We start from the raw sequence: 97,864 nt of genomic DNA, 5'->3' as shown, positions 1-97,864 counted from the left end.
ATTCCTCTTGCTACCCTCAATTAACTAAATCTCAACTCATTAAATATAATGAATACAGAGATAATGATAAAGACTGGAGTAATAAAGTTGCATCTCATATTTCAAATTCACCATCAATACAAGGGCTTGGAGAGGGTGTAAGCTCTAATGTATTCTGGAATAAATCAGTCTCAATTTATATTGATTCAAAAGGCGAAAATTATATTAAGAATGATGGTGTAATTTCCTTTATCTCCTTAGCGCATGAACTCAACCATGCATATTATCTTTTGAAAGGTGATTACCTTTCACATCCTGTTGATGAAGAAGATACGCCTATTTTCGAGGAGTATCGGGCAATGGGGGTGCATCAATATGAGAACATCCCTTACTCTGAAAATGCTATTAGGCGGGAACATAACATTGAACTAAGAAAGAATTATTATATGAATGATTAAAAGGAGTTCAGATGCTGATAACAAATAGTTCTTATATGCCTAATGTTGAAATTCATCATCATAATCAGGATGAATTAAAAAAGACAGAGGCAGCATTAAAGAAAATTGGTTCTAAGCTTAAAGGTTTTTTGATGTTGAGTGAAATCAACAATATGGCTCAGGGACAAACTAAGATAAGAATCATTCCGACATTATATGGAGAAAGCACTACATCATCAGCTTTAACAGAGTCACAACGAAAAATATTCCCTAATCCTGATCCTGATAACATTTCTTCCCAAAAATGGGAGGATAGCATAGGGAATCGGATTAACTCAATACATGCAATTGGAGGTAATGAGACCGGAACAAGCGCTATAGTAAACTGGAATATTCGCGAATATGTTCATATAAATAACAGTGGAGATAGCATTGTTTCAAAAAATAGTAAATATTCTTTTGTCACACTTGCTCATGAACTTGTTCATGCTTACTGGATCATGAGAGGTGAAGGCTTAGTGGTCGGGGTAGACAGTAATGGTATAGCTAATATGGAAGAATGGAGGGCGATGGGGATCAATAATTACTATAATGAAATATTTAGTGAAAACAGTATTCGTCAGGAGCATGGTTTACCAATGCGAATCAGATATATTCCTTCAAATATTTCTTAACTGATTTAGAGGTAATCAAAATGATTACGCAAAGTGCCTTATTCAAAAATTTCACTATTGAATATTCTGAAGAAAGACAGTTTAAACTTGCAGAATATGCATTATCAAAAATTGGCTCAAAGCCAATAGGATTTTCGATGTTAATCGAAATGAATAACATGGCTAAAGGTGAAACAAAAATAAATATTTTCCCTAATAAGGAAGGAGGGTCTGCTACAGGGATGATGTTAACAGAAAGTCAGTTTCAAAAATATCCAAACATATCAAATCTTCCAGATGTGAAATGGAAGATCGAACGTGCAAAAACAATTGTTGCTGATAAATCGATAGGAGGTGAGGGCCAGCCAACGAGTGCTTTTATTGTCTGGAATACCAAAGAAGCTAATTATGTAAGTGATACCGGAAAAAACGCAAGAGTTGAAGATGAAAAAATGTCTTTTGTCACACTTGCTCATGAACTAGTTCATGCTTACTGGATCATGAAAGGGAAAACTTTAGGAATTAAACCTGATATAAATGGCGTTCACAACATGGAAGAATGGAGAGCGATTGGGATAAACAATTTTCTTAATGATAGGTTCACTGAAAATAATATTCGTCGTGAACATGGGTTGCCTCTCAGATTGCAATATGCGGGAGAAAACTTTATTCGATAAATTCTTTGTGTATCGTCATGACCTTAAAAAAATTAATATCACAACTCTGGAGCAATTGTGACTGAATCAGATAATCTATTCTGGAAACGTAATCTTTTTATTTGCATGATTGGTGCGTTTGCGACAACTGTCGGATTAACCATCATGCTTCCTTTTCTCCCATTATATGTTAATCAGCTTGGCATTGTTGAACAGGATAAAATCATTCGCTGGTCTGGAATTGCTTTTAGTGTGACCTTCCTTTCAGCGGGTCTTGTCGCGCCGATATGGGGAAGGTTAGGTGATCGTTTTGGCCGAAAAACGATGCTTATACGCGCAAGTCTCGGACTCTCTATCATTCTCTCTTTGATTGGGTTTGCTACTAACGTGTATAACCTCGTTTTAATGCTGTTCCTGGTTGGTCTGGCTGGTGGTTATGGATCTGGTTCAACGATTCTTATTGCTGTTCAGGCTCCTCAGGAGCGGTCTGGTTGGGCGCTGGGTATGGTCGCATCAGGCGTAATGGCGGGAAATCTAGCTGGACCTTTGTTAGGGGGTATTCTTGCACCGTTGATCGGCATTCGTGAAACGTTCTGGTCTGCCGGAGGTTTTATCTTTATTGCATTCCTCTTAACCCTCTTTGGAATCAAAGAAGAACATAAACCTAAAACCAAAACCGAGCGAAAATCGAAAGGGATTATTGGTAAGCAGGATAAACCTGTAATCCTTGTAATGCTGATTTCAAGTATGTTTCTGATGATAGCGAACCTTTCTATCGAACCTATCATTACGATCTTTATCAGCTCAATTGAGTCGAATGTTGATAACATTACTTTTATGTCAGGTCTCGTTCTGGCTGCTTCAGCTCTCGGATCTGTTTTATCGGCGTCGGTATTAGGCAAAATAGCCGATAAAATGGGACACGTTGAGGTCATCATAGGAGGAATGTTTATCGCTGGACTCCTCATCATTCCTCAGGCGTTCGTTACATCTGGATGGGAGTTGGTCCTGTTGCGGTTCCTGATGGGAATTGCGCTCGGAGGATTGTTGCCTTGTACCTCAGTCATTATTCGACAGAAAGTTGCTGTTGAGAATGTTGGAAGTGTGCTGGGTTACTCGGTTTCAGCAAAGTTCATCGGTCAGTTCATTGGTCCATTCCTCGGGGGAATGATAGGTAGTCATCTCGGGATCCGATATGTGTTCATTCTGACAACAGTCGTTATGTTCGCTGGCGCAATTCTGAATTTAATTTTCGTCAAAAAAACATTCAAAGATGTTTATGAGAGTCATGAATAGTCATGTTAAGCCCTATCTCGTCCTTGAAACAAAACTAAATATGACATTATGTTAGCCAAAAGTGCATTGTAGAAGATTTGTTCAAGTCAAAATAGAAGAGGCATGTCTGACAGAAAATTATGTATATACAAAGTCGTGTTGTACCAAACCTGACGATTGAAACCTCCAATCCTTATCTTTATAAAAAAACAGAATCAGCACTTTTCAAAATCTCAGCAAAGCCGATTGGTCAGGCTCTTTTAAGAGAAATCAATTCACTTGCTAGAAATGAAAGATGTGCATTTGTGATTCCAGATGAAAGCTTCGATTGCTCGGCAAAACCAATGCTGACATATTCTCAATTAAAAACATATGGTCCCCCACCAATTGATGAAGACGAAGATAAATGGAATATGTACAAAGCTATTGAACTCGTCACTTCAACCCAAAAAGGAGGTAAGGGGGTCGGAACGACAGCTGTCAGTTACTGGAACCCAAATGAATTCATTCATATCGATCTCTTTGGTCACTCTCATAAGGTGATCAATCAATATAGTTCATTCCTTTCTCTTGCACATGAACTTATTCATGTCAGAAATATTTTAAAGGGTGACGTCTTGATAAATTCTGAAGGTGGATTATCTCGAATTTTAGAGGAAGAGTACCGAGTATTGGGTTTACCTCCCTATCATGATGAACCTATAACAGAAAACAAAATCCGCTTAGAACATGGTTATCCTTATCGGTTCGATTATCAGCATTTAGATAATTAGAGGCTCAAGATGAAAATCTTAACATCGACAAATGAGAATGTATTTCAGAACGATAGTCTTCTAACTGGGCCACCAGCTGAAGAAGCTTTTCCTCAGAAGGCACAAACCAATGTTATCGACTTTACCTCTGTTTCTTCTCAGCAAAGTTTAAACCAAATCCTCCAGCCGAACGTTCAAGGGTTTATTACCGCTAATGACGCTGGATCAACTCTTACTGATTCGTCCTCTGAAAGTGGGATGTCTTTTGCGGATGTTGTGACGACACTCGGTCGGCATGACGGTTTATTGAAAAAGGCAATGACGAAGGAAGATTTACAAAAGCTTGAATCCGATCCTGATACACCATCAGATATGAAAGCCGCTCTTCAGATACTATTGAATAATCCTGCTATGTTTCAGGCGATAGACAATGCAACGCCTGATAAAGTCGATGGCAAGATCGCCGCAGGGGACATCGATGCACTACGCAAAACGCCTGCTTTTATGCAATATGCCTCTCAGCTTTCAGAATCCTATACTCACGATTACATTCCTTCTGACGCTCCTACAGGTTCACCGCCTCAGGAAATGACGGCAAACGATGCTGCTCGTGAACTCTATCTTTACTCGCAGAGTCTGCCAAAACAGCTCAGCCTTCAGACTCTGAATGAGATTGCAAACGGATCACAACCGCTTGATAAGTGTCCTCCGCAGGTCGCCGCAGCTGCCAAATATTTCACTGATCATCCTAACCAATGGGCAAACCTGACAGGGATGAGTGACCCGACAAAACCTGAATCCCGTGAAGCTTTATGTGATCAGGTTTCTTATTCGGTAAAACTCACGAAACCCGAAAGTGACGCGCTTCAGACTGTTAAAGACAACGAGGATATTTTTTTTAAGAACGGGAGCCTCACACCTAAGAAACTCAAGGACATTGCTAAAGATCCCAATAATTCTCAGTCTGTAAGAGACGCGGCAACATTGTTAAGCAAACCGAATTCAATGTTGTTTTCGATGCTGGACAATGGCAAACATCACGCGGGAGGCAATTTCTTTAATAAATCCAATGATGAGAAAATCAGTAAAGGTGATCTCGATGCTTTCATTGCGCATGGTTCTAACCAGGTAGCAGCCGCGCCAACGCAGGCGAAAACCGATACACCGACACAACTGAAAGCAAAAGCGGATATGGACGCCGGTCAGGAAACCCAGCCTGATAAGAAAAAAGAAATGGGAGGCGGCTTTTTCAAAATGTTCGACATTCTTGGATGGATTGGAACGGGTTTATCGATATTGATCCCAGGACTTGGAGAGGCTGCGTTAGGGGCGGGTGTTGGAAAAGCAGCTGTTCAGGCTGGTGTTGAAGCGGGAATGAAAGCAGGGATGGAAGGCGGTGTGAAAGCCGGATTCTCAGCAGCGAAAGAGGCTGGAATCGCAGCGGGTAAAGAAGCGAGCAAGGCAGCGGAACAGGCAGGAACAAAGGGGATTGGCTACGCTGCTGGAACAACAGCTGAACGAGGCGGTAAAACAGGAGCGGAAGTAACGGTTGAACATGAGTCTCAACGGAGTTAAAAAGTAAATGTCAGACCAACTGACAGTTCAACAAAAATCACGCGCACGCTAATGCTTCAGTTAATAAAGGGAGAACACTGTTCTCCCTTTTCTGTTTACGGTTCCCAATGAACATATTTCCTGAGAAAAATTCGCAGTCGGGATAAACGTGATCGAACAGTCCCGATAGGGATGGCGAGCTTGTTCGCAAGTTCCTGATAGCCGATGTCGTTTTCAATCAAGACTTTGAGCATTTGCTGATATTTTTTCGGCATGACTGAGAATTTTTTAACGGCTTTCATCAGGCATTCTCGGGCTGAAAGAATATTTTCAGGTTCGTCTTTTTCCTGGAATTCGCGATCAAGCGCGTCTTCAGGTGCAGCGGTCAGCGACCGAATCTGAGAGTTCTTATAGTAGATTTTGATCAGGTTCATGGCTATCCCAAAAATCCATGTTTCCGGTTTCGATTCGCCTTTGAACTTGTCTTTATGGATAAGCACTTCAAGCCAGGTTGTTTGAACGAGATCATCAACGTCAGCAAAATTGGTGACGCGTTTTCGAATAAAACTCTGAAGGTTCTTTTCGTTCTCGATCATGATCAAGCCCCAGTCAATAAGGGGTTTCGCGATAGCCTCTTCAATCAACGTTTCCATCTTACCTCCTGATTTATGTCAATCAGATTTAGCAATCGCTATGCCAGCTATTTTTTTCTTTTAAATGATTGAATTTAAAATGAAAGGGAAGAAGAGAAGGGTTCAGAATTTGCCATTTATGGCAAATTTTCAGCAGGACAGCCGCCAAATTTGGCAATATCAGAAGATGAAAATATTTCGGAACTGAGTTCGCTGTTTCTTTACCTATAACCAAAGGGAAAAAGAAGGAAAGTTCCGATGAACATGAAAATTCACCACACCCCAGTTCGACATTTTGAGGTGGCAGAAAAAGAAGAGGCGATAGAAGAACTCGGGAATATTGGGAAGGGTGATTCAACCGTTAAACCTGGTCATGAAACGACACACGCAGAACGCCTTAAAAAAGAACAGGCGTCTCATGTTGCTGAACATTCACTTGCACAGGAAATCGATCAACATCGTGCGAAAATTGAAAAACAACAACAGATAGCCAGGTCGAGGCGTGGAGGGTATTCACTCAGGTTCACTCATATTGAACAGATCAGTGAATTACTTGAGGGTGGTCATGATGAAGAACAGGCAAAGCGAGAGGACCGGATTAAAGCGATCCTGGAGGAATCGCCTGAACATAACCACTTCACAGCCATTCTTGAAACGATTGATGATGATCCGGCTTCAGCGTATGCAACATTGAGCCTCATGGCGCTAAAGCTTCAGGATAACCACCAGCCCCAACTTCTCGCGAGTATTCAAACTGTTTTAGACAAACTCAGTCATGAACATGGTGCTGAGGTCACAGCCGGAATGAACACGGCGAGAGCTTTCGCCACTCACTCAACTGATAAAACCCAAAAACGCACGCTTCGAAAACTTTATTATGATGGTGTTGTGGGTCAGCAAACCTCAGATTCTGTCATGGATCTCTTACTCTCAAAGTTCGGCGTTGAGGGATATTTACCGGCGCTCAGAACGCTTCAGAGAGCGTTAGCAGATGACATCGCCGCGTTATCACCCTCTATCCCCCCGATGGCCTTACGCCGTTTACTGAACGGCCTGAACGATACACGCGTATTGAGTAACACAATCACTGAGGTGAGTGAGTTCTTAACGCGAATGTCTTCGACTTTCAGAGATGTGAAAATGTCTGTCGATAAGATGACACGAACTCTTCTCGGGATGTGCCGAAATGGTTTTTTTTCAAACCAGCTCATTTCGCTGGGTCTTGAAACTATCGGAGAGGATTCTCAGCGTCATCCGTTTTATTTCAATCATCTGTTAAGACTGATTCAGCGACTACCAGAGAACGTCTGGGGCGATAACGGCAAACATCGTGATTCGGCGATCAGGATGATTCGCGCGTTAAACGGCGAACTGGCGCAAATGGAAAAAAATCGGTTAGGTCAAATGCAATGAACCAGCTCTTTAACTTTCTCAATAAAGTCGCTTTTCATGCCATGCAGCGATCAGAAATCGTGGGTGGGTTCATTGCGCTTTCCGTTGTGTTCATGCTGATTATCCCGTTGCCATTGCCGCTTATCGATATTCTGATTGCCACCAATATCAGCATGTCATGCCTGTTGATCATGAACGCCATGTTTCTTCCCAAACCGCTCGCGTTTTCAACATTCCCGTCTGTTCTCCTTCTCACGACAATGTTCAGACTGGGTCTCTCAATCTCCACCACGCGTCAGATTCTGCTTCAACAGAATGCAGGCCATATCGTTACAGCCTTTGGAAACTTTGTGGTGGGTGGAAATCTGGCGGTGGGGCTGGTGGTGTTTTTGATTCTGACGGTGGTGAATTTTCTGGTCATCACAAAAGGATCGGAACGAGTCGCGGAGGTCTCAGCGCGGTTTACGCTCGATGCCATGCCAGGAAAACAGATGTCCATCGATTCTGATTTGCGAGCGGGTTTAATCAGTGCGGATCTGGCTCGGAAAAAACGCGCAGACTTACAGAAAGAGAGCCAGCTTTTCGGGGCGATGGATGGAGCGATGCAGTTCGTGAAAGGCGATTCAATGGCAGGCATTGTAATTCTTTCCATCAACCTGATCGGCGGGTTTTGTATTGGCGTCCTCCAGCTGGGGATGACAGCGGGCGAATCGATGCATGTCTTTTCCATTCTGACCATTGGCGATGGCCTGATTGATCAGATCCCGGCGCTGCTGATTTCCCTCACCTCGGGAATGATGATAACGCGGGTATCAGGTAATGAGGAAAACTTTGATCTCAACATTGGCAAAGAGATAACCCAGCAACTGACCAATCAGCCTAAAGCCTGGATTATGGCGGGGGTAGGCATGTTTGCATTTGCGATACTACCAGGGATGCCCACATTCGTTTTTCTTTTCCTGGGAACCGTGACTATCGGAAGTGGCGGGTTCCAGTTCTGGCGGGATAAAAGAAACGCCTCAACAAACCAGCATGAAAAAATGTTGGTTCCTGAGGAAAACGGAGAAAACGACCTGAGAACATTCAATCCAGCACGACTGTTTACACTGAGCTTTCCGGCAGGTCGCGAGCGTGATCCGCACGTAATCCAAATAATTGAAGAAATCCGGCGTATCAGGAACCGAATCGTCAATCAGTTTGGTTTCACCTTACCTGTTTTTAATATTCAGTTCACAACCGCTCAGCGAGAGGACGAGTTTCGTTTTCTGGTGTATGAGGTTCCGAAAGTCATCGCGACTATCACCCAATCAAAACGCGCTGTTGAGCGAATTGGCTATGTCAGACAGCTTGAGGATAAATCCACTTTGCCCGCTGAAACAGATGGGCTTGAAGAGGATTTTATCTGGCTTGAGAACGAGGATGACTATCTTAGAGCGGGAGAGGTCAGCTGGAGTGGCAACGATCTGTTACTGGCAAAAATGGAAGAGGCGTTGTTTCAATCAGCGCCTCGCTTTATTGGAATGCAGGAAACTCGCGCTATCGTTTCATGGCTTCAATCCGATTTGCCTGAGGTTGCCCAGGAATTTGAACGCGTCTTTCCAGTTGCGCGGTTATCTAACGTTCTGCAACGGCTGGTGGCCGAACGGATCTCGTTGCGGGTCATTCGAACTATCGTTGAGAGCTTACTAAGAAACGGCAGTGAGCGAGACACAGGAATGTTAATCGATCAGGTCCGAATCGACATAAAAGAGCATATCTGTTACCAGCACAGCAACGACAGAGAAGGGATCATTGCCTGGTTACTCGCACCAGAGACCGAGGAAATCCTTCGCGAGGCACTACGTCATACGAACACCGATACCTTTTTTACGCTCGACAGAGACCGGATGAAAATCTTTATCGATCAGATTAGAGGGGTGTTCCCGCCTTATCGGTCCATTAATCAGGGTGTGATGTTGGTTGCCCAGGACCTCCGCGCCCCGCTCAGAACTCTCATTCAAAACGAATTTAATCATGTGCCGGTCCTCTCTTTTTCGGAGCTGGAATTTAACTTGCCGGTCAACGTAGAGGGACGGATAGACATTAATCAGGATCTGATTGAGGGCAAGGGTCAGGAACCGGAGAACGAAAGTGAGGAAGACGATGTTTGAATTACGGGTGTTAAACGGTCTTCATGAGGGAGCCGCGATTCCGCTGACGGGTGAGAGCTGGTCACTGGGTAATGATGAACAAAACGATCTCCAGCTCTGTGACGAGGCGATTAAATCCTTACATGCCAGGCTCAGGAAAACCGAACAGCTTTGGGAACTCTTGCCAGGAGAGGGAGACGTTTATCTGAGCCAGGGCAAGGCGATTAGAGAAACGCTTTCCCTCGATCTTAATCAGCCTTTCCAGCTTTCCGGTGTCTGGCTGGTGGTGAGTGATGCCGATTCTCCCTGGCAAAAAAACGGGCTTATTCCGCTTGATAAAAACGGGAACATTCTTACGAAATCCCTGACAGGTAAATTCGATTTCCTGTCACGCTTCGCAATCCTTATCCGGCCTCTCATTATTTTGTTCTGCCTGCTGCTGATCGGTCTTGCAGTGGCCGGTTTCTGGTCAGCGTCGAAAGTCGAGCCTAAACCTCAGAATCTGAAACCAGTTCTCTATGATGCGGAGGGATTACGGGCAGTAGTTGACCGAAAGCTTCAGGAACGCGACCTGTCATCGGTGGTGAAGGTCGAGGGGGATCATCAGGGCGTTTGGCTGGTGGGGAGCGTTACTCAGATTCAGTCAGACATCATCAATCGCCTCATGATTCTGATGAATAAAACCTATTCAATCAAAATTCCTTTTGTGAATCGCACAACTTTGAAAGTTTTATCGCTTCCTTTTCGTATTGTGCAAATCACAGCGGGGAAAGGGGCAAATGTGGTTATCGATAACGGGAAACGGTTATTTATCGGTGACAGAGAAGGCGATTTCACATTGTCCAGAATCACAAAAACGGCGGTGGAATTCACCGGACCTCAGAACATTACAGTGAAATGGTGATGACACGATTAGATGAATGGTTTGATGAAAACGAATCGCGATTTCAGCAACTGAACCCGGTTGAGGTACATGGTCGCATTACGGGTATTACTGGGATCCTTCTTGAGGCGAGTTTACCTGATGCAAGGATAGGCGATTTATGTCGAATCACTGGCAAAGATAACGTTCAGGTTTTGGCTGAGGTCGTGGGGTTCAATCCTGAAAATACACTCCTCTCCGCGCTGGGGTCACTTAACGGTATCGCGCAAGGTGCGAGAGTCACACCCCTTTATCAGCCTCATAAAATCTCTGTCAGCAAAAAATTACTCGGTTCTGTGCTGGATGGATTCGGGAGACCTCTTGATGACCAGTCAGTTTCAGCGTTTGCGCTCGATGGGGAACACGTTGAGGCTTATCCGGTTTTGCGCAGTGCGCCACCAGCCACAGACAGACCCCGCATTAATGAGGCGCTTTCGACAGGGGTAAGGGCGATTGACGGGCTGATAACGTTAGGAACAGGTCAGCGGATGGGATTATTTGCTGGCGCAGGTTGTGGAAAAACAACCTTGCTTGCTGAGGTGGCAAGAAATACGCCTTGCGATGTCATTGTGTTTGGTCTGATCGGCGAGCGCGGTCGTGAACTCGGGGAATTCCTGGAGCACGAGTTAGACGAAACGTTGCGTGAGAAAACGATTATGGTTTGTGCCACGTCGGATCGGTCAAGTATGGAGCGCGCTCGGGCTGCGTTTACCTCAACAGCGATTGCTGAGGCATTCAGGGAAGAGGGGAAAAGCGTTTTACTTATTATCGATTCCCTAACGCGCTTTGCTCGTGCTCAACGTGAAATCGGGCTTGCGCTCGGTGAACCGCCTGGTCGGGGCGGTCTTCCTCCCTCGGTATATACGCTGCTTCCAGGTTTGCTCGAACGCGCAGGGAAAACACATCAGGGGTCAGTCACCGCGTTATATTCCGTTCTCATGGAAGCGGATTCAACGAATGATCCGGTTGCTGATGAGGTTCGGTCTCTTATCGATGGACATATCATCCTGAATCGGAAGCTTGCTGAGAAAGGGCATTTCCCGGCGATTGATGTTCTCTCCAGCCTGTCACGCACGATGACCAATGTCGTTGACCCTGTCCAGACGCAGATGGCCAGAAAATTTCGTCAGCTCATGGCCGCGTTTTCCCAGGTCGAAATCCTTATTCGACTGGGGGAATATGAACCTGGAAGCGATTTATTAACTGATGTCGCAGTTAGATTACAGCCATCTATTAACAATTTTCTTCAACAGGGAAACCATCAGCCTGAACCGTTTATTCACATGCTTAATAAGTTGGAGGATTTAATCAATGAATCAGGATTATGAATTTGAAATTAAGCTCAAAGAGAATGAAATAGCAAAAACAGCACTGGTTATTTTGCCTTTACGGGAGCGCAAGCTTGTTAAACTGAAAAATCGATTAAAAGAAGAAAATGCGCGACTCGCAAAACTTCACAAGCTGATGAAGAAAGGGGAGAGACGCTTAACGATTTATCGTCATCAATATAAAAACGCGATTGAAGATTTCGCTAAACATCATACTGGCGTAATACTGATGCATGAAAAGCTTTTTCAGACGCTTGAGGCTGAAAAGCTTTGTCGAGCTAATCTGATGAATCAGGAAGCGGAAAATCAGGAGGTCGCTGAACATATTTTGAAACAGGGAATTGTGATTGAAAGTATAAATAAGGAAATAAAAGATTGTCAGAAGGAAATAGAAAAAATTGAAGTAATTCTGTCCGAAAAAGGATTGTTATGAAAACTTCTGTACATTGCTTTTCGCAACAACACGCTTCATCTCAACATAATCAGCTGTCTCAGCCAGCCCGACGACCTCAAAATCATCGGTTTAAACCCTCTGAAACGGAACCGCACAAAAAAGAGTCTGATGAATTTCGCTATTTGCTTAAGGGCGAACATCATAATCATATTGATGATTTCGATACATTCTGCTTCAAACTTATCGATGAACATCCATCTGAACCAACTGAGGAAACGCCTCAGCACCCCGTTTTTCATCCGATCATGTCTGATGTTCTGACCGAAATCGAAAAACAAGAACATCTCCCTGCTGAGTTTTCCCTGATCCTTCCTGGCTCAGGTGAAATCGTCGCAAAGATGCAACAAGGCGAATCAGGTGAAACGGTCATAGCGCTGGGATTTACTGACGAGACACTTTCGAAGCTGTTGGGTTTTGAAAAGCAGGGCGAAAATCTCATGTCTCGTCGCCTCGGAAAACCTGTGAGGCTCCAGTTCAAAAGGATTGAGGCGCTATGAAATTCAAGACTATCTCAATGAAAGAAGTTGAGATAAGAAACTGGATCGGCACAGGTCGAATAATATCACTCAACTCTCCTGATGATTTCCTGGTGATCAGAATGTGTGAGCTAAAAAGAGTCGATAACTTTTTGTCTTTTTCATCGGCCTGGGGAAATTTTTCACTTGCTGAACCGGGTAGATTTCTTTCGACAATCAGCCGTGCCTCTGTTTTTGAAGATGCTTTTATTGAGCCTGACGAATGGATTTTTGACCTCATCAACAACAGACTAAAGCCGCCATTCAGACAGCTTTTCTCACTTATCTCAAAAAATAACGTTACAGAATCGGTATTGATTGAAACAGAAATTAATTTGACAGAGAAGGGTGAAACCTCGGTTCATTATGCTCAACTAAGCATTGATCTCCTTGAAACGTGGCAATCGCTGGCCATCTTTAACCAGGTTCCGTCTCCATTTTCTCTGTCAATGCCCATCAACTTTCCCGTTATTGCAGGCCATCTTAAGTTGTCTCTGAAAGAGTGCCTTAACCTGAACCCTAAGGATGTTCTGATCCCTGCTATTCCTTTGATCTCGGTCAAAGGAGAGGGAGTTATTCGTATCGGAAAGACGGAATTGTATTTTGAGCTGGAACCAGAATCCGAGAATTCTCACCAATACATATTATCTATTACTGGAAAACAGGGACACAATCTGATGACCGATTATGATAGCGAGACTCAGCAATCCGGCAACGATACGCTAAACGAGAGAAAAGATTACCTTCAGGTTCCCTCACAGACTGGCTTTAATGATTTGCCGCTTGAGCTGACGATCCGTTGTGGAAACTTATCAATGACACTCGGCGAGCTGCAAAATCTTGACGCCGGTTCAACATTGCTTGTTGAGCATGTCACTCCTGGTGAGGCATTGCTTTGTCATGGAAACTATCTTCTTGCTAAAGGCGAACTCGTTAACGTAAACGGAGCCTTAGGCTTGCAGATTAAATCGATGTTCCGAGCCGTACCAGGTTAACTCATGCCAGAGAATATCAGTTCATTTAACCCGCTGGCTCTGGCTATTCTTCTCGGGGCGATTTCACTTATTCCTTTGTTGCTGATGATCACAACCTGCTTTCTGAAAATCTCAATGGTGATGATGCTTACCCGAAATGCTATCGGTGTTCAGCAAGTCCCGCCCAACATGGCGCTCTATGGCATTGCTTTAGCCGCAACGCTTTTTGTCATGGCCCCTGTGCTTGATGGAATGCAGACACGATTTAAAGAAAAACCCCTCGATACAACCTCACCACAAAAGATCGAAGATTCTCTGAATTATGGCATTCAGCCTTTAATCCGTTTCATGGTCAGAAATACCGATCCCGATGTCATGACTCATCTCGCTGATAATGCCGAAAAGATGTGGCCGAAAAATCTCGCTGATGAGGTGAGTGTTCATCACGATAACCTGTTATTGCTTATCCCGTCCTTTGTCCTCTCAGAACTGCAAAGTGGATTTAAAATCGCCTTTCTGATTTTCATTCCCTTTCTGGTTGTTGATCTGGTCGTTTCAAACGTTCTCCTGGCACTAGGAATGCAAATGGTTTCGCCAATGACCATTTCACTTCCGCTGAAAATTTTATTGTTTGTCATGGTTTCAGGCTGGAGCAAGTTACTAGACGGTCTGTTTTACAGTTATCAGTGAGGGCCAATCATGGATGTCATGTATTTGTTCAAACAGTCGATGATTCTTGTCGTGATGCTTTCAGCTCCGGCATTGCTGGTGGCCGTAGTTGTCGGGATGATTGTTTCACTCCTTCAATCTGTGATGCAGCTACAGGATCAAACCTTGCCGTTTGCTATAAAGCTGATCGCAGTAGGTGGAACGCTGGCGTTATCTGGACGCTGGATCGGATTAGAGCTTTATGGCTTGGCGGAAACCGCATTTTCTATGATGGCCACGGCGGGTAGAGTCTGATGTTTTCAGACCTGATTGATACTGTCTTTCAGGGGATGATCGCGCTTTCTCTTGGGCTTGCCCGAATCATGCCTTGTCTCTTGCTTTGTCCGATTTTCTCCTTCTCATCTCTCAGAGGAATGATAAGAAACGGCATTGCTATTTCACTGAGTCTCTTTGTTGCGCCGGTAATCAAACCTGAGATAAGTGGGCTTTTGCTCAATCCGTGGGCAACTGTCGCGATTGGACTTAAAGAAGCAGTGTTGGGAATGATGTTGGGTTATCTGCTCGCTATTCCTTTCTGGCTATTCGAATCAGTCGGGGCATTATTCGATTCTCAACGCGGCGCACTGAATGCAGGGTTGCTGAATCCAGCCCTCGGACCTGATGCGACTCCCCTCGGTGATATACTGTTGCGCTGGTCAATGGTTTTCCTCGTTATGATTTTTGGTCTGTCACAGGTGACGCAGGTTATTTGGGATTCCTATCGCCTCTGGCCAGTGACTCAGCTTTTCCCATCATTGCAACATAGCGGATTGACGCTATTACTTGACCAACTCGACAGCTTTTTCAGCGATATGATCCTTTATGCCGGACCATTAGTCCTGTTGCTATTACTGATTGAATTCGCCGTTGGAATCGTCAGCATTTATTCGCCTCAGATACAGGCCAACATCCTCGCTATTCCCCTAAAATGTCTGGTCGGAATGGGTTTCTTTGTCATTTATCTTCCTTTCCTGGAACATCTGGCGAATGCCAGATTCAGCACCTTCAGTGACCTCATTCCTTACCTTTCAGACATCCTCGGGAGGAAATAACATGGCAGGGGAAAAAACAGAAAAGGCGTCTGACCATAAACTGAAAGAGAACCGGAAAAGAGGACAGATAAGCCAGAGTCAGGACGTTTCAAAATTGCTCGTAATGCTAGCTGTTCTGGAGGTCATCTTTGCCATGCTTGATGAAACGATAGACAAGCTAAAATCGCTTTTGCTTTTACCTACTCAGCGATTATCGGTCCCATTTGCTCAGGCAATTAACGATGTGGGAGGTGAGGCGATTTTGATCGCCGGCACAATCATTTTGATGACGGTCGGGACCGTCATCATCGTAAGACCTGTTGCCGGATGGATTCAGTTTGGTCCGCTGTTTGCGCCAGAGGCAGCGAAACCAAAATTTGATGCCCTCAATCCACTTCCCAAATTCAAACAGATGTTCTCAGGTAAACAGTTCGTTCAGCTGGCGGTAAGTATTCTGAAAGCGATAGTCCTGTGTCTGGTTTTCTATCTGGTAATCCGAACCCACCTTCAGGAACTTGCCGGGTTGTCAGGTGGGGATCTGGAAGGATTTATGCAATCTGGTGTCATGTTACTCAAGGTGCTGGCTCATACCTCAATTGGCGTCTTACTGGTTTTTGCGGTGTCAGACTTTGCCATTCAAAAGTATTTCTATCTCAAGCAGAACAGAATGAGCCATGACGATATAAAGAAAGAACATAAGCAACTTGAAGGCGATCCCCATACTAAAGGTGAACAAAAGAAATTGAGTCGTGAAATTCTGAATGCACCTGTCATTAAAATCAGCGCGAAACGTGTTGGAGATGCAGATGTGGTGATGGTCAATCCAACTCATTTTGCGGTCGGTCTGTTTTATTCGCCAGATGAAACCGCGTTGCCGAAAGTCATGTTCAAGGCTGAAGGAGAGGATGCTCAGGACGTAATCAAACTGGCTCATGAGGCGAACAAACCTGTCGTTCGTTACATCTGGCTTACCAGAAATCTCTATCGGACCACGAAAGAGGGTGATTTCATTCCGCGTGAAACTATCAAGTCAGTGGCCGCGATTTATCGCCTGATTCGGTCTATCGAGGAACTAAAACCCGGACAGACCATTGAGTTCGAAGAGTGAGGCTGACCAGATTAATCAGACCAGTCGAGGGGTATCAAATCGATAAAACTGAAAAAGGGAAGGCGAAAGCCTTCCCTTTGTCGTTTCTGATGACGACCTTATACAGTCATAAACAGTTGGCGTTGCTGTTGCGCGATCATGATGTTTGTCTGACCGGCATCAGCATTCATCATCGCATGAGAAACATCTTTGCCCGGATGATTCGCACCAACGTTACCGCCTTCAAGAGCGGAAACCAGATCCTGACGGGCAATGTTCACCAGAGCCAAAGAGTTTTGTGAAAGCTGGTCCTGATTTGAGAGCGCAGTTTTCCAGCTGGTGTCTTTGCCGTCGCTGGTTTCTGGCTTGCTGTAAACGTTCTGATGCTGATCCATGTACTGACCGATCATTTCGCGAGTGTCTTTATCTCCGCCAATAGTGTTATTTGTGCCGTTAGTGACGCAGCTATTGATCGCAGTATTCGCAAGATTGACGTTCAGGTTCTGTCCAAAATTGCTCCCCAGCTGGTTATAGCTTTGTGGTGTATTGCTCATAGCTGGGAACGGCTGACTTTCAACAGAACGATTTGTTAAAGCGCCGGACATTCCGTCTGAAAACGCGCCCATCAGTGCCGGGTTTTGGTTGGGGTTAAACACAGAGTGTTGGGCATTGATTCCCATCCGTTTCAGAACCTGTTCAATGACACTTATCATATGACTTTCAGGAACAGTCGCGCCCATACTTGCCCCGCCAGGTTCAGCCCCTTGCAAAACAGGATTTGTGCTTGAGTTATTCCACATGGACAAACCGAGATTTCCGAGATCTTGTCCCTGACTGAAACTATCGGATTGAGCACCCTCAAAAAGATTATTTCTTAATTTACCATTGAATAAAGATTCAGTGATGCTGCTGGGCGAGGACAATCCCGCGCCGTTTGAAACATCATCACGATTATTCAGGTTGAGAAGATGACCGTTGTTCATGCTGTTAGATGAATCAACATCGCGATCAGTGAGATTCGTTTTAAAATGCATAGAACCTAAACTTCCGAACGAGTGCATTATATATACCTCTTTGTGAAAAAAGAAAATGGCACTAATTAAGTTAAAAGTTGCTGTATTCAGTTCCTTTAATTTTTATCGAACAGGCATTTTCGAATAACTCTGAATGCCCTCGCGCATTGATTGTGGCCACCAGATTACAAGATGATGTGGATCAGATAAGGGACGGCAACTTGTATTGTCACAACCATTATCATGACTGGCGCAGCTTGAGAGGATCATGGCCATAAAACCTAAAAGGCTAAACCTGAACATCAGTTCTCCCGAGTGATCAGAAAAGGGGGCGAGACAAGTAAAGAGGGACGCGAACGACGAGACTCACCACGAGATCGGAAAGCAAGATAGACCTCCGCTTTCTGTCCTGGCTGAAGCTGTGATGTAGGCCAGGCCGCAACCGATAACACATCGTCATCTGAACAAGCGGATTCATCAAAACGAACTGGGTGAGTAGTCACATTTTTGATTAAACCTACTGTTAACTGAATTGTCTTATTGTTGAACCATTCGGTTCGGGAATGATCAAACACAATGCCAGGTGGTAACGTACAAAGTTGATTCAAATTCACTCCCTCGCCACCCGACTCAAAACCGTCAGGCACTTTGTTTTCAGCTAAATCCCGGAGGGCATTTTCAATCGTGCCGCGCATTGCTGAATATTGCTGGCGATCATGAATGCCCCTCATTTCTGAGGCAAGTTGAGAGCGGTCCTGTGATGAAATATAACGAGTAGGGTCAACCTGATCGCCGATAAGGTGAGGCGTGATTATGAACAGCCTTTCTCGTTGACTTGTTTCATGGCGTTGATACGAAAATAGATGGCCAACATAGGGAATGTCACCCAAAATCGGGATCCGATGGTTAATATCGCCTGTCTCGCGGCTGTGAATGCCTCCCATGACGAGCGAACCATTTTCCTGAACCAGGGCTTGGGTAGAAATCGTGACTTTCTGATCGCCGGTCGCAACATTATCATCATCGCGATCAACTTTACCGTCTTCGATGTCAACCATCAGTTGAACGGTTTGATGCTGACCCTGACCAATGGCGCGAGGTACAACCTGTAAACTCGTCCCGGCTGTGACAGGCTTAATATCAACGACACGTTCCCCAGTCGCCGTTATAAAGGCTGTATCGCTTAAATCAATCACAGCTGGCTGATTTTCCAGTGTGAGAATGCTCGGGTTAGCCACAACAGAAGCGTTTCCTGATCCCTCCAGTGCCTGGATCTGACTAAAGAATCTGTTATAATCCGTCACGAATAAAGAACTCGCACCGCGAAAGAGAGTTGACCCCGCTGTGATATTCCCGAAAGTTCCCCGAAGGTTTGCTCCGAGTTCATTCATCGATTTGCGGTCTACATCCACGATCATCGCGTCAATTTCGACGAGCTTTTGAGGAACGTCAATCTGTGAAATTAATGACTGATATTCATCGCGTTTGCTGGGGTCATCGCGTATCAGAAGCGCGTTATTTCTGACATCGGCAGACACAAACGGATGAAGAGCGTCTTCGTCTTCGTCATCATCTTTTTTTCCGGTCTGAGAATTCACGAGGCTGTTCAGGATAGAATCGGATTGGTCCCGGATCTGCTGCTCCATTCTGCCTTTTAAACCATCATCGCCATTATTCTGACTCTGCTGAATGCCGCTCGCAGATTTTCCGGTTCGCTGTCCTAACAGTTCGCCCAGTATGGTGGCCACACCTGGAACAAGAATAGTTTTATCGCGATACTGAATATTCCTGTCGGCAACAGCGGCATATTTCAGAGGGAAAACCATCATTTCTTTGTTCTGTTTTTTGTCCTTATCCTTTGCACTGAAATCCTGGACTAGCTCCACATAAGAGGGCGGGCCGGTCACGATCACAACGCCATCGTCTGGAAGCTCACCGAATCCAAATTTTGGCTCCAGTAACCCAACATCAGTTAACGCCTGCTTCAGATCCGGCGCTGCATCAGCAGACACTTTTATTCTTTTTGAAATCTGGTCAGACTGAGGACTGACATAAAGCGTATCGTTATAAACGAACCACTGAAACCGGAACTGAAGACCGAGGCGATTCAGAAAATCTGTCGGTGAATCTGCCCGGAGACGTCCATCAACATTCCCATCAAATCCGGCCGGTATATTCAGGCTTACGCTATGGCTTGCCGCGAAATCCTGTAGAACAGTTTTGAGCGATGTGTTTTGCGCTGCATAAGCATACGCCCCTTCAGACCAGCTCTGAGGCGTTTGAGCAACAACCGGCATACTAAACCCTGATGCGCTCATTGCCAGGATTGCCAGTCTGATAAATCGTGATGAACGTTTTAACACTGAGGTTCCCTTTATAAGGCAGCGTCACCACTGCCTGAAAATTCAGCTAATAGATTCGATGATTGAACGGGTCAGGTTGTGCTTCAGCGATGAAAGCTGGTTATCGGCGAGATTCGACACAGCCTCTTTTCGAAGGGCATTTTTGAACGTAAAGAGATCGTCCATCGTTGGAGATTGCCCCTGCATCGATTGCGCCAGAGACAGCACTTCATGACTGGCGTCTGAGAGCTGGTGATCAAGTCGATGTTGAATGTCGAGCATGTTAGCCATAATCATTCCTTAGTTAAGTCTGGAAAGGATGTAATGCTGATAACCGCGCCAGCTCAAAGAAAATTCTCCCTTTGCCGTCCTCAGCATGAGTTCGTCTTGCGGCTGGTTTTCAGTGGGGGAAATGTCCCAATGAGAAACAGCTAAAGTCAGTTCAGGAATTCGATTCAGTGTGTCGGGATGGATAAAAAGTGTCGCGGCCTCATGCTTGTCAGCGGAACGTGAGAGCTGTCTGAATACAGCATTGATTTTTTCATCATCAGGAACTGCATCAAACATCGCGTTAAAAAGCGAATGCATAAACGACTTTGCACGGCGGGTAATTGTCTCTTCCTCATCGAGACGGGATGATTCAAGCAATGAAAAAAACTCTTCTGTCTTACTCAGGAAATCTGATTCCAGCTTAGATAATGAGTTCTTCATTTGCAGTTTAAGATCACATTCAAATTCACGCGTTTTCTCAGCAATTATAATTTCATTTTCCTTTATTTGCTGTTGGCAATATTCCTCAGTTTGTTCGAATAAACTTTTTGCTGAATCCTGTTCAGTCAAGGTTTCTGATTTAATTAAAACATCCTCAATCAGATTAACCTCAAATTCAATCCTGATCTCACGTAAATCAATCATGATTTATCAAGTCGCCATAACGCTGAATCAAACAACGCAAGTAGTCGTTTTTTATAAGGCGAGTCAAAAAGCAAAGGATCCTTTTCTGCAAGAAGAATATCAGCCTGATAAAATCGAAGTCTTAAACGCGACCAGACTGGGGGCAGAAAGAACGATTTCAAAAGGGAAAGATGATATTGAGGTTCACAATAGTCTATTCCTGCTGGTAAAAATGACTGAGGGCGAATCCCTTTGGTAATCCGATCACACCATTTCTGATCATGAGCAGAAAGATAACCAAAATCACAGTTACATAATGCTGCGAACAATCGTGTTAACGCCTGCTGACGCATCGGCGAAAAATCAATGAACCGCAAAACTCTGTCATCAGGTTCTGTCAGTTTAGTTTTGGGAATATTGCATAAACCGCGAACAACGGCGGGAGCGTCCTGATAGAAAATCGTCTTTTCTTGTTCATTTAAACTGAACCACGGTAGTTCATTCCAGCTTTTATGAATATCAGCGACAAAGCCAGCTCGCCACCATTTTAACCAGTCATCGGGATCAATCATGTGTCACCGTTAAATCTGTGCTTTGGCTTTTCTTTTTTCTGATAAGTTTTAATCCGAACAGCACGCCAATAGCTAAAATCAAGACAAGGAAGCTCACCAGCACAACCACTTTTAGTGAAGAAAATGTGGTTTGTTTCATCACTATCGGACCGAATGCGACAGTCTGAATCGAATCCTGATAGCTAACAGCAGGAAAGAAAACAATTGAAATCGCATCGTCTGATTTCCCGGCTAATCCCGGTATGCTGGCTGAAATGAGTTGTCGAATCCTGGGACGAATTGCATCAGGATCAAGTTCTGATGTGTATTTGATAAAAACTGAAGCGCTTGCTGGCTGGACGGGTTCGCCAGGTGCAACGCGCTCCGGCAAAACGACACTGACTCTTGCCAATACCACACCGTCAATCTGTGACAAGGTAGATTCCAGTTCCTGGGAGAGTGCATAAATATAACGCGCACGCTCTTCAAGAGGACTGGAAATGATCCCATTCTTTTGAAACATTTCTCCGAGGTTAGTTCGGGATTTATGGGGTAATCCGGCAGCATTAAGAATACGAACTGAGCGGTCGATGTCGGGCTGACTGACAAGCAATGTCACGCCAGTTTTATCAATCTGTTTATCAGCAATGATATTGTAATGACCCAGCTCAGAAATGATGTCGTTCGCGTCAGATTCACTAAGGCCGCTGTTAAGTATCACCTGCGAATCGCACCCTAAAAGCAGCATTAACAACAGGGCAAGCATGAGACGTTTCATAATATCAATTGAGACTGGTGATCTTATCCAGGCTCTGAACCGCCTTTGAGACAATTTTCGTGTTCATCATATTTTCAAGGTAATAGTTCGAAAGCTGACTTTCTGCCTTGTTCATGGCAATCGGATCGGTTGTCTTTTCGGCACGACGAAGAGAAGTATCGATATGATTTTTTTCTTTGTTGATCTGATTGAACATTCCTGAAGCCTGATGAAGCAGACCATCGTTCTGAACGTTCTGAGTATCCTGATCAAGAGACTGACTAAAAAAATTTGCATCACTGGCAGTAGGGGAATCAGGTTTGGTAACTGACAAATCAACGTGACTGGCGAATAATGGGCTGGTGGAATTTGAAATATTCATCTGTCCTCACTTTCAGGAAGGTCCGAAGACCTTCCTCATGAATTAGAAATTAATCTTATCGGTATTCTGCGAACTGATCATTGTGGTGATCGAGTTCTGATAGCCTGAAACGTAGGCGTCTTTAACATCGCGCTCAGCTTTATCTAGCGTGTTCTGCATTGACTTAGCCTCGATTGCGTCCATCTGAGATTGAAACATATCGGCATTAGCATTCGCCGCGCCGGTTGAAACGCCTGTTGAGGTGACTGACATACTGAGTTCTCCTTTAAAATGTTGAATTGAATATCGAAATATTCCTTTAGTGAGTGGTTTGAATCAGATTTCGGTTCCACATCTTTATTTGAATTTTTTTATTTCCCAATCAAATTCAGTGATTTAAGTTTGTTGTAGAGCGTGCGCGATGGGATCCCTAATTCGTCAGCTGCCTGGCTAACCTGATCATGATGACGAGTCAGACAATCCTTAATAAGACACGCCTCGATTCGGGCCATTCGTTCCTTAAGTGTCCAGGACCTGGGCTTTCGGATTGTCTCAAGTGGCGTAATCCCTAAGACAAAGCGCATCGCAGCGGCTTTAAGTTCACGCATATTACCAGGCCATGAATGCATCAGAAGCGATTCAGTCAGGGCAGGATTCATCGCTGGAAGCGGACGCTTAAACGTCAACGCCGCTTCAGCGGCAAACCTGACAAATTGAGGAATGATGACATCCACTCTGTCCCGTATGGCTGGAAGCGAAATTTTGATTGTGCTCAGTCTGAAATAGAGGTCACGGCGAAACAGTCCTGATTCGACAAGCTCATTAAGTGGCGTTTGTGCCGCTCCGATAACCCTGAGATTCACAGGGGTCGTTTCAGTGCTCCCGAGTGGCATAACGGATCGTGTTTCGATGACCCGAAGAAGCTTTGCCTGAAGCGAAAGAGGCATTGAATCGATTTCATCGAGAAATAATATTCCGTTGTGACTAGATTCGATGTGGCCTATACGGGTTTTATTTGCGCCTGTGAACGCACCCGGCACCGCCCCAAAGAACTCAGCCTCAGCCAGCTGTTCAGGGATTGCGGCGCAGTTGATCCCGATAAACGGTCCACTCAGCTCGCTTTGTTCATAAAGGTGACGGGCGAACGTGTCCTTTCCGGTTCCAGTCTCTCCTTCAATCACAAAATCAATATCGAGTGGAGCGAGTTTGTTAATCCAGCGCGTTAAATCTTCCGTGAAATAAGCCGATGATCGTCCCTGAGCAGGCTGAATAATTATCTGATTGTTCCTGTTCAAGCGCATTACTCTCCGCTGATTATTTTCTGGTCCTGACGCTATCACGACCCATAATCATAAGCCGATAGGAATTACTCCTTATTTGTTTATTCGCAAAGACAGACAAAGTCCTTGAAACATTTCAGAATCATTACAAAGATAAGGATTTAAGAAGAACAGGAGAGGGATCAAAGGCTTGTTGTTGCCAAAAGCAATTTATTAGGGGGAAGTAATTGTTGTTCTTTTGTGGTCTTTGGAGGTTTTAGAAATATTTTTTACTTTTTGTATCGTATTAATTGGCGCGGAAAATAAAGACACAACAAAAATAATGAATAATTTGAGCTATTTTTATTCCTCAATCTATGAGATTTTTATTTCTAATAAATAATCGATCTTTTGTTTTCGCACAGATTGAGAGTTAATTTTTAGAACGCAAAAAAAAGCGATCCGAAGATCGCTTAAGATTTAATTGAATTTACTGGCGTAACCATTAACCTCATTAACATAATTCGGATCCCCCAGGGTAACATTCGAGAGATTTTTAACATCAACCTGATCATCGCCTGAGTTATAAGCACGAAGCGCGGCATCATAAGAACCGAATTTTTGCTTCCCTTCCTGCAACATCAGCGCGGCACACATAATCTGATTTTTTGGATCGCTGATGTTGGCCCCGAGCTTATCAGGATGTTCAGCACGCATCGCGGCGTAAGTATCAGGGTTGATCTGGTTCATTCCGGTATCGGTTTTCCCGTTTCCTGGGTTTGTTGATGTCGCATTCACATCTCCGCCTGATTCCTGCATCGTTTGTGCGATAAGTAACTTCGCCGGAACGCCCGTAGCCTGACTTGCGGCCTGATAATCAGTGCCGAATTTGTCTATCAGCTTTTGGAGGTCAGGATCTGAGGTATTCATAGAGGTATCAGTATTCGTCGTACCTGTTGATACCAGACGAACTGCGGGCGTCTGATTCAGCCCCTGTAAGCTGGTTGGAAGAGTAGGCAGCATTGAGCCAGCATCAGATGAAAGTGAAGGTAAAGGACTGGAAGAAGGCTGGGTTTGTCCTGACGACATTCCGAGCAAGGCTTGAAGCTGTTGTAAGAACTGGATGAAATATTGTTCAATCGTTACCATCATACCTTGAGACTGTGAGGAACCTTGCGACATCGAAGATTGAAGCGATGATGAATTTTGTCCGCTCAAGACCGGATTAAAAGGACTCTGGATTGTCGCATCTCCATAACTCAAAGTTCCCCCTTGTGCGTTTGTTGTCTGAGAAGGGGGTTGATTCATCATTGGCGGTTCAGCTAAACGAAGCTGATTATCGTCGATACCTGAATGCGAATAATCGCTATTTGTTTGTGAAATGTTCATTATGCCTGTCCTTAAAGGTGAGGTAATGCCGCTCGACGCGGCATTTAATAGGTTATGAAAATCGGGTTCCGGTTCCAGAAATCCTCAGGACAGAAAAGAAAAGTCGCAGCCAGGGATCGATTTCAGGAAAGCATCAATGAATTCGGCGGCGACTTGCGGGACAATCGCATTCCCATAACCCCGCAATCGTCCCATTCTTTCGGGAACCCCATAAGCCAACGGGAATGTGCTGGGTTCAACTGCCCTAAACTTTCCATCCCGGCAGCTGATCCAGTCAGCATCACTCCAGAAGCTTTTATCCTGATTGCACAACCTTTTAATCCATGTTCGGTCGAGTAATCCAGTCTGTCGAACGTCCGATCTTTGCCATCCTTGCGGATCACGGTTGCGCCACTCCCTTTCCAGTCGTTCGCGGTAGGCGTTGACCAGCTCGACAGAATCACGATGTCCTGCAAATTGGTCTGATGACGATTGTGTTTCCTCGCCAGCACTTTTCGCCAGTCCGTGTGGCCGTTCACCGAACCATTCTGAGCGCATGGGCTGGGCCATGTCGTAAGCGCCAAAGAACATTCTGTTTCTTTGATGCGGTGCGCCGACGCTACAAGCTGGTAAAACGGCGAACCCGCTGGCGTAACCTTCTTCCTCCAGTTCAATGAGTAAAGAATCTGCCCAGTGATCTTTGGTAATCGCTGCTGCAACTTGCTCCCCAAAGATGAATTGAGGTTTGCACTCTGAGATGAGGTCGAGAAAGGCCGGAGCCAGGTGACGTGAATCGTCTTTCCCTCGTGCTCGTCCAGCCACGCTGAAAGGCTGGCACGGAGGACTTCCCGTCCACAACGGGAAAGTCTCGGGGATGTTGGCGAGATGCAGGGCATATGGCCAGCCGCCGATCCCGCAAAAGAAATGACATTGTGTAAAGCCGATAAGGTCTGAGGGGCGGATTTCGGTGATTGATCGTTCATCAATATATCCTGGTGGGATTTGTTCCATTGCTATTAACTGGCGCAGCCATGAGGCCGCGCCTGAATCAATGTCGTTGTAGTAGTTCATACAGCCTGGTGAAAGAGGGTGGTTTACAGGGATTTACAGGAACTGAATCGTCATTTTCTTCACTTATTAAACAAACTAAAGAGGAGCCAAAAGTGCGATTTAAAGTGTTGAATCTGACATTGTCTTTTTTTTTATTATTATCACCGAATGCCAAAGCGGATTGTTTCAAAACAGTCGGCGAGAAATTTCATATTGAACCTTTGTTGTTAAGGGCGATTGCAGACAAAGAATCAAATCTTTATAACCATGCGATTAATAATGGCAACAAAAATCATACCGAAGATGTTTGCATGATGGGAATAAACTCAAGTCACTTTCAAGAACTCAAACGATTTGGGATCACGCGACAACGATTATTAAAGGAACCCTGTGTTTGCGTTGCGGCAGGAGCCTGGGTATTGAATGGATTTTTCAGGAAATACGGAAGATCCTGGAATATAGTTGGTATGTATAACACAGGGAATAATCCACGTATTGCCGAAATTCGTATTCGATATGCTAATTCCGTTCATTTTATTTATGAGCGCCTTGAAAAAGAAGAAGGGGTCTGGAAAGACCCCTTCAGTTATTAATTAATTTTTCTCACCACATATCCGGCCCGTTGCGCAGAATCCATAGCCGTTGAAATCCCATTCTGCTGTGAAACAATCCTTCCTTTAAGTGAATAGGACACAGGAACCTCATCATTATCATCAGGATAGTGAAAGAGCACGCTTCCAAGCTGTTCAGTTAAGGATACTGAAGCTGAGTTTGAACCACCTAAAATAAAGTTTGGAGAGGTAAACCCATCTGATTTTTTGGCAGTCTGACTGAAACTTATCGCTTTGATCCTGACATTCTCGCGATCTTTGAGTAATTCATGAATGTCCTCCTGAGTCAGTTTTCTGGCTAACCATTCCTTTTCAATCCTGTCACGAGTCTGCGTGTTGAATTCCAGAGAGACAGAAGCCACAGCGTGAGGATTTAGCCTGAGCTGGTCAATCAGCTCACGCAGCTGGTGATCATTCTCCATCATCGCTTTAATGCGATCAGTGTGAATTGACCTACTGAAACCCACCAGCCCTGAGAGGTATTCACACAAACTGGCATGGTCAAGACGAGATAGATTTTTAAAGGATGATTCATATTCAGCAGCTGCGATCACCTGGTCCTTATTGTCGTATGCCTCTTGTTGTCGGACGAGTGATTGTAGAGAGAGTAACGCGGCTTTGGGTCCAATCCCCTTCAGTTCATCAAATCGGGAATGTGGTTCTGTATCCTGATACCATTGGGAAAAATGAGTATTGAGGATTTTCAGTTTCTGAACGCCTGAAAGATTCGGAGTTTCAGGTGATTTGCGTTGCAGATTGATCAGTAACTGAGCTGAAGCGTTATCGGTGAAGTACCGTTCAAGTTTTGCAGCGATAAGATCAATTGCAGGAGTGGTAATTTTTTTCGGATTGGCAAACTCAACCTTAAGTTTATGATGAGTTCGATTGTTAACGGTCGCGTGAAAGTCAGCTGAAGGGTTAATATATCCAGTAAAGTTATTGCTTTCATCACTGCTTAAAATCCTCGGGCCAAACGGTAAGGCGAATTGGGCCGCGACATCAAATCTGTCCATCACTGAAAAGCCTTTATCCGATATGGCTTTGCCTTTGCCAGCGCTCGTGGACATTTTATCCTTACTCATTGAGAGATTCGCGACACTTGCCCCGGCCATAGCGGAGACTCTTGCTCGACCAATGGCCGAATGATGTTGTTCGTGATTGAGATCGAAAGGCAAGGTGATATAAACATGTGCGGCAGCAGCGAGAGAAAGATTAAAGTTCCTGGCTGACGAACGTGTTTGTTTGTGGCCTGTTCCACGCCCCATCAGCTCAATCGGGTCGAGTTCGCCCGACATCAGTTGATGAATAAAGGACTGAATTTCATGTTCCCCTACGTGAAAACCCATTCGATTAGCCGTACCTTTTCGCGCTGTCATCGATACCATCCCCCCCACCAGCGCAGTTTTTGACATCGGTAAAGTGTCATTGTCATCGAGAAAAATCGGATGCGAATGATCAAAATCGCCCAGGACGTTATCAACTAAACCCAGCTGAACGGCACCGGTTGCTGAGGATGATTTTGAAAAGCTGAGATTAAATCCTGTTTCAGAACGAGAAATATTCATCACATAACCACGCCCAACACGCCCAGTAGCACCAGCACTGACAAATAAAGCGCGGCTGAAATAACTCGATACCGCCGTTGTGATCCCATAGCTTCGGGTAAAGCCCATGCTTTCATTGGTTTCCATCGACCTGAGCGAATCAATCATTTTGTTTTCAAGCCCTTCAGAATCCTCAACATCCATCACTGTTCTCGCTGTGACGTTAACGCCATGATTCTCTTTACTGAATGCTTTAACCATTTGCCTGATTGCATCGTAGGTGGACTCCAGGCCAGAGTGATTGCTGAATCCCATATCGGTTATCCCCTTAACAGGGTTCGATTCCCATACCCCGAACCTGAGGTTGGCCGTTTTCTCAATCATTTCATTGATGAACTCAGGACGACGAACGTCCTCTTTCATCGCCGTTTCGATTTCACCCATCAGACGATGAAACTCACGCAACGTCAGCACATCATGAATCAAGCGGGATTTGATAAGCCCAATATCGTCATGAACATCACGTTGCATTGAAGCCGGCACGGATTCCTTCTGATGGTTCAAGATGATTTTATGCTCAACCATTGAACTGAACAGGTTTCCAGCCTCGTTATTCAGCTCAGCCGGAAACATGTTCAGGGAAGAGGAAAGCTGTTGCGTGAGGTTTGTCGAGCGCGAACTTGCTACGTTCAGTAAACCTGATTTTGTCCTTTTTAATGATGGCCGGACGCGTTGTCTGAAATCCTTATCCAGAATCCCATAATGTTGAGCGATGATTTTAGCGTGATGGGTGACGCTGACCGCGAGAAGGTCAGTCAGATCAGAGATGTCTTCCATCAGCTTTAGTTCAGCTCCATTAGTGGCCATCGGTCTCAGTTCCTTCAGGCGCAAAGAGAGCGGCTTAAGGAATTCCTGTTGATCGTCCTGACTGACCTCATTTAGACGTGAAAGTAACTCGGATTGCATTTGATAAACGGGTTTTAGCCCCTCACGGCCACTAAAGCTATGCTGAACACCATAGGCGACATTTTTGAGCGGTCGCGGCCATTCCATCGTCGGACGGAAAACAAAAGAATCGAGACGATCACTGAACTTCGTTTTAAGCTTATGGTGCTTATCCATGTTTAAAAGCTGTGAGTGTGCTTTGACTTTGATTCCTGTCCCAGGAATGGCTTTCGTGTGGTCGTCTCTGGCGAGGTCATTAAAAACAGCATCCATCACAGAAGATACCGGTTTATGTTGCTCAAGTGAGACCCAGCGGTGACTCTCTAATCGCCAGCTGTTACCTGATGCATCCTGAGCAGCAATCTTACCAGGTCCGATTGTATGAAGACTTACCAACTCAACAAGCTTATTATCGGTTCCCGAGGGTGGAAGAAGAGGTATCAAAGGCGAAACCTTTCCGTTCATCCAGCTTTCTTCTGAAAGAGAAAATAGTTCGCCTTTGCCACCTAACAGAAGAAGACTTTTATCACTGGTCATAGCGACAGCTTTAGGTTTGAAATCGGGGATTGCAATTTGTTCACTCAGCTGGTGGTTTGTCATGACACGATTTGAAAGCTGGGTGTGAAAATTGATACCGCCATTCGCATTGATCGAGACCACGTTATTTACATCGGCAGCGGCGAAATCTGTAAGGTGATGGTCGGCGTCCATGTCAGGGATCGTGCGATCAACACTCACCGTTTTTTTCAGCTGATGAAGGGCAAAAATATGATCTGAATGGGACTGTTTCTGAGAATGTTCCCGTATTTTTAGCTTTTTGATTTTCCCGTCTTTTAACATCCAGGGCTGACCATCAAGACCGGCATGAAGAACAGACAGCTTGACTCGGTCGGATCGTTCCTCATTCGTCAGTTCCCAGTGCTGAGATCTTGGATTGTAGAAATAGGGTCGCTTATCAAAGACGGTAATTTTACCCAGCCTTTCGAGATCAATAATGTTATGTAAATCAGGTGTAAAAGGCTCAAGCCCTTTTTGGTTATCAATGATCAGCGAGTCTGAGACATTCCAGGCGCTCAGAACCGAAGCATCAAGATTATCAATTTTCATTGTGAGGTAATGTTTTTGATCTTGCGCATCATTCACGATGAAGCGAATCGTGTTTTCTTTCACCTGACCAATATCATCTATCCGAAACCCCGGACCAATGACGCTTGAAATCTGTTGGTTGATGCGCTGGGTCAGGACATTCATCGCTCCTGAATCGAGATGAAGAACTGGGTCGAAAGCGCTGGGTAAAGGTCCACACTGTAAACCTCCACGATAATCTATGGCCATGACAGTCTTATTCACTATCGCTGTTTTACGGCAGCTGTAGCGAGGTGGCAATGAGAGTTCAGTTTTCTTAGCAGGGCGACTGACATCCTCTATCCAGAAGATTTTTTGAATTTTATCGTCATCATTGTTTGTCTGAACAAGAGCATGTCCTTCACGGCTGATCGAAAAGTGTTCAATCTTATTTTCGAACGCTGGGATTGGAGGGGTAGCGGCTGAATCAGGTGAGAGACAGGCAAGAATTTTTTCATCTTTTACACACCACACCTTATTGTCAGGCTCGGAATAAAGATGAGTGTGACGCTCAGGCGCTGCATTTACTTTGACCCATTTCTGAGATGGAGTATCAAAGCTATATAAAGCTTTCATGTGCAATCGATAGCGACAAGAATTATCCGAGGCTGAATCAGTCAGGAAATCAGTGAGCAGTTTATCAGGGAGTGTAATTTTTTCATGGCCTATTTTGACGAACTCGTTAATGAGAGAAACATCAACAGACTGAGGTTTTTTTTTGTGAAAAAAACCTGAACTCTTTGGTTGTTCCCATTCCTTTTTTTTCTGACTATGAGTGATTCCTATCATGCCTTCATCACCAGATGAAATGGAAATCAATCTTCCTTTTTTGTCTAATAAAATTTGTCGTGTCTGATCATCAGAGCTTAAAGCCAACTGATATGATAAAGAGGGGTTCCCAACGGTCTTATTAAGAAGAGAAGTGATAGGTTGATTTTCATTATTTTCAATGAATTCAATTTTTTGGTTTTTATTGAGCGTAGCTTTGCTGAGTAGAGAAGAGGGTTCTGAAGGAAGAGAGGGGAGCGGTTTATTTTTATTAAAAACGTTTGATGTCGGAGGATTAACTTCAGTAAGAATGGGTTGGCGTTTAACAAACGGATTTCGAAAGCTCGGAAGGTTCATATCAGTTTCCCTTTTATCGTTAGCTTAACCTAAGGTATGTAAACAATAAGGGCTATTTGTTCCATATAAGTTAAAATATGGGGGCTATCTTCTTTAATCTATTAATAATTAAGGTTTTTTAAAATCAGACAGACGCTGATACATAGCGCCTGTCACTGGCTGAAGCATTATAAAGCTTTAAGTTTTTCTGCAAGGGAAGGATCGCCCTCAAGCAGAAGGAGCAGCTTACGAGCTGGTCCTATTGGCTTTCGTGTACCGTTCAGCCATCCATTAGCAAGTGATGGGCTAACACCTAAGCAAACCGCCAGCTGTTCGGCAGTGACGTTTAGGCTTGATTTTATCTTCCAAAGGTCAGGCCGCGTAAAAAGTCTTGTGATCTTTGCCTTTTCTTTTCCCTTTTCAGGAAAGAGAATGGACCCTGAACAGTTTGTTGGATTGATCATATTCATAACAAAATTTTCCACGTTTAAATGATTACTGAGCCGTCTTTCTCAATGGCAACAATGACCAGTTCTAATCCTCCTGGCTGAACAATGGTGAATCCATCACTATGAACAGTCGTGAAACCTTCAAAAGAATAATCGTCATAATCTGAGATTAAAAAGCTTTTTTTTTCTTGCGCCGTACTTGACCGCTTAAAATGGATATTAGAGTTATAATATCCGATAGTGCCTGACAAATAATAATTTTCATTCCAGGCGGTAATTTCTGAATCAGTGATGCCACAACGGAAACGTTCTAATTGACCAGTTCTGTTTGTCACGACAATATTATAAATTCCATCAACCATTATCATTCCTTCAGTTCTGAATAATCGGTAAAGGAGATATTTACAGGTAACTCACAATCTTCATCAAGATTAATGGCATAACCGAAGGGAGCAGTTTCAATTTTTCCTGTGAAGCGGAATGATTGAAAATCTCCTAAGAATGGAGAGCGTTTATTTGAACCCAGTCGTGACACGCCGAGTAACACAGAATCATGATGAATTGAGCCATAAACGTTGTAAGACAGAGCTTGTCCTAAAAGTTGACCGTCACGGACCAATACTCTTATTGAAATGGTGGTTCCATTTAATGCAACCATTGTTAACTTGTAATATCCTTCTTCCATAACAGTTTTCTCTTTTACAAAAGAATGAATCATCCCATCTGTCAAGAAAATAATTTATCAGACTGAGCGATTTTGAATGAGAAAAAACCGATTAGAGCTATTGTTTAAACTGTGTTATCTGCGATCCTTCCTGATGCGATCTCTTAGTATCAGCTTGTTATTTTCTGAAGCAAATTGTTTCGGTTTGCTCGGATTTATTTTAACCGCCGTTTCCTGAATCAAATACTCTCTTCCATCAAGATAAGGGGGAGGGTACAGTTTGCCGGAACGAACCCAGCGCCTGACCTGTTCAATTGAACGCGGTTTTGGTTGACGTTCATTCCACTCGCGCAAAGTAATATAAGCCTTCATCAATCTAACTCCATGACAAAAAGCGCCAGAACGTCAGAGACGGGCGCATGAAAGAAAGAGTGTTATCCGGGTTTCAGAACGAGAAAAACCCCGCCGAAGCGGGGGAAAACAAAATAATAGAGGATGAGACTACCTTTTGTTTTATTTCCTTCCCTGGTGGGGAAAACAAAACGTTGCTAAGGTATCGGGCTTATTCGATGCCGCGATTACCGTGAACCATATCGTAAGCGTACTGAATACCAATACCGAACGCGCCTGAATGAGCCTGTGATATTTCCATAGTTGCCGGATAGGTCTCTTTACGTTCCCAGTCACGCTGAAGTTCCAGCAGGTAGGCAGTTGAAGTGATCGGCACAGCGCCAGACTGGATCATACGATGCATCGCCATAACGTGAGCCTCATGAGACATATCGCCTGAGGCGTCAGCAACTACATAGACTTCAAAACCTTGCTCAAGCAGCCCTTGAACCGGACCGTTCAGGCAAACAGAGGTCCACAGACCAGCGATAACGATACGCTGTTTGCCGGTTGCGTTAATCGCATCGACAAAATTCTGATCTTCAATCGCGTCAGAAGTGGTGCGGTTGATATAGCTCTTCGTGTTCGGGAACACTTTAGAGACCTCAGGGAAAACCGGACCCGCGAAATCACTACGGCTGATTGTAGAAATAATGGTTGGAACATTAAACGCCTTGCCGGTTTCTGCAAGAATTGCAGTGTTAGAACGTAAAGAACCGATGTCGATTGACTTTACGTTAAAAGCCATCTGAGACTGATGATCCAGCAGAACTAAAGCGTGGTTATGCGGGTTCAGAAGGTTCTTAGGCTCAACGGCAACAGCTTTAATATCAGTCATGTGACTTCCTTACTATTAGTGGTTATAAAATTAGGTCTACAAGAATCTTATTTGGAGGTCATCTTGTTGACGGGAAGAACTATAACTAATTTTATTCATAAATGTACTTTCACTTTTGCAAAAACAACTTTGAAAAATAAAGATAGTTTTCGCTCAGATGAACACATTGTTATTTAACAGGTAAGGAGGCGAGTCTTGTACAAAATAAAACCAAATTCACATGAAATGATAATAATTGACATATCCGTATGGTTTAGGGAAATTAGAAGCAAAAAAAAGCCTGAACGGATGCGTTCAGGCGTAAATTCACGACACTTCCAGTTTTATTATTATGGAGAACATCAACAAACGGATTCTAAAGAGGGGGGGGTAAAAGAGATACTTTCAAAAATCGCCTGTAAGATGCGGCATAATTGCAGAATTGAAAGATTTCTTTAGAACCCGCCTGAAGTTTCAAGATACGACAGGCGGCTTAGAAAACGTGTCAATCTATGCGGAACCATCCTGAAATATTTCGTCTTCATGCTTAGCGATATATTCCGCACAGTGATTAATGAATTCCCTGATCTTTGCGGATTTCCTTACCTCCGGGTGAGCGAGAAACCAAAGTTCTTCCTCAATATCTGGAAAGACCGGACTCAGGCGAACGAGGTCATCATAATGGCGAGAATGCATTACAGGCATCAGACCGATCCCCATACGATTATGAATCGCACTTGCAATACTCAGAACTGAATCGCCCCGATAAACAATCCTCTCTTTGTCTACATTAGCTTCAATCCACTTGTGCGCCCGGAGACGAGAAAGAGAGGGTGTGAAACCCAGCCAGCGATTTACCTTGAGTTGGTCAACGCTGAGGGTTGAGCCTTCCCATTCTGATTTATTGCCATAAATCGCCCATTTTGCGATCCCAACTTTTCGACCGGAAAGATGATCAGGAACCTGGTTTGTAGCTCGAAACGCAATGTCAGCGCCGCCTGTTTCCAGGTTCACCTCCTCGTTTCCCACGCTCACAAAGAAACTGATTTGCGGGTTTTCGAGAGAGAATGTTGCAATGAGCGGAGTAAGATAATCCTGAAGAAGTGCGTCGTTTGTCGCTATGCGGATTTCACCAACATAACCACGCACCTCCTCAGTGACATTCGTTAGTACGCATTTCAACTGATCTTTCATGCTTTGCGCTAACTGAATCAACTCATTTCCGGCATGAGTTGGTACATACTGAGTTCGGGTCCGCAAGAACAATGGCAAGCCTAACAACTCCTCAAGCGCCCCAAGACGACGAAACAAAGTAGAGTTGTTTATATCCAGAAAAGCTGAGGCGCGAGAGAGGTTCCCGTATTCTCCAATTGCCTGAATGATCTTCAGATCGTCCCATGAGAAACGATTGAGAAGCTTGTTCATTTTTTACCCTCAAAAAGCTCTACTTGATAAAAAGAACAACATGTTCGCTAAAAAAAACGGAAAAAAATTACCGATCTAAGCCTTTTTTCAGGAAATTTTCAGATGGTGATTTTAAGACTTCGAAGTATTGTCGCTTGTAAAATTGGCGAGGCAGGTTTGATAAACATCTGTTGCAATAATCATCAAATTAGGTTCATTTTCGATGTGCTGAGAGCAGTAAGAGTAAAACTGATTTAGATCCTTAACTGTCTTCGCACGAGGTGCGGCGTCACAGAAAGAGTCCACCAGCTCACCAGGTGTGCGCGTCTCTTTATCGATCCACTTCGTTTCAACGACAGGCGTTTGATTGATGACAGCATTGAGATCAGAGGCTGTTTTTGGAACCTCAACAGGCGTAACATCACGTTCGATTTTTGGTCCAATTTCATCAGGCGTATACACGCCCAGGATGACATCAGGCGCAAAGAGGCGCGCCCAATACTTAACAGCAAGGTAAGCGATCTGTTGTTTGGGAGCTGTAATCCAGAGCGGTGAGTTTCGGACCTTGATGAACTCAAGATAGAGAGGTTCACCCCAGGTGATTTCGCTCTCACCTGCCAAAACAGCTCCAACACTGACGCATAGTCCTTTTTCCGCGCTAGCGCTGCGATCGCCAGGTCGATATTTTTCCCACGGACCTTCGTACTTATATTTGAATCGTGAACTCACAGCGTGAGAGCTGGTAACGATTGCGTTAACGAGCTGAGCCTCAAAACAGAGCTGACCATTTACTACGCTCGTCTTTTGCGCCACTGAATACGGGTTCATGTTCCACTGAACCGCCTGAAGCGCCACAGCAAGACAATCAGCAGGCTTTCCGACAAGATGATTAGGAATCGAAACACGGCTTAACGCCATTTGCTCAGCGAAAGCCTGAAGTTTCTCAAGTGTCGTCGGCGAAAAAATGGCTGATCGCGTATTCGATGGATCGTGAACAACAACATCATTCATAAAAAATCACTCCGTTTATCCCATTCGGGACGAGAAATTTCCTCTATACCGCCAAAATCATTTGTCTCGATTGCCTTAGCAAAGCGCGTCAGGTCAGAACGAAAGAGGTGAGTTCCGACCTCGACGTCGTAGGGTGTCAGTGAATAGACCCTGACCGGATAGCGACCACACTCAATCGATTCACTTACCACGATGAAAACGAACATAGGTGTTTCACCGTAATTCTGTTTAAACCCCTCACGATAAAAGGCGTCCTGAACGTGATAACGAAACTCAGCGATGTGTCGTGGAAAACGGGTAATCTCGCTCACCTTCTTCACATCAATGATGACCGGCATCGAATTTAAGAACTTATCAGGTCGGCAGCGACACAAAACGCCTGTGTCGTTATCGTTCCAGTACATTGACGCCTCACAATGGCCATCCTGATTCAGTAACCATTTTGCTGAGGGATGCGCAAAGGTTGAATCGCGCATTAGCGAGAGTTTGCGCCAGTTCTCCTGACTAAGAACAGACTTTCCCTGGTTTCGCATATCAGCAAGAAAATGTTGTTCCTCTTTCTTGCCGTCATTGGTTCGACGGTTAAATTCAGGCGAACAGACAAAGCGCGATGAAAACTGATCAGGTTCAAGCAACGCACAATGAAGAGCCGTTCCCATGATCAGAGGTTCTTTTTTTTCATCGTCTTCTGGCGCATCTTTTCGCCACTGATAAACGGCCATACTGATCGCAACATCATCGAGCTGTGATTTACTGATACCGGCGCCGCGATGGTAGTCCTCATTACTGATAGAAAAATAAACGCCAGGTTCCATCATTCCTCCCTGGCGTCTCTATCAAGAAAAATCCCAATCGCATATTCGCGAGTGACGCGAAAGGTGAGCGCATCCCAAAAAAATTCAGAGACCATTATCTGAAAATCAACGTCACTCATATCAAGCCAGTCATGAGCCTGAGGTGTAAATTCAGAGGGGTTGTAATCTGCGATTGCAGAAAATAAAGGGTTGAAGGATTTTAAGGAATGGAGCCGTTCAACCTCTTTTCGGATAATGTCGAGGTCTTCATTGGTAAGTCGGGTAATGATTGCGTTAATGGTGCGGTTATCATTGAGTGAGAATTGCATGAAAGACCTTCGGCATGAAGCCATTCGAGCATAAGAGAAATAAACTCGAAGTCGCTAAGGCTCTCTGTTTCCATTCTGGCGGGGCCACCAGCACTATTAATAAACACTCGGATCTCCTTTCTCTTTCAGCAACGCTATTAACTTATGAAACTGCTTAAGAAAATAGTGATGACATTGGGAATAAGAGAACTGAATGAGAGTCAACATAATCATCTTTTCTCCTGAAAAAGAAAAGGCCCAACTGGGCCTTATAGTTTTTTAGAGTGATGCGCAAAATTTCTTAAACTCCATCGATATTTTATCAACTTCCCCCATCTGATCATAAAGAGTATCAAGCGTACTTTGTACGGCATCGTTCGCAGTATTCAGCCGAATAATAAATTCGTCGATTTTGGGCTTAATGTCTTCAGACAAAACCTTTGAAACTCTGGATTGGTCCTGTCTATCAGCAGCCATCAACATTTCAAGCGCACGTTTTCGAAGATCATTTGAGTCATCTTTTACATTCCCCGAGGTTGAGTTTTTAATCGGTAATTTTTCAGGTTTTGTTGCTTGAGGCTCTATGATGTCCTGAATCGAAGAGACAGAGGATGCATTGAGATAATTTTTTTCAGGTTCATCAACAGAGTCATCTACGTCATCAACAACCGCTTTGTCGTCGAACTCGGGGATGGGCAAAACATTCTCCTCAACTGGCATGGTTATTTTCGGCGCTTTGCCGTCCCAATCAAAACCGGGAATAGAAGTGGGTAGCCCAAATTTTTGATGAAAAAAAAAGGTGGTAAGATTTCCACCGTTTAACGGTCTGGCCTGAATGACATTGATACAATCACGTTCGTTCAGATAACGGATCAGAATATCTTTATCTTTACGGCTGAGTGATGCAAAACTTTTGACCTTCTGACTCATTTGGGGAAGACGAACACCATCACTCATTTTCTCTACAAAATTTTTAACCTCAGCAAGGGGTCTCCAAAGTTTATTAGGCAGATTTAAGGCAGGCATCATAACTCCAGTTTATAACCAAGTGATTCGTTATAACGAAACGTTCAAAGGATTCCTTCGTTAGGGAAGGGCTTCGTTAATCCATCTTCCAGCAGACTCGGGAGGTATTAGCACCCCTAACAAAATTCTCACAAAACGGGTGAAAAATTTGAGTTAAGTTTGTTAAGGAAGAGTGAGTAGGAAACACCATTCAAGGAAAAAAAGAATCATAATCTGTGTGATTTTTTTATGCATTCAGACCTAAGTATTCATTCAGCCATGCTCTTTTCAAGAGAATGCCTGGATGAATACACAGTTCGCACCCTTGCCATTCCTCCTGAACCCGCCGGGCGACCGACGAATGAAGTTGCGCCGTTCAACGCTTTAATTAAATCCTAAGGGATTGGATAGGTCAACTACTCAAGTCGTTATCGAGGTTTCAGAATGTGACGGAAGTCGCGAAATGGATTAGTTAAAAAATGCACAAAAAAAAAGCCTGAAATAGAGATTTCAGGCTTAACATATTGAGTTTGAAGGTTATAAGGTACGTTGCGCGAAAATTATACGCCCTAAGATAGTAAGGTCGTTCATGGCTATTTTTTCTTCAGGATATGAAGCAGCATTGAAGGTTTTCATGGTCAGTTCAGCCGGACCAGAGCGATAAAGAGTCCGAATGCGTTTCCAGTCACTTTGATCAAGAACATAAATCTTACCATCAATAACCTTGTGGTCATTAACATTAACGATAACTTTTGAACCCTCCGGTAACACCGGATCCATGCTGTCACCTTTAACGACAAAAGCAATCAAATCAGCCTGGGACGCGTCAGCGAGAGAGCCTTTCAAGTCTTCGAGATTTATCTCCATTGTTGGGCCTGAATACTCAGTAAAAGGAAAGGGCAGTGATGAAAAAGCGCTTTCAATATCAGGGAGAAGAGGGATAACTAACTGATTGTCTTTCTCACGAATAACGACTGAAGAGCCTTCCGAAATTTTCCTGTTCGCTTGTCCTGACGGGTATGAATTTGATGGCACGCCATCATCAAGATATTGCTCACCATTACCCGTAAGTAACCATTCTGCACGGACTCCAAGCGATTGAGCAATCTCAACAATTCGTTTACTTGATTTAGCATGGCCTGAAACAATTTTGTAAACTGTTCCCTGCGTAACTCCAACTCGACGCGCCAATTCCCCTTGTGAGAGTCCTCTCTCAATCAACATGGCCCTTAAGCGGTCAGCAAGTGACATATCAGTTTCACCTCTTTATTTCCAGATGTTGAAAAACAACGACCTGGAGAGTTATCATTTGCATTTCAACGAATACTGAGGTATTTAAAACCAGTGAATGACATCATTCGGTTTGCTATCAAGCAGTATGGCAGCCAAAAGAAACTGGCGGTTGCTTGCGGTGTCACGCAAGGGGCTGTCTGGAAGTGGTTACACGGTTACAACGCGATTTCACCTGAACATGTCAACGCGGTTTCTCGTGCGACAAATGGTCACTTTCAGCCCCACCAGATCCGCCCTGATTTACCCGAACTGTTTCCTCGACCTTAGTGAAACAGTTCAATGCTCTTTAACAATCAGCATCATTTGAAAAGCGATTACTTTCGTATTCGCTCAGATTTCGCGCATTCTAGCGCAAAAAAAGTGAATACAGGATGGTGGTTCCTATCGTTATCGGAGGCGATGTCTATTACATAAGCGTCCTTCTGTGAATCTTTTGTAACAAAAGTAAAACCTGAGTAGTTTTCTTATCACAAGGGACCGCTTTCTGTATTCGCACACATACCAATGACAAGAACTAGGAGATTACCCAATGAGAGATACACAGATTCACACGGCTTTAAAGATTGAATCTACTCTCGTAAACGCCATAAACGTTCATGGAACAGAGACAATCGCGAAAGCTATAGGGATCGACCGCTCTCAGATTTCTCGTTGGAAGAAAACGCACATCCCAAAGTTTGCGCGGTTTCTCGCCTTTATTGGGTACGGGGTTGAGGATGATGATTTGAGAAGACTGGCGAAGGAGGTCGCTGAATTGTTGATAAAAGAGATGCGGTCATATCCTGAGGGTTCTGATCGCAAAGAGACAAACTAAACAGCAAAAACATCGATCACACTTTCTTTAAATCTTCAAGAAAATCAGAAGGCTATCTGCCGAAAACCTTCTGTTTCTCTTTACACACTGATCATCTGAATCCACATAAAAAAAGGTTCACCATGCGGAGGCGAACCTTTTAGCTGAATATCAGAGGTGAACATTATGAATCCTGATTCTTCACGCCGGAATTGTACCATCAAAAGTCTCATAAAACGCGCAATTTTAAGCAGTACAAATCATAAGGTTATTTTCTCAAATCAACTTGTGGGAGACGTGTCATGAAGCCACGTTTCACACTCTATGATTTTTCTGACATAACCAAACCACAAGGGAACAAAGTGATAAATCAGAAACAGGGACATTTCTCGCTGTTTCGAAGCCTTTTCTTAAGTGAATGGTCTCACGATCCATTCAAGCTTGCCGTTTGGGTCAGATTGCTTTCTGAGGCCGCATTTCGTCAAAGAACTGTCGAGTTTCGAGGTGTGGCCTGGACCCTGAATCCTGGTGAATTGGTGACGACTTGCAGAATCATCGGATCTCACATCCTTGATTCGAATAAGAAACCGATCAACAAACGGCAAGTTTTACGGATCCTAAAGTTCTTTGAACGCGAAAATATGATCCAATTGAACAGTCATCCATCAGCTTTAGTCGTTTTTATTATCAACTACTGTGATTATCAGACGATCACTTTATCTGAAAAGGAAGGTACACCCACCGGCACACGTCCGGGTATACATGACGGTCCACCCGGCGGTACACCTCCAACATCCGAAAAATGCAGTATTGATGCGGGGTTATGGGTAATTAGTGATAATGCCTTCGGTACACCCAACGGTACTCCTAAAGGTACACCACACGGTACACCTGACAGTTCACAGAACAATACTGATACTAATACTGATCTAAAAAAGATCTCTTCGTCTCGGACAAAAAACATTGGATCCAGGAAAGGATCCCGATCTACCATTCTGGCTGAAAGGGCTGTTAGTTCGCCCTCTGGCAAATTTTGGGGAACATCGGAGGATCTACGTCTTGCCCAATGGATATTTTCGCTTGTCAGTGTTATTGACGGTTCAGCAAAAGAACCCAGCTGGGCTTCATGGTCAAATGACATTCGACTTCTGAGGGAATCAAAAAATTGCACGCATAGGAGTATCGCCGAAACTTTCAAATGGGCGAATTGTGATGGATTCTGGCAAACGAATGTGTTAAGTCCTTATAAGCTTCGTCGGCATTGGGAGAATATATTTCCTAAAAGTCAGCAAGCGAAACAAAAAACATCAACCACCAGAGTTCAAAACGAACTTGATTTTGATAATTCTGACTGGGCTGAAGGACTCACATTATGAAGCAAATCGCGCAAGCCATAAAGAATCGTGATGCGCTGCAACTTTCATTAATTGCACAATCTAAACCTTATAAAAAATCTGAACAGATCCCGAAAAAGGCCATTGAGGTTTTCAACGATTTATTCAAACAGCTCAGGGCAACATTTCCCGCGATGATGTCGATGATCAAAGATCAGGAAATGTTAGATGAATTGCGCCGTCAGTGGGTTAAAGCTATCGCTGAAAATGAAATCTATCATTCTGACCAGATTGAAGCCGGAATGAGAATGGCCAGGAAACATGAAAAACCGTTCCTTCCTTCTCCTGGTGAATTTATCTCATGGTGTAAATCTGAATCAGCAAATCTTTATGGCCTTCCATCGGCATCAGATTTATATGATTTGGTGATGACATTCAGAGGACGTCGATTTCAATTTGCCAAACCTGAGGAATATCCCTGGAAATCTAATGCTGAATATTGGCTTGTAACAGCGGTTAGTTCAAAAATGTCATCTGGTCATCTGACTGTTAACGAAGCGCACAAAGTTTGTGAGCATGAAATAAAAAAGCTCACGAAAAAAATTGATAACGGTTTTTCCATTCCCGAGCCTGTTCCTCAGGTACAAAAAAATGTTATTGCTTCCTCGCCAGAGGTTGCAAAACAACACATCGCTAAAATCAGAGCAATGTTAAAAGCCAGTCACTAACGAAAAGGGGGATTCATTTCCCCTCTATTCCCTCTGTACCTTCCAACAAAGTGACCTCTAATGAAATTGAACCTGCTTAATGGGGATTGTCTCGATATTCTGAAAACTATCGATTCTGATTCCATTGACAGTATTGTGACGGATCCTCCCTATGGGCTTAGTAAAACTCCAGATATGTTTGAAGTGCTAAAGCGGTGGTTAGAAGGAGATGATTATTTTCATCGTGGTAATGGTTTCATGGGTAAAGCGTGGGATAGTTTTGTACCTGGTCCCGTTATCTGGAAAGAATGTCTGAGAGTGCTTAAACCTGGTGGACATCTGCTGTCTTTTTTTGGTAGCAGAACCTATGACTTAGGCGTTACCGCTATCAGGCTTGCTGGTTTTGACATTCGTGATCAGATTATGTGGATCTATGGCAGTGGGTTCCCTAAGTCTCTTGATGTCAGCAAATCTATTGATAAATTGGCTGGAGCGCAAAGAAAAGTTATCGGTCAGGAATATAATTTTGGGGTGACAAAATCCAGTGATGGAAAACTTGCTTTTGGTGATTATGCTGGCTCTTGGGATCTGTCATTACCAGCCACTGATGAGGCTATCAAATGGGATGGATGGGGAACGGGTCTGAAACCAGCTCATGAACCGATTTGTATGGCAAGAAAACCTTTCACAGGTAATCTTGTTGATAATGTCCTGAAGCATGATACAGGCGCGATAAACATCAATGCCTGTCGCGTTGAACCAACGAATGATAACGTGAGCGGGCGATGGCCTGCAAATCTATGTCATGATGGAAGCTATGATGTGCTCAGCCTGTTTCCACAAACAAAGTCCAGTAACAAACGATCTGCTGAAGGTCGTGACAAAGTTGTACAGGGTACAACTTGGTTAATGAATAATCATCAAAGCTGCGAATACGATGATTCAGGAAGTGCCTCACGATACTTCTACTGCCCAAAAGCTAGCAAATCAGACAGGAATGAAGGTGTCACATCCGCTTATGTATCTAATGCTGAAATGACTGGCAGGAAAGAGAATTCAGCAGGTCTTGAGAGTCCTCGCGCCGGAGCCGGTCGAAAATCAGGTGGCCTGAATTTTCATCCTACTGTGAAACCAACAGATTTGATGTCATGGCTTTGTAAGTTGGTCACACCTGAGAACGGGACAATTCTCGATCCTTTTATGGGAAGTGGTTCAACTGGGAAGGCAGCTGTCATCAATAACTTTAACTTTGTCGGAATCGAAATCGACAAAGATTATTTTGAAATAGCGCAACAGCGCATACATTTTAAAAATGATTGCTGTAAGGAGGGGTAATGAATATCCCGCCTCAGGGGATCCGTTTAACTAGCCAAAATTTTATTACTGTTTCTGAATCCATTTCTGAAGATCTGCGAAGAGGGCGATCCTTTCGTCTTAGACTTGAACCGTGGTCAGAACGGCGAACATTATCACAAAATGCTTTATTTCACCTCTGGATGAAAGAGCTGAGTGATTTCTTAATCAAACGTGGTCGCTCACAATGCTCACCGGAATGGTGCAAAGATGCTATGAAATTCACATTTCTTGGATTTGAGACAAATACTTATACCGATGTCAAAACAGGCGCTCAGATTGAGAGGGAATCGTTACGAATGACCTCTAAGCTTAGAGCTTCTGAAATGCATCATTTCATGACGCAAGTTCAGAGCTGGTCACTTGATATTGGGTGCTTTCTCAAAGTTCCAGCGACCTCAGAATTTTTTGAGTTATCACGAAAACAAGAGGAATGACGATGTCTGGAGGTGATGAAAAGATTGTAAGTTTTGTTCAGCGATATGACGTGAATCATGACATCAATGAAATGAAAAATTTTGTTGAGGCTGATAAGCCTAATGAGTCCAGGTTCTGCCCTCATACAAATATCCTCGTTGATGAATTTAACCGGTCAATTCGCTGTCGTCTCTGTGGGCAGGCTATGGACAGTTTTGATTACCTCCTTTCGCTTGCCAAAAAAGAAACCAAATTGGATTGGGAATTGAGGAGGCTGAGGTCGGAAATCAAAAAATCTCGAGAGAACCTTCAAAACTTACAGCGTGAAGAGGTCAATACGCGCGCCAGAGTCAAAACCGCTCAGTTCAGATTAAATGATGTCAATCTTGCTCTTCATGAGGCTGGTGAAACGCTGATAAAGATAAAGGGGTATCATGGATCACGAAAATCAGTTAATGGCAAAGGAGGTTGAGGAAATAATCACCAAATTTCTCAATCAATTCGAGAAAGGGACAATAGATGATATTTATACTAATTGCCGGAATGCGATTCCGTTTTTTTTGGTAAAAGATGTCATCTTTCAGATGTTCAAACAACACAAGCTTCGAAGACGTAGGGGGCTAAAGGACACGACTGAATATCGGCTGACATCTATGTTTCCCGATTTTGGCTGTTCATACCGACCACGAAAGCCATATTCACCCAAAAAAAAGGATGAAAAGAAAAGTAAAAAAAGACCTGTCACTGAATCCTGTCGCGACAATTCAGTCGTTTATCATTTCGATCAATTGCTAAGGAAAACGAGGTTGTAAAATGAAAAAGTCATGGTTTCAGCATTACCCGATGAATGAAATTGAGGCCAATTCATTGATCAGGGATTATAAAATGCGTGGCGTTTCAGCTGAAAAAACATTGACAGCAGACCCACGATTTTATGTTGTCAGTGCCTTTTTACCTGTTTCGCAATACATCCCGCGCTCAAATAAATCCTATATCAATTCGTTCTGGCAATAATCCGTTCAACTTAAGCCAGTTTAAAAACTGGCTTTTCCTCAGCGTCGATTGTAAACCTTCTAACAGAGAGTTTTATAATGGCGAAACCAAAAGAAAAAAACTGTCCAGTTTGTAATTCCCTTTTTGTTCCCTGGCTTTCGACTCAACACGTTTGCGGAAATTACAAATGCGCTCTCGAATGGAATCGACGACAGGAAGAGCGTTATCAGCACCGCCAGGAAAGAAAAAGACTACGCTCACAAATTCATCCCAAACAAAAAGAGTGGGGCGATTATAATCGCGAGGCCCAAAACGCCTTTAACAGATATATTCGTATTCGTGATGCAGGGTTGCCCTGCCATGCTTGCGGTATACAACTCAACGACAATGACCCTAATAAATCTGGTGAGTTCGTAGATGCCAGCCATTTTCGTTCTCGTGCGAGAGCTGCACAGCTAAGGTTCAATACGTTTAACTGTGTTACGTGTTGCTGGCACTGCAACAGAACACTTTCAGGCAACATTCAAAATTTACGAAAAGGGCTGATCTCCCGCTTTGGTTTATCAATTGTCATCAGACTCGAATGTGACAATCAATTTCACCATCATTCGATTTCTTATCTGATTCGGATTATCGATATATTTACCCGCCGTGCGGATCATCTTCTAAAGCTCAGGGCAAGAAAGGAACTAAGATGAATCTTGAAAAAACAGTTCGTTTCCATTTTCCAAAATCCTCACCAATTTCACCCGTGTCACCTTCAACTGACGAAAACACACTCAGAACTCCTGAGGTAATGGCTGCGCTAGGATTTGCTCAGGCTGAAGCCGGATTTGGCATGTCTGCTTTTTTTGGGAAGATGGGTATCAGTCAGAACGATAAGAATAGGGCAGTCACGTTTCTGATGAAAATGACTCGTTCTCGTCTCATGAAAGTGCGGATGACACTTGACCTTTCAGGGCGGCAACGAGCCAGAATGATCTACCTGATTTCACTTTTCGCTTATGAGGATTACACCCGTTCCGCTGCATCACCTGAACATCGTTGTAAGAGCTGTAACGGTCGTGGATTCATCCGGGACGTCGAGCAGATCGCCGCAACTGGCCAGAGAGTGATGAAAAAATGCAGTCGGTGTAATGGCCTCGGTTTTAAACGTGTGAAAGCCAGCGCATTGTTTAAAGCGCTTAAGGCCATCATTCCTGAGCTTTCACAGCCCACGTTTTCACGTCACATAAAACCAATCTTTGAGGAGTTGATTCAGGTGTGTTTTAGTGAAGAAAATCGAGCTAATAACGCCTTAAAAAAAGTTTCTCATCAAAAAAGTTATTAAAGAGTGCGAAAATTACTTTCGTCAACTTGAATGATTGAATAAAACTGCATAAGCTGAGCGCAGAGAGTCAAAAAACCGCCAGATGCTTTCTGATTCAACCTCCTTTGTGTCTGTGGCTCTCTCATACTCCCGGCCTTCCTTTGTGAATCCTGATGGTTGATTCCAGGTGTTCTGCGTTCACTATCAGCTATTGTGGTTCATAACGGGAGGTTGGGGAGACGCGGTCAAAAAGAGGGCGATCAGTCCTGACCGCCCTAAGTAAAGCAAATTGGAATCCATCTTTAGACGCCGATGACAGCAGTCGGCGACAAAGAGTTTACGTTTGCTCCTTCCGAAAACGTATTAAATTGAGCTATTTCTTATTATTCGCATTAACTGGAAAATTGATTAAATTTCAATCCGGTTCTTTTTTAATCATCTGTTAATTGCAAAAATGCAAGTATCTAGTTCTTCCGTCCTCGTTAGAATTAGCTCACACCCCATCGTTTTTATAATAATTTTAGTGTGAGAAATCCTTATGGAACTGACTAAAAATCAAGAGTTCGCCTTTGCTTCAATTGCAAGTATGTCACTGATTTCTTTTACCAATGGTGAACCAACAGAAAGCGAGCTTGAAGAAATATACATCCAGATTCATGAGTGTGAACGTCTTCAAAATGATATTGATTTTTCGCTTGTTGCGCTCGATGAATGTCGTGAGCGATTAGAAATAAACTTTCAAGATGGTCACGATGCAATTCTTGACGATATTCGTGAATTGAAACTAGGTCATGATGAATCCGTTGAAATCATGAACATGACGTTAAATGTTGTAAAGAGCAATAGTGAAATTCCTCCCGAAAAAATGGACACTTTGAGTGAAATTTGTCAGGCGATGAATCTCTATAGTGACGAATTCAATTTTGCAATTTAACAATAACAATGAAATACCCTCATGAGCGACATTTGCAAGCTTAACCCGGCCGCAAGGCTGGGTCTTTTTTTCACTCAGTTCGGTTGGTTGCGGGGAGCAATTATGTTTACAATGCCGCCTTCATAACAGCGTCGGTGATGTAAAATGCGATACCCTGTCGATGTCATGCCTTGTTCTTGTGGCTTTCTCGCTTTCTGTCCTCTCATTCCAGAGGCTGAAGGTCATGGCGAAACGCGTGAATCTGCGATTCAAGCGTGTCATGATGCGGTGATTGCCTCATTTGAAACGTTCTTCAACCAACGCCAGATGATCCCGTTACCCAACGAATCCGGGGCGGATTTCATTGAGATAGCCTCAAGCGTGGTGGCCAAATTGCTTTTGCTCAACGCAGTCCTTGAGCATGGGATTTCAAACACAGAACTCGCAAACCGGCTCGGATTATCCCGACAGGAAATCTCACGCATTTTCAATTTAAACCACACAACTAAAATTGACACTATTCAGAAGGCTTTGGCAGTATTAGACAGGCAGCTTCTTTTAATCATTTTGTGACATCATCCCTCTGCGTTTTTATTTACGAGCCTGAACATAATGTTCAGGCTTTTTTTTTACCTCGCTTTGCCCAAGCGATTCTAAATCAGAGAGCCTTTCAAGGGTGAGTCAGGTGGGTTCGCCTGTCTCTCTCTGTGGGTGTTCTCCTGGGCACTGGCTCACCCTCAAAAGGAATGACATGTTTAATTTTTTAAAAAAACGCGCTCGTCGCGTAACCAGTGACATCAACAAATTCGATAAACGCGATCTTGCTCAGGCTGTTGTTAATGCGGCCTGGCTGGTGGCTTATGCTGACGGAAGTTGTGACCCCCTTGAACGTGCCAAAATCGACCAGGTTCTGAAAACGAATCCAGTCCTGTATAATTTCACAAGCGAGCTTGCTGAAATTTCAGGGAAAATCATTAATCTTCTTGAGACAGATTTCAAAATTGGTCGTCGTGCTGCATTACGTGAAATCGAAGATGTGAAAGGGGATCAGCGCGAGGCTGAAGATGTGCTGGATGTCGCTGTGGCCATAGCCGGTGCTGATGGTGAGATCGAGAAATCAGAACTCAAAGTTCTCGAACAGATTGCGCTTATCTTAGGGTTGCGTCTGGAGAACCATCTGGAATGAATCAGTATCCGAAGAATCTCTATTTTACCGGATTTATCGCTTTTTTCCTCGTCTTTCACTTGCTCGGACAAATTGGATCAGTTTTCTCTGATGTCGTCCTCCTTGTTGCGCTTTACATCATGATGAAAGACCGACAGTCATAAGGTGATTTATGTCCACTGAGATAACCGTGAACGAGCTGATCGCACGGATTAAGGTGATGTATCTGGCTGTCTTCGCAAATGGCGAGTTTGATGAACAGCTTAAAGAGACTCTTAATAACGAATTCGAAGAGCTGTCCCTTTGCGATGATGCACGATTTATGTCTCGCAAATTGGCGCAAAGGATTAAAGCTGAATTCGAACGCGATTTTCATGGCACGATAGATCAGATCTTTATCTCACTTGAGCCTTTGTCCGCACGTCCAGAGTGTGGCCATTTATTGCTCATGCTTTATCTGTCTATGGTAGAACGAGACAGCGAAATGACTGACGCTGAGGAGGTTTTAGGAATGGAGCTTGCTGAGACGTTGAATCTTGATATCGATTATTATCTGACAAATCGCACAGACTAAGCATTTTTTTCAGTTTTGCGAAGTATCGTTTGTATCCTAATCCATAAGTAATTAAATGACTACCTAAGGAGACGTGATGCAACAAACTGAGGAAACGCTTTCTGTTGAAGATAAAGATTTGCTTTATGGTATTGTCCTTATCGACACGATTTATTTGATCGCCTTTGCTGAATCACGTCCGACGTTGCGACAGATTCAGCTGATCAAAAAGATTCGTGCTGAAGAACCTATCTTACAAAACAGCAAAATGATTAACGACATCATTTCGCTGTCACTCGAAGACAAGCTAAAAAATGATTACTTTCGGACTTCAAAGAACATTCTTGAAAATCTGAATACAATCATTAATGATTTTGAACGATGTGAAAAAGTTCTCGATTATGCGCAACTTATTGCGATGGCTGGAGACGAAATCACACCGACTGTTCAGAACCTTCTTGATCGGATTAGTGATGCGCTTTATTTGTGAGGGTAGGCCATGAATTTAAGTCATAAAAAAAAGCTCGTCATGGTGCGTGATGAACTTTTAAAAGCGAAGGGTTTCCTGGAGACCGGAAACCCTGAGAAGGCAAAGTTGAGTGTCATTTCTGCTTTGTGCTTTGTTGATATGATTTACACAAAAGAATCAACAGAAAAAAAAGATTCAGCCGAAACGATCAGGTAACGGTATAGTCATTAAGTCTGTTTTGTGGCGGCTGGGATAACTTGTCTCAAACGCCACAATACTTAGGTCATAATTGATTTGTAACTTAAGCCAAAAACTTGCATCGTCTTTAAAATACCAGGCTAAACGCTCACATAAATCAAAAGGGATAGCGCGTTTCATCTCAATGACTTCAATAATTGTTGAATCGCAATATTTTATAATAGTACCAAAATCCAAAACAGATATATGACGATCTCTCAATCTGCATTTGAGAATCAGTCCAGGATGGGGATGAAGTTTTTCAGCCATAAAAAGTAACTCCTCTCAATGAATCGAAGTTACTTTAGCTATTTTACGAATTGTTACCTGTCATTCTGAGCTATCCTGGAACCGTTCTGGCAAAGGGTATATCGGGACGTTCTCAGCTGTTTCAGTGCGTCTTGCTCTGGAAATATCATGCCTGGCCTGCATTTCTAGTAATGCTTCAGGCGTTGAACTGATTGCCTTTGCAATTTTGATAGCAAGAACAGGCGTTAATGCAGATTTGCGTTTCAACAATCTGTGAATCAACACAGGGGATTCACCGATATCGAAAGCTAACCTGTTCTGTGAAACATTCAGGATGTTGAGAAGACGCTTAATTTCCTCTCCAGGATGTGGCGTTAATATTCTCACCATTTCAAATCCTTAGGTATTGACGGGAGTATAAATCTTAGTGTTTCCTCTCTTTAAGTCGTGTCAATGTGTGCGAATGTGTATCTCGATTCTTGAAGTCGTTTAAGCGCTCTGATATTCCTAAAGACTTCAACCTAAGTAGAGATAAAAGTTAATGTCTGACACGTTAAAATACGACCTGGTTATTCATCATTTAGAAAACGGTAACACTAAGCTGAATACGCCTCTTCACTGGTCAGAATATGACTCTAAAGGCGAGATTATCAATGCTGGCGTAAATGGCTATACAGAATTTCCTATTCCGCTGCCATCACGGATCATGGTCAAAGGCAACCCAAAACGTTCAGTTGGAAAGGTCGGAATCAAATCAATTCTTCGTTCTGATTGCGATGAACGTGAAATGGTTATGTTTGAAACTCTCGACACTAACAAACCTTTGTCACCTGAACATGAAGAACTATTTGACCGCTTAAAAGCTGTCATGAATGATTTTGCACCCGATGACGGTCAGTTTATCCTCAACCTGCATTTCTTGCCTGATGACCCGACTGATGAAACGGAATGTGTTGATACAGATGAAGGTGAGCAGGAATTAGCGGCTTTACTTGCACTTTTACATTTTATGACTAAACCTCATTAACCCTTGCTCAGGATTAAAAATGGATGTTGTCATTAATGGTGTTCAATATTCACCAACAAAACGCGTTGATTCTAAAATCGGTATCGCTATAACGACTCATAATCGGCCAGACACGTTAATCAAAGCGTTAGAAAATCATCTAAACTTTCTTCCGGCTGGCGCGAAAATTGTCGTGATAGATGATGGTTCAGCAGTGCCGGCGACCGTACCTGAAGGAGTTCATCTTGTCAGGTTTCCTCATTCACGCGGGATTGTTGCCGCTAAGAATGCGAGTCTGAAAGCGCTAATAGATGCAGGTTGTGAAGAGCTGTTCCTGTTTGATGATGACGCATGGCCGATTTCACCATCATGGGAACAGCCATATATTCGTTCGCCAGAACCGCACCTTTCCTATCAGTTTTTGGATCTTGCCATAAATATCAAGATTCGGGATATTGCTGTTTTATTCAGCGACAAGCAACACATTGCATACACCGGACAGCGTGGTGTGATGTTGTATTACCATGTTTCAGCGATCAAACAGGTTGGTGGTTTTGACCCGATTTATGAGCGTGGAATGTATGAACATGCTGACTTAGCGCTTCGCATTTATCATTCAGGCTTAACCAGCTGGGCCTTTGCTGATGTTGTCGGGTCAAATCGTCTGATTTACTCGCTGGATGAACATCTGAATGTTAAGCGCTCCGTTAACCGCGCAGAGCGAGAGCAACAAGTCAGAAAGAATGTTGGTATATACAACCTTCGTATGAAGACCGAGTATTGCGATTTTGTACCGCTCTCTGAAGGTTCAAACGTTGTTTTGACCACGTTTTTCACCGCAAATCCTGACCCGCAGCGGAATAAACGTTTGGAGCCTAACCCTGTATTACTGGACGCATGGTCTAGTTCAATTCAGGGAGCCACACCCATTGTTCTCGCTGACCAGCTCAAATCCGCTCCAAAGGAGGCCAGCCTTCATCGCGTCCCTGAATCGAATATCAATGTCTATTTTTTGCGATGGTTGCGGGTTTGGGAATATCTCAGAGACCATCCAGACATTGAGAATGTTTGGGTCACGGATGGGACGGACGTAGTCATGCTCCATGAACCCTGGACCAAAATGATCCCAGGGAAAATCTACGTCGGTTCAGAACCGAAAACTTATGCTGATGACTGGGCAAAAACTCATCATCCCGAACGGATTTATCAGGAATTCATTTCCATTCATCAGGATGATGTCATGCTTAATGCAGGTTTATTAGGCGGTTCGAGAGAGGATGTAATGATGTTCGCTCATTCAATTCTTCGAATTTATTCCAAAGTCGAATCTGAGAATTTTTGGGATAAACGCAAAAAGCCCTTTGCGATGGGTGACATGATCGCTTTCGGCATAGTCGGATATCGTCACAGGGATCGACTGATAACAGGTCCACTTGTTCATACAGTCTTTAAGACGAATGGCACAGGAAAGGAATACGCGTTTTGGCAGCACAAGTGAAATTTTGTGTAGTGGGCCATCATTCTCGTGAAGTGCTCGCAAAACGGCTTTCAGAACGGCTCGATGCAACGTTATTCATTGACCCAGGCAAGAACGGCAGTAACTGGAACCATCGTCGGGCGCTCGAATGGGCCTCGACTCAGAAAGAACGAGTGATTGTCCTTGAGGATGACGCTTTAATTGTTGAAGGCTTTGATGGCCTGGTGAGTTCATGGCTCGACCGATTTCCTGACAATATTCTGAGTTTTTATCTCGGTACTGGCAGACCCCCACAACGACAGATAGAAATCGCGCTGCGCTTAATTGATGCTGATAAACATCAGCTTGATTATGTTATGTTCGGAAAATTGCTTCATGGTGTCTGCTATTCGATTCCTCGCCATTTCCTGCCGCGAATTCTGGAAGGTTGGGATGAGCGCCTGGGCGCGGATTATGCAATCAGTGCAAACTATAAGGGAAGGGTGATTTACCCTGTCTTTTCACTAGTTGATCACGCTGATAGTGACATTGTTGAAAAACATCCTGATAAGGCTAAGCGCCTGGAACGCCGTAAAGCGTGGCGACTATACAGAAATGAGGGAACATGGCCAGACTGAGCACGTTGAAACCACGTCTTTCAAACCTCAATCCTCATCGCCTCAAAACGCTCAAAGTTGCTGATAAGAGGATAACCGGCGTCACGCTTCAACAACGGCGTCTTAAGATGTGGAAAGCCGATCCTCGATGCGCGATTTGCGGCAAATTGACAGAATATCCTCATGGTTTCGAGCTGGACCATATAACACCGCTTTATCTTGGCGGAGAGGACATTTTAGAAAATACCCAAATACTTTGTTGTGGTCCCGATGGATGCCATAAGAAAAAAACAAAGTCTGACTTTAAACGTTGAATTTGCTGAACTGATGAATGATCAATCATTCATCATTTGAGTCAATTCTGACAAGTAAGGGTTTGCGATGATTACAAGTCCTCAATCATCATTGCTCGGTGGCCCATCAGTTAATTCAGGCTATATTCCTCCGAGCACATGTGAGGTGTCAGGAGAAGACGGCAAAGCCATAGTAATTCAGCCTCAACCCGATCTTTCTGATATCGATTTACTGTTAAGCCGTCTTGATTCCCGCGTTGTTTATTCAGGTCCACCACATTTGTTTTGGAATCAAAACGGGATTCTGCAAACCTCAAACATAAACGAATGGCCAGTTGAATATCAGAATGGGGTTGCAATAGGTCGCAGCTTCCCGGAACCTCAAACGACTAACTATCTTCCGAATTGCCGTGCAATTGCGCTTTCGAATAATGTAAAGGCCAGTGCTGATTTTGATTTGATAGTCGGTGAAACAAGCGCCCCTGATGGTGGTGCGATGTGCCTCATTCCAGTTGCTTCAGCGTTTTATCTGATTTCACAAGATATTGGAGGCGTTGATCTGATTCCTGGAACACCTTACACCCTGTCTACTGAATGGAATAGACTTGTTTTTCCTGTAACACCAACAGCAAACAGTGTTGTTCGGATTTGGATTGGTCGCAACATTAATGATGCTTCAGGGAACACATTTGTATTTATTGAACCGTCTTCGGCACTGAATATCGGTGATTATGTTTTTTCCTGGTTTGCAAAAGCTGGAGATGAAGTCACTTTCCCCGCTGGATGTGGGATGATTGAGAACAGCAATTATCCTTACGCAACATCTCCGATAATCACTGAGGACGCTAATCAGGGAATTCGCACAGAATCATCAGTATCCATTGCTCAGGTTGGTGATTCGCAAAGTATTGTTATTGTTTATGATGATTTATCTCTTGAGGTCTCTCCTTTCAACGGTGCTGATTCAGTTTCCCTTCCATTCGCTACTTTTAATTGGGGTGAACGATACATTACACGGATAAAGTATCTGTCTAATGTTCCTGATTTATCACCCATAGACTTGACAGCCGAAACGCTCGATTCGAGGGTTAGTTATTCAGGCCCATCACACACTTATGTTGACTCATTCTCAGCTCTTGCAACATCGAATGAGAATGAATGGCCTCTTGAATATCAAGATAGTGTTGCAATTGGACGGCACGAACCTGAGGGGCAAACTATAAATTATGCTCCTGATACTGTGGCGCTTGATATTGCGCCGCCTGGAAATTCAGCAACATGGATGTATTCTCAAGGTTCAACTATTACCTATGGTGCTATTGAGACAAGTCAGTTCAATATCATAAACACTGAAACACCTAAAATTTTTATTAATGTATATAACGAATCCGAGGCTCGATTTTTCTTCTCTCCAGATGTGAATCCAGGGACTGATTCCACCTGGCAACGAAACATTTTAACATTTGAAAATACGATTGAATCAACACTTCGCTTTTATACTCAGCGTGAAGGTGCTACGAGCTATCTTTATCAGCATTGTCCAGGTGTTCCAGTCGGGAGTTTTGTTGCTTCAGTCTTTCGGCGGCTTACTGATACTAATATGCAATCAGAAGCGCCGCAGCTTGAGATAGGTACTTTCCCGACATCTCCAATTTTCAATGACAGAAACGAGCAAAATACCCGTTTAGCCTCTTCTGTGACTGTAAAGAATCCAGGTGGTGCTAAGAACATCGTCCTTCACTTCTCGGATGGAACACGCTCAACAGTTCCGTTCGTTAGTGATATAGCGACTTTACCTCTGGCCTCTCAAGCATGGGCGACACGTTATATCACTCAAATCACATTCAGTAATTAACTGATAAGAGGATTTATGTCTGATTTGGTTAACCTAACTCAGGACGCTATTCAGATAACAGATGGCTCCAACGGTGCTCATATTTCAATTATCAGCGGTCAGATGTTATACGCTGATTCAGCTGATAGCTCAGCCTGGCATACTCTAATGGGAACAGTTTTAGAGATTCGCCCACCCGTTGTTACCTATATGAAAGCGAAGGCTTTAGGTGGTGTTCAGATGGTAGTAACAACATGGAGTGAATCATAGTTCACTTGTTTTTTACTTATCTTTTAATTCTACAACCGAGGTTTAAAAATGGAAATGCAACAACGATCAATCCTGGCTATTGCAAGTAATGCTGGGGATGCAATGGAAGAAGCGCTCAAAAATCCTTTCTTAGTCCCACTGAAAAACAATAAGTCAGTAGTTGTAATTGGGAAAGACAAGTTCGATGAATTACAAAATCTTGCTAAATCAAAGAATGATGAAGAATAGTGACTGAAGGTTGATATGGGAAAATGTGTCTTATAATCAAGAGCTTATATTGAATTGAGTTTGCAGTTATTTCTCACCGAAATAAAAAAATTCTATCTTTGATTCTTTGGGGGGGGTATGAAAAAAAATAGAAATGCAAGCTTTTTTAAACCTCGCCCCCAGTCACTTAAATTTTTTTTTTGGTTTATGGGGTGATCTACCGTTCACTATAGCCGGTAGATCATTTACTAATCAATCCTCTCAAGAGGCTGTCACACAGAGGAGGGTGATATGACACAAAAAACAGTTTTCCTTCCCGCTGTAGAGCTTGTCACGATGACAAGTCTTGAGCTGGTGGATTTCATCAATGATGTTCGCGCCAGTAAAGCTCAGCTTGAAGGATTGCCTTTCCCCTGCAAGAAATTTTCGAAACTCAGTCACCGTAATTTCACGGCTAAAGTCCCGAAGGTACTGGGAGGAACATGTGCTAAATTTTTAGCAGATGTTCCTTTCACAACAGGCCAGGGAGCTGTAAATACACGTAAAATCTACAAATTCCCGCGTCGAGAAGCCTGTTTAATGGCGATGTCATACGATTATGACGCCCAAGCTAAGGTTTTCGACCGAATGGACGAGCTTGAGGGGCGTGTTAATGTCAATTTAATGGACTTTTCAAAGTTCAAAGACATGACCGTTTCTCAGATGCAAGACAGAGTCACTCAGGCTGAACGTTTTTCATTTGAGGAACATGGCCAGAGGGGAAGCGGATTGATGACGCAAAGAAAGAAAGAAAAAAGGATGATCGCCAGTGCGATTGATGTTGTCGGAAAAATCTCACAACTTGAACTCCCAGGTTTCGATCTTGAGGTTGTATAAAGTTCATGACAAAAATTGAGTTTATTGAAAAGAACATCATCACTGAATTAACTCGCCTCGGATATGACCAAACAGCAGTAAATATCGGTGCAAGAGAAGCAGTTTCATATTTTCGTCGCGCATCAACAACAAGTAAGAACGGTAAAATCTTTGAAGATTGCTTGTTCCATGCAAAATTATTCGCAAAAAAGCACGCTTCAAATAAAAAATAAGAGAGAAAAAGCATGTTAACCACAAAAAAAAGGAATTTTGCCGAAATCTGGATGAGTGGTGAGAACAAAACTCAGTCAGCTATTAAGGCTGGTTACAGTGCGGCAAGTGCAAAATATAAAGGCCATGAACTTTCTAAGAATAAAGATGTTCTTGCTTATATTGAACGTCTTAAAAAAACTCAGGTTAACCCTGATACTGTTCAATCTCCTGAAGAGGAAGGTGTAGTTGAACAAGCTCAGGAAAAACAGATGCCAGAGCTAGTGAGAACTGAGAAAATTGAAGACCCCCTCGTCATCATGCGTCGAATCATGAACGATCATTTGTTCACTGATCCTAAACTCTCGCTAGATGCAGCAGCGAAGCTTGCTCCCTATGTTTCAGCGAAAGTAGGTGAGGCGGGTAAAAAAGAAGCAAAAAATAAAGCAGCTAAAAAGGCGGCAAATTCTTTTACCGCAATGACCCCGCCTAAATTGATTGTCAATAATTCAATTTAGTTTTTCAAAACGGTCTCAGTGGCGTCTTTTTCCTGTTTGAATTTACGAAGATATTCAGCCATTTCTTTAAAATCTCCTCCAAGCTCTTCAAGAACACCGATATATTTCATTTGATAGGGGAGACTGAGTGAGGAAAATATAAGCCCAAGCATGAATTTATTTAGCTCAATGTTTTTTGTGATTTCCTCAGTAGTCTCATAATCTTTCACTAATTTAAAATCATCAAGTAACCGATATGATCGCATTGAATAAACCTCAAGTTAAATAAAGATAGTATTTAACTTAAAGACTAAAAGATTCTCATTCTGAGCTTTATTTTACTAAGGTTAAAAATGGTTACATGGAAGACCGATTGTCCAGATTGGGAATCTCGGTTAATCAACAGGCAATCGATCATACCCCCACCAATTTTCCCCGAGATTGCGAACGTCGGGTTGAGTATATTCAAGCGATTAACAGTCTCAGATCTGCCAGGGAAACCCACATTCGGCGAATGTAGTGATCAATTTGTCTTTGATTTTGTTCTGGCGATTTTCGGTGGTTACGACATCGAGACTGGCAATCAGATGATCCGTGAATATGGATTACTGATTAGCAAAAAAAACACAAAATCGACAATAGCAGCCGGAATCATGCTGACAGCGCTTATCCTGTGTTGGCGCGAGGATGAAGAACATCTGATTCTTGCACCCACGAAAGAGGTTGCTGATAACAGTTTCAAACCTGCTGCATCAATGATCAGGGCTGATGAAGAGTTATCCGATATTTTTCATGTTCAGGATCACACCCGAACCATCACGCATCGTGTCAACCGGAATTCGCTAAAGGTCGTCGCGGCTGATACAGATACAGTTTCAGGTAAAAAATCTGGACGAATTCTTGTCGATGAATTATGGATTTTCGGTAAACGCGCCAAAGCTGAATCTATGTTCATGGAAGCGTTAGGCGGTCAGGTTTCGCGAAATGAAGGCTGGGTCATTTTTCTGACCACTCAAAGTGATGAACCTCCAGCGGGGATTTTCAAACAGAAGCTTGATTACTGGCGAGACGTCAGGGATGGGAATATTGAGGATAAAAAAACCCTCGGTATTTTATATGAATTCCCTCAGAAAATGATCGAAAGTAAAGCTTATGAGGATCCCGATAATTTCTACATTACTAACCCGAATATCGGTCGGTCTGTTAGTCGGGAGTGGTTAGAAGGCGAATTCAAAAAATACAAAAATAAAACCGATGGAACGTATCAGCAATTTCTCGCGAAACATCTGAATATTGAAATCGGGTTGAATCTCAGAAACGACAGATGGCCAGGCGCTGATTATTGGGAACAGCAAGCCGATCCGTCAATCACATTCAATTCAATCCTCTCTCGTTCCGAGGTCATCTGTGTTGGTATTGATGGAGGCGGTCTTGATGATTTACTGGGGCTTTCCATTGTTGGACGTGATAAACACACAAGACAATGGTTGTCATGGTCTCATGGTTGGGCAACACGCAAGGCAATAGAACGCCGTAAGAGTGAGGAAAGCCGTCTTAACGATTTTGTCGTGAATGGTGATTTCACCATTATCGAAGAGGTCGGTGACGATTTCATAGAAATCAGTCAGCTCGTTCTTGAGATTTTTACAGCAGGTCTTCTTGATAAGGTCGGTATGGACCCGGCCGGAGTTGGAATGCTGCTTGATGCGATGGTTGAAGCCGGAATTCCTCAGGATTCAATCATCGGTATCAGTCAGGGTTGGCGGTTAGGTGGCGCAATCAAAACTACTGAACGTAAGCTTGCTGAGGGAGCGTTGATCCATGCGAATCAGCCGTTAATGAATTGGTGTGTGGGTAATGCAAAAATTGTCACCTCAAGCAATGCAACGCTGATAACCAAACAGGCGAGTGGTGTTGGAAAAATCGATCCGCTCATGGCGCTATTTGATGCCGTTTCACTGATGGCGCTCAATCCCGGACCGACGAAGAAAGATTACTCTGTCTTTTATTTATGAATTCTTATTCAAACCACCACGGATAAAAGTCTGAGGGGTTGTCGAAACCGTTAACAATCCTGCTTGCAAGTTCAGGATTGTTTTCTGCTTCTTTAAAGATTTTTTCCCGATTAGGAGTTACAGGTGACAAGACTGAATTAGTCCAGTTGACGACATGTGAGGCATAATTCCAGAATAAACTAAACGTTTTTTCCATCCAATCAGGATTGAAATCGCCTTCATGTTTTAGTATTTCATGCAAATAAATATCAGCACATTTAGCAGCAGAATTAGCACCTTGCCCAGTTATTGAATCATTTAATACCACTGTATCGCCCATCCCTAAAACTGAGTTTCCTGAGGGTAAAGTTAGAATCGGATGACGTACAATCGGTGTAATCTGACCTGAAAAATATCCATTCGCATCAGTTAATGTTGCCTCTCGAAAGTAATGATATTCATCAGGAAACCAACGTTTTAAGGCTGTTAAACTAGTTTTAAGATGTTTTTCAGGTGTAACATTATTTTCAAAGCAATCCAATGGTCCGCCAGGAATAGCTTCAAATGTCATAATTTCACAATTACCTGTCAGTGTAAGTGCTGGGAAGGTAATGAATTCGCCAACATCAGGAATCAAAGTAAATCGAATTGAATTTGATTCGATTTCAGGGTTGTTAACATAAGTTAAGGCAAGTTTACGTTGAGGTTTTGAGAAGCAAGATTCTTTATTATTTATTTGGAAGGCTGAAGATAAATTGCCTCGTCCAGTCGCAACGATGACAAGATCATGCTCGTGAGTCAGAGAATCAAGATCGAAAAGATTAATTGGTTTTTTGATAAAACTCCCGCCCATTTTAATGAACATTTTCATTAGGGAAGCAATTTTTAGTCGCTGATCTACTGAACATGCAGGCTGTTTGAGTTCTGCATCGAAAGAAATGGCGTTATATGGATTATCGTGTTGAATGATGTGGAATTCACTAGAGATTAACGGCGGAGCTTTCCCTTCCCATTGATTAAGACCTAACTCACGTTCGATAGTGAGAGCAGTATTGAACATGCATTGACTAGACATGACTTTACCGCAAAGTAAATCTTTACTGTCTTTATCACTGAAAAGTGTAATTTCAAACCCATGATGCAATAATCCTATAGAGAGCTGTAGCCCCGATTGACCAGCCCCAATGATAGCTATCTTTCTCATTCAATATCCTCCAGGTAATCATTTCGAAACGATGAGGAACGATAGTGGCCTGATTTTTTGGCATATAACAGCCTCCCTGAGGCTAATTAGCTTCAATGGATCCGTTTTTTTAGATTCAGAATGACAAGATCATAAATTTCGATGAAACAAAATTCTCACAAGGTATATACATTGTATATTATCTTGATGGTAAGTTAAATCGCCAGGTTTTTTGTTTAAGGAATTTTAATGGCAATTTTATTTCTGATCGTATTGTATTTTTTACCAACATTCATAGGGATTATTCGTTATCGGTTAAACATTTGGGCGATTATCCTGACGAACCTTGTGTTTGGCTGGACCTTAATCGGCTGGATAGTCGCATTGATTATGGCTATCAAGTCAGATGAAAATGACAGGTTAAACCACGTTATCAAATTGTTGGAAAAAAGGAAGGATTGAGTTAAAGGGCCGCAATAGCGGCCTTTTTTCATATAAAATCGCATAGATTATGATTTTTTTATCGTTCCTATTTGTGAAAATTAATTTTTTGAAACATGTAGGGCATAAAAATGAAAAAATCTGATTTAATCATTGATCTAATTTCCATGCGAAAGAGTGGCGAGTTTTATTCTGACGAACTTTTGAATAATATCGGCGTAAAACATGGGCGGAGTATTTACATGCCCATGATAAATTGTTCTATCTATCTTGATTGTGAATATACATTAAGTGACTTACCATCCTTTATTAAACCCTATCGTTATGATTCTCACGGGTTTTGGAAGTAAATAATAAGGAGCCTTGCGGCTCCTTTATTTATTCCTTCATCGGATTAAGATCATTTTTCTCGCAATAACATAAATAGTTTCTGAGCGCTTCATTACCTGCGCTGTGAATATCCTGTTCATAATAGGCATAAAAGGAAGTCATTGCGCGCATTTCGACAAAATCTCCAACATAAAACCCGAGATGTTCATCATAAACAACTTTTGCTTTATGACTTCCGATAATGTAATAACGAATGCCGTCAACTTCTTTATACTTACTGCCATTTAGAATAAAAGTCTTAATCTTTTCAACTAATTTTTTAATCATTATCTTTCTCTAAAGTTCTTTGAAAAGAGTGGGAGGGCGATCAGATCGCCCAAAATTTTTAAATCAAATTCTTGATGACTTGGGGAATACTTGGGCGACCTTTGATCATGCAAGTACAAACAAAATTTCCCTCAGCCGCAATGACCCCATCGACGAACATTTTCTGAACCACATTGACACGAGTCGGTTTTTCATGTTTTTCAACATGACAAGTGATGACGACCGTTTCATTTCGATGAACACTTTTCTTGAATTTCATCCTGTATTCTAAAACGACATACATATGACCTAGTTCAAAAAGTTGATCAAGATTGATTCCGAACTCTTCGCTGAAGTAGGCATGACGCGCCCATTCAAAATAAAAGGGATAAAACAGGCCATCCATTACCCCTTGAAAGTCAATGTGCTGAGGATCGACAGCATATGATTTAGAAAACATCATTACTCCTTAGGTTTTTAAGAGACAAAGGGTCGCGAATGTAACGAGAAGAACGACAATCGCGAGTAAAATTTGTTTAAATTCATTCCACCTCTGAAACGAATCCTCTGAATAGCTTACCTTCTGTTTTTTTTGTGTTTTATCCAATTTCTTACTCGTTAGTTAATGGTGTTCTTAATAAATAAGCTCGCACCTTAACAAATCCATTTCTCAAAAAATGAACAAAGTAAGCCCGTCTTCGGGCTTTTTTTGTGTCTGGAGTCTGGCGATGGAACATCAACGCGCCGTCAGTTTGTTGCAACTTAAAGCAGTCAATGAGAACACCAGGCAAATAACAGGCGTGGCAACAACGCCTACCCCGGATCGTTATGGTGATGTCGTCATGCCTGACGGCGCTCAGTTCAAATTACCGATCCCTTTGCTCTGGCAACACGACCATCTATCCCCGATTGGGGAGGTGACATCCGCTCGTGTCACGGACGATGGAATTGAAATAAAAGCCCAGCTCGCTCGCGCTGATGCTCCCAGTCAGCTCGCGGCGCGTCTGGATGAAGCCTGGCAATCCATCCGGCTCGGATTGGTGAAAGGGCTTTCTATCGGTTTCAGACCTATCGAATACGCCTTTATTGATGATGGCGGTATCCGATTTTCATCATGGGAGTGGTACGAACTTTCAGTTGTGACCGTACCGGCAAACGCTGAGGGAACGATCTCAACCGTTAAAAGTATCGACCAGGAGTTACGCGCCGCGTCTGGCAACCCAGTTTCTCCTCCCAACAACAATCCCCGAGTTGTTCACCTCAAGAAAAAAGCTGGCGTTTCAGCACCTGTAACTAAGTCAATCAGAAAGAATGAAGGAAATAAGATGAATATTGGCGAACAAATTAAATCTTTCGAAATGAAACGTGCATCACTGGACGCTGAACGCGCTGAGGTAATGGAAAAGGCTTTTAAAGATGGCCGTACTCTGGATGAAGAGGAAACTGAAAAGTACGACGAAATCACTTCTGAGGTGAAAAGTGTCGATGCTCACCTTTCACGCCTTCGCGAGCTGGAATCTCAGAAAGCCTCAACAGCAAAACCCGTTCAACCGGCCGCAGGAGGCGACACGGTGACAACGGTGAAATCGGTCCAGGCACCTTCAATCATTCATGTTGAAAAAAAACTTGAACCGGGTATTGGTTTTGCCCGAATGACCAAACTTCTCGCCGCCGCGAAAGGCATGAAATCAGAAGCAGCATTCCTGGCAAAACATCAATATCCCGACGACATCAAGCTTCAGAGTGTTATGAAGGATCTGATCAGTGCAGGGTCAACGACTGATCCGAACTGGGCCGGAAATCTGGTAACAGTTCAGGATTACACGGCTGATTTCATCGAGTTCCTTCGTCCTCAAACAATCATCGGTCGTTTCGGTGCGAATGGTATTCCCGGCTTTACCCGTATTCCGTTCAACGTTCGTATCAAAGGCCAGACTTCAGGCGGCGCGGCGAACTGGGTAGGTGAGGGTAAAGCTAAGCCACTGACCAGCTTCGACTTCAGTCAAGTCACGCTGGGATTCACCAAAGTCGCAGCCATTGCGGTTCTGACTGACGAAGTCATTCGTCTTTCAACTCCATCAGCCGATTCCCTTGTTCGTCAGTCTCTGGCCGATGCCGTGGTTGAACGTCTGGACACCGACTTCATTGATCCGACGAAAACCGCTGTTGATGGTGTTTCTCCGGCCTCAGTGACTAATGGCGCGGCGTCATCTGCATCAACCGGTGTTCCTGATCAGGATGCGAACATTGCGCTGTCAGTGTTCATTGAAGCGAACCTGGCACCGACTGGCGCTGTCTGGCTGATGTCCAGCACAACCGCACTGACGCTTTCACAGCGTAAAAACGCACTCGGTCAGCGTGAATATCCTGACATGACCATGTTCGGCGGTACGTTCAACGGTCTTCCTGTTCTGGTGAGTCAATATATCGACGACTCTCTGATCCTGGTGGATGCGCCAAACATCTATCTGGCTGATGATGGTGGTGTTGCTATCGACATTTCAACTGAAGCGTCTCTGGAAATGCAAAGCACACCAACTCACGATTCCCTCACCCCGGCACCGATTGAACTGGTAAGCATGTTCCAGACAAACAGCGTTGCTGTTCGTGCTGAACGCTGGATCAACTGGCAACGTCGCCGCGATGCGGCTGTTTCAATCATCACTGGCGTTGACTACAGCGTAACAGCGGGCAGCTAAGGAGATAGACGGGGTTCGCCCCGTCTTTTTTATCATGGTCCCAGTAAGATATTTAAAAAATACGCATGATAGTTATGCAGGACAAAAGAAATTTATACGTAGCGATCATGCAATGGTCCTTGAATTAGCTGGCCTTGTCGAAATTCTGCTTAATGTAGAAAAGAAAACCCGAGGCAGACCAAAGAAAGTTATGTGATCTGAAGGGGTTCCATCGATGTTTAATTTTCTTCGCAGAAAAGCAAAGGAAGAAAAGAAAGCCCTACATTCAATTAATTCGGGTGCATGGAGTCGGATTCTTGAACCCTATGCTGGAGCCTGGCAACAAAATATTGAAATTCACCTTGATAGTGTTTTGGCTTACCCGGCTATTTTTAGTTGTATTTCATTAATTTCAGCTGATATAGCAAAAATGCCAATGACGGTAAAACGCCGTCAATCTAACGGCATTTGGGTTAGGGGGAATAATCCTCAATTATCTCCTTTGCTTCTTAAACCGAATTTCTATCAAACATCGATGCAGTTCTTTGAACTCTGGATGATTTCAAAACTTGCGCATGGCAACGCTTATATTTTGAAACTGCGTGATGCCGGTGATCGTGTTCAGCAGCTCAGGGTTCTGGATCCTCGTCGTGTCATCCCATATATCTCTGATGACGGAGAAATTTTCTATTCGATTTTGACTGATGAACTCAACGGTCTTCCTGGGAGCTTATATGTCCCAGCCCGAGAGCTTATCCATGATCGATTCAACACCTTTTTTCATCCTCTTTGCGGCCTTTCACCTGTTTATGCCTCCGGTCTTGCGGCGATTGGTGGAGAGGCAATGCTGAGAAATTCAGCCCATACTTTCAAAAATGGTGGCAAGCCTGGAGGGATCATTACCGTTCCCGGCTCTGTTGACCAGGACAAAGCCAAAGAAATCAAAGATAACTGGAACTCAGGTTATACAGGTGAGAATGCCGGGAAAACTGCGTTACTCGCTGATGGAGCAACGTTCAATGTTATCTCTCAGACTGCGACTGATTCGCAGCTGGTGGAACAACTCAATCTCTCAAACCAGCTCGTGGCCTCAACCTTCCGAGTTCCACTTTATAAAATCGATACAGGTCAGACCCCCTCATATAACAACATCGAAGCACTTGAACAGGCGTATTACTCGCAGTGTCTACAGGTCCACATGACAGCGATTGAAGGGTTGATTGCTGACACGTTCGACCTTGATGAACAAACCTGTGTTGAGTTCGATCATTCGCGTCTCCTCAGGATGGACACAGCAGCACGATATAAATCCTATGGTGACGGAATCGGCTCAGGTTTTCTTGCACCGAATGAGGCGCGTATTAAGGAGAATATGCAACCTGTTGAAGGGGGTGACACACCTTATCTTCAACAACAAAACTATTCTCTCGCAGCACTCGCAAAACGTGATGCTCAGGATAACCCATTTTCTACCGGCGAGACCTCAACTGACACCACTACACAGACTGATGACGATCCGAATCCAACACCAGGGAATGATCCTAATCAGCCTCCCTCTTCAGATGATGCCCGAGCCTTTACCGAACTGATAACAACGCAACCAAATTTATTCACGGAAGCTCCTATGATTACAGAACGAGAACGAGGGTTTGCGGAAATCATCCGGCAATCGATAGATAATCGTTTGAAAGAGGCAACCGAGGAATTAAAAGGGGAATTCGATAATCTACTATCAGAAAAAGAAAATATTATTGACATTCAGGAAGAAGTGATTAATAAGCAAATGGAAGAGGGTAAAAAATTTTCTGATTCACTCGATAAAATTGAGAAATTACTTGTCCCATTGTTAGAACGCGTCACTGAACTTGAAAAAAGCGAAATTGACGAATCAGCAATTGCCGCTAATGTCTACGCTCAAATTGAACAACCTGAAATTCCTGATGTTAATTTGATGGTTAAAGAGGCAGTGAGTAAAATTGTCTTACCTCAACCTGAACCATTACCTGATATTAAAAGCATAGTTTTTGAACAGGTGAGCGAATCTGTTAAAGTTTTACCCACTGCTGATGATTTGTCTGAAATGGTCAGGAAAGCCGTAGGTGACATTGATTTACCTGAACCTGAACCTGTCATTCCTCCAGACATCAATGAAATCATTGATGAGGTCGTGGCCAGGCTGATTCTTCCCACACCTGAACCGCTTCCTGATATTGATGGCATGGTGAAAAAAGCGTTTTCAGAAATCTCAATCCCCGAACCTGAACCACTTCCCGACATTAAACAAATGATCGCTGATGCCGTCAGTCAGATTGTGATCCCTGAACCTGAGCCATTGCCTGATATAACGGAATTAGTGAAAAAAGCTGTTTCTGAAATCACTTTACCTGAACCGGAACCCTTACCGGATATTAAGAAAATGATTTTTGAGGCTGTGAATGGAATCGATATTCCTCAGCCTGAGCCATTACCTGATATTGAAGCAATGGTGAAGGATATGGTCAGTAAGATTGAGATCCCGAAACCTCAGCCTATGCCTGATTTCAGGGAAATCATTAAATCGGCAATTGCTAACATCAAATTTCCCAAACCCGAGCCGTTGCCTGACATTGGCCAGTTAATTCGCGAGGCGATTGGGCGCATAGAGATTCCGATCCCTGACGTGAAGCAGCTGGTGGAGGAGGCGATTAAAAATCTTGAGCTTCCTGAGCCTCAACCATTGCCTGACATCCAGGCACTAGTTCGTTCTGAAGTTGCTCAGATTGAGTTACCTAAACCTGAACCAGTTGCAATTCCTGATTTTCACAAAATGATTCAGGATGCGGTCTCTGAAATTCAGTTGCCTGAGCCAAAAGATCCAGAACCTCTTCCTGATATTCAGCAAATGGTGAAAGAGGCGGTTGAGTCGATTGAGATCCCACAACCGAAAGAACCTGAACCGTTGCCGGACATCGCCATGTTACTTGAAAGGGCGGTTTCGGAATATCCGATGCCTGAACCTGAGCCTTTGCCCGATATCGGTGAAATGGTTCGAAAGGCGATTGATGCAATTAAGATCCCGCAGCCGAAAGAACCCGAACCTTTGCCGGACATCAAAGCGTTAATCTCAGAGGCAGTTTCACAAATTCGCTTGCCAGAACCTGAAAAGATACCTCTTCCAGATTTTGACGAATTGGTTTCTCAGGCGGTAGAAAAGGCGATGACAGGGATTCATATTCCTGAACCCTCAAATGGCCAGGACGGGAAAGACGGACTTCAAATTGAGGTCATCCCTCAAATTGATGTGAATAAAAGCTATCCTCGCGGAACCTATGCCATACATAACGGAGGCTTGTGGCGAGCATATCAGAACACAGCGGGATTAAGCGGTTTTGAATGTGTTTTGAATGGTCTCAAAGACATTGACGTAACGGTTTCTGATGATCGTCATTTCAAAGTTACCCTATCGAAATCGAACGGTGAAACTGAAGAACGCGGTTTTGATATTCCGGTGATGATTTATCGGGATGTTTATCATTCTGGCACCAAATATTATCCTGGCGACTGTGTAACGTTCGGTGGTTCCATCTGGCATTGTTTTGAAGAAACCAGCGACCGGCCAAACGACATCGGTTCTTCTGGCTGGCGTCTTGCAGTGAAAAGAGGCCGTGACGGGAGATCTCGTGAATGATTGCTTTCGTGACACTCGATGAGGCTAAGGCTCATCTTCGCATTGATACAACGGCGGGTGATGATGAACTTCAGCAAAAAATCTATTCAGCCAGTGCCAGCATTCTTGATTACATCCAGAGTTCTCGCGATGTCCTGGTTGATGATGATGGAGAGGTGATAGAGGGAACTAATGAACTTGACCGGGTTAAAATGGCAACATTATTACTCGTGGGAATTTTAGATCGGGTCCGAAATGGGGAAGAGGAAACGACATATCATCAGGGTTATCTTCCCTTTACTGTCACCAGCCTGATTTATTCACTTCGAAAACCCACCATCATATGAGGAACGGTAATGGCCTGTTCAGGTTGTGCTGCGCGTCGAGCGTGGATCAAGAAAATGGCCCGTTTAGCCTATGAGAGAGCATTTGGAAGAAAAACTGATCGAGGCGATAAAAGCGCAGACAGAAGCAATCACACGACTCGCTGAATCGAACGAAAGTCTTGTTGCGGTTATTTATGATTCGTTAATCGCTGAAGAAGTTGAACATGCCACTCAGACTTATCTGAACGGCAAGCCGCGAGGATGAGTGATGCGGGCCGGAATTTTGAAACACAAGATTGATCTCCAGTCGCATGAGGATGTTCAGGATCCGGTGACAGGTGAAATCACTGAAATTTGGGAAACTCAGGCTTCAGTCTGGGCAGAGGTAGCTCCACTTTCAGGACGAGAATTCATCGCTGCCAATGCGATTCAATCTGAGATTCGGGTTCGCATTACTATTCGTTATCGTGATGATGTTAACAGCGATTGGCGAATTCTGTTCCGTGGTCAGATTTATAACATTGCAGCAATTTTGCCCGATCTTTGGTCTGGTCTCGATTATTTGACACTTCCATGCACAGAAGGTGTTAATAATGGCTGATGGTCTGGATTTTTCAATAATCGGCGTGGATTCTCTGTTAGGTAAGCTTTTTGAGGTGAGCGATGATGTTCGTCGTCGAGGCGGTCGCGCCGCGTTGCGTAAAGCTGGGATGATCATTGTTAATCGTGCTAAGCAGAACGCCGCCAGATTTGATGACCCTCATACAGGTCGATCTATCGAAGATAACATTGCTCTCAGATGGAACGGACGTGAGTTCCGGCAAAATGGGAACATCGCTTTCAGGATCGGCGTTTTACACGGAGCAGTGCTTCAGAATCATCCTGATTTGAGTGAGAACGCGCCTACTCCTCATTGGCGTCTGCTTGAGTTTGGGACAGAGAAAATGCAGGCAAGGCCGATTATGCGTCCTGCTATGGAGGCGAGTCTCAATGATGTTCTACATACGTTTTCGACAGAATATGAGAAATCCTTAGACAGAGCAATCAAACGCGCTCAAAAGAGGAGTAACCCGTCATGATGGGTGCGCCCATATTTGAGGTTGTATTCAACGATCCGAAAGTTTTGAGTTTATTGGGACCAAAGATTTTGAGATTTTATGATTTTGCCAATAAACCTGAAAAACCAACCTATCCCTACGCAACGTTTCAAAATTATGCCGGGTCTCCACAAATGTTTTTAGGAACATTGCCTGATGTCGATACATTCTCACTCCAAATCGATATTTTCTCACTCTCCTCAAGTGAATCACGCAATATTGCCTTAGCGATCCGGGATGCAATAGAACCTCACAGTTATATTACGCGCTGGGGAGACCAGGTCTTAGATGATGAAACCAAAAGTTTTCGCTATTCATTCGATGTTGACTGGATGGTTCTCCGTCAATCCTCTTAAACCAACCGCCTGAGGCGGTTTTTTTTCGTCTGGAGAAATTATGTCGGTGTTAACGCAAGGTACACAGTTATATGTTTACAACAATGTCAGCGTGGGCGAAATCGAATGTATTACGGCGTTTAACCCAGGATCCTCTCCGGCTGATCAGATTGAGGACACTTGTCTGAGTGAGAAAAGCACGCGAACTTATAAAAAAGGTCTTCGAACGCCTGCCCAGGCTTCATTAACGTTAAACGCTGATCCTAACAACGCTTCTCACCTGATGCTGAGTAATCTGGCAGAAACAGCAGATCAATCCGATTTGGTGTTTGCTATCGGCTGGAGTGATGGTGACACTGAACCCACTGTTGATGATTCGAATTCCGATGATGCTGTTGACGGTTTAATTTTACCAACAGATCGTACATGGTACGTTTTTAAGGGGTATGTCTCGGATTTCCCTTTTGATTTCCAGGCGAACACGGTTGTTCAGTCAACGGGAACCATTCAGCGATCAGGAGCAGGAATTTGGGTTCCTAAAGTTGCTGATTCAGGGTCATGAGCACAGATTGATAACTTTCCCATGTATCTACAAAGTATCATTCCCTTCATTGAAGTGAAGGAATGTGAACGTGAAAAATTTAAAAATTGGTGGTTGTGCGGTTGTTGTGGCGTTGGTGGTGGGTTATCAGTGGTATGTTCAAGCGAATCCTATTCCTCAGGATGAACCTGTTATGTCTCAGAGAGAAGAGGTTATTGACAAGCTCTCTCATCTTTCGACAACGCTTCCTGTCAAACAGGTAAGAAAAATCGAAACCAATGAGAAGAACTGGCATTACCATTTTGAACATGATGATCTTCGCCAGACCACTACTGAATTCGGCAATAACAGTTCTTTGAACAAGCATGTATTCAGCTTTCCTTATAACAAAGGCGCCTGGTTGAACATAGCAACCACCAGCAAGCCGATTAAAGATGTGAAAGCCTATAAACCTCGCTCTTCAATCAACAGGGTATTCTTAACAACAACTGACGGTCAGTTTCTGTGTGAATATGACGGTTGTTATGCTTCTGTCAGTTTTGATGGTGGAAAGGTTGAACGTTTTCGTGTTTCTACACTTGTCGGTTCTGCAAATAACATCATGGAGGTCATTGACGGTCAGCGGTTTATGAGAGAGGTCAAACGCCATAAATCAGCGATAATTGAAGTCGATTATTTTCAGAATGGTTCTCAACAGTTCAGATTCAATCTGAATGATGGTGTGAAAATCATGTATTCATCATGATAAAAGATAAAAACTAACCCGCTTCGGCGGGTTTTTTATAGGTAAAAAATGAAGCTGACCATAGAAAACCTGAAAACCTTAGGCGCGTTTACCGGAAGACCTGTTGAACGCGAAATTGAGTGGCAGCAGGGGGAGAACACGTTTAAGGCAACGGTGTTTATTCGTCCTATGGGTTATCAAACTGCTACATCTGACATCATGGCGATTGGTGGGAAAATTGATGGTATTGCCGGACGAATCGCCGCATCTATCTGCGATGAAGAAGGTAAGCCGGTTTTTACTGTTCAGGACATAACCGGAGAAGCTGATCCTGATCGTGGTCCTCTCGATGGTGCATTGACGATTTCGCTCTTGCTTGCGATTCAGGAAGTGAATGATTTGGGGAAGGCTACAAGCTCACCGAAGAAGACGAATTCTGGTGTGAGCTAGTGTTGAACGGTATTGGCGGCAAAACCATTGCTGAGGCAAAAGAACGGCTGTCAATTATTGAATATAAAAAATGGACGCTTTACCGAAACAAATACGGCTCTCTAAATCCAGGGTTGCGAACTGAATGGGCGAGTGGAGTCATTTCCAGTGTGATCGCAAACACCAATCGTGATCCGAAACATCCCGCCTTCACGCCTACTGATTTCACCCAACATTTTGATGAGCCGGAACCGGAACAAGAATCTGATCAGCCGATTTCTCTCAAAGAGGCCATGAATACATGGCACTAATTCACATCCTCATTCTAATCGAACACTGAGTTGTTTTTACGGGGTCAATATGGCAGCGAGATCGCTCGGTACGTTAACGATTGACCTGATAGCGAAAGTGGGTGGCTTTGTTTCTGGCATGACCCAGGCTGAAAGGTCGGCTGACAAATGGCGCAAAAACGTGAAAGCCGCCGCTTTAGATGTCGGGGCAGCGCTCGCAGGCGTTGCAGTTGCCGCAGGCAGCGCCGCAGCGGGGATCGGTTCAGCTACACTTTCGCTCGTCAAGAATACTGCTGACCAGGTGGCAGAAACTGATCGATGGGCCAAATCGCTCGGGGTCTCTACTCAAAACCTCCTTCAGTGGCAGTATGCAGCAAAACAAGCCGGTATCGCCGGCGATCAGATTTCGGATATTTTCAAAGACATCAACGATAAAATCGGTGATGCCGTACTGAATAAATCTGGTGATGCAGCCCAGGCGCTCGACACTCTCGGGTTATCGGCTACCAAACTTCAAAAATTGTCACCTGACAAGATCCTGACTGAAATCGGCAATGCGTTGAATCAGTCGAACCTCTCTACCGCTGGTAAAACTAACATTCTTGAAAGTCTGGTGAATGACGGTTCCAGGCTACTTCCTTTGCTTGAGAACAATAACAAGCAATTGAATACCTTCAAGCAGGCGGCTAAAGATTATGGAATCGCACCGAGCGAGGATCAGATTCAGGGGCTGGTTAAGGTTTCAAACTTTTTTCGTGATCTGGAAGGCCAGGTAGAAGGACTTAAGACACAAATCGCCGCAGGACTCGCCCAGGTCGATTTGTCTCCTTTACAACGTGGGCTAGACCAGCTTAGAACAGTTTTCACCGATCCTACCGTCCTGCAAGGGCTGACTACTCTCGTTGGTGGCGTAGCGTCATTGGTTGCTGATTTTGGTACGATTGCCGCCAGAGCAGCGCAATTTACAACGTTACTTTCGCAAGTAGGCGATAGATTTAAAGCGGGGGGGTATGCCGCCTATAATGCTCAGCAAAATTCAGGGGTTAACAGTCTCAAGCTAGGTAACATCGCGCTTCCTACTCAGCCTGCTACCGTTCAGCAAAATTTAAAACTTGATAAAGGGGATTCTAACCAGGCTGGCCAGGCCGCTAAACAGTTGGCCAGTGCATATAGTAACGCAACACTTCAATATCAGCGCATGATCGCGACCATTAACACCAGTGCGCAGCGATCAGCCCAGGTCACTCAACTTCAGACCCTGAATTTTAATTTACAAAATGGCAACCTTAAAAATCTCAACGAATCTCAGAAAAATCGTCTTCGGGATTTGGCTACTGAGGTTGATCGGCTTAATGCGGTTAAGAAAGCCAATCAGGATAATCTAACTGTTCAGCAGTTTATTACTAATCTTCAGAACCAAAATCAAAACGCTCGCGCCTCAAACAATATTAATACGAGTGGATTTGGATTAGGGGATCAGGAAAAGCAACGTTTACAGGACATCATCAATATTCGTCAAGATTATCTACAACAACAACAGGATTTAGATAATCAACGAACGCGCGGCGATATTAATGATGATGTTTATAATCGTGAGACCTCAGCGCTTCAGCAGGCTTTACAAACAAGAATCACTGATCAGCAGGATTATTATAAGAAAATCGATGCCCTTCAGTCAGATTGGCTGAATGGTGCGCAAACTGGTTTTCAAAACTGGGTCGATTCCACTGGCGATATTTCATCAGCAGTTGAAAGTGATATTAGTTCAGCCATGAGTTCAGCGCTGGACAATGTCAATTCGGCGTTAGAGGGAAACACTGTCAGCTGGAAGCAATGGTCTGTTTCAGTTTTACAGATGATTGAGAAAGTCGCAGTTCAGGCCGCCGCCTCAAATCTCTTCAGTGGTGCGAGTGGGTTACTGGGTTCTATCGGCTCAGGATTATCCAGCCTCTTTAGTGGAACCGCGACAGCTAACGCCAAAGGAGGCGTCTATGGAGCGGGCCTCAGTGCATTTAGTAATTCTATTGTCAGCACGCCAACATTGTTCAGGTTTGCGAGCGGTGCGGGATTAATGGGAGAGGATGGACCCGAGGCAATCATTCCCTTACAACGCGCCTCAGATGGATCGCTGGGTGTAAAAGCCAGTGGACTCAGCTCGAACTCACAAAGTGCAAGCGGAGGTGTTCAGGTCAACATTTCCATATCAGATTCAGGCTCCCAATCCACCACTAATAGCGCTGACTGGCGTCAATTCGGTAATGAAATCGGTCGCTTTGTCGATGAACGCTACAAAAGAAATCTCGCCCGAGACCTCAGGGATGATGGTGATATAGGGCGCGTGGTCAAAGGTAAACGCTAAAAGGTAGAGCATGGCCATCGAAACTTTTACCTGGTGCGCCCGAATCAACGCCTCGGGCGATATGACCTTTAATGTTCGTTCTATTCAGTTTGGAGATGGTTACACACAAGTTGCAGGAAATGGAATCAACAATCGTTCTCAAAACTGGAACCTGACATTCACTGGAACTGAAGAATTCATTGATGAAATAAAAACCTTTCTTGATGCCCGTCAGGGCTATCAGTCTTTTGCCTGGGAACCACCAGGTGAATCACTCGGGTTATATCGATGCTCCTCATATAACCCGACCGCTCTCGGAGCAGGACTCTTCGAAATGACCGCAACATTCACACAGGCTTTCGCCCCATGAGTTTGACCAGCGATTATCAAAAACTTGAACCCGGAAGTGAAATCCGGCTCTATGAGGTTGACGGGTCGGCGTTTGGCGTTGATGAGGTGTTACGGTTCCATTCTCACAACATCCCCCATACTGAAGCTGAAATCCTCGCCGCTAACGGTGATGAAACCCAGTTACCCGCAAAATCGATTTTTTGGCAGGGTGAGGAGTATTCCGCGTGGCCTTGTAAGATCGAAGGCCTGGAAACATCAACAACCGGCAGCGCACCCAATCCCCGCTTAACCGTGGCAAACCTGAACGGATCGATAACAGCTTTGTGTTTGCAGTTTCAGGACATGCTTCAGGCGAAAGTATCGATTCATGACACGCTGGCGCAATACCTTGACGCCGCAAATTTTGAAGATGGAAACCTGAATGCCGATCCGACACAGGAAAAGCTTCGGGTGTTTTACATCGATGAAAAATCAAGTGAAACCAAAGTTCAGGTTGAGTTTGCTTTATCGAGTCCGATGGATCTCCAGGGGCTGCAAATTCCTACGAGACAGCTTCATGCGGTTTGCACCTGGTGTATGCGCGGTAAATATCGTTCAGGCGATGGTTGTGACTACGCAGGGACCAACTATTTCGATAAGTTTAATAATCCTGTCGATGATCCAAGTCTTGATGTTTGTTCAGGCTCAATAACTGGATGCAAATTAAGGTTCGGGCAGGATAACCCGCTTTCTTTCGGAGGATTCCCAGGAACCTCGCTGTTAAGAACATGATCGCTCACTTTGATCAGTTTATTCATGTTCCTTTCTTATTATCTTCTTTCTTACTGAACAGAGGTCATCATGTTTGCGGAACTCAGCGACGAGACATTATTGTTCTTTGATGTTGTCGGGACCGATCTTGAGGGACAGGCGGCTCCACTCAGCTCAAAACCCATCGTGATTGCGTTGGCTGGCGGTTATGGCTTTGACCATGCTTATCTTCGTCCAGGTCTCGATGATCTCAGTGAGGATTGTCAGATTATTTATGTTGATATGCGTGGACAGGGCCGCTCGTCAGACGTGAAACTTTCTTCAATTCAGTTTGAACGCATGGCTGACGACGTTTATGAGTTCATGAAACTTGTCGGCATTCAATCAGCGTTTATTTTTGGCCATGATTCTGGCAGTTTCATTGCTCAGAAAATCGCGATGCGTCACCCCGAAACAGTGAAAGGCTTAATTCTGGTCTCAAGCTCTATGGGGATGACGGTTTTACCTGGGAAAGAAGAGGAGGGCTATCCAACGCCTTTCCTCAAAGACCGTACCGAAGGCGAGTTGCTTGATATAGCGCATAATTTCTATTACAGCCCGCTTCCTCTGACTGAGTCACAGTTTAAAGAATATTTCAACAAGGTAGGACCGTTCTTTATGGCTCCTCAGAATGGCGAAATGTTTGCATCAATCTTTAATTATGTAACGGCAAAAATCGATGTCGTGAATCACTATCGTCGTCTGGTTCCATTCTTTAATTCACATGGGAAAATCAGTCTTGTAAAAACACCTTCATTAGTCATGAGCGGTGTTTATGACTGGGCCACTCCATCGGTCGGATCATTTATGCTGTCAAAAAAATTATATGATTCAACCTTCGTTGAGTTTAAAGAATCCGGGCATTATTTATTTAATGAGGAACCTGAAAAGTTCAAATCAATTGTGAAGGCATTTATTGCAAGTCACAACTAAAGAATGTGCATGTTGGGAGTCTTTTTATCTATAAGGAAGTGATTATACCTCTGCTTTTATTAACTTCATGAGGTTCATATGTTTGCAAATGTTAACGGTAAAAGCATTTTCTTTGATGTTATCGGAGAAGGTTTGAACGCCTCTACGCCTGAAATGACAAAGAAACCTGTTTTTGTGGCGATTCATTGCGCATCAGGTTTTGATCATGGTTATCTGAGACGCGGATTGGATATTCTGACTTTTTTCGGCCAGGTCATTTACATCGATCTTCCTGCATCAGGACGTTCATTAGGTGTAGATGCCTCAACTGTCACCTTTGAAAACCTGGCTGATGATGTCGCAGCAATCATCGATCATTTGGGTCTCGACAAAGTTTATCTCGTTGGCCATTGCGCTGGTGGGTTTGTCGCTCAACACTTCGCGCTTCGTCATCAGGAAAAACTTAAGGCGCTGATTTTGGTTAACACCTCGCCTTCGTTTGATAAAGTGATTGATAACATCCCATCTCCAACGCTCGTTGAACGTGCGCCGCCTGATGTCGTTGAGGCGTGCTTGACGGTTTACGGAAAGGGCATTATCACAGAAGAGACGGTGAAAGCTTGCTTTGATAAAGCGGGGCCACATTTCCTGGCAAAAGATAAAATGGATATGTTCCAGCCCCTGGTTCGCAACTTCACCGGGATTTCGATTCCGATGCTAAATCGGTTTGTGAACCATATTTATAAAACTTATGACGTTCGTCGTGAACTCCATAAAATCACTGTCCCTACACTGGTTATCGCCGGTTCTCAGGACTGGTTAACGCCACCAGCAGGATCACGTTTCATCGCGAAAGAAATCCCGAACTCAAGTTATGTTGAATTTAAGGATTCTTGTCATATTTCGTTCATTGAGCTTCCTGATGACTTTTATCCGGTTGTTCACGATTTCATTCGCGTTGTCGAATAACACAGTTAAACCCGCTGAGGCGGGTTTTTGAGGTGCGTGATGCTTCTGATTTCCCATGATGGTCAGTTTAATTTTGATGGTGTTCTTGACTTAATTTCAGATCGTTCTTTGCTAAGTCTGATGGAGCGGGACAGAGACACATTTTCAAAAAAGTTTGATTATGCTTTCTTTTACCTTAATAACGTTTATAAGTTTTACCATTATATGACTTATCACGGAAATTATTCTTTAATGGCGAATGGTTTTGGCATGGCTCATAATCATCGATTAGATTTGCCTGTGAAGGAAAAATGCAAGGAGCTTTATCTCCGTGCGCTTGAAAAGTTTAGGTGTGAACTCAAGCTTTTTATTGATTCTTATGAGCTTTATTTATTCAAGACGCTGGAGCACCAGATGGGGATTTTCATTCTTAAAGAAGATAAATTTCTTGCACAGTATTACAATGAATCGCTCAGGTTAAATTTGATGAGTAAGCTTTTCTAGCCTGACAACCCGCGAAAGCGGGTTTTTTTATGGGTGTCTAATGGACCAGGGGATCATAAACGCAATCTTCGACCATGCCAAACGGGATTATCCCGCTGAATGTTGTGGTGTAGTCGTTCAGAACAATGACGCTGAATGTTACTTTCCTTGCCGAAACCTCTCTGAAAATCCGCGTGAACAATTCATTCTCAATCCTAAGGATTTCGCCGAAGCCGAAGACCTGGGGGTTATCACGGCTATCGTTCACAGTCATCCTGACGCCACGACTCAACCCAGTCATCTTGACAGGGCGATGTGTGATGACAGCGCGGTTCCGTGGGTGATTGTGAGCTGGCCGGAGGGTGATTTAAAGACGATCTATCCCAGGGGCGAGCTTCCCCTGATAGAAAGGCCGTTTGTGCTGGGGCATTCTGATTGCTGGGGGCTGGTCATGAGCTACTTCAAACAGGTCCACGGCATAGAGCTAAACGATTACCGCGTTGATTATCCGTGGTGGGAGGACGATCACCCTGAAAATCTCTATCGAGATAACTGGTATGAATGCGGATTCCGCGAGTTTACCGGCAAGCCGAAGGCAGGGGATCTAATCATGATGCAGATTCAATCGAAAAAATGGAATCATGCTGGCGTGATGCTTGATGGAAACATGATGCTTCACCATCTTTATGGCCGTCCTAGCAACAGAACGCCTTACGGCGGTTACTGGCGTGAAAGGACGATGAAAATCGTCAGATATAAGGATCTTCTTTAACGAAGATTCGAGAGACAAAACCCAGTGTTCATAAAATGTTTTTCGCACACTTTGATAACTAAAGTATTCAATATGAAGGGTTTTTTAATTATCGGAATGTTAGAATAATGGCGCTGTGCTTTCGGATGTTTGCCGGGAGCATGAGTGAACGGCAGGCAAAAGAAAGCCCCAGCGAATCTTTCAATTCAACCGGGGCGATCCTAGTGCGTGAGAACTCTAGATTAGCCCCTTACACGCCGAAAGGCAACGTTAGGAGGCTCAGAATGCTAAACAAACCCACGGTTCTAACCGTGATCATCTGTCTTACTGTTCTTGCGTTTGTGTTGCTTGAACGTGACAGACTTTGTGATTTTCGGATCAAAACGAAAATCTTAGAGGTCGATGCAGGTCTGAGCTACGAACTTAACCGGTAAGGGCATCTGTGCGGCGGTTCGCCGCCGCATATCTCTCTTGCATTCCGAACAGCACAGCAAACCCGCGAAAGCGGGTTTTTTTTATGGGTGAAATATGGCTGAAGTGATGACCCGAATTGAGCTGGGTGGTGTGCTCGGTCGCACCTTCGGCAAGGTTCACTATCGTTCCATAACCCGGACTCAGGAGGCGTGTCGAGCACTTGCGGCAACTGTGAAAGGCTTTGAGTCGTTCATGATCACCAGTAAAAAGCGCGGCCTCACGTTCTCAGTTTTTTCGCGGTAAAACCAATGTCGGATTTGAAGAGCTGAGTTATCCGGTTACAGGCGAGACGATCAAAATCGTCCCTGTGATGATTGGCAGTAAACGCAGCGGATTGTTTCAAACCATCATCGGCGCTGTTCTGGTCGTTGTCGGTGTGGCCATCAGTTATTTCACAGGAGGTACAGCCTCAGCAGTCGGAGCCGGGATCGCGAAATTCGGTGCGGCGATGGTTATCGGCGGCGTTATCCAGATGCTTTCCCCTCAGCCGCCAGGCCTCGCACACAAAGACGATGCGGACAACGCGCCTTCCTATGCTTTTGGTCCCGCCGTGAATACCGCCGCTCAGGGCTATCCCGTTCCGCTTTTGTATGGCCAGCGCCGAATAGGTGGCGCTGTGATTTCAGGTGGCGTCTATGTCGAAGATCAGCAGTGAGGAACAAGAATGGCTGAGGTGATGACGCGGATCGAACTGGGCGGGATATTGGGTAAGACATTCGGCAAGGTCCATCACCGAATGATTTCGAAAACTCAGGAGGCAGCTCCAGCGCTTGCAGCAACGATTAAAGGGTTTGAAAAATTCATGATTTCGAGCCGAAAGCGAGGACTGACGTTTTCTGTTTTTACCGGGAAACGCAACATCGGCTTCGATGATCTCAAAAAGTCAGTGTCAGGTGATGTGATCCGAATTATGCCGGTCATCATCGGCAGCAAACGCGCCGGACTATTACAAACGATTGTAGGCGTTGCACTCATTGCGATTGCGGTTTTCGCGCCCTGGGGATCAGCAATTGCCGGAAGTAATTTCGTCTTTCAGGCTGGGGTTGCAGTAACGCTAGGCGGTGTCGTGCAAATGCTGTCGCCTCAGGCTCAGGGATTGTCATACAAAGACGATTCAGATAACCAGCCTTCTTATGCTTTCGGCTCTCCAACTAACACCGCCTCACAGGGCTATCCTGTTCCTTTGCTTTACGGTCAGCGCCGAATCGGTGGGGCGATAGTCTCAGCCGGAATTTACGTCGAAGACCAGCAATAAATTTTGTCATCCGAACAGACCGCTCCGGCGGTCTTTTTTTATGGGCGCGATATGGCAAAGAAAATCATTTCAGGGAAAAAGGGTGGTTCAACATCATCGCGAACACCTGTTGAACAGCCTGACGATCTTCAATCGGTTGCAAAAGAGAAAATCCTCCTCGCCCTCGGTGAAGGTGAATTTGCGGGAGAGCTGACAGGGCAGAACATCTTTCTGGATGGAACACCGCTTCTGAATGCCGATGGCTCAAGCAACTTCAGCGGGGTGAACTGGGATTTTCGTTCCGGTACTCAGGACCAGACTTATATTCAGGGATTACCGGGTACTGAAAACGAAATTTCAGTTGGAACAACCATCACTGAAACATCAGGGTTTACCCGAACTTTTACTGATTCAACACTTTCAGCCATTCGTTTAAGGATCCAGTGGCCATCGCTTTTTGAACAGGAAGATAACGGCGACCTGAACGGCTATTCCATTGCTTATAACATCGCTGTATCTACGGACGGCGGCGCATTTCAGACCGTAATTGATACCGCTGTAACTGGGAAAACGACGACAGGTTATGAACGAAGTCATCGGGTCGATCTTCCTCAGGATGGTTCGACCTGGACTGTTCGCCTGACGCGGACCACAGCTGTTCAGAATTCAGCGCGTTTCGGAGACACAATGACCCTTGAGAGTTACACGGAGGTCATTGATGCGAAGTTGCGTTATCCGAATACCGCACTTCTTTACATGGAATTTGATTCAAGCCAGTTCTCAGGGAACGTTCCTCAGATTACCTGTGAACCGAAAGGGCGGATGATTCGTGTCCCTGATAATTATGATCCTGACAGCCGGACCTATACAGGGGAATGGGACGGAACATTTAAAATTGCCTGGACCGATAATCCCGCCTGGGTCTTTTATGATTTGGTGGTGACAGACCGATTCGGCTTAGGTGACAGGCTGACCGCAGACAACATCGATAAGTGGACGCTTTACACGGTCGCTCAATACTGTGATGAGCTGGTTCCAGATGGTCTCGGAGGTTCAGGTACTGAGCCGCGCTTTAAATGTGATGTCTATGTTCAGAACCGATCTGATGCTTATACGGTCTTTCGGGATTTCGCCGCCATATTTCGCGGGATGACGTATTGGTCCGGCGATCAGATTGTTGCCCTGGCTGATATGCCGCGTGACGTCGATTACAACTACACAAACGCAAACGTCATCGATGGCCAGTTTGCTTACTCAAGCTCAAACACTAAAACTCGTTACACCTCCGCGCTGGTTTCCTATTCGGATCCTGATAACGGTTATGCGAATGCGGTTCAACCTGTCTTTGAACCGGATTTAGTCACGCGGTACAAAACCTTCAACCAGCTCGAATTAACCGCGATAGCCTGTACCCGACAAAGCGAGGCTGACAGGCGAGGCCGCTGGGGGATCCTGACTAATTCTCAGGACAGGATCGTAACATTCCAGGTCGGCTTAGACGGTGATATTCCGTTGCCGGGTTATATCATCGCGGTTGCAGATGAATATCTGTCCGGGCGCGTAGCAGGAGGGCGGATCAGCAGCGTAAACGGTCGAGTGATTACGCTCGACAGAACGCCTGATGCACTTGAAGGAGACAGATTACAGCTTAACTTGCCCTCAGGAACGTCTGAGGCGAGAACGATAGAATCCATCGCAGAAAATATCGTGACGGTCTCTGTTGCCTATTCTGAAACACCTGAAGCTGAATCAGTATGGGTCGTTGAGTCTACTGAGGTATTAGCTCAGCTCTATCGTGTCTCGATGATCTCAATCGATGATGACGGGAATTTCAGTATTACTGGCAGCGCTTACGATCCATCGAAATATGATGCGATTGATAATGGTGCTCAGCTCGACTCAAGACCAATAAGCGTCATACCGGCAGGAACACAGAACGCTCCTCAGAACATTGTGATTGATGAATACAGTGTTGTGAATCAGGGTATCAGTCTTCAGACAATGCGCGTCCAGTGGGATCCAACACCTAACGCCCTGGCATATGAAGCGCAGTGGCGACGAAATTCAAGCAACTGGATTAACGTTCCTCGCACCTCAACGATTTCTTTTGAGGTTCCGGCGATTTATACCGGAACGTATCAGGTCAGGGTGAGGGCGATTAACGCCGCAGAAATTTCTTCAGGTTGGTCAACTTCAGCGCTCACTGAGTTAACTGGCAAAGTCGGGAACCCGCCATTGCCCGTTGGGTTCAGTGCAACAACTAATGTTGTCTGGGGAATCACACTTTCATGGGGTTTCCCCGATAACACTGAGGATACGCTTAAGACAACGATTCAGTACGCGACAAACGCTGAAGGGACAGATGCGACATTGCTTTCAGATGTCGCTTATCCGAGTCATGTTTATGTGATGCAAGGTCTGTTAGCCGGTCAGGGATTTTGGTTCAGGGCGCAGCTGGTGGACAAGACAGGGAATCAGTCTGGCTTCACTGACTGGATCCACGGGGAAGCGTCTGAAAACATCCCCGACATCATCGGCGACATCAGTAAGCAAATTGAGGATTCCCCCGCTTTTCAGGGGATCAACCGCGATTTATCCAGCAATGCGGCTGCAATACTCGAAAATGCTTTAGCGAATAACGCGACCGTTAATCGTCAATATGCGCAATATGGCGAGGTGAAAGCTGAAATCCTCACGGTAAGTACGACGATTGCTGACACAAACCAGGCACTGGCAGACCTTGAAACGCAATTAACCGCTGAGATCGGTGAAACTCAGGCGTTGATTGATGAAAAGCTGACGGCGAATGTCACTGATGACGGAACAGCTTCAGCAACGTTTGCTCTTGAAGTCGGTGTAACGCGAAGCGGAACATTCTATTCAGGTGGGATGGCAATTGGTATCGCACCGAATGCATCAGGAAGCTATGTCTCAACAGTGGTGTTTGATGCTGACCAGTTCGGGATTTATTCAGGGGGAACTCCAGGAAATTATCAACTCGCATTCAGTGTTTTCAATGGTCAGACATTCATCAATCAGGCATTTATTCAGGATGCCTCGATAACGAATGCGAAAATTGGGGATTTCATTCAGTCGAACAATTATGTCTCAGGTTCGACAGGATGGAGTATTAACAAGAATGGAGGCGCTGAATTCTCGAATGTTACGATTCGGGGAACAGTCATTGCGACGACAGGACAACTTTCGAATGTCGTTGTCGATTCAACCTGTACTGTTCAAAGTCTGAGAGCTGAGAATATTCAGGGTGATTTATTAATAGCTTCGGAATTCGCAAATAACAAAGTTATTGGAGCACGAAATAACCCTAATGCAATTGTTCAAAATCAGCTTTACCCAATCGTAAGTTTTAGCGGTGCTCCATTTGTCCGAAGGCTGACATTTACAAATCTTGTGAATTTTATTCAATCTCAACGAAATGTAATTCAATTAGTCACAACTACTGGTGTTGTAGTTGACAGTTTCGACACAGGGAACCCTCCAAGTGGAGGAAACACTATACCTAGAAGTATATCAGTCTCTATACCAGCAACATCTTACGATGTAACGGAAGTTTTATATGTCAGGTGGACATCTCGCGGGGGGGCATTCGAAGCGGACTTTAACGGAAATGTCTTTGTTTTTAAATCATCAAGTGCTATCACATGGGATATATAGAGGATATATGACATATTTTATCGGATCAGCGAATGTTGGTAATAAAGTTATTGGTGCTGCAAATAACCCAAACTCAATTGTTCAGAATCAGCTTTATCCAATCTGCCAGTTTCCTTCAGCAAATATTGCCAGGAAATTGACATTTTCTGATCCTGTCCAATTTATTCAATCACAACGAAATGTGATTGAATTCGTAAATGAAAGTGGTGATGTTGTTTTTTCATTTGATACAGGAAATCCTCCGTCAGGTGGTAATACGATTAATGAAATTGTAACTGTAGAAATTCCTGCATCAGAAGCAGAGGTTCAAACCCTAAGCGTTCGTTGGACATCACGCGGAGGCGCTTTTGAAGCGGTATTTACAGGGAATATTTTCGTCTTTGAGGCTGATGAAGCAGTGACCTGGCTTTAAATGAAACAGGAGCCTGCTATGCAGGCTTCTTTTTTTAATATTTTGGGGTTCTTCTATGTCAGTCGGCTCTTTATCATTAACGAATGGCTCAGCGTCAGTCGTCGGAACGGGAACGACTTTTACAACTGATCTCAGTTCTGGTGATTTCATTATCTTTGTGATTGGAGGAACAACTTACACTTATCCTGTTCTCAGTATTCAGTCTGACACGGCTCTAACGCTCGTTGATGATTTCGACGGACCCACAACATCAACTGTCAGTTACAGTGCCGTCCCGAGTGGAGAAATGGTTTCCGTTCCGATGGAACTCATTTATCAGAGCACTCGGGCAATTCGCGGGCTGAATCTTGATAAAGAAAACTGGCAACAGGTTTACTCATCAGCCGATCAGATCACAGTGAATCTTCCAGACGGTTCAACTTTCACAGGGCCGAGCTGGTTAGAGGTTTCACGCGGAATCGATGCGACGAATCTTGATGCCGCGAATGCGATTGCTGATCGAATGGATGCAAGCGCCGCCACATCACAACAGGCCGCAGATTCAGCGGCTGCTTCTGAGACCGCAGCCGCGCAAAGCGCAACAGATGCAGCAACGAGCGAACAAAACGCGGCTGTTAGTGCAAATCAGGCCGCAAGTTCAGCTTCAAATATCGCTGATAGTGTGAGTCAGGCGGCTCAATCTGCGAGCGATGCAGCCGCAAGCGCAACAGCAGCGGCAACCAGCGAGACTAACGCCGCTACCAGTGAAACTAACGCGGCGAATTCAGCAACGGCAGCGGCAGGAAGCGAACAAAGCGTTGCTGATAATGCAGCAGCAGCGGCCACCAGCGAAACCAACGCCGCCAACTCAGCAACAGCAGCGGCAGGTTCAGCAGCTAATGCTTCAACCAGCGAAACCAACGCCGCAACCAGTGAATCGAACGCCGCTGATAGCGCCACCAGCGCCGCAAATGATGCCCAAACCGCGACGGATTCTATTCAGCAGACTCTAACAAACGCTCAGGACGCTCAAACCCAGGCTGACAGGGCAACAACTGAGGCAGACAGGGCGACAACGGAGGCTGATAAGCTCGGTAATACAAATGATTTCGCCGCGATCCTCGATACCATCGATATTGATAATGCTGATGTGACATTCAAAGGGAATGTTGCCGGTGCGGATGCGGTTGATAATAACGATTTCGTTACGCTCTCTCAGTTAACGCTCGCGACTGAACAACAGCCATTAAACGCTGATACGTTTGCTGACCTAGCAACGTTGGTTCCCGCTGAGGAAGGGCATTTAGCCTTACTGAGAGAATACAATTCAGGAACGGGTCAGGGCGGGGGAACGTTTATCGCTGTAGCTGGTGCAGGAACCAGTGATCTCGGAATGACTCAATCTGTAAATGATGATTTCCATTGGGTGCGATACATCGATCCGGCGAAAGCTGATGTAACGATGTTTGGCGCGGTTGCAGATGGTACAACAGATTGCGCTGACGCTGTCACAGCGATGTTCAACTGGTATACAGGAAGCGGTAATATTTTCCAGCGAATCGGCATTCAGTTTCCCGCTGGGGAGTTTGCTATTTCATCAATGCCCGCCTCAACGACACAAATTCCGATGTTCCGCTGTGTGGGTTTGGGCCATGACCAATTAGGCTACAACAACGCTACGCGCCTTTGGTTGATTGGTGACGCTGACTCTATCTGTTTTGATGTCGTTGCACGCTGGACAGAGATCGGAAATTTCCAGATTCAGGGAGATGGTCTTGCCGGTGACACGGTCGTTCGTCATTTTTTCCGAAATTCCGTAACACAAGGTCAGCATGTCCGCGTTTTCAATATGTACATCCAGGATGTTTACGGTCGGATGTTCCAGCTGATTGATAGCCTGGATTCTAAATTCAGCCAGGTTTACGCTCAACGTGGCCATGACAACCTGATTCGTGTTCTCGCCTCAGGTGAGCTGTCCTGGGACCATTCAACAGCAATCGAAATTTCTAACTCAACAATTCAGAGTTTCGTCGGCACAAGCGATCAGGATGGCGTTTTCTTCATTCCTCACTGTACTCAGGCGATGATGTGGAATGTCTGGATTGAGTTTTGTGATTACCCTGGAAACCTGACTAACGGTGAATGGGCGCTTCATTCGCTTGCGATGGAATCGAACACCAATCCGCTCTATATGGGGCAGACCCGTTTAGCTCAATACAGTTGCAGTAACGCAAACGGGGCAGGGATCGACATCACGACTGACAAGAGCGTGAATAACATCACTGGGGAGCCTGAAACAAACACATTATCCTCTTATGAAGCTGGACAGGTATCGATCTATTCTCACGGCATTTATGCCAATGCATCGTTACAGGAATCCCTTCATTACACAGGGAAAATGTATTCAAATTCAGGTAGCGGATCGGCTGTCTGGATTAATGTTGGCTATTTCGTTGGGGCAGCGACAGCCGAAACTTACCGAATTCATTTTGTTACGCGCAATGGTTTTGCCACTCCATCTTCATCAAACGGGGGATTAGAAGGCGATTGTGTGGTTACGATTCAGAACCGGGGCGCAACAACGAATACTGTTACATGGCATGGCCAGCGAGGAACCTCAGGGATCCTGGCGGTTCGATATGAAAAACCCTTTACCTCAGATACGCGGCTTTATGTCCAGCTTGCCGGATTCAGTCGAATGGGTGTCCGAGTCACCTCGACAGGAACAACCCGACTAGACGCAGGTGTTCATAGCTATGTTAACTGGACCATGACAGAGATCAGCAGTGATGATCTGAGTGCGATTACAGACCTTCAGACACCGATAAGCGTGAATACCTGGGGAACAACTACAGCAGGAATTATCGCGGATGGTGATAATACACTGTTAGATTTTTACACAACTCAGGTGACAGAAAACAGCACCACAAAAATCGCTGTTAAGGTCAACGGAACAGAAGGGAGAATACCTTTCACGACTGGGAATTTCCTGAATATCGGACATTGGCGCGTTGCTGATTTGCTCGCAGCTTCTGCAACGTTGGGAGATATTACCAGCGTTAACACCTTTACTGATCAAACGGGAACATCCCTTGTTGAGCAGGTTGTGTATTATGACGGCACAAGATGGATTTCTTTAGATGGACAACATGTTGTGATCAGTGATGGTACAACTTCACCTGTTTCTTCGTGAATCCTTTATCAGCCCGCAATCAAAAGCGGGCTTTTTGACAAAGACCGACATTCAAAAATGAAAGATTCAGACAACAGAAATTCACCAAAATTCGCATAGATTGGGAGTTGAGTTTTGATAAGGTTCTTAGAATGTTGTGAATATTCCAATAAAAGCAGGGTTATTCACAATGCAATATTCGCAAATCACTGTTCAACTTAACGAAGAAAGTCACAACATTCACACCACAAAGACATTTATGAGTTATGCGGGAGAGGAGTGTTCTCTTCCTGGTTTCTTTATCCCTGAGCCATTCAGACTTGTAAAATCTGTTTACTGTAATGAGTATCGAGTTCTTTCAAAAGAACCAGATCCTAAAACTCTTTTCTATATTCGTCTTTTTGACGCCCCTCAATCAATCTCCCCTCTGTTCAATAAACATCCTTCGCTCTCAAAAAAATTAACACAATGTCTTGTCTGGAGTTCGATGATCCCAAATCATCGAGATGCATTCCATTTCTTAGCAAACAAGTTTTTTGATTACTTTCTCAACGAATATAACATTGCGATCACGATTGGCCCAATGACGCTTTGCAGTGCTCATTTTTGGGAAGGACGGCTTTTAGCCTCGTTTACGCGTCCTGATGTGAGCATTTATCGTTCTGATGGAAACTCAGTCATTAAGATCCCCAACTGGTTAGAATTTCAGATGGAATGGAGTGAGTTCATTTTTAAATCTTCTGAGGATATTAATGATCCTTCGGTCATCCTGATCGCAAAAGATAAACCCTAATGGCTGAAATCGCATACTGATTACAGTGAACACAGGAAAAAGTGCAGGGAAGCAGTTTTCAATTTTTTCTATACCAATAATATGAAAATTATTCTTGCTTTATTCATTACGATTATTCTCTATCACTTTCCACTTTGGCTTGCATGGGTCAACGTCAACAGGTTTTCGCGAAAGTTAGATCAAGTAACGGTTGGCGCTATCTGGCTTTATTGCGGCTGGTTAGGATGGGTTGGTTACAGATTTATAACTGGATAAAAAAACGGCTTCATCGATGATGGTGAAGCCGTAAGAGTCAAGGAAGGTGAGGGAACTCAAAATAAACAGAGGTGGATTCCGCCGCTGCAAACGACAGGCGCATATTTTTATCTTTAATGCGTTTTCATGCGTATCAAAATGAGCTTACTTCCTCTCGTTTCCCTTTTCTAAGCCTGCCTAATCATCCCTTCGAAATCTTGTCATCAAAAATGTTTACAAGCAATAAATCCTTCTATAACATGGCCTTAGGTAACAAAAATGTTTACAGGGCTAAAGAATGATCAAGTCAGAATTTTTCCAGCTTCTTGAGGAAAACCAATCAGAAATCGTCATGACGAATACTGAGGTCAAGACGATTCAGCGTGGTTCTCATGTTGAAATCGTCTTATCGGTTCGCGGTTATGGTTTGTTTACGTTGTCTCGTCATGTAACAGGAAGCCAAAAGCTTTCAATCAACGAAGCTAAGTTTGTTCGCTGGTTCGATGAATGGAGTGAATTGCCGTCTCAGAGTGTTGAGGGGATTGAACTTGTTAAATCAGACATTGTGATCTCGGAACCTGAGTGTGTCGTGTCTTTATTCGATGAAATTGAATTCGTTTCTATGCATGTTCTGCGTGAACGTGACACAAAAAAAAGGCCGGAATTTCCCCCGGCCAAATACACACAGCAAAAGAAGTTACAGGTTTTTCCTCAGACGTCTTCACAACAGTTTAACGCGATGTGTTGTGACTTCCTGCGTTCGAATTATTACTTATCGATACTTTTACGAAGGATCAATCTGAGCGGAATTTTTACCTATGTATCATTTCGACGACGAAGAGATTTCATTCGTCGAGAGCTGTTTCATCGATTTTCCTTAGTTGTGCTTTTAGGAGTGGTTCGAACTTGTCTCTGACCTCCGAGGGCAAAAGTTCAATAATCGAGCTGATTTCGAGGCTTTTCAGATTGATTATGTCATTAACATTTCTGTGTGGACACTCTGACTGATAAGACAATGCCAGCTCCATTAGAGCGGAGTCATCAAGCTCAAACGATCCTGCTGTTGTTTCTTTCACAAGATTTGAAACAACGATTTCAGTCATCGTATGTGTTCGTTTTATAACAGATTCTATCACTTTTTTTTCTTTGAAATTGCCAGCAAAAAGGACAAGTCCAAACAAAATAACGAAACATTCAGCAACAACCGTTATTAAATTATTAATATCTTCGTGAATCGTACTGAGATCTGCATCAGTTGCGAAAGATTGTTTCGTCAAAAGAAAATGTTCTGCCAGAAATACGACTCCGGCGATAGAAAGCAGCAGTCCAAATAACCTTATCATTTATGGGTATTCCTTAAGTGTATGAGAATGTTGGTTATTTGTTTTACCACGGCTGAACGATTGCAAAATCACAAGCAATGCGAATTTCTTTTTTTCGTATATTCATTGCTGTCGAGAATAATTAAAAGTTGTATTTGATTTCAATGTTCAGGGACCAAACCAAATAAACGAGGTGACAAAGTGGACAGTCTTAATTATAACGTGCGTGTACTAACTGTAATCGAAATGACTCGTTGGATTAATGACAACATCAAAACTGAAATTCAGGCTTCAGATGTGACAAAGTTCAGCGGTTACACGCATTGGCATTTTCAACGGTTATTCCGTCAGATAACGGGTTACACGCTTTCCGAATACATTCGTATGTCACGCGTCCTGAACGTGGCAACTTCTCTAGCGAATTCGCGCAATCGGATCACGCACATCTGCTATGACAACGGCTTCTCAAGCCAACAATCGTTAGCGCGGTTGTTTCGCCGTTACTGTGGCTGTACGCCGTCCGAATTTCGTTCTCGGGTAAAACGCGATCCGAGCTATCTCAGCCAGAAGATGAAAGAAATCCTGTTGTTGAATGGCAAGACTTCATGTCCTCACTGTGAGCTATTCACAAAAGAGCCTCGCAAGTTCAACCGAAATCGTCCGCATACGCCTGACCTTTCTCGTCTTAGCGCGTAATGTCTCTAAAGCGCTCTCAGAGCGCTTTTCTTCCTCCCTTTAAAGACACCATTCATCTGACCCAAATCCTCATGAAAACTCGTTCTGACGCTCAGAAATTCGCTTATGTCACCATCGCTCTCCTTTCCTTAATCTCGGCTATCGGAAAGACACCAACAACAAAAGATCTGAGAATCGCAATCAGCCTGATTCTTTCAACTGAAGATCTCATAAGGAACTATGATTTTGTGCTCCAGGCAAAAAATCATCTTGAGAGCGCGTTTCAGTCCGATTATGAAAGCGCCTCAGAAGAGGTCTATTCGATGTTCCGCACGATTAAGCTTCGCCGCGATTTGGCAGCGCTTGCCGTGGATATTGGGTTTAAGTATCTGAGACGCGCTGAGAGCGATTCTCCAGAGAAAAGGGCGGTTCTCGAACATTCAGCCCAGCTTTTGAAAGTCATCCTCTAAGAGAGTGACAGAGAACGATAAAGGCGCTCATTGAGCGCCTTTTTTGTCATGCTAGTTCGGTGAAAATAATTCCTTGAGCTTATCACCAGGTTCATCAGCTCGCATGAACGCTTCACCAACTAAGAAATTCTGAATGTTTGCCTCTCGCAAAGTAGCAATATCATCGCGAGAATGAATCCCCGACTCTGTAACTATCACATATTCCTCAGGGATAAGCTTACAGAGATTGAGAGTCGTGTTAATTGTGGTATAGAAAGTCGTAAGGTCGCGATTATTAATACCAATTAAGCGAGACTCTAATTTTAACGCACGTTCAATTTCCTCCTGATTGTGAGTCTCAATCAAGACAGACATATTGAGACTTAATGCCACCGATTCCATTTCTTTCATATGAGAGTCAGTTAAGGCGGCAACGATCAATAAAATGCAATCAGCGCCCATCGCACGCGCTTCATAAACCTGGTAAGGATCGATCATAAAGTCTTTGCGCAAGATTGGAATAGAACACCAATCTCGCGCCTCAGTCATATGGAAATTACTTCCTTGAAAATATTGTTCGTCGGTTAAAACGGAGAGGCAAGTCGCTCCGCCTTTTTGATAGGACTCAGCAATAAGGCGAGGTGAGAAGTCTGAACGAATGATTCCTTTTGATGGACTGGCTCTTTTAATCTCTGCGATAACACCAGGTTTGCCAAATTGATTTTTTGCGCGAAGAGCACCTTCGAAATCGCGGAAATTATGGAGCTTGCTCATTTCCTCTAAAACTCGAAGAGGGATATTCTGTTTAGCTTTCGTCACCTCATAGATCTTACTGGCGATGATCTGGTTAAGAATGTTTGACATATGACCTCCAAACTAGTTTTTCTTTTGATCCGAACAGCCTCAGAAGTCTAAGACCGAGTAGAAATCTAAAAGAAAGGGAGACCAAAACTTATCCAACTAAGCGGATTAGTTGATGTTAAGAACATTCTTAATAAATGATTGAAAAACAACCAATCCTCACACCCCTATCCAAAAAAATCGTTCGAAATAGGGGTGTAAGTCATTGATTTATATGTAGCGAGTTGTCGTGATTTGTTGTTAAAAGTAGTGCGTTTTATAAGCTGCTATTTTACCTAACTATATGATTTAATAACGAAAACTTGCAGATTGAGCCACTATCGATCCAATATTGCGCATTCGCGTTGCCGGTGGCAGAAAGCGTGTTCAGTTTGAGGCTCAGTTGTTCCAGCGGCACGCGCGTGCCGTCATCCATGCGGGCATCGCTCAATACTAAGCGCTCCGGGCCAAAATTATCCGGTCCTGGCTGCACCGCCAGTTTAATGCGCAGCACGCTCTCCCCGGCAACCTGACGCGCCAGCGTCGGATCGACAATGCTTAAACTATAGAGCGGTGACGCCGGCCAGCGATCGTTCTCCAGCTGACGGAAGCCGAGGCAGACATTGCCGCGGATGCGGAAGCTGCTTTTGCGATCCAGCGCGAAGTCGCTGCGGTCGAGATCGATCTCGCTGTAGCACAGGTTATCGTCGCTGAGCGCGCTCGTTTCATCCAGTACGCCAAGATAGCGGATGGTGGAATAAGGTTCGAAGTCACCGGCGCGGAACCAGAAACTGCTCAGGCGCAGATCGAGCGCCAGCAGGCACAGCATCGCGCCCACCGCCGCGGTTGATTTCGGATTATCAATGCGGCCCTGTTTGTTAAACGGATACCAATCGCTGGTGTGATAGCCCTCCAGCGACAAAATACGGCTGCCCGGCAGCGGCTGCAGATGGCGCACCAGCGCCTGAATGCCGGGGAAGCGCGACGGACGACCGGTGAGTAACAGCACATCGCACTGATAAAGCGACACCACTTCACACATGGCGCGCAGCGCTGGGATGATGGCCATACGATGTTGCAGGAATTCGCCGTGCAGCTGCGCCATGCTGACCACCAGCGGCACGTCGAGCAGATCGAAACGGCTGTCGCCACCGAGCGTGCGCTGAATTTCGCCATTCACAAACGCCAGCACCGCGCTTGCCGGTTTTTGCGGTACCAGCTCGCCAAACAGCGCATTGATTTCGCTGTGGCTGTCGAGCGGATCCCAGTTTTCATAACGCTCAAGCACCACCTGCGCCAGCGGAATAAACAGCTGCAGCGTCACCTGCTGACGCAGCGTGGCCTGACCATCCATGCGGCTGTCGTGGCCGAACAATTTGTTCATCAGCGGTTCGGCCAGCGTTAAGCCGGCTTTCTGCAAACTCTGCTGCAACGCCGGCAGAATCCACAGTTGAATCACATCCAGCAGAATGTCATCGCCCGCGACTTTAAAACCTTCGCGGAATAATAAGCGCGGGGTAATTTTGACGTTGTTGCCCTGGCCATCGTCGAGGCGATATTGGGTAATCGCCAGGTCAGTGGTGCCGCCGCCAATATCGATGGAGGCGATGCGCAGGCTTTTGCCCGGCAGCTCATCGGCTTCACGCGGACGATCCGGGCGCGCCATGCTGCTGAAGAAATCTTCGGCGCGACCGGCAAAGTTGACCTGGGTTTCGTTGAACAACCATACCATTTGACCGCAGGTGGCTTCATCCCACTCCATTTGCACATCGGGCACCGGGCGCAGGCTTTTCGTCTGGCTGGCGGCGGAGAAATCATCTTCAGCCGGATGCCAGCCTTCCGCTTTCCACACCAGCGCGATGGCTTCCTGCATGCGACGACGGAAAATTTCCCGCTCGGGTTTTGGCATGGCGGAAGGCAGCGTCAGAATCACATGACGCAGCTGGCGTGGCGCCTGGCTTTGCGGCATCCGCTGACGCTGCGCTACGCTGTTCATCTGCATCATCGCCTGCGCCAGCAGTTCGCACAGCATAAAGGTCATCAGCGAGCTACGGCTGTAGCTGGCGGAGAACACCGGCAAGCGGTCATCTTCTGCCAGCGCGTGCAGCGGTTGACCTTCATCATTGATCAAGAGGGTGAACGGCAGTGCGGTGGCCTGTGGTTCATCGCTGCTGCCGTTGGCGTTGAAACGCCAGCCCGGCAGATAACGTGCTTCATCCCACAAATAGCGGCGTGGGCTGGATAAACCGGTACTGCCTTCGGTGCCCGCGCGCAGCAGCGCCAGGCGGCTGGCTTCTCGTCCCACGCGCGTCAGCGATGGCCACATAAAGGCGTTTTCACGTCCGCTTTCCAGCGAGAAGTTAGATTTGCCGAACTTCGTTTCGGCAAACTCCAGGCGGCTTTCGAACAGTTCGTTATAGACCTGATGCGGCTCGGAAAGATCGCGCAGCTGCAGTTCATAGGTTTGGCGCAGGCCGTTGCTCTCTTCGGCGTGGTCTTCCACCAGAATGCCGCAGGTGTGCGAGTTGCCCACATCCAGAATGATATCGACATTCACCGCCGGCGTTTGGTGTGACGCGGCATGCAGGGTGATCTCCGCCAAATCAAGCTGTTCACCGAGCAGTTCCAACAGGTTGAGGTAGTGCGCCTGATACTCGAATTCACGCAGTGCCTGATTCACTTCCTGCTCACGACGTGACTCTTGCGCATGCACTTGCTGAGTAAAGGTTTCACGCAGCCAGCCATCCACCCAGGTATGATCGAGGAATTCGCCCAGCTCATAGTTATGCCACGCAAGGGCGAAACTGACGCCGTTCTGCGCATCGGCTTTACTTAAACCGTGCTGCTCGCCGCCATCCTGTTCCGGTACGATACGTGTATCGAACGCAAGGGTGATGCGATGCGTGTTGCCTGCACCGTCGGGCTGGCTGAGCGGCGCCAGATGCAGCCGCGCCCAGTTATCCGGTCCACCAATAAAACGGCGTCCGCTGTTGCAGCGTAGCACCGGCAGCGGCAGCCATTGATGGGCCAGCAGCGCCAGCGAATCGGCCAGTGCGATATCCGATTCCGGACGCACCACTTCTGCCGGTCCGCCATCTTCCGGATAGAGCAGAAACTTACCGCTGTTACCGTCAACGTTCAGGCGCAGCAGCGGGCCGTTGGCCGTTTGACGCACAAACTGACGGCGTGCCTGTAGCGCAGGCAAACGCAAACCGAAATCAAGAAACTGCACACCGCTATCTTCAATCAGCGTGATTTTCTGTTTGTCATCGATGAGGGGAGCCAACATGTTTACTTACTCTCACGCTTAATCGTCAACGGGAACACCTGGTCTGCGCCATATTGCGCAGTACAGCTGGCAATGCCATCACCGGCTTTACACACCAGTTCCGGCATGCGGTAGCGCGATTTATCGCTGCAGCTGGCAGTATAGCGGCTGCGCACTTCCATGGTGCCGGCGGTCGTCATCGCGGCGGTGACATCGGCTTTGCAGCGGATGTTGTCGCCCTGGGTAATGGTGGCGGTGCCTTTACCATTTTTGATCTGATATCGCAGGCTGGGCGGCTTACCGGTGGGCAGATTGGTCTGACGCAAGGTGACGCGCCAGCTACCATTAATGAATTTCACTGAGCCGAGACGCGCATCTTCTGTGGTCATCACCAGATCGTCCGCTTTTGCCGGTTCGGTGTGCTCAGCCACCACTTCCGGCGGGGCTTCAGGTTTCACGGGGGCAACCTCCGGCGCAGCGACGATCACGGTCGCGTGAGTTTGTGGCAGCGTGGCGGGCAATTTTACCGCTTTTAACACAATCGCAGGCGGCGTACTGACGACGGCGGGCGCGTCGGCCACCGCAGGCGTCTGGGGTTCAGGTGCACTGTGCAGCCAGAAGGCGACGCCAGCGGCAACCGCCGCCGCAATCGGCAGTAGCAGCGCCAATGGACGCAGGCCGCGACGGGTAGGCGGGGTAGGTTGCGCTGCGGGTTGCGGTTCTGGCGGCGGAACGTCCTCTGCGGGTGCGATTTCTTCTGGCTCCGGCTCAGCAACCGGCTCGGCCGCCACGGCAGGCACTTCGATCAGCGGCGCAATAACCGGCGCAACCACTAATGGCGTAACCGCCGGTGGTTCTGGCAACAGCGGCGGCAGCTCATCTTCAAGCGTATCGCGCAGACAAGCCAGCGCGTCATCACGCGAACGCGCCTGAGGATCAACAAAACCCCAGAAGGTAATCACTGGCTTGCCATCCACCAGATAAACGTACTGCTGATCGGGGAACTGCAGGGTTTTGCTTAGCAACGCACCGAAAAGACGCAGGGCAGGATTATCTGCATCACGCGCACGCAGGCTCAGCGCCTGAAGATCCTGCTGGTTTAACGTCAGCAGTTCCAGCGCCTCACGGCGCTCGCGATCGCTGGCACCAAGCCAGGACTTTACTTTGCCGTTAAAAGGGGCGTACCAATCGAGGCGATCACCGCGCTCATTGGCCTGCGGAATGGCCAGGCAGTTGGCCAGCGTAGTTTGGCGGCGCAGACGCAAGGTTTCACGGATTTGCAGCGCGGAGGTCCAGACGGGCTGGCCGTTTTCACCCAGTGCCAGTACCGTATCCAGATTGCCGCTGCGCAGAAAAGTTTTTGCCACTCGTTGGGCCCTTATCGGTGGTTGTCTGAGGCAGAACAGTGTGTGTTTTTGGCGATGGTAGTGATCTTAAGCCAAATGCAGGAAAATCAAACGGCTGATAAAGGGGGAAAAACAGGGCGTTTTTCCCGCGTGTAAACCTAAGTTGTTGAAGTTTTAAGCGCGAGAGCGCGGCGTGAGAACAAAATAAGTGAGTACGCCGCCGAGCAAGCCCCAAAATGCCGAGCCGATGCCGAGCAGGGAAATGCCGCTGGCGGTGATGAGAAACGCGATAATCGCGCTGTCCCGCTGCTGCGGTTCGGCCAGTGCGCGCTGCAAACTGCCGGCAAGCGTCGCTAATAACGCCAAACCTGCCAGCGTGGCAATCAACACCGGCGGCAGTGCGCTCAACATCACGGCAATTAAGCCGCCTGTAAAGCCGGTGAGCAGATAAAAAACACCTGCCAGTGCCGCAGCCATCCAGCGCCGTGCCGGATTCGGATCGACATCCTCACCCATGCAAATCGCGGCGGTAATGGCGGCGATACACACTGAAAACCCGCCAAAAGGTGAGAGAACTAAAGCAATAAAGCCAGTCCAGCCCGTTAGCGCCGACACCGGTGGTTGGTAACCGTGCGCCTGCAAGGTCGCGATCCCTGGCGCGTTCTGCGATGCCATCGTCACCAGGAAATAGGGCAAACCCACGCCAATCAGCGATGCCAGCGTAAACTGCGGCATGATAAACGCAGGCCAACTGATGGCCAACGCATGCGGCGGGAAATGGATGGTTTGTTGCCCCAGCGCCACCAGTACCCCTGCGACAAGCGCCAGCAGGATGGCGTAACGCGGCAGCCAGCGTCGACTTATCAGCCAGACCAAACACATGCTGCCACACAGGGCGAAATGGCTCTGCAATCCGCTAAACGTGCCGATACCAAAACGCAGCAAAATGCCGGCTAACATGGCGGCCGCCAGCGATTGCGGAATGTGGTTCATCAGTTTGGCAAACAGGCCGGTAATGCCAGAAAGTACAATCAACAGATTGGTCGCGACAAATACGCCGACCACTTCATTCAGCGTTAATCCTTGCACGCTAGTGGCGAGCAGCGCCGCGCCGGGCGTGGACCATGCTGCAAGAATCGGCATGCGTGTCCAAACGGATAAACCCAATGAAGCCAGCCCCATACCGATGCCGAGCAGCGAAAACCAGCCCCCAATCTGTTCTGGCGCAGCGCCCGCCGCCTGTGCGGCCTGAAAAATCAGCGCGGCCGTACTGCTGTAACCCACCAGCACGGCGATAAAGCCAGAAATCAGCATCGGAAAAGAGAAAGCGCTGCGCGGGGTAGCAGTAATCATCAGGTTACATCCTCTTGTGCGTTATAACGCACATTGTTGCATGGGACGCTATAGCGCACAAGTGCTACACTGCGCGCCAGCAAGAGGGGAGAACACATGGAAAATCTGCATCAACATCTGAGTCTGGCGCTGAAACAGCTGCGTCAGGCGAATGGCTGGAGCCTGACGCTGGCAGCGGAACGCACAGGCGTAAGCAAGGCGATGCTTGGCCAGATTGAGCGCGGTGAATCAAGCCCTACGATAGCGACGCTCTGGAAGATCGCGACCGGCTTTAATGTGCCGTTTTCTTTCTTTGTGCAGGGCAGCGATCAGCCGCCGGGCAGCGCTGCGACTTTCCGCCAGCCAAACGCGCAGATGCAGGTCAAACCGCTGCTGCCGTACGACGCGAGGCTACGTTTTGATCTGTTGGAAGTGATGCTGGCGGCTGGCGCGCAGAGCGATTCATCAGCGCACGAAAGTGGCGTGATTGAGC

Annotated in this window: 111 protein-coding genes and 1 pseudogene (1 of these 112 running past the window's edge); 75 read left to right on the top strand and 37 right to left on the bottom strand. The window is 45.0% G+C overall.

What is annotated here, in order from left to right:
- From CRO19_RS20675 to CRO19_RS20650, 6 genes are all read left to right on the top strand, one after another.
- A partial coding sequence (locus tag CRO19_RS20675) for a M91 family zinc metallopeptidase (RefSeq protein WP_320204506.1) occupies nucleotides 1-437 on the top strand: 437 nt, incomplete at its 5' end.
- Between the two features lie 11 nt (nucleotides 438-448).
- Nucleotides 449-1,090, top strand: coding sequence for a M91 family zinc metallopeptidase (locus tag CRO19_RS20670; protein WP_097097542.1), 642 nt, complete (start codon nucleotides 449-451; stop codon nucleotides 1,088-1,090).
- Nucleotides 1,091-1,110: 20 nt separating this feature from the next.
- Nucleotides 1,111-1,746 carry a M91 family zinc metallopeptidase gene (locus CRO19_RS20665; protein WP_097097541.1) on the top strand — a complete coding sequence of 212 codons (636 nt, stop codon included), beginning with the start codon at nucleotides 1,111-1,113 and terminating at the stop codon, nucleotides 1,744-1,746.
- A gap of 57 nt (nucleotides 1,747-1,803) precedes the next feature.
- Nucleotides 1,804-3,021, top strand: coding sequence for an MFS transporter (locus tag CRO19_RS20660; RefSeq protein ID WP_097097540.1), 1,218 nt, complete (start codon nucleotides 1,804-1,806; stop codon nucleotides 3,019-3,021).
- A gap of 119 nt (nucleotides 3,022-3,140) precedes the next feature.
- Nucleotides 3,141-3,773 (top strand): M91 family zinc metallopeptidase, encoded by a 633-nt coding sequence (locus tag CRO19_RS20655; protein ID WP_097097539.1) that lies wholly within the window; start codon nucleotides 3,141-3,143, stop codon nucleotides 3,771-3,773.
- 9 nt (nucleotides 3,774-3,782) lie between these two features.
- A complete protein-coding gene (locus CRO19_RS20650; RefSeq protein WP_097097538.1) occupies nucleotides 3,783-5,327 on the top strand; it encodes an HrpF/NolX family T3SS translocon protein in 1,545 nt (514 codons plus the stop codon).
- A gap of 95 nt (nucleotides 5,328-5,422) precedes the next feature.
- Here the strand turns inward: CRO19_RS20650 and CRO19_RS20645 are convergent, their stop codons facing one another.
- Complete coding sequence (locus tag CRO19_RS20645) at nucleotides 5,423-5,959, bottom strand: RNA polymerase sigma factor (protein ID WP_097097537.1); 537 nt, start codon at nucleotides 5,957-5,959, stop codon at nucleotides 5,423-5,425.
- A 237-nt stretch (nucleotides 5,960-6,196) separates the two neighbouring features.
- On the opposite strand from CRO19_RS20645, the gene sctW reads away from it, so the two are divergent.
- Genes sctW through sctU form a run of 11 tightly spaced genes read left to right on the top strand, consistent with a single transcriptional unit; the run spans nucleotide 6,197 to nucleotide 16,499 of the window.
- A complete protein-coding gene (sctW, locus tag CRO19_RS20640; protein WP_097097536.1) occupies nucleotides 6,197-7,351 on the top strand; it encodes a type III secretion system gatekeeper subunit SctW in 1,155 nt (384 codons plus the stop codon).
- On the top strand, nucleotides 7,348-9,480 hold the full coding sequence (gene sctV, locus CRO19_RS20635; RefSeq protein ID WP_097097535.1) for a type III secretion system export apparatus subunit SctV: 2,133 nt from the start codon (nucleotides 7,348-7,350) through the stop codon (nucleotides 9,478-9,480). The genes sctW and sctV overlap by 4 nt, the downstream gene beginning before the upstream one ends.
- Entirely contained in the window at nucleotides 9,473-10,363 is an 891-nt protein-coding gene (locus CRO19_RS20630; RefSeq protein WP_097097534.1) for an FHA domain-containing protein, read from the top strand. Before sctV ends, CRO19_RS20630 begins: the two co-directional genes overlap by 8 nt.
- The gene (locus tag CRO19_RS20625) at nucleotides 10,357-11,709 is read left to right on the top strand and encodes a FliI/YscN family ATPase (RefSeq protein ID WP_097097533.1); all 1,353 of its coding nucleotides are present in this window, start codon (nucleotides 10,357-10,359) and stop codon (nucleotides 11,707-11,709) included. Before CRO19_RS20630 ends, CRO19_RS20625 begins: the two co-directional genes overlap by 7 nt.
- Entirely contained in the window at nucleotides 11,693-12,142 is a 450-nt protein-coding gene (locus tag CRO19_RS20620; protein ID WP_097097532.1) for a hypothetical protein, read from the top strand. The genes CRO19_RS20625 and CRO19_RS20620 overlap by 17 nt, the downstream gene beginning before the upstream one ends.
- Nucleotides 12,139-12,660, top strand: a complete 522-nt coding sequence (locus CRO19_RS25950; RefSeq protein WP_141400266.1) for a hypothetical protein — start codon at nucleotides 12,139-12,141, stop codon at nucleotides 12,658-12,660. Before CRO19_RS20620 ends, CRO19_RS25950 begins: the two co-directional genes overlap by 4 nt.
- Nucleotides 12,657-13,673, top strand: a complete 1,017-nt coding sequence (locus tag CRO19_RS20605) for a FliM/FliN family flagellar motor switch protein (protein WP_097097529.1) — start codon at nucleotides 12,657-12,659, stop codon at nucleotides 13,671-13,673. Before CRO19_RS25950 ends, CRO19_RS20605 begins: the two co-directional genes overlap by 4 nt.
- A 3-nt stretch (nucleotides 13,674-13,676) precedes the next feature.
- Nucleotides 13,677-14,342: a type III secretion system export apparatus subunit SctR gene (sctR, locus tag CRO19_RS20600; RefSeq protein ID WP_097097528.1), complete on the top strand. Its 666-nt coding sequence runs from the start codon at nucleotides 13,677-13,679 to the stop codon at nucleotides 14,340-14,342.
- A 9-nt stretch (nucleotides 14,343-14,351) separates the two neighbouring features.
- Complete coding sequence (sctS, locus tag CRO19_RS20595) at nucleotides 14,352-14,615, top strand: type III secretion system export apparatus subunit SctS (RefSeq protein WP_097097527.1); 264 nt, start codon at nucleotides 14,352-14,354, stop codon at nucleotides 14,613-14,615.
- Nucleotides 14,615-15,412: a type III secretion system export apparatus subunit SctT gene (gene sctT / locus CRO19_RS20590; protein ID WP_097097526.1), complete on the top strand. Its 798-nt coding sequence runs from the start codon at nucleotides 14,615-14,617 to the stop codon at nucleotides 15,410-15,412. The genes sctS and sctT overlap by 1 nt, the downstream gene beginning before the upstream one ends.
- A gap of 1 nt (nucleotide 15,413) precedes the next feature.
- Entirely contained in the window at nucleotides 15,414-16,499 is a 1,086-nt protein-coding gene (gene sctU / locus CRO19_RS20585) for a type III secretion system export apparatus subunit SctU (RefSeq protein WP_097097525.1), read from the top strand.
- Nucleotides 16,500-16,597: 98 nt separating this feature from the next.
- On the opposite strand, the gene CRO19_RS20580 is transcribed toward sctU, so the two are convergent.
- The 12 genes from CRO19_RS20580 to CRO19_RS20525 form a co-directional block, all read right to left on the bottom strand.
- On the bottom strand, nucleotides 16,598-17,539 hold the full coding sequence (locus CRO19_RS20580) for a hypothetical protein (protein ID WP_141400265.1): 942 nt from the start codon (nucleotides 17,537-17,539) through the stop codon (nucleotides 16,598-16,600).
- 75 nt (nucleotides 17,540-17,614) lie between these two features.
- The gene (hrpT, locus tag CRO19_RS26285) at nucleotides 17,615-17,761 is read right to left on the bottom strand and encodes an HrpT family type III secretion system protein (protein WP_320204516.1); all 147 of its coding nucleotides are present in this window, start codon (nucleotides 17,759-17,761) and stop codon (nucleotides 17,615-17,617) included.
- Between the two features lie 32 nt (nucleotides 17,762-17,793).
- On the bottom strand, nucleotides 17,794-19,809 hold the full coding sequence (gene sctC / locus CRO19_RS20570) for a type III secretion system outer membrane ring subunit SctC (RefSeq protein ID WP_097097522.1): 2,016 nt from the start codon (nucleotides 19,807-19,809) through the stop codon (nucleotides 17,794-17,796).
- Between the two features lie 87 nt (nucleotides 19,810-19,896).
- Nucleotides 19,897-20,124, bottom strand: coding sequence for a type III secretion protein HrpF (locus tag CRO19_RS20565; protein ID WP_097097521.1), 228 nt, complete (start codon nucleotides 20,122-20,124; stop codon nucleotides 19,897-19,899).
- Nucleotides 20,125-20,133: 9 nt separating this feature from the next.
- A complete protein-coding gene (locus CRO19_RS20560) occupies nucleotides 20,134-20,748 on the bottom strand; it encodes an HrpE/YscL family type III secretion apparatus protein (protein ID WP_097097520.1) in 615 nt (204 codons plus the stop codon).
- Nucleotides 20,745-21,299: a hypothetical protein gene (locus CRO19_RS25945; protein WP_141400264.1), complete on the bottom strand. Its 555-nt coding sequence runs from the start codon at nucleotides 21,297-21,299 to the stop codon at nucleotides 20,745-20,747. Before CRO19_RS25945 ends, CRO19_RS20560 begins: the two co-directional genes overlap by 4 nt.
- On the bottom strand, nucleotides 21,292-22,056 hold the full coding sequence (gene sctJ, locus CRO19_RS20550; protein WP_097097518.1) for a type III secretion system inner membrane ring lipoprotein SctJ: 765 nt from the start codon (nucleotides 22,054-22,056) through the stop codon (nucleotides 21,292-21,294). The genes CRO19_RS25945 and sctJ overlap by 8 nt, the downstream gene beginning before the upstream one ends.
- 4 nt (nucleotides 22,057-22,060) lie before the next feature.
- Entirely contained in the window at nucleotides 22,061-22,417 is a 357-nt protein-coding gene (locus CRO19_RS20545) for an EscF/YscF/HrpA family type III secretion system needle major subunit (protein WP_097097517.1), read from the bottom strand.
- 42 nt (nucleotides 22,418-22,459) lie between these two features.
- A complete protein-coding gene (locus tag CRO19_RS20540; RefSeq protein WP_097097516.1) occupies nucleotides 22,460-22,669 on the bottom strand; it encodes a hypothetical protein in 210 nt (69 codons plus the stop codon).
- 98 nt (nucleotides 22,670-22,767) lie between these two features.
- Nucleotides 22,768-23,697, bottom strand: a complete 930-nt coding sequence (locus CRO19_RS20535; RefSeq protein WP_097097515.1) for a sigma 54-interacting transcriptional regulator — start codon at nucleotides 23,695-23,697, stop codon at nucleotides 22,768-22,770.
- Between the two features lie 438 nt (nucleotides 23,698-24,135).
- Nucleotides 24,136-25,044, bottom strand: a complete 909-nt coding sequence (locus CRO19_RS20530; protein WP_097097514.1) for a transglycosylase SLT domain-containing protein — start codon at nucleotides 25,042-25,044, stop codon at nucleotides 24,136-24,138.
- 84 nt (nucleotides 25,045-25,128) lie between these two features.
- Nucleotides 25,129-26,094, bottom strand: a complete 966-nt coding sequence (locus CRO19_RS20525; protein ID WP_097097513.1) for a DNA cytosine methyltransferase — start codon at nucleotides 26,092-26,094, stop codon at nucleotides 25,129-25,131.
- Nucleotides 26,095-26,186: 92 nt separating this feature from the next.
- Between CRO19_RS20525 and CRO19_RS20520 the strand changes: the two genes are divergently transcribed.
- Nucleotides 26,187-26,666 carry a lytic transglycosylase domain-containing protein gene (locus CRO19_RS20520; RefSeq protein WP_320204503.1) on the top strand — a complete coding sequence of 160 codons (480 nt, stop codon included), beginning with the start codon at nucleotides 26,187-26,189 and terminating at the stop codon, nucleotides 26,664-26,666.
- On the opposite strand, the gene CRO19_RS20515 is transcribed toward CRO19_RS20520, so the two are convergent.
- The 12 genes from CRO19_RS20515 to CRO19_RS20465 form a co-directional block, all read right to left on the bottom strand.
- On the bottom strand, nucleotides 26,663-31,423 hold the full coding sequence (locus CRO19_RS20515) for an AvrE-family type 3 secretion system effector (RefSeq protein ID WP_097097512.1): 4,761 nt from the start codon (nucleotides 31,421-31,423) through the stop codon (nucleotides 26,663-26,665). The genes CRO19_RS20520 and CRO19_RS20515 overlap by 4 nt on opposite strands.
- 167 nt (nucleotides 31,424-31,590) lie before the next feature.
- Complete coding sequence (locus tag CRO19_RS20510) at nucleotides 31,591-31,872, bottom strand: helix-turn-helix domain-containing protein (protein WP_097097511.1); 282 nt, start codon at nucleotides 31,870-31,872, stop codon at nucleotides 31,591-31,593.
- A 17-nt stretch (nucleotides 31,873-31,889) separates the two neighbouring features.
- Entirely contained in the window at nucleotides 31,890-32,213 is a 324-nt protein-coding gene (locus CRO19_RS20505; RefSeq protein WP_097097510.1) for a hypothetical protein, read from the bottom strand.
- A gap of 2 nt (nucleotides 32,214-32,215) precedes the next feature.
- Nucleotides 32,216-32,536, bottom strand: a complete 321-nt coding sequence (locus tag CRO19_RS25940) for a hypothetical protein (protein ID WP_141400263.1) — start codon at nucleotides 32,534-32,536, stop codon at nucleotides 32,216-32,218.
- A gap of 114 nt (nucleotides 32,537-32,650) precedes the next feature.
- Nucleotides 32,651-32,887: an excisionase gene (locus CRO19_RS20500; RefSeq protein ID WP_097097509.1), complete on the bottom strand. Its 237-nt coding sequence runs from the start codon at nucleotides 32,885-32,887 to the stop codon at nucleotides 32,651-32,653.
- 190 nt (nucleotides 32,888-33,077) lie between these two features.
- Complete coding sequence (locus CRO19_RS20495; RefSeq protein WP_097097508.1) at nucleotides 33,078-33,743, bottom strand: hydrolase; 666 nt, start codon at nucleotides 33,741-33,743, stop codon at nucleotides 33,078-33,080.
- 489 nt (nucleotides 33,744-34,232) lie between these two features.
- Nucleotides 34,233-35,147: a LysR family transcriptional regulator gene (locus CRO19_RS20490; protein ID WP_097097507.1), complete on the bottom strand. Its 915-nt coding sequence runs from the start codon at nucleotides 35,145-35,147 to the stop codon at nucleotides 34,233-34,235.
- A 111-nt stretch (nucleotides 35,148-35,258) separates the two neighbouring features.
- Entirely contained in the window at nucleotides 35,259-36,137 is an 879-nt protein-coding gene (locus CRO19_RS20485; protein ID WP_097097506.1) for a RecT family recombinase, read from the bottom strand.
- Nucleotides 36,134-36,952 carry a PD-(D/E)XK nuclease-like domain-containing protein gene (locus tag CRO19_RS20480; RefSeq protein ID WP_097097505.1) on the bottom strand — a complete coding sequence of 273 codons (819 nt, stop codon included), beginning with the start codon at nucleotides 36,950-36,952 and terminating at the stop codon, nucleotides 36,134-36,136. Before CRO19_RS20480 ends, CRO19_RS20485 begins: the two co-directional genes overlap by 4 nt.
- Nucleotides 36,952-37,260 carry a hypothetical protein gene (locus CRO19_RS20475; protein WP_097097504.1) on the bottom strand — a complete coding sequence of 103 codons (309 nt, stop codon included), beginning with the start codon at nucleotides 37,258-37,260 and terminating at the stop codon, nucleotides 36,952-36,954. The genes CRO19_RS20480 and CRO19_RS20475 overlap by 1 nt, the downstream gene beginning before the upstream one ends.
- Before the next feature lie 258 nt (nucleotides 37,261-37,518).
- Nucleotides 37,519-38,268, bottom strand: a complete 750-nt coding sequence (locus CRO19_RS20470; RefSeq protein WP_141400262.1) for a hypothetical protein — start codon at nucleotides 38,266-38,268, stop codon at nucleotides 37,519-37,521.
- Nucleotides 38,269-38,781: 513 nt separating this feature from the next.
- The gene (locus tag CRO19_RS20465; RefSeq protein ID WP_097097502.1) at nucleotides 38,782-39,495 is read right to left on the bottom strand and encodes an XRE family transcriptional regulator; all 714 of its coding nucleotides are present in this window, start codon (nucleotides 39,493-39,495) and stop codon (nucleotides 38,782-38,784) included.
- 93 nt (nucleotides 39,496-39,588) lie between these two features.
- On the opposite strand from CRO19_RS20465, the gene CRO19_RS20460 reads away from it, so the two are divergent.
- The 16 genes from CRO19_RS20460 to CRO19_RS20385 all read left to right on the top strand — a co-directional run bounded on the left by CRO19_RS20460 (nucleotide 39,589) and on the right by CRO19_RS20385 (nucleotide 49,759).
- A complete protein-coding gene (locus CRO19_RS20460; protein ID WP_097097501.1) occupies nucleotides 39,589-39,804 on the top strand; it encodes a transcriptional regulator in 216 nt (71 codons plus the stop codon).
- 262 nt (nucleotides 39,805-40,066) lie between these two features.
- A complete protein-coding gene (locus CRO19_RS20455) occupies nucleotides 40,067-40,351 on the top strand; it encodes a CII family transcriptional regulator (RefSeq protein WP_097097500.1) in 285 nt (94 codons plus the stop codon).
- Between the two features lie 281 nt (nucleotides 40,352-40,632).
- Nucleotides 40,633-41,706: a phage replication protein O gene (locus tag CRO19_RS25935; RefSeq protein WP_141400261.1), complete on the top strand. Its 1,074-nt coding sequence runs from the start codon at nucleotides 40,633-40,635 to the stop codon at nucleotides 41,704-41,706.
- Nucleotides 41,703-42,392, top strand: a complete 690-nt coding sequence (locus tag CRO19_RS20450; RefSeq protein ID WP_097097499.1) for a replication protein P — start codon at nucleotides 41,703-41,705, stop codon at nucleotides 42,390-42,392. The genes CRO19_RS25935 and CRO19_RS20450 overlap by 4 nt, the downstream gene beginning before the upstream one ends.
- 60 nt (nucleotides 42,393-42,452) lie before the next feature.
- The gene (locus tag CRO19_RS20445) at nucleotides 42,453-43,706 is read left to right on the top strand and encodes a DNA-methyltransferase (RefSeq protein ID WP_097097498.1); all 1,254 of its coding nucleotides are present in this window, start codon (nucleotides 42,453-42,455) and stop codon (nucleotides 43,704-43,706) included.
- Nucleotides 43,706-44,161 carry a NinB/YbcN family protein gene (locus CRO19_RS20440; RefSeq protein WP_097097497.1) on the top strand — a complete coding sequence of 152 codons (456 nt, stop codon included), beginning with the start codon at nucleotides 43,706-43,708 and terminating at the stop codon, nucleotides 44,159-44,161. Before CRO19_RS20445 ends, CRO19_RS20440 begins: the two co-directional genes overlap by 1 nt.
- Before the next feature lie 2 nt (nucleotides 44,162-44,163).
- Nucleotides 44,164-44,613: a hypothetical protein gene (locus tag CRO19_RS20435; RefSeq protein ID WP_320204502.1), complete on the top strand. Its 450-nt coding sequence runs from the start codon at nucleotides 44,164-44,166 to the stop codon at nucleotides 44,611-44,613.
- 341 nt (nucleotides 44,614-44,954) lie between these two features.
- The gene (locus tag CRO19_RS20425) at nucleotides 44,955-45,155 is read left to right on the top strand and encodes a hypothetical protein (protein ID WP_097097494.1); all 201 of its coding nucleotides are present in this window, start codon (nucleotides 44,955-44,957) and stop codon (nucleotides 45,153-45,155) included.
- A gap of 77 nt (nucleotides 45,156-45,232) precedes the next feature.
- Nucleotides 45,233-45,832, top strand: coding sequence for a recombination protein NinG (locus CRO19_RS20420; RefSeq protein WP_097097493.1), 600 nt, complete (start codon nucleotides 45,233-45,235; stop codon nucleotides 45,830-45,832).
- A complete protein-coding gene (locus CRO19_RS20415) occupies nucleotides 45,829-46,464 on the top strand; it encodes an antitermination protein Q (RefSeq protein ID WP_097097492.1) in 636 nt (211 codons plus the stop codon). Before CRO19_RS20420 ends, CRO19_RS20415 begins: the two co-directional genes overlap by 4 nt.
- Nucleotides 46,465-46,981: 517 nt before the next feature.
- A complete protein-coding gene (locus CRO19_RS20410) occupies nucleotides 46,982-47,377 on the top strand; it encodes a tellurite resistance TerB family protein (RefSeq protein WP_097097491.1) in 396 nt (131 codons plus the stop codon).
- 144 nt (nucleotides 47,378-47,521) lie between these two features.
- Entirely contained in the window at nucleotides 47,522-47,929 is a 408-nt protein-coding gene (locus CRO19_RS20405; protein WP_097097490.1) for a helix-turn-helix domain-containing protein, read from the top strand.
- 178 nt (nucleotides 47,930-48,107) lie between these two features.
- Nucleotides 48,108-48,542 carry a tellurite resistance TerB family protein gene (locus CRO19_RS20400; protein WP_097097489.1) on the top strand — a complete coding sequence of 145 codons (435 nt, stop codon included), beginning with the start codon at nucleotides 48,108-48,110 and terminating at the stop codon, nucleotides 48,540-48,542.
- A gap of 169 nt (nucleotides 48,543-48,711) precedes the next feature.
- Nucleotides 48,712-49,095, top strand: coding sequence for a hypothetical protein (locus CRO19_RS20395; protein ID WP_141400260.1), 384 nt, complete (start codon nucleotides 48,712-48,714; stop codon nucleotides 49,093-49,095).
- Between the two features lie 76 nt (nucleotides 49,096-49,171).
- Complete coding sequence (locus CRO19_RS20390) at nucleotides 49,172-49,564, top strand: hypothetical protein (protein ID WP_097097487.1); 393 nt, start codon at nucleotides 49,172-49,174, stop codon at nucleotides 49,562-49,564.
- A gap of 9 nt (nucleotides 49,565-49,573) precedes the next feature.
- Nucleotides 49,574-49,759, top strand: coding sequence for a hypothetical protein (locus CRO19_RS20385; protein WP_097097486.1), 186 nt, complete (start codon nucleotides 49,574-49,576; stop codon nucleotides 49,757-49,759).
- On the opposite strand, the gene CRO19_RS25930 is transcribed toward CRO19_RS20385, so the two are convergent.
- Both CRO19_RS25930 and CRO19_RS20380 read right to left on the bottom strand, forming a co-directional pair.
- Nucleotides 49,739-50,050 carry a helix-turn-helix transcriptional regulator gene (locus CRO19_RS25930; protein ID WP_141400259.1) on the bottom strand — a complete coding sequence of 104 codons (312 nt, stop codon included), beginning with the start codon at nucleotides 50,048-50,050 and terminating at the stop codon, nucleotides 49,739-49,741. The two genes, CRO19_RS20385 and CRO19_RS25930, sit on opposite strands and share 21 nt — an antisense overlap.
- Before the next feature lie 60 nt (nucleotides 50,051-50,110).
- Nucleotides 50,111-50,419 carry a HigA family addiction module antitoxin gene (locus CRO19_RS20380; RefSeq protein WP_097097485.1) on the bottom strand — a complete coding sequence of 103 codons (309 nt, stop codon included), beginning with the start codon at nucleotides 50,417-50,419 and terminating at the stop codon, nucleotides 50,111-50,113.
- Nucleotides 50,420-50,570: 151 nt separating this feature from the next.
- Between CRO19_RS20380 and CRO19_RS20375 the strand changes: the two genes are divergently transcribed.
- The 10 genes from CRO19_RS20375 to CRO19_RS20340 all read left to right on the top strand — a co-directional run bounded on the left by CRO19_RS20375 (nucleotide 50,571) and on the right by CRO19_RS20340 (nucleotide 57,295).
- The gene (locus CRO19_RS20375) at nucleotides 50,571-51,056 is read left to right on the top strand and encodes a hypothetical protein (protein ID WP_097097484.1); all 486 of its coding nucleotides are present in this window, start codon (nucleotides 50,571-50,573) and stop codon (nucleotides 51,054-51,056) included.
- A gap of 19 nt (nucleotides 51,057-51,075) precedes the next feature.
- Nucleotides 51,076-52,533, top strand: a complete 1,458-nt coding sequence (locus CRO19_RS20370) for a glycosyltransferase family 2 protein (protein ID WP_097097483.1) — start codon at nucleotides 51,076-51,078, stop codon at nucleotides 52,531-52,533.
- Complete coding sequence (locus CRO19_RS20365; RefSeq protein ID WP_097097482.1) at nucleotides 52,518-53,129, top strand: hypothetical protein; 612 nt, start codon at nucleotides 52,518-52,520, stop codon at nucleotides 53,127-53,129. Before CRO19_RS20370 ends, CRO19_RS20365 begins: the two co-directional genes overlap by 16 nt.
- Complete coding sequence (locus CRO19_RS20360; RefSeq protein WP_097097481.1) at nucleotides 53,117-53,422, top strand: HNH endonuclease signature motif containing protein; 306 nt, start codon at nucleotides 53,117-53,119, stop codon at nucleotides 53,420-53,422. The genes CRO19_RS20365 and CRO19_RS20360 overlap by 13 nt, the downstream gene beginning before the upstream one ends.
- 67 nt (nucleotides 53,423-53,489) lie before the next feature.
- Complete coding sequence (locus CRO19_RS25925) at nucleotides 53,490-55,256, top strand: hypothetical protein (protein ID WP_141400258.1); 1,767 nt, start codon at nucleotides 53,490-53,492, stop codon at nucleotides 55,254-55,256.
- 15 nt (nucleotides 55,257-55,271) lie between these two features.
- On the top strand, nucleotides 55,272-55,505 hold the full coding sequence (locus tag CRO19_RS25920) for a hypothetical protein (protein WP_141400257.1): 234 nt from the start codon (nucleotides 55,272-55,274) through the stop codon (nucleotides 55,503-55,505).
- 48 nt (nucleotides 55,506-55,553) lie between these two features.
- Entirely contained in the window at nucleotides 55,554-55,733 is a 180-nt protein-coding gene (locus tag CRO19_RS20355; protein WP_097097480.1) for a hypothetical protein, read from the top strand.
- Nucleotides 55,734-56,003: 270 nt separating this feature from the next.
- On the top strand, nucleotides 56,004-56,588 hold the full coding sequence (locus CRO19_RS20350) for a Rha family transcriptional regulator (RefSeq protein WP_097097479.1): 585 nt from the start codon (nucleotides 56,004-56,006) through the stop codon (nucleotides 56,586-56,588).
- Between the two features lie 5 nt (nucleotides 56,589-56,593).
- Nucleotides 56,594-56,800: a hypothetical protein gene (locus CRO19_RS20345; RefSeq protein WP_097097478.1), complete on the top strand. Its 207-nt coding sequence runs from the start codon at nucleotides 56,594-56,596 to the stop codon at nucleotides 56,798-56,800.
- Between the two features lie 12 nt (nucleotides 56,801-56,812).
- On the top strand, nucleotides 56,813-57,295 hold the full coding sequence (locus CRO19_RS20340) for a terminase small subunit (RefSeq protein ID WP_097097477.1): 483 nt from the start codon (nucleotides 56,813-56,815) through the stop codon (nucleotides 57,293-57,295).
- Here the strand turns inward: CRO19_RS20340 and CRO19_RS20335 are convergent.
- Nucleotides 57,292-57,540 carry a hypothetical protein gene (locus CRO19_RS20335; RefSeq protein WP_097097476.1) on the bottom strand — a complete coding sequence of 83 codons (249 nt, stop codon included), beginning with the start codon at nucleotides 57,538-57,540 and terminating at the stop codon, nucleotides 57,292-57,294. The two genes, CRO19_RS20340 and CRO19_RS20335, sit on opposite strands and share 4 nt — an antisense overlap.
- Nucleotides 57,541-57,627: 87 nt before the next feature.
- Here CRO19_RS20335 and CRO19_RS20330 point away from each other — a divergent pair, with 87 nt between their 5' ends.
- Nucleotides 57,628-59,289 carry a terminase large subunit gene (locus CRO19_RS20330; RefSeq protein WP_097097475.1) on the top strand — a complete coding sequence of 554 codons (1,662 nt, stop codon included), beginning with the start codon at nucleotides 57,628-57,630 and terminating at the stop codon, nucleotides 59,287-59,289.
- 4 nt (nucleotides 59,290-59,293) lie between these two features.
- Here CRO19_RS20330 and CRO19_RS20325 read toward each other — a convergent pair whose 3' ends face one another.
- Complete coding sequence (locus CRO19_RS20325; protein WP_097097474.1) at nucleotides 59,294-60,472, bottom strand: styrene monooxygenase/indole monooxygenase family protein; 1,179 nt, start codon at nucleotides 60,470-60,472, stop codon at nucleotides 59,294-59,296.
- Between the two features lie 228 nt (nucleotides 60,473-60,700).
- On the opposite strand from CRO19_RS20325, the gene CRO19_RS20320 reads away from it, so the two are divergent.
- Nucleotides 60,701-60,913 (top strand): superinfection immunity protein, encoded by a 213-nt coding sequence (locus CRO19_RS20320; RefSeq protein ID WP_097097473.1) that lies wholly within the window; start codon nucleotides 60,701-60,703, stop codon nucleotides 60,911-60,913.
- A gap of 357 nt (nucleotides 60,914-61,270) precedes the next feature.
- Here CRO19_RS20320 and CRO19_RS20315 read toward each other — a convergent pair whose 3' ends face one another.
- Nucleotides 61,271-61,549: a hypothetical protein gene (locus CRO19_RS20315; RefSeq protein ID WP_097097472.1), complete on the bottom strand. Its 279-nt coding sequence runs from the start codon at nucleotides 61,547-61,549 to the stop codon at nucleotides 61,271-61,273.
- Between the two features lie 58 nt (nucleotides 61,550-61,607).
- A complete protein-coding gene (locus CRO19_RS20310; RefSeq protein ID WP_097097471.1) occupies nucleotides 61,608-61,988 on the bottom strand; it encodes an acyl-CoA thioesterase in 381 nt (126 codons plus the stop codon).
- 268 nt (nucleotides 61,989-62,256) lie between these two features.
- Between CRO19_RS20310 and CRO19_RS20305 the strand changes: the two genes are divergently transcribed.
- The 19 genes from CRO19_RS20305 (at nucleotide 62,257) to CRO19_RS26280 (ending at nucleotide 78,600) form a co-directional block, all read left to right on the top strand.
- Nucleotides 62,257-64,227 (top strand): phage major capsid protein, encoded by a 1,971-nt coding sequence (locus CRO19_RS20305; RefSeq protein WP_097097470.1) that lies wholly within the window; start codon nucleotides 62,257-62,259, stop codon nucleotides 64,225-64,227.
- Nucleotides 64,228-64,441: 214 nt separating this feature from the next.
- Complete coding sequence (locus CRO19_RS20300; protein WP_097097469.1) at nucleotides 64,442-67,873, top strand: phage portal protein; 3,432 nt, start codon at nucleotides 64,442-64,444, stop codon at nucleotides 67,871-67,873.
- Nucleotides 67,870-68,199: a head-tail connector protein gene (locus tag CRO19_RS20295; RefSeq protein WP_097097468.1), complete on the top strand. Its 330-nt coding sequence runs from the start codon at nucleotides 67,870-67,872 to the stop codon at nucleotides 68,197-68,199. Before CRO19_RS20300 ends, CRO19_RS20295 begins: the two co-directional genes overlap by 4 nt.
- 82 nt (nucleotides 68,200-68,281) lie before the next feature.
- Nucleotides 68,282-68,443, top strand: coding sequence for a hypothetical protein (locus CRO19_RS26160; RefSeq protein WP_176519111.1), 162 nt, complete (start codon nucleotides 68,282-68,284; stop codon nucleotides 68,441-68,443).
- A gap of 3 nt (nucleotides 68,444-68,446) precedes the next feature.
- Entirely contained in the window at nucleotides 68,447-68,779 is a 333-nt protein-coding gene (locus CRO19_RS20290; RefSeq protein WP_097097467.1) for a phage head closure protein, read from the top strand.
- Entirely contained in the window at nucleotides 68,772-69,257 is a 486-nt protein-coding gene (locus tag CRO19_RS20285) for an HK97-gp10 family putative phage morphogenesis protein (RefSeq protein ID WP_097097466.1), read from the top strand. The genes CRO19_RS20290 and CRO19_RS20285 overlap by 8 nt, the downstream gene beginning before the upstream one ends.
- The gene (gene gp17, locus CRO19_RS20280; RefSeq protein ID WP_320204501.1) at nucleotides 69,254-69,631 is read left to right on the top strand and encodes a tail completion protein gp17; all 378 of its coding nucleotides are present in this window, start codon (nucleotides 69,254-69,256) and stop codon (nucleotides 69,629-69,631) included. Before CRO19_RS20285 ends, gp17 begins: the two co-directional genes overlap by 4 nt.
- 40 nt (nucleotides 69,632-69,671) lie before the next feature.
- Nucleotides 69,672-70,172, top strand: a complete 501-nt coding sequence (locus CRO19_RS20275) for a phage tail tube protein (protein WP_097097465.1) — start codon at nucleotides 69,672-69,674, stop codon at nucleotides 70,170-70,172.
- 70 nt (nucleotides 70,173-70,242) lie between these two features.
- Entirely contained in the window at nucleotides 70,243-70,896 is a 654-nt protein-coding gene (locus tag CRO19_RS20270) for a hypothetical protein (RefSeq protein WP_097097464.1), read from the top strand.
- A gap of 48 nt (nucleotides 70,897-70,944) precedes the next feature.
- A complete protein-coding gene (locus tag CRO19_RS20265) occupies nucleotides 70,945-71,325 on the top strand; it encodes a phage tail assembly chaperone family protein, TAC (RefSeq protein WP_097097463.1) in 381 nt (126 codons plus the stop codon).
- Nucleotides 71,325-71,615, top strand: coding sequence for a phage tail assembly protein T (locus tag CRO19_RS20260; protein ID WP_199226957.1), 291 nt, complete (start codon nucleotides 71,325-71,327; stop codon nucleotides 71,613-71,615). The genes CRO19_RS20265 and CRO19_RS20260 overlap by 1 nt, the downstream gene beginning before the upstream one ends.
- A 49-nt stretch (nucleotides 71,616-71,664) precedes the next feature.
- Nucleotides 71,665-73,953, top strand: coding sequence for a phage tail tape measure protein (locus CRO19_RS20255; RefSeq protein ID WP_097097462.1), 2,289 nt, complete (start codon nucleotides 71,665-71,667; stop codon nucleotides 73,951-73,953).
- A 10-nt stretch (nucleotides 73,954-73,963) separates the two neighbouring features.
- Nucleotides 73,964-74,302 (top strand): phage tail protein, encoded by a 339-nt coding sequence (locus tag CRO19_RS20250; RefSeq protein WP_097097461.1) that lies wholly within the window; start codon nucleotides 73,964-73,966, stop codon nucleotides 74,300-74,302.
- Nucleotides 74,299-75,054: a phage minor tail protein L gene (locus CRO19_RS20245; protein ID WP_097097460.1), complete on the top strand. Its 756-nt coding sequence runs from the start codon at nucleotides 74,299-74,301 to the stop codon at nucleotides 75,052-75,054. The genes CRO19_RS20250 and CRO19_RS20245 overlap by 4 nt, the downstream gene beginning before the upstream one ends.
- A 69-nt stretch (nucleotides 75,055-75,123) precedes the next feature.
- Nucleotides 75,124-76,005 carry an alpha/beta fold hydrolase gene (locus CRO19_RS20240; protein ID WP_097097459.1) on the top strand — a complete coding sequence of 294 codons (882 nt, stop codon included), beginning with the start codon at nucleotides 75,124-75,126 and terminating at the stop codon, nucleotides 76,003-76,005.
- A gap of 78 nt (nucleotides 76,006-76,083) precedes the next feature.
- Complete coding sequence (locus CRO19_RS20235; RefSeq protein ID WP_097097458.1) at nucleotides 76,084-76,953, top strand: alpha/beta fold hydrolase; 870 nt, start codon at nucleotides 76,084-76,086, stop codon at nucleotides 76,951-76,953.
- 39 nt (nucleotides 76,954-76,992) lie between these two features.
- The gene (locus tag CRO19_RS20230) at nucleotides 76,993-77,436 is read left to right on the top strand and encodes a hypothetical protein (protein WP_097097457.1); all 444 of its coding nucleotides are present in this window, start codon (nucleotides 76,993-76,995) and stop codon (nucleotides 77,434-77,436) included.
- A 40-nt stretch (nucleotides 77,437-77,476) separates the two neighbouring features.
- Nucleotides 77,477-78,187 (top strand): C40 family peptidase, encoded by a 711-nt coding sequence (locus tag CRO19_RS20225; RefSeq protein WP_097097456.1) that lies wholly within the window; start codon nucleotides 77,477-77,479, stop codon nucleotides 78,185-78,187.
- 107 nt (nucleotides 78,188-78,294) lie between these two features.
- On the top strand, nucleotides 78,295-78,600 hold the full coding sequence (locus CRO19_RS26280; protein WP_097097455.1) for a Hok/Gef family protein: 306 nt from the start codon (nucleotides 78,295-78,297) through the stop codon (nucleotides 78,598-78,600).
- Here CRO19_RS26280 and CRO19_RS26150 read toward each other — a convergent pair.
- The gene (locus CRO19_RS26150) at nucleotides 78,590-78,760 is read right to left on the bottom strand and encodes a hypothetical protein (protein ID WP_176519110.1); all 171 of its coding nucleotides are present in this window, start codon (nucleotides 78,758-78,760) and stop codon (nucleotides 78,590-78,592) included. The genes CRO19_RS26280 and CRO19_RS26150 overlap by 11 nt on opposite strands.
- Between CRO19_RS26150 and CRO19_RS20215 the strand changes: the two are divergent.
- The 7 genes and pseudogenes from CRO19_RS20215 to CRO19_RS25910 all read left to right on the top strand — a co-directional run bounded on the left by CRO19_RS20215 (nucleotide 78,695) and on the right by CRO19_RS25910 (nucleotide 89,055).
- Nucleotides 78,695-79,295: pseudogene (locus tag CRO19_RS20215) on the top strand (tail assembly protein). The gene CRO19_RS26150 and the pseudogene CRO19_RS20215 sit on opposite strands and share 66 nt — an antisense overlap.
- 9 nt (nucleotides 79,296-79,304) lie before the next feature.
- Nucleotides 79,305-79,895, top strand: coding sequence for a tail assembly protein (locus CRO19_RS20210; protein WP_097097454.1), 591 nt, complete (start codon nucleotides 79,305-79,307; stop codon nucleotides 79,893-79,895).
- 51 nt (nucleotides 79,896-79,946) lie between these two features.
- Nucleotides 79,947-83,549 (top strand): TipJ family phage tail tip protein, encoded by a 3,603-nt coding sequence (locus CRO19_RS20205; protein WP_097097717.1) that lies wholly within the window; start codon nucleotides 79,947-79,949, stop codon nucleotides 83,547-83,549.
- 7 nt (nucleotides 83,550-83,556) lie between these two features.
- A complete protein-coding gene (locus CRO19_RS20200; protein WP_097097453.1) occupies nucleotides 83,557-83,961 on the top strand; it encodes a hypothetical protein in 405 nt (134 codons plus the stop codon).
- Between the two features lie 55 nt (nucleotides 83,962-84,016).
- Entirely contained in the window at nucleotides 84,017-87,133 is a 3,117-nt protein-coding gene (locus tag CRO19_RS20195) for a putative phage tail protein (RefSeq protein ID WP_141400256.1), read from the top strand.
- A gap of 136 nt (nucleotides 87,134-87,269) precedes the next feature.
- Entirely contained in the window at nucleotides 87,270-87,905 is a 636-nt protein-coding gene (locus CRO19_RS25915) for a hypothetical protein (protein ID WP_141400255.1), read from the top strand.
- Between the two features lie 532 nt (nucleotides 87,906-88,437).
- Nucleotides 88,438-89,055, top strand: coding sequence for a hypothetical protein (locus CRO19_RS25910; RefSeq protein WP_141400254.1), 618 nt, complete (start codon nucleotides 88,438-88,440; stop codon nucleotides 89,053-89,055).
- Here CRO19_RS25910 and CRO19_RS20185 read toward each other — a convergent pair.
- The gene (locus tag CRO19_RS20185; RefSeq protein ID WP_097097450.1) at nucleotides 88,985-89,482 is read right to left on the bottom strand and encodes a hypothetical protein; all 498 of its coding nucleotides are present in this window, start codon (nucleotides 89,480-89,482) and stop codon (nucleotides 88,985-88,987) included. The genes CRO19_RS25910 and CRO19_RS20185 overlap by 71 nt on opposite strands.
- Nucleotides 89,483-89,662: 180 nt before the next feature.
- Here CRO19_RS20185 and CRO19_RS20180 point away from each other — a divergent pair, with 180 nt between their 5' ends.
- Both CRO19_RS20180 and CRO19_RS20175 read left to right on the top strand, forming a co-directional pair.
- Complete coding sequence (locus CRO19_RS20180) at nucleotides 89,663-90,157, top strand: helix-turn-helix domain-containing protein (RefSeq protein ID WP_097097449.1); 495 nt, start codon at nucleotides 89,663-89,665, stop codon at nucleotides 90,155-90,157.
- A gap of 71 nt (nucleotides 90,158-90,228) precedes the next feature.
- Complete coding sequence (locus CRO19_RS20175; RefSeq protein ID WP_141400253.1) at nucleotides 90,229-90,606, top strand: hypothetical protein; 378 nt, start codon at nucleotides 90,229-90,231, stop codon at nucleotides 90,604-90,606.
- Between the two features lie 51 nt (nucleotides 90,607-90,657).
- Here the strand turns inward: CRO19_RS20175 and trpC are convergent, their stop codons facing one another.
- The 4 genes from trpC to CRO19_RS20155 all read right to left on the bottom strand — a co-directional run bounded on the left by trpC (nucleotide 90,658) and on the right by CRO19_RS20155 (nucleotide 97,392).
- The gene (trpC, locus tag CRO19_RS20170; protein ID WP_097097447.1) at nucleotides 90,658-91,449 is read right to left on the bottom strand and encodes an indole-3-glycerol phosphate synthase TrpC; all 792 of its coding nucleotides are present in this window, start codon (nucleotides 91,447-91,449) and stop codon (nucleotides 90,658-90,660) included.
- Between the two features lie 268 nt (nucleotides 91,450-91,717).
- Nucleotides 91,718-94,714 carry a virulence factor SrfB gene (locus CRO19_RS20165; RefSeq protein ID WP_097097446.1) on the bottom strand — a complete coding sequence of 999 codons (2,997 nt, stop codon included), beginning with the start codon at nucleotides 94,712-94,714 and terminating at the stop codon, nucleotides 91,718-91,720.
- 2 nt (nucleotides 94,715-94,716) lie between these two features.
- The gene (locus CRO19_RS20160; protein WP_097097445.1) at nucleotides 94,717-96,060 is read right to left on the bottom strand and encodes an SrfA family protein; all 1,344 of its coding nucleotides are present in this window, start codon (nucleotides 96,058-96,060) and stop codon (nucleotides 94,717-94,719) included.
- 153 nt (nucleotides 96,061-96,213) lie between these two features.
- A complete protein-coding gene (locus CRO19_RS20155) occupies nucleotides 96,214-97,392 on the bottom strand; it encodes a benzoate/H(+) symporter BenE family transporter (protein WP_099686946.1) in 1,179 nt (392 codons plus the stop codon).
- 96 nt (nucleotides 97,393-97,488) lie between these two features.
- On the opposite strand from CRO19_RS20155, the gene CRO19_RS20150 reads away from it, so the two are divergent.
- Nucleotides 97,489-97,864: the 5' portion of a helix-turn-helix domain-containing protein gene (locus CRO19_RS20150; protein WP_097097444.1), read on the top strand. Its footprint extends 170 nt past the window's final position; only the first 376 of its 546 coding nucleotides appear in the window; its start codon is at nucleotides 97,489-97,491; the stop codon falls past the right edge of the window.

Origin of the sequence: Candidatus Pantoea floridensis, assembly GCF_900215435.1 — a bacterium.
Classification (GTDB): Bacteria; Pseudomonadota; Gammaproteobacteria; order Enterobacterales; family Enterobacteriaceae; genus Pantoea; species Pantoea floridensis.
The sequence above is the reverse complement of the archived record's forward strand: the minus strand, read 5'-3'. Positions and strand labels throughout refer to the sequence as shown.

Excerpts from the sequence above, each read along its gene's own strand:
- CRO19_RS20670 (WP_097097542.1), top strand. The coding sequence starts at position 449 with ATGCTGATAACAAATAGTTCTTATATGCCTAATGTTGAAATTCATCAT.
- CRO19_RS20665 (WP_097097541.1), top strand. The coding sequence starts at position 1,111 with ATGATTACGCAAAGTGCCTTATTCAAAAATTTCACTATTGAATATTCT.
- CRO19_RS20655 (WP_097097539.1), top strand. The coding sequence starts at position 3,141 with ATGTATATACAAAGTCGTGTTGTACCAAACCTGACGATTGAAACCTCC.
- CRO19_RS20650 (WP_097097538.1), top strand. The coding sequence starts at position 3,783 with ATGAAAATCTTAACATCGACAAATGAGAATGTATTTCAGAACGATAGT.
- CRO19_RS20645 (WP_097097537.1), bottom strand. The coding sequence starts at position 5,959 with ATGGAAACGTTGATTGAAGAGGCTATCGCGAAACCCCTTATTGACTGG.
- sctW (WP_097097536.1), top strand. The coding sequence starts at position 6,197 with ATGAACATGAAAATTCACCACACCCCAGTTCGACATTTTGAGGTGGCA.
- sctV (WP_097097535.1), top strand. The coding sequence starts at position 7,348 with ATGAACCAGCTCTTTAACTTTCTCAATAAAGTCGCTTTTCATGCCATG.
- CRO19_RS20630 (WP_097097534.1), top strand. The coding sequence starts at position 9,473 with ATGTTTGAATTACGGGTGTTAAACGGTCTTCATGAGGGAGCCGCGATT.
- CRO19_RS20625 (WP_097097533.1), top strand. The coding sequence starts at position 10,357 with ATGGTGATGACACGATTAGATGAATGGTTTGATGAAAACGAATCGCGA.
- CRO19_RS20620 (WP_097097532.1), top strand. The coding sequence starts at position 11,693 with ATGAATCAGGATTATGAATTTGAAATTAAGCTCAAAGAGAATGAAATA.
- CRO19_RS25950 (WP_141400266.1), top strand. The coding sequence starts at position 12,139 with ATGAAAACTTCTGTACATTGCTTTTCGCAACAACACGCTTCATCTCAA.
- CRO19_RS20605 (WP_097097529.1), top strand. The coding sequence starts at position 12,657 with ATGAAATTCAAGACTATCTCAATGAAAGAAGTTGAGATAAGAAACTGG.
- sctR (WP_097097528.1), top strand. The coding sequence starts at position 13,677 with ATGCCAGAGAATATCAGTTCATTTAACCCGCTGGCTCTGGCTATTCTT.
- sctS (WP_097097527.1), top strand. The coding sequence starts at position 14,352 with ATGGATGTCATGTATTTGTTCAAACAGTCGATGATTCTTGTCGTGATG.
- sctT (WP_097097526.1), top strand. The coding sequence starts at position 14,615 with ATGTTTTCAGACCTGATTGATACTGTCTTTCAGGGGATGATCGCGCTT.
- sctU (WP_097097525.1), top strand. The coding sequence starts at position 15,414 with ATGGCAGGGGAAAAAACAGAAAAGGCGTCTGACCATAAACTGAAAGAG.
- CRO19_RS20580 (WP_141400265.1), bottom strand. The coding sequence starts at position 17,539 with ATGCACTCGTTCGGAAGTTTAGGTTCTATGCATTTTAAAACGAATCTC.
- hrpT (WP_320204516.1), bottom strand. The coding sequence starts at position 17,761 with ATGATCCTCTCAAGCTGCGCCAGTCATGATAATGGTTGTGACAATACA.
- sctC (WP_097097522.1), bottom strand. The coding sequence starts at position 19,809 with ATGAGCGCATCAGGGTTTAGTATGCCGGTTGTTGCTCAAACGCCTCAG.
- CRO19_RS20565 (WP_097097521.1), bottom strand. The coding sequence starts at position 20,124 with ATGGCTAACATGCTCGACATTCAACATCGACTTGATCACCAGCTCTCA.
- CRO19_RS20560 (WP_097097520.1), bottom strand. The coding sequence starts at position 20,748 with ATGATTGATTTACGTGAGATCAGGATTGAATTTGAGGTTAATCTGATT.
- CRO19_RS25945 (WP_141400264.1), bottom strand. The coding sequence starts at position 21,299 with ATGATTGATCCCGATGACTGGTTAAAATGGTGGCGAGCTGGCTTTGTC.
- sctJ (WP_097097518.1), bottom strand. The coding sequence starts at position 22,056 with ATGAAACGTCTCATGCTTGCCCTGTTGTTAATGCTGCTTTTAGGGTGC.
- CRO19_RS20545 (WP_097097517.1), bottom strand. The coding sequence starts at position 22,417 with ATGAATATTTCAAATTCCACCAGCCCATTATTCGCCAGTCACGTTGAT.
- CRO19_RS20540 (WP_097097516.1), bottom strand. The coding sequence starts at position 22,669 with ATGTCAGTCACCTCAACAGGCGTTTCAACCGGCGCGGCGAATGCTAAT.
- CRO19_RS20535 (WP_097097515.1), bottom strand. The coding sequence starts at position 23,697 with ATGCGCTTGAACAGGAACAATCAGATAATTATTCAGCCTGCTCAGGGA.
- CRO19_RS20530 (WP_097097514.1), bottom strand. The coding sequence starts at position 25,044 with ATGAACATTTCACAAACAAATAGCGATTATTCGCATTCAGGTATCGAC.
- CRO19_RS20525 (WP_097097513.1), bottom strand. The coding sequence starts at position 26,094 with ATGAACTACTACAACGACATTGATTCAGGCGCGGCCTCATGGCTGCGC.
- CRO19_RS20515 (WP_097097512.1), bottom strand. The coding sequence starts at position 31,423 with ATGAACCTTCCGAGCTTTCGAAATCCGTTTGTTAAACGCCAACCCATT.
- CRO19_RS20510 (WP_097097511.1), bottom strand. The coding sequence starts at position 31,872 with ATGAATATGATCAATCCAACAAACTGTTCAGGGTCCATTCTCTTTCCT.
- CRO19_RS20505 (WP_097097510.1), bottom strand. The coding sequence starts at position 32,213 with ATGGTTGATGGAATTTATAATATTGTCGTGACAAACAGAACTGGTCAA.
- CRO19_RS25940 (WP_141400263.1), bottom strand. The coding sequence starts at position 32,536 with ATGGAAGAAGGATATTACAAGTTAACAATGGTTGCATTAAATGGAACC.
- CRO19_RS20500 (WP_097097509.1), bottom strand. The coding sequence starts at position 32,887 with ATGAAGGCTTATATTACTTTGCGCGAGTGGAATGAACGTCAACCAAAA.
- CRO19_RS20495 (WP_097097508.1), bottom strand. The coding sequence starts at position 33,743 with ATGACTGATATTAAAGCTGTTGCCGTTGAGCCTAAGAACCTTCTGAAC.
- CRO19_RS20490 (WP_097097507.1), bottom strand. The coding sequence starts at position 35,147 with ATGAACAAGCTTCTCAATCGTTTCTCATGGGACGATCTGAAGATCATT.
- CRO19_RS20485 (WP_097097506.1), bottom strand. The coding sequence starts at position 36,137 with ATGAATGATGTTGTTGTTCACGATCCATCGAATACGCGATCAGCCATT.
- CRO19_RS20480 (WP_097097505.1), bottom strand. The coding sequence starts at position 36,952 with ATGGAACCTGGCGTTTATTTTTCTATCAGTAATGAGGACTACCATCGC.
- CRO19_RS20475 (WP_097097504.1), bottom strand. The coding sequence starts at position 37,260 with ATGCAATTCTCACTCAATGATAACCGCACCATTAACGCAATCATTACC.
- CRO19_RS20470 (WP_141400262.1), bottom strand. The coding sequence starts at position 38,268 with ATGATGCCTGCCTTAAATCTGCCTAATAAACTTTGGAGACCCCTTGCT.
- CRO19_RS20465 (WP_097097502.1), bottom strand. The coding sequence starts at position 39,495 with ATGTCACTTGCTGACCGCTTAAGGGCCATGTTGATTGAGAGAGGACTC.
- CRO19_RS20455 (WP_097097500.1), top strand. The coding sequence starts at position 40,067 with ATGAGAGATACACAGATTCACACGGCTTTAAAGATTGAATCTACTCTC.
- CRO19_RS25935 (WP_141400261.1), top strand. The coding sequence starts at position 40,633 with ATGAAGCCACGTTTCACACTCTATGATTTTTCTGACATAACCAAACCA.
- CRO19_RS20450 (WP_097097499.1), top strand. The coding sequence starts at position 41,703 with ATGAAGCAAATCGCGCAAGCCATAAAGAATCGTGATGCGCTGCAACTT.
- CRO19_RS20445 (WP_097097498.1), top strand. The coding sequence starts at position 42,453 with ATGAAATTGAACCTGCTTAATGGGGATTGTCTCGATATTCTGAAAACT.
- CRO19_RS20440 (WP_097097497.1), top strand. The coding sequence starts at position 43,706 with ATGAATATCCCGCCTCAGGGGATCCGTTTAACTAGCCAAAATTTTATT.
- CRO19_RS20435 (WP_320204502.1), top strand. The coding sequence starts at position 44,164 with ATGTCTGGAGGTGATGAAAAGATTGTAAGTTTTGTTCAGCGATATGAC.
- CRO19_RS20425 (WP_097097494.1), top strand. The coding sequence starts at position 44,955 with ATGAAAAAGTCATGGTTTCAGCATTACCCGATGAATGAAATTGAGGCC.
- CRO19_RS20420 (WP_097097493.1), top strand. The coding sequence starts at position 45,233 with ATGGCGAAACCAAAAGAAAAAAACTGTCCAGTTTGTAATTCCCTTTTT.
- CRO19_RS20415 (WP_097097492.1), top strand. The coding sequence starts at position 45,829 with ATGAATCTTGAAAAAACAGTTCGTTTCCATTTTCCAAAATCCTCACCA.
- CRO19_RS20410 (WP_097097491.1), top strand. The coding sequence starts at position 46,982 with ATGGAACTGACTAAAAATCAAGAGTTCGCCTTTGCTTCAATTGCAAGT.
- CRO19_RS20405 (WP_097097490.1), top strand. The coding sequence starts at position 47,522 with ATGCGATACCCTGTCGATGTCATGCCTTGTTCTTGTGGCTTTCTCGCT.
- CRO19_RS20400 (WP_097097489.1), top strand. The coding sequence starts at position 48,108 with ATGTTTAATTTTTTAAAAAAACGCGCTCGTCGCGTAACCAGTGACATC.
- CRO19_RS20390 (WP_097097487.1), top strand. The coding sequence starts at position 49,172 with ATGCAACAAACTGAGGAAACGCTTTCTGTTGAAGATAAAGATTTGCTT.
- CRO19_RS20385 (WP_097097486.1), top strand. The coding sequence starts at position 49,574 with ATGAATTTAAGTCATAAAAAAAAGCTCGTCATGGTGCGTGATGAACTT.
- CRO19_RS25930 (WP_141400259.1), bottom strand. The coding sequence starts at position 50,050 with ATGGCTGAAAAACTTCATCCCCATCCTGGACTGATTCTCAAATGCAGA.
- CRO19_RS20380 (WP_097097485.1), bottom strand. The coding sequence starts at position 50,419 with ATGGTGAGAATATTAACGCCACATCCTGGAGAGGAAATTAAGCGTCTT.
- CRO19_RS20375 (WP_097097484.1), top strand. The coding sequence starts at position 50,571 with ATGTCTGACACGTTAAAATACGACCTGGTTATTCATCATTTAGAAAAC.
- CRO19_RS20370 (WP_097097483.1), top strand. The coding sequence starts at position 51,076 with ATGGATGTTGTCATTAATGGTGTTCAATATTCACCAACAAAACGCGTT.
- CRO19_RS20360 (WP_097097481.1), top strand. The coding sequence starts at position 53,117 with ATGGCCAGACTGAGCACGTTGAAACCACGTCTTTCAAACCTCAATCCT.
- CRO19_RS25925 (WP_141400258.1), top strand. The coding sequence starts at position 53,490 with ATGATTACAAGTCCTCAATCATCATTGCTCGGTGGCCCATCAGTTAAT.
- CRO19_RS25920 (WP_141400257.1), top strand. The coding sequence starts at position 55,272 with ATGTCTGATTTGGTTAACCTAACTCAGGACGCTATTCAGATAACAGAT.
- CRO19_RS20355 (WP_097097480.1), top strand. The coding sequence starts at position 55,554 with ATGGAAATGCAACAACGATCAATCCTGGCTATTGCAAGTAATGCTGGG.
- CRO19_RS20350 (WP_097097479.1), top strand. The coding sequence starts at position 56,004 with ATGACACAAAAAACAGTTTTCCTTCCCGCTGTAGAGCTTGTCACGATG.
- CRO19_RS20345 (WP_097097478.1), top strand. The coding sequence starts at position 56,594 with ATGACAAAAATTGAGTTTATTGAAAAGAACATCATCACTGAATTAACT.
- CRO19_RS20340 (WP_097097477.1), top strand. The coding sequence starts at position 56,813 with ATGTTAACCACAAAAAAAAGGAATTTTGCCGAAATCTGGATGAGTGGT.
- CRO19_RS20335 (WP_097097476.1), bottom strand. The coding sequence starts at position 57,540 with ATGCGATCATATCGGTTACTTGATGATTTTAAATTAGTGAAAGATTAT.
- CRO19_RS20330 (WP_097097475.1), top strand. The coding sequence starts at position 57,628 with ATGGTTACATGGAAGACCGATTGTCCAGATTGGGAATCTCGGTTAATC.
- CRO19_RS20325 (WP_097097474.1), bottom strand. The coding sequence starts at position 60,472 with ATGAGAAAGATAGCTATCATTGGGGCTGGTCAATCGGGGCTACAGCTC.
- CRO19_RS20320 (WP_097097473.1), top strand. The coding sequence starts at position 60,701 with ATGGCAATTTTATTTCTGATCGTATTGTATTTTTTACCAACATTCATA.
- CRO19_RS20315 (WP_097097472.1), bottom strand. The coding sequence starts at position 61,549 with ATGATTAAAAAATTAGTTGAAAAGATTAAGACTTTTATTCTAAATGGC.
- CRO19_RS20310 (WP_097097471.1), bottom strand. The coding sequence starts at position 61,988 with ATGTTTTCTAAATCATATGCTGTCGATCCTCAGCACATTGACTTTCAA.
- CRO19_RS20305 (WP_097097470.1), top strand. The coding sequence starts at position 62,257 with ATGGAACATCAACGCGCCGTCAGTTTGTTGCAACTTAAAGCAGTCAAT.
- CRO19_RS20300 (WP_097097469.1), top strand. The coding sequence starts at position 64,442 with ATGTTTAATTTTCTTCGCAGAAAAGCAAAGGAAGAAAAGAAAGCCCTA.
- CRO19_RS20295 (WP_097097468.1), top strand. The coding sequence starts at position 67,870 with ATGATTGCTTTCGTGACACTCGATGAGGCTAAGGCTCATCTTCGCATT.
- CRO19_RS20290 (WP_097097467.1), top strand. The coding sequence starts at position 68,447 with ATGCGGGCCGGAATTTTGAAACACAAGATTGATCTCCAGTCGCATGAG.
- CRO19_RS20285 (WP_097097466.1), top strand. The coding sequence starts at position 68,772 with ATGGCTGATGGTCTGGATTTTTCAATAATCGGCGTGGATTCTCTGTTA.
- gp17 (WP_320204501.1), top strand. The coding sequence starts at position 69,254 with ATGATGGGTGCGCCCATATTTGAGGTTGTATTCAACGATCCGAAAGTT.
- CRO19_RS20275 (WP_097097465.1), top strand. The coding sequence starts at position 69,672 with ATGTCGGTGTTAACGCAAGGTACACAGTTATATGTTTACAACAATGTC.
- CRO19_RS20265 (WP_097097463.1), top strand. The coding sequence starts at position 70,945 with ATGAAGCTGACCATAGAAAACCTGAAAACCTTAGGCGCGTTTACCGGA.
- CRO19_RS20255 (WP_097097462.1), top strand. The coding sequence starts at position 71,665 with ATGGCAGCGAGATCGCTCGGTACGTTAACGATTGACCTGATAGCGAAA.
- CRO19_RS20250 (WP_097097461.1), top strand. The coding sequence starts at position 73,964 with ATGGCCATCGAAACTTTTACCTGGTGCGCCCGAATCAACGCCTCGGGC.
- CRO19_RS20245 (WP_097097460.1), top strand. The coding sequence starts at position 74,299 with ATGAGTTTGACCAGCGATTATCAAAAACTTGAACCCGGAAGTGAAATC.
- CRO19_RS20240 (WP_097097459.1), top strand. The coding sequence starts at position 75,124 with ATGTTTGCGGAACTCAGCGACGAGACATTATTGTTCTTTGATGTTGTC.
- CRO19_RS20235 (WP_097097458.1), top strand. The coding sequence starts at position 76,084 with ATGTTTGCAAATGTTAACGGTAAAAGCATTTTCTTTGATGTTATCGGA.
- CRO19_RS20230 (WP_097097457.1), top strand. The coding sequence starts at position 76,993 with ATGCTTCTGATTTCCCATGATGGTCAGTTTAATTTTGATGGTGTTCTT.
- CRO19_RS20225 (WP_097097456.1), top strand. The coding sequence starts at position 77,477 with ATGGACCAGGGGATCATAAACGCAATCTTCGACCATGCCAAACGGGAT.
- CRO19_RS26280 (WP_097097455.1), top strand. The coding sequence starts at position 78,295 with ATGGCGCTGTGCTTTCGGATGTTTGCCGGGAGCATGAGTGAACGGCAG.
- CRO19_RS20210 (WP_097097454.1), top strand. The coding sequence starts at position 79,305 with ATGGCTGAGGTGATGACGCGGATCGAACTGGGCGGGATATTGGGTAAG.
- CRO19_RS20205 (WP_097097717.1), top strand. The coding sequence starts at position 79,947 with ATGGCAAAGAAAATCATTTCAGGGAAAAAGGGTGGTTCAACATCATCG.
- CRO19_RS20200 (WP_097097453.1), top strand. The coding sequence starts at position 83,557 with ATGACATATTTTATCGGATCAGCGAATGTTGGTAATAAAGTTATTGGT.
- CRO19_RS20195 (WP_141400256.1), top strand. The coding sequence starts at position 84,017 with ATGTCAGTCGGCTCTTTATCATTAACGAATGGCTCAGCGTCAGTCGTC.
- CRO19_RS25910 (WP_141400254.1), top strand. The coding sequence starts at position 88,438 with ATGATCAAGTCAGAATTTTTCCAGCTTCTTGAGGAAAACCAATCAGAA.
- CRO19_RS20185 (WP_097097450.1), bottom strand. The coding sequence starts at position 89,482 with ATGATAAGGTTATTTGGACTGCTGCTTTCTATCGCCGGAGTCGTATTT.
- CRO19_RS20175 (WP_141400253.1), top strand. The coding sequence starts at position 90,229 with ATGAAAACTCGTTCTGACGCTCAGAAATTCGCTTATGTCACCATCGCT.
- trpC (WP_097097447.1), bottom strand. The coding sequence starts at position 91,449 with ATGTCAAACATTCTTAACCAGATCATCGCCAGTAAGATCTATGAGGTG.
- CRO19_RS20165 (WP_097097446.1), bottom strand. The coding sequence starts at position 94,714 with ATGTTGGCTCCCCTCATCGATGACAAACAGAAAATCACGCTGATTGAA.
- CRO19_RS20155 (WP_099686946.1), bottom strand. The coding sequence starts at position 97,392 with ATGATTACTGCTACCCCGCGCAGCGCTTTCTCTTTTCCGATGCTGATT.